The sequence below is a fragment of the Pantoea sp. USHLN256 genome (assembly GCF_037149875.1).
In the GTDB taxonomy this organism is placed as follows: domain Bacteria; phylum Pseudomonadota; class Gammaproteobacteria; order Enterobacterales; family Enterobacteriaceae; genus Pantoea; species Pantoea nemavictus.
In genome coordinates this window covers 286,758-402,100 of record NZ_JBBCQO010000003.1, presented here as the reverse complement: position 1 = coordinate 402,100, position 115,343 = coordinate 286,758, and the positions used below count along the sequence as shown (strand labels likewise).

The following is a 115,343-nucleotide window of genomic DNA, read 5'->3' as shown; positions in this document are numbered from 1 at the left end:
CAGGCCGATATCGACACGAAAATCGGCTACCGCAGTGATGGCATCCTGACTGTTACCCACGCTCAACTCCAGCGGCAACGCTGGAAAATCACGGCGATAGGCGGCGATCATGCCTGGCAGCATGTAATTGCCGATGGTGCTGCTGGCAAACAGGCGGATCGCCCCGTTATCCTCTTTAAACAGCTGTTCGATCTCACCCGCCTGCTCCATCAGGCCTACCGCGCGTGGATAGAGTAAACGTCCATGCTCGTTCACCACCAAACGCTTGCCGACGCGATCAAACAGCTGTACGCCAAGTTGGTTTTCCAGGTCGGCGAGCGCCGCGCTCACCGCCGACTGCGACAGCGCCAGCACCTGCGAGGCTTGGGTGGTTGAACCACTCTTCAGTACTTCGGTAAACACCTCAATCTGACGCAGCGTGATGTGCATGCGCACCTCTCATCTATCACTTATTCTGGTTAATTATAAATATATTATCAATTTTACTTTTAAACCAGCGCAGCGCACCCTTTAGCCAGAGATAGAACGTTAGAAGGTCGGCATGAATGCCGCCCCTACGAGGAGAAAAGTATGGCTGAGCTAAGCGTTAATAAAACCCCGTTTCATCTGCATCACTGGCTGCCGGGCCTGCTACTCACCGCGGCCATTGCCGGCGGTGCGGCGTGGTTAGCCCATCAGCCGTGGCTGGCGAGTGCCGGATTGGGTGCCCTGACCTTAGCAATCATATTAGGGATTTTGCTGGGTAACACGCTGTATCCGCAGCTGGCGGGCGCATGCGACAGCGGCGTGCTGCTGGCGAAACAGCGTTTGCTGCGTCTCGGCATCATCCTTTACGGTTTTCGCATCACCGTGCAGCAAATCGCCGATGTTGGCATCAGCGGCGTGCTGATTGATGCGCTGGTTCTGAGCTCAACGTTCCTGCTGACCTGTTTTATCGGCATTCGTCTGCTGAAGATGGATCGCGAAACCGTATGGCTGATTGGCGCGGGCAGCAGCATTTGCGGCGCCGCGGCGGTGCTGGCGAGCGAGCCTATCGTTAAAGCGGCGCCGTCAAAAGTGGCGGTGGCCGTGGCGACGGTGGTGCTGTTTGGCACGGTAGGCATCGTGATTTATCCGCTGCTGTGGACGCTGCTGCCCAGCGTCAGTGCGGAGCACTTCGGCATCTTCACCGGTTCTACGCTGCATGAAGTGGCGCAGGTGGTCGCAGCCGGACACGCGATGGGCGCCGAGGCGGAAAACACTGCGGTGATCGCTAAAATGCTGCGCGTGATGATGCTGGCGCCGTTTTTACTGCTTCTCGGCAGCTGGCTAAAACGTCAGCGTAGTCAGCGCGCGGCATCACAACAATCCGTCAGCTTCCCGTGGTTCGCGCTACTGTTTATTGTCGTTGCGCTGTTTAACTCGCTGCATCTGCTGCCGGGAAATGTGGTCAGCACGCTGAATCAGCTGGCGAATCTGCTGCTGGCGATGGCGATGGCCGCATTGGGTTTAACCACCCGCTTTAGCGCCTTAAAGCAGGCTGGCTTTAAACCATTGCTGCTGGGATTGGTGATGTTTGGCTGGTTGATTCTGGGCGGCGGAGCACTCAATGTGCTGGTGCAACATTTCATGGCGTAACCGCATCCGCTATGATGGACAGCTTTGCAGCAGCAATCGCCCAATCAGGAGAGCGGCATGAAATATATCGGCGCACACGTCAGTGCATCAGGCGGCGTGGACCAGGCAGTGATCCGTGCCCACGAACTCGAAGCCACAGCCTTTGCGCTGTTCACCAAAAACCAGCGCCAATGGCGCGCGGCGCCGCTCTCAGGTGAAGTCATTGATGCCTTCAAGACCGCCTGCGACCAGTACAACTTCACCTCCGCGCAGATTCTGCCACACGATAGCTATCTGATTAACCTCGGCCATCCGGTGATGGAAGCGCTGGAAAAATCGCGTGATGCTTTTCTCGATGAAATGCAGCGTGCCGAACAGTTGGGTTTAACGCTGCTGAATTTCCATCCGGGCAGCCATCTCAAGCAGATTGAAGAAGAGGCCTGCCTGAAGCGCATCGCCGAATCGATTAACATGGCGCTGGATAAAACCAGCAGCGTGGTGGCGGTGATTGAAAACACTGCGGGCCAGGGCAGCAACCTCGGTTTCCGCTTTGAGCATCTCGCCACCATTATTGAGCATGTGGAAGATAAATCGCGCGTTGGCGTGTGCATCGATACCTGCCATGCATTTGCCGGTGGTTACGATCTGCGCACCGAAGAAGCCTGCGCGGAGACCTTTAGCGAATTTGAGCGCATTGTCGGCTTCCAGTATCTGCGCGGCATGCACCTGAATGATGCCAAAAGCACGCTGGGCAGCCGCGTTGACCGCCATCACAGCCTGGGTGAAGGCAACATCGGTAAAACGGCGTTTAGCTGGCTGATGAAGGATAAACGTTTTGACGGCATTCCGATGATTCTGGAAACCATCAATCCGGATATCTGGAAGGATGAGATTGCGTGGCTGAAGTCGGAGCAGCAGGGTTAATGCGATAACCAGGTCGCCATGAATGGCGACCCTTCGGGTTGATGTTTTTGGTTGGCATGAATGCCAACCATTAAACAAAAAAGGGAGCCGAGGCTCCCTTTTTCACGTCTGCAGATGATTACGCTGCTTTTACCAGCTCTTCTTCCGGACGTTTCAGAATCGCGTAGCCAAGACCCGCCACCGCAGTACCAATCACAATCGCCAGCAGGTAACCCAGCACTGGGGTAATCGCGCCTGGAATCAGCAGTACGAACAGACCACCGTGTGGTGCCATCAGTTTGGCACCAATCGCCATCGAAATCGCACCGGTCACCGCACCGCCAATGATGCAGCATGGCAGCACACGCATGGGATCACGCGCGGCAAACGGAATCGCCCCTTCTGAGATGAAGCACAGACCCAATACCAGCGCCGCTTTGCCGCCCTCTTGCTGACCTTTGTTGAACTTACGACGCGCAACCAGCGTCGCCAGGCCCATCGCCAGCGGTGGCACCATGCCGGCGGCCATAATCGCTGCCATCGGCGCGTAGGTTTGCGAACTCAGCAGACCCACACCAAAGGCATAGGCTACTTTGTTCACCGGGCCACCCATATCGGTACACATCATGCCACCGAGGATTGCGCCCAGCAGAACCGCGTTCGCCGTGCCCATGTTGGCCAGCCAGGTTGTCAGGCCCGTCATGATGCCCGCCACCGGCTTACCGACCACGTAAATCATCAGCAGACCGGTAATTAAGCTCGCCACCAGCGGGATGATCAGAATCGGCTTTAGCGCTTCCATACTTTGCGGCAGTTTGACTTTACTGCTGAGCATCTTCGCGGCGTAACCGGCAATGAAACCGGCGATGATGCCACCGAGGAAACCGGCGTTAATGCTGGTGGCGATCATGCCGCCAATCAGACCTGGCGTCAGGCCCGGACGGTCCGCAATTGAGAAGGCAATGAAGCCCGCCAGTACCGGAACCATCAGAGCGAAGGCGCTACCGCCGCCAATCTGCATCAATGCAGCGGCCAATGTACCCGGCTCTTTAAATGCGGTAATACCGAAAGCAAACGAGAGCGCGATGCTCAAACCACCAGCAACGACCATCGGCAGCATGTACGACACGCCGGTCAGCAGGTGACGATAGGCACCGGCTTTCTCTTTGCTGTCGCCCTGGGCGCTGGCGGCCTGATTGCCGCTCGGCTGATAGGTTTTCGCTTCTGCCTGGGCTTTGTCCAACTCCTGCGCGGTTTTCTTCAGCGCCAGACTGGTTGAGGTGCGATACATCGGCTTACCGGCAAACTTCGCCAGATCCACATCAATATCCGCCGCGACGATCACCAGATCGGCCGCCGCCACCTCTTCCGGTGTGATGGCGTTGCCCGCACCGACTGAACCGCGGGTTTCCACTTTCACCCACCAGCCACGCTTAGTAGCTTCGGCCTGAATAGCTTCTGCCGCCATAAAGGTGTGGGCAACGCCGGTTGGGCAGGCGGTGACTGCCACAATACGTTTCTGGCCACCGCTCTGCGCGGTAACCGGTACGGCGCCCGTTGTCGCCGCAGGTTGCCAGGTTTTGGCACTTGCTTTGGCCTGGTTGATCGCCGCCAGCGGATCGCGCAGCGCTTGCTGCACATCCACCAGCGCCACAGACTTACCGGCCAACTGCGCATCAGTCGGCGCGTTATGACCAGCAACCAGCACCAGCTCAGCGTCGGCGGCATTGTCGGTCAGCGTCAGTCCGGCCTGTGCCGCCGTGGCGCGTAAACGTTCCAGCGCCAGATGTCCTGATGCCAGCCCCAGTGAAGAATCTTTTATCAGCAGCGTTTTCATTATCGCTCTCCTGCTGTTAGTTAACGGGTTGTAAGTCGACGCGCGCCATCATCGCGGCCAACTGAGTACGATCTTTAACGCCAACGTTGCTTTGACTGACGGCCATCGCCGCCACAGCCGTTGCCAGACGCAGCGTATGCTCGCTGGATTCACGCATCAGCAAACCGTAAATCAGGCCGCCGACCATGGAATCTCCGGCACCCACGGTGCTGACCACTTCGCAGGCAGGTGGTTTGGCGAGCCATTCACCGGAAGCATTCACCCACAGCGCACCTTCCGCACCGAGAGAAATCACCACGTGCGCAATGCCCTGCTCGCGCAGTTCATGGGCGGCACCAATGACGTCCTGCAACTCAGGCAGTTTGCGACCGGCCCAAATTTCCAGCTCGCGGCGATTCGGTTTTACCAACCACGGCGCGGCTTTCAGACCGGCGACCAGCGCTTCGCGGCTGCTGTCGAAGATGATGCAAGGGCACAGCGTACGCAGATCGCTCATCCACTTGGTGAACGCTTCAGGCGCCACGCCGGCAGGCAAGCTGCCGCTGACGCACACCATGTCGAACTGGCCGAGCCAGGTGAGAGAATCCGCCGTGAAGCGATCCCAATCCTGGGCTGTCACTTCAAAGCCGGAGAAGTTCAGATCGGTCACATCGCCGTCTTTTTCTGTCAGCTTAACGTTGATACGTGTGCGGCCCTGCACCACCTGGAAACGGTTGGCAATGCCAAGCTCGCTGAACAGCTGCTGGAAGCCATCCTGGTTTTCTTTACCGAGGAAACCGCCGACTGTGACATCGATCCCTAAGTCTTTCAGCACTTTAGCAACGTTGATGCCTTTGCCAGCGGCGTGCAGACCGGTGGTTTTCACCAGATTAACTTCACCATGCTCAATCTCTGGCGTGTAACCCACCAGATCGTAAGCCGGATTTAACGTAATAGTGGCGACACGACGGCTCATGCTACCCCCTCGCCGAGACCGGCATTGATCGCTTCTTCAATAGCGGTAAGCGCTTGCTGGGCATCTTCACCACTGGCAGTAAAGCGCAGGCGATGGCCTTTCTTCACGCCGAGCGCGACCACTTTCATCAGGCTACGGCCGTTGGCGGGCTTGCCGCTGCCGTCGAGGTTGGTCACGGTGATGTCACTGTTGAACTGTTTGATCACGGTAACCAGTGCGGTACCTGGACGCGCATGCAGACCATGCTCATTGCGGATGGTGAATTCAGCGGTCAGCTGTTCGGCAGCTTCATCCACTTCACTGGTCAGCAGCGCCAGAATCCCGGCAGCATCGGTCTTCAGCAGACGTTCAGCTTTGTTGGTCAGCAGCAGATTGCTTAAGTAGCCCAGCACTTCCAACGGACGCTGATCGTTCGCCGCAACGGTCAGTAGCAGCGCGACGCTTTCGCCCTGATGCTGGAATGGCGCAGCGGCACGGCTTACCGCCACTGCGCTACCGAGGTTGCCGTTAGCGCTGTCGCTCAGCCAGATGCCTTGCCCGAGGCTTAACGGTGCATGGGAAACCACATCAGCAATAAATGCCGCATCGACCGCGCCTGCGGCTTGCAGGCGACCGGCGTTGAGCGCTTGTAAGGTGATTAAGTCGCTGGCTGCCACATCCACGGCAATCAGCGAGGTATCGAATTTGAATTCAGCAGCCTGATTCTCACCCATCAGCAGCGCACGCAGTTCTTCAGCCGATGCGGTTTTCAGCTGTTCAGCAATGCTGTCATCACTTAATACATGAGTGAGCTGACGCAGCAACGCGAGGTGTTCATCCGATTTGGCAGCAATACCGATAGCCACATACGCCGTTTGACCATCGCCCCACTCCACGCCCTGAGGGAATTGATAGACCTGCACGCCGGTTTTCAGTACCAGGTCGCGCGTCTCGGTGGTGCCGTGTGGAATGGCAATGCCGTTACCCAGAAAGGTGGTGGTTTGCTGTTCGCGCGCCAGCATGCCGTTAACGTAGCCTTCGCCGACATTACCCGCAGCGGTTAACGCAGCAGCAACCTGACGAATGGCCTCTTCTTTATTCTGTGCCTGAGCACCAATATGAATGGCCTGAACTTCGAGCTGGAACATATCTCTCCTCGCTTGCTGTATTGAATCGTTTCAGCTATATGACAAAAAATTACGCTATGCAGCGCGGACTTAGCCGGAAGCACAACGCTGAAACGTTTCAGGGAATATGGTACAGCCGCGTACAGCAGGCAAGAAAATGCGCGATCTGAGTAGCAGATTTTTGATGTTCCGCACACTTCAAGTGGGATTTAGGATTTTTTCCGCCAGGCAGGCTGATGCTTTTGCTGTAACCCATTACCGCGTTAAGCCAAATTCTTCAGCATGGCGTCAGCTAACCGCTTAAGGCGCAGTCTCTGCTTCCAGTTTTAACAGAAAGGTCATGGCGTTTTCACGGCTGTTGCCGCACATTTCCGCGCTGGGCTGTAACCCCACGCAGACTGCTGGACGCAGCGGAGAACCGAAGATTTTACAGCGCTGCTGCTCATCAAGCTGAACGCAACGCGTATTGGCCGGTTTGCCGTGCGGCATACCAGGAATGGGGGAAGAGATTGAGGGGGCTGTGCAACAGGCACCGCACTGGTCACGACAAAACATCATGCGCTCCTGGAGAGAATTCGCGGCGACAATAACAGTCTGACGCCGCGAATGCCATGCATCGGCAACAATTTTACACCGCCTCACTTGCCAGTTTTTCACCGCGCGAGTAACGTGACGCGCATTAACCTTCCGTGAGCGAGAAAACCACTATGCCAAAGGCAAATGAGATAAAAAAAGGGATGGCTGTCACCTGGAACGGCAAACTGTTGCTGGTGAAAGACATTGATGTGCAAAGTCCAAGCGCACGCGGTGCCGCTACGCTCTACAAGATGCGTTTTACCGATGTCCGCACCGGCCTGAAAGTAGAAGAACGCTTCAAGGGCGACGACATTATTGACGCCATTTCGCTCAGCCGTCGTGCCGTTACCTTCTCTTATATAGATGGTGATGAGTATGTGTTTATGGATGACGAAGATTACACGCCGTATAACTTCAAAAAAGATCAAATTGAAGAAGAGCTGCTGTTTATTCCTGAAGGCGGCATTCCCGGTATTCAGGTGCTGACCATGGACGGCCAGGTGCTGGCACTGGAGCTGCCACAAACCGTCGACATGGAGATTGTTGATACTTCACCCGGCATCAAAGGCGCATCCGCCAGCGCACGTTCTAAACCTGCCGGCATGAGCACCGGTTTGTCGATTCAGGTGCCTGAGTATCTCAGCAATGGCGATCGCATCCGCATTCATATTGCTGAACGTCGCTATATGGGCCGCGCTGACTAAGAAGAGTCTTCCGTCCGGCCGCTGGGGGTTGTTATAGTATAACAACGCCATACGCGCCGGATGTCACCTCCGCGCGTGATTTATCCTCTTTGTAAGGGAGCCCCTTTGTGACGCGCGTAAACCTGATTACCGGATTTCTCGGCAGCGGGAAAACCACCACCCTACTGCATCTGTTAGCCACTAAGCCTGCCAACGAAAACTGGGCGATTCTGGTCAATGAATTTGGCGAAATTGGCATCGATGGCGCGCTGCTCGCCGATCGCGGTGCCACGCTCAAAGAGATTCCCGGTGGCTGCATGTGCTGCGTCAACGGCTTGCCGCTGCAAGTGGGCTTAAATATGCTGCTGAAGCAGGCGAAACCCGATCGCCTGATCATTGAACCTACCGGCCTTGGTCATCCCAAACAGCTGCTTAACATGTTGCGTGCCGCGGTTTATCAACCCTGGATTCAGGTGGATGCGACCTTAACGCTGCTCGATCCGCGCCAGTTAGCTGATGAGCGCGTGGTGGCGAATGAGAATTTCCGCGATCAGCTGGTAGCGGCAGATATCATCGTTGCCAATAAAAGCGATCGCTGGAGTGACGAAGATCGTCAGCGCTTACAGGCATGGCAGCAACAATTCCTCGGCGAACGTCAACTGGTGGAAGCGGCGTGGGGACAGATCGATCCCGCTCTGCTGACACAGCCGGCATTGGCGGATCGTGCGGTTCCCGATGCGGCACATCATCATCACTCTCCGCGTCCGCAAGGGTTGGCGGCGCTTAAATTAGAGGGTCAGGCACGCTGGCGCCGTGCGTTAAATGAAGGTCAGGGCTATGCTTCCTGTGGCTGGATTTTTGATGGTGATACGGTGTTTGATACCATTGCCGCGCTAGAGTGGGCAAGGCTTGCGCCCGTTGATCGGGTGAAGGGCGTATTGCGCACTGCAGACGGGTTAGTCAACATCAATCGCCAGGGCGAAGATCTGTTTATTGAAACGCGCCCCACTACGCCGCCAGATAGCCGTATCGAATTGATCCATCATCAGCCGGCAGACTGGAATCTTTTGCAGGCGAGCTTGTTGAAGATTCGTTTAAATTAGATGCGTTAGGTTGCCACCGTTGTTTTCACTTTGAGCCTATTTTTTATGCGCGCTTCTCGATTAATCACCATCCTGCTGCTAAATGCGCTGGGAGTGATGCTGTTCCTTTCATGGTACCTGCCGCCGGATCACGGGTTCTGGTTTGGTATCGATAAAGCCATCTTTTATGGCTTTAATGATCAGATGGTTGATCATCACGGCTTCGCACTGTTGGTGGCCATTACTAACTTCCGCGGCTTCGATCTGGTTTCGCTGCTGGCAATGGGATTGCTGTATCTGTGGTTCTGGCGTCGCGAGACACCGCAGGGCCGCCGCCGCATGCTCGCCATTGGCATCACCATGCTGCTGAGCGCCGTAGTGCTGAATCAGCTTGGCCACTTGCTACCGGTGCAACACTCCAGCCCAACGCTGTTCTTTGAAAATGTGCATCGCGTGAGTGAACTGACCGGGATTCCGGCTAAAGATGCCTCCAAAGATAGCTTCCCTGGCGACCACGGCATGATGCTGATTATCTTCACCTGCTTTATGTGGCGCTATTTCGGCTTCCGTGCGTTTCTGGTGGGTTTGGTGATTACCGTGGTGTTCGCTCTGCCGCGCGTGATGGCTGGTGCGCACTGGTTTACTGATATCGCCGTGGGATCGTTATCGGTGGTGCTGGTTGGCATGAGCTGGTGCCTGTTAACGCCTTTCAGCGACAAACTGGTTAATTGGCTCAATCGTTCGCTGCCGGGTAAATATAAGCCGCGCACGTAATTGTTAAGCGCGAGTGATCATAGAGCAATAACACGATCGCTCGCGCTTATTGAAAACCCCAATATATTATTAGCAGGCTAACATTATTCAGCTAAAAGAAAAGATTATGATACAAAACGCCTGACATTAGCCTTTTTCCTAAGCTGTCCAGCCAGAACCCTCTTAAAATCGGCCTTAACGCCAGAACACCCCCCTTATTGCAGCGCTATTTGGCTATTAAATCACTGCCTATTGTTGATAAACTAGCCATTGTGTTACAGATTGATTTCACATCGAAAAAACCTTTGAAAATTTATATAAAAGCACTCGCCACGCGGTCTGTAATCGGTTAACCTCAAATCCGATTAGTAAGCAACAGCATAAAATGCGGTGCTTAAAGCGACAAAAATGTGTGCATTAACACATTTTAGTAATTAAGGATTTGTCTTAGACGGCCGTACTTATTAATCTCAATCCGTTTTGTCATCTGGCTGACGACATTCTGTCGTAAAGGAACTCGAAGGAAAACACGTACAATGGTCAAGTCTCAACCAATTCTGAGATACCTCAGGCGGATCATTCCCGCAGTAGCTTTAGCAACGCTTTTATCAGCATGTAGCAGTACCCATAACGGTCAGAACGCGAACAACGAGAATCATGAAGTTAACAACCAGAATGGTTTTTTACTTCAAGCGTCTCAGGACGAATTTGAACAGATGGTGCAGAACGTGGACGTTAAGTCCCGCATCATGGAACAGTACAGTGACTGGAAAGGTGTCCGTTATCGCTTAGGCGGTGACACCAAACGCGGCATTGATTGTTCTGCTTTTGTTCAGCGCACCTTTCGCGAGCAGTTTGGTTTAGATTTGCCACGCTCAACGTCACAGCAGCAAGACACCGGCAAAGAGATTTCACGCAATAAATTGCGCGCAGGTGACTTAGTGCTGTTCCGCGCCGGTTCTACCGGTCGCCACGTTGGCATTTATCTCGGCAACGATAACTTCGTCCACGCATCGACTAGCAGTGGCGTAATGATTTCCAATTTGAACGACAGTTATTGGAAAACACGTTATCGCGAAGCGCGTCGGGTTTTAGCTAAAAACCCAAGCTAACGTATTGCTTTGAAGATCCTCTCAGCCAGAGAATCAAAAAAACGCTGCCCCGGCAGCGTTTTTTTTTGCCTGCTGTTTTAACTCAAATCGAGCCTATAAAAAGTAATTGAGAATCAAAAATATAACGAGACTTTATTCGCGCTCTCGTTATATTCTCGTTGACTTCCTGATGCCCAAACATTGCGCTGCAGACACCGTTGTTAACCGGGCTGCCGGATGAAAGTGGGTAGTGACCAAAACGATAAACATAATAATAAATGGCAAGACAAGGGGAATACACTCCATGCCACTGTCGGGGAAATTAAAACGTCACGCGAGCTATTCACGCCGCATCGCCTGGAGTAGCGTGATTATTGGCGCCGTCTTCTTTCTGCTTTTTGTCATCGTTCTATTAACGCTTACCTGGCAAAAACGCGTACAGCAACATGAACAGCTGCTGGCCCATAGCCGCGACGATTTACAACAGGTGATCACCAGCCTGATGGATACGCTCTATCCACTGCAACAATACCCCCAATTGTCATGTAGCAGCGTCAGTCGTGAGCTCACTTCGCGCGCAGCCTTCGCCGGTAATCTTCGCGCTATCCTGTTAGTACGTAATGGTAATGCCTACTGTTCATCGGCTACCGGCGCTTTTCTGCTGGCCGCCAGCGCTATCTCTCCTGAATCTGAACTGGAACGCGATCGTGATATGCGCCTGCTGGAAGGCACGCCATTGCTGCCAACCAAGCCGGCGCTGGCGCTATGGATGAAAACGCCAGGTGCGGCGGAAACCGGTATTCTCGCCACCATGAACATTAGCCTGACGCCTTATCAGTTGCTGGCTTCTTATCATCCAGAAATCACCGGCATGGCGCTGGTCATCGGTAATAAAGCTTTGTTGAGCGGCAGCAATCAGGTAGTTAACGTCCGTGATTTACCGACCCCGCTGCAGGAAATGGCATTCAACAATGGCGCCCTGCACTTTTTGCTGTTTGGCACGACGTTAGCGCCGCGCGATTACTCCCTCACGTTAATGACCGCTGTACTGTTCGCTTTGCTGGTTACTGCGGCTAGTTGGTTATTGCTGACCCGGCATCAGCGCCCTGGCAAAGAGATCATGCAGGGCATCAAACGTGGCCAGTTCCATGTTGAGTATCAACCCCTTGTCACCGCACACGATGGCCAGCCGTATGGCGTTGAGGCACTATTACGCTGGACGCATCCTACCGAAGGTATGATCCCGCCCGATGTGTTTATCGGTTACGCGGAAGCGCAGAATCTGATTATTCCGCTTACTCAGCATCTGTTTAGGCTGGTCGCGCGCGATGCTCAGTTTCTTTACACCCAGTTGCCGCAAGGTACGCGCATGAGCCTGAATCTTTCACCTCTGCATCTTGCCTCGGAAAGCTTCCGCGATGATGTGCAGCTGTGGATTAACGCCATGCCCGCCGACCACTTCAACTACGTGTTTGAAATTACCGAGCGCACCATGGTTGGCGAGAAGAGTGCCGGCGAGATTTTCGCCTGGCTGCATGAAAACAATTTCAAGATTGCGATTGATGACTTCGGCACTGGTCACAGTGCATTAATCTATCTGGAAAAATATCCGTTCGATTACCTGAAAATTGATCGCGGTTTTGTGCAAAGCATTGGCACGGAAACCGTTACGTCACCGGTGTTGGATGCGGTGCTGCTGCTGGCAAAGAAGCTCAATTTGAAAACCGTGGCCGAAGGCGTAGAGACCGGCGATCAGGCGGCGTGGCTGGTGAATCGTGGCGTGACTCATTTGCAGGGCTATCTGTTTAGTCGACCGCTACGACCAGAAAGCCTGGTCAGCTATTATCAACGCCAACGTGCGCTGAGTTAACATCACGCGAACCCCATGAAACTGCTACCATAAAGTGCGGAACACCACAGGAGATCGCCCCACTTATGCTGCTGCGTTTTGTCACAGCGTTGTTGCTTTGTAGCGCCATTACGCCGCTGCATGCCGCAACCATCAACGAAAGCTATGCCTTCGCGAAGCTGGGCGAGCCGAAATATGCGGTGAATTTTACCCATTACGATTACGCCAATCCTGCTGCGCCAAAAGGCGGCAAGATGACTTTGGCGGTGGTCGGCACATATGACAACTTCAATCGTTTCGCCTCACGCGGCAATCCCGGCATTGGCACCGATACCTTGTATGACGGCCTGTTTACCACGTCGGATGATGAACCTGGCAGCTACTACCCGCTGATCGCCGAATCGGCGCGTTATCCAGACGACTATCGCTGGATGGAAGTATCGATCAATCCCCATGCTCAGTTTCAGGACGGAACGCCCATCACAGCCCAGGATGTCGCTTTCACCTTCCAGAAATTTATGACTGAAGGCGTGCCGCAGTTTCGCGTGGCATTTCGCGACGTAAAAGTTGAAGCGCTTAATCGCCTTACGGTGCGCATTGACGTGCCGAAAGCGGATAAAGATCGAATTCTCAGCTGGCTGACGCTGCCGGTATTGCCAGAGAAGTTCTGGCAAAACAAGAAGTTTAATGAGCCGATTGGTTATCCACCGCTGGCCAGCGGGCCTTATCGCGTTACGTCGTACAAATCAGGTCAGTTTATTCAGTACAGCCGGGTAAAGGATTACTGGGCCGCCAATCTGCCAGTGAACCGCGGTCGCTTTAATTTCGACACGCTACGCTACGACTATTACCTCGATGACAACGTGGCGTTCGAGGCCTTCAAAGCAGGCGCTTACGATTTACGCGAAGAGAGTTCGGCAAAGAAATGGGCCACGCAATATCTCGGCCGCAACTTTGATAGCCACGCCATCGTCAAATCGACCATCCCCAACACCGTTTCCACCGATACGCGCTGGCTGGCCTTCAACAACGAGAAGCCACTGTTCGCCGATCGTCGCGTGCGGGAAGCCATTACGCTGGCCTTTGATTTTGAATGGATGAACAAAGCCCTGTTCTACGGAGCCTACAAGCGCACCAACAGCTATTTCCAGAATACCGACTATGCGGCGCAAGGCTATCCCAAGGCCGAACAGCTGATCTTACTGGCGCCTTACAAAGCCCAGCTACCGCCTGAAGTGTTCAACAATCAATATGCTCCGCCGCGTTCAGACGGCGGCGGTTTCGATCGTGGCAACTTAATGAAAGCCATGAATTTGCTCAAAGAAGCCGGCTGGCAGATTAAAAATCAGCAGTTTGTCAATGTTAAAACCGGTCAACCATTCCGCTTTGAACTGCTAATGCGCAGCGGCACCCAGAATGACTGGGCGCTGCCGTTCCAGCACAGCCTTGAACGACTGGGCATACAAGTTTCTCTGCGTCAGATTGACAGCTCGCAATATTTGCGGCGCTTACGCGAAGGTGATTACGACATGATTCCGTCACTCTATTATGCGATGCCGTGGCCTTCTACCAGCTTGCGCACTATCTGGCAGTCGGAGTTTATTAACTCTTCCTGGAATACGCCGCGGGTGAAAGATCCGATCGTCGACCATTTTGTTCAGCAGATCGTTGAGCATCAGGGCGACGAAAAAGCCTTGCTGCCGCTCGGCCAGGCACTGGATCGCATCCTATTGTGGAATGCCTACATGATCCCGATGTGGTACAGCGCCGAAGATCGCATGGCGTACTGGGATAAATTTTCCCATCCCGAGATTAAACCCGCGTTCGCTACTGGTCTGGAAAACTGGTGGTACGATGTGAACAAAGCCGGACGATTGCCGGCCGATCGACGCTGAGGAGCACGGTTTGGCAGCCTATTTTCTACGCAGGTTACTGCTGATCATCCCCACTTTGTGGGCGATCATCACCCTGAACTTTTTTATTGTGCAGATCGCACCAGGCGGGCCGGTCGATCAGGCGTTAGCCAACGTGCAATTTGGCCACAGCACCGGTATTCCCGGCTCTGGCGGCGGTGACAGCGGCGCGCGCGGAGCCTTGCTGCGTGACAATCCCGGTGATAGTCAATATCGCGGTGCACGCGGCCTCGATCCGGAAGTGATCGCTGAGATTAAACATCGTTACGGCTTTGATAAACCGTTACTGCAGCGTTATAGCGAGATGCTGTGGAACTACATCCGTTTCGATTTTGGCGATAGCCTGTTCCGCAGCGCCTCGGTGCTGCAGCTGATCAAAGAGAGTTTGCCGGTCTCGATAAGTCTTGGATTGTGGAGCACGATAATTATTTATCTGGTATCGATTCCGCTCGGCATTAAAAAGGCGGTACGCAACGGCAGCCCCTTCGATATCTGGAGCAGCATCTTTATTATCATCGGTAATTCTATTCCAGCATTTCTGTTCGGCATCATGCTGATTGTCCTGTTCGCGGGCGGCAGCTATTTCGACTGGTTCCCACTGCGCGGCCTGACCTCTCCGCAGTTTGATACGCTGCCCTGGTATAGCAAAATCACCGACTATCTCTGGCACATCACGCTGCCGGTGCTGGCCACGGTGATTGGCGGTTTCGCCACGCTGAGCATGCTCACCAAAAACTCGTTTCTCGATGAGATTCGTAAACAATATGTGGTCACCGCGCGTGCAAAAGGGTTGGATGAGAAGCGGGTGCTGTACGGTCACGTGTTCCGTAATGCCATGCTGCTGGTGATTGCCGGCTTCCCCGCCACCTTTATCAGCATGTTTTTCACCAGTTCGGTGTTGATTGAGGTGATGTTCTCACTCAACGGTATGGGCCTGCTCGGCTATGACGCCACCATTCAGCGCGATTATCCGGTGATGTTCGGCACGCTGTATATTTTCACGCTAATTGGTCTGCTCATGAACATTCTCAGCGATCTCACCTACACGCTGGTCGATCCGCGCATTGATTTTGAGGGACGCTGATGCGTTTATCTCCTGTAAACCAGCAGCGCTGGCAGCGTTTTCGTCATAACCGCCGTGGTTACTGGTCGCTGTGGATTTTCCTGATCATTTTTGTCCTGTCACTGGGTGCCGAGTTGCTGGCCAACGACAAACCGCTGCTGGTGCACTATCAGCAACGCTGGTATATGCCGCTGTTGTTCAACTACAGCGAAAGTGATTACGGCGGCGATTTCGCCACGCCCGCTGACTATCAGGATCCGTGGCTGAAACAGCGTATTGCTCAGCAAGGTTGGGCGATTTGGGCACCGATTCGCTTTGGCGATAGCACCATCAATTTCGCCACCGATGTGCCCTTCCCTTCCCCGCCTTCCATGCAAAACTGGCTGGGTACCGATGCCAACGGCGGTGATGTGCTGGCGCGTTTGCTGTATGGCACGCGCATCTCACTGCTGTTTGGCATTCTGTTAACGCTGTTTTCCAGTGTGATTGGCATCGTGGTGGGGGCAGTACAGGGCTATTTTGGTGGACTCATTGATCTGATCGGCCAGCGCCTGATAGAAGTGTGGTCCGGCATGCCTTCACTGTTCTTGCTGATTCTACTATCCAGCGTGATTCAGCCCAATTTCTGGTGGCTGCTGCTGGTCACGGTGGTGTTTGGCTGGATGAGTCTGGTAAGCGTGGTGCGCGCCGAATTTCTGCGCACGCGTAATTATGATTATATTCGTGCCGCACGTGCGCTGGGCGTTAGCGACAGCCGCATTATGCTGCGTCACATGCTGCCCAACGCCATGGTGGCAACGCTGACGTTTCTACCCTTTATTCTCTGCGCTTCAATCACCACCCTGACATCGCTGGATTTCCTCGGCTTTGGTTTGCCGATCGGATCGCCGTCACTGGGTGAGCTGCTGCTGCAGGGAAAAAATAATTTACAGGCACCGTGGTTAGGCCTTGCCGGCTTTTTTGCCCTCGCTCTGCTGCTGTCGCTACTGATTTTTATTGGCGAAGCGGTACGCGATGCCTTTGACCCGAGTCGAGGACGCTAAATGAGCCTGTTAACGGTTAATCATCTGGCGGTGACCTTTCAGGATCGCCGCGTGGTGGAAGACATTTCGCTGCAGATCGATGCCGGTGAAACGCTGGCGCTGGTGGGCGAATCCGGATCCGGTAAGAGCGTGACCGCGCTGTCGATCATGCGCTTATTGCCGCAGCCGCCGGTCAACTATCCGCACGGCGAAATTCTGTTCAACGGCCAGGATATTTTGCAGGCCAGCGAACGCACGATGCGCGGACTGCGTGGTAACCAGATGGCGATGATTTTTCAGGAACCGATGGTATCGCTCAATCCGTTGCATAATGTGGAAAAGCAGCTGTACGAAGTGCTGTCGGTGCATCGCGGTATGCGGCGCGAAGCGGCACGCGGAGAGATGCTGAGCTGCCTCGATCGTGTTGGCATTCGTAATGCGGCATCGCGTCTGCAAGATTTTCCACACCAGCTTTCCGGCGGCGAACGCCAGCGCGTGATGATCGCCATGGCGCTGCTCACCCAGCCAAAGCTGCTGATCGCCGATGAGCCGACCACCGCACTGGATGTCACGGTTCAGGCGCAGATTCTGCAACTGCTGCGCGAACTTCAGCGTGAACTGAACATGGGCATGTTGTTCATCACACATAACCTGAATATTGTGCGTCAGCTGGCGCATAGCGTCACCGTGATGCGCAATGGACGCGGCATCGAACACAACCGCTGTGATTTACTGTTAAGCCAGCCGCAGCAGCCGTACACGCGTGAATTACTGGCCGCCGAGCCGGATGGCCAGCCGGTGCCGCTAAGCGATGCACCACCGCTGCTGCAGGTGAAAAACTTGCAGGTCGGTTTCCCGATCCGTCGTGGATTGCTGCGGCGAACCGTGGCGGAAAAGATAGCGCTACAAGATCTCAGCTTTACCCTGCGTCGCGGAGAAAGTCTCGGGCTGGTGGGGGAATCGGGTTCTGGAAAAAGCACCACCGGACTGGCACTGCTGCGTTTGATCGCCGCGCGCGGTGAGATTTGGTTTGAGGATCAGCCGCTGCATCAGCTGTCACCGAAACAATTGTTGCCGCTGCGTCAGCGCATTCAGGTGGTGTTTCAGGATCCAAATTCGTCGCTCAATCCGCGGATGACGGTGCAACAAGTGATTGCCGAAGGGTTGGCGGTACATCGCCCTGAATTGAGCCCTGCCGAGCAGGAAGCCAGAGTAATTGCGGTGATGCAGGAAGTAGGACTTGATGCCGACAGCCGTTCGCGCTATCCGGCAGAATTTTCAGGCGGTCAGCGCCAGCGCATTGCTATCGCCCGTGCGCTGATTCTCAAACCGCAGTTGATCGTGCTGGATGAACCCACCTCATCGCTGGATCGCTCAGTGCAAAAGCAAATTCTCACCCTGCTGCGCCGCTTACAGCAGCAGCACCAGTTAGCTTATCTGTTTATTAGCCATGATTTACAGGTGGTGCGCGCGCTGTGTCACCAGCTGATTGTGCTGCGTGAGGGCGAGGTGGTGGAACAAGGTGACTGCGATACGTTGTTCAACGCACCAACAGCCGACTATACGCGTCAGCTATTGGCGTCCGCTCAGGGGAAAGATCTCAGTCAGTGACCGTCGAAAGTTTCGGCAATGGCGACACCCTGATTTTTCAGGCAGCAGTTAGTCGCGCTTTCATCATCGCGTTGAATCAGCAGACAAGGCTGCCCTTCACACTCAGCGATTTTGCACTCGACCTGAATCTGCGCCAGCGTTTCTTGCAGCTGGTGCAGGATTTCCAGCGCCGGATGACCATCGTGGCTGAGCAGACGCAGCACCACCAGATCTCCAGCATGAACGCCATCCGCAGTTTCCTGACGCTCAATTTCACCCGCATGTTCAACTGACCAGCGATAATGTTGTGGCAAGCGATGCACAACAGAAAGTTGCAGCATAGTTATACGGCCCCCAGAGACGTTAACTTTATTCACGACGACGGCACAACGCAGTGAATCCCAACCTGGTTAGCTCAGAATATGGACGTGGTTTGCCTTATTTTTTTAAACACCAAGCGTGTAGCCAATTGATAATTTGCGAGGCTTCTCACATTTATGCTTATGTTTACCGTGTTCAGCGGCTGTTAACAATCATTTTAGACGCAATCTCGTTACTTTTTTATCTCTAAATTTTCACATTATGGAAACATTAAGCATAACGAATGAATGGGGATTAGCGAGTAGCGGGTGGGAATTTCTTCAGAGGGCGGGTCGCCATAAATGGCGACCCTACGAAAAAGTGTTGGATTTCACCAACGTAGGATCGACTTGTATCGCGACCGGTAGATCTTATGCCGAATGATGCGGGCGTGAAGCGTATGTAAACAGCACAATCGAAACGGTGGCACACAGTGCGATAGTGGCCACCATCGGCCAGGCACTGTTAATGCTCACCAATGACAGCAGTGCGCCGACCAATGCGCCCACGCCAAAGCGCAGCGTGCCAGCCAATGATGAAGCGGTGCCGGCCATATGCGGGAACTCATCAAGAATCACCGCCATCGCATTCGACGATACCGTCGATACGCAGCCGATAAACATCGCTACGCCAAACACCAGCGACAGGAAGCCGAGATCCAGCGCACTGGAGATCAGCAGCCAAACGCCCATCACGAACTGGATCACTAATCCAAGACGGAACATTTTCAGCGGGCCAAAGCGGCGCACCGCGCGGCTGTTAATCAACGTCATCACGAATAAAAACACCACGTTCAGACCAAAGTAGTAGCCGAAGTTTTGCGGCGAGACGTGATTGACTTCGATATACACGAATGGGCCGGCGTTGAGGAAGGTGAACAAACCCGCAAAGGAGAAACCGCTCGCCAGCATGTAACTAAAGGCGCGCTTATGGCGCACTAACGCCACGAAGTTACCCAAGGTAGTGCGCAAATGGAAACGCTGGCGCTGCTCGGGCTTCAGCGTTTCACGAATTTGCGTCACCACCAGCACGGTGGTGATGAGCGCGGCGCCGGCTAGCGTCCAGAAGATGGCGTGCCAGTTCCACAGCAGCAGCAGCCAACCGCCAATGATCGGCGCCAGCAGCGGTGCAATGGTGGTGACCAGCATGACGAATGACATCATGCGCGAGAAGTCCTCTTTCGAGTAGGTATCGCGCATCAGGGCGTTGATCACCACGCTGGCCGCGGCGGCCGACAAGCCGTGCAGGAAGCGCATAAAGATCAGTTGATCGATGGTTTGGGACAGCGCACAAGCGGCGGCGGCACAGGCAAAGATCAGCGTTCCCAGCACAATCACCGGTTTACGTCCGTAGCTATCCGCCAACGGACCGTATACCAACTGGCCAATGGCAAAGCCAAGGATGTAAAGGTTGAGCGTCATCTGCACGCTGCCCGCCGATACCGCGAATTCACGGGCGATTTGCGGCATGGCTGGCAGATACATATCGATGGAGAGCGGCATCAGCATCGCCAGCAATCCGAGAATAACCACTAAACCCACCGGTGAATTCTTTTCCTTGCGCACCGCGTTCTCCCGCTATTTACGTTGTTTGAGTTCTTCTGGCAGGCCGATGCTGTCGACCTCTTGCTGGGTCAGTTCGCGATATTCACCTTCACCGAGATCGTCGTCCAATTCGATGTCACCAATGCGTTCGCGATGCAGCGCCGATACATGGTTACCCATCGCAGCAAACATGCGTTTAACCTGATGGTAGCGCCCTTCACTGATCGTCAGACGGGCAGCCTTCTCATCCAGAATCTCCAGCACGGCCGGTTTGGTCAGATCTTTTTCATTGTGCAGCTGTACGCCCGCAGCGAACTTCTCAACCAGCGCAGGATCGATTGGCTCTTCCACTTCCACCAGATAGGTTTTTTCCAGATGATGCTTCGGCGAAGTAATGCGGTGCGACCATTGACCATCATCGGTTAGCAGCACCAAACCGGTGGTATCGATATCCAGACGTCCCGCGGCATGCAGCTTGAACGCCGCCGGCTCCTCAATGAAGAACAGCACGGTGGGATGATCGGGATCGTCGGTTGAACAGACGTAACCCTGCGGCTTGTTCAGCATGAAATAGCGCGGGCCTTGCTGCACCACCAGCGGATTGCCGTCGTATTCGACTTCATCATCTGGCAATACTTTGTAAGCCGCATCGCGGACCACTTCGCCATTGATGGTGACTTTTTTGGCGCGGATTTCGCGTCCAGCGATAGCACGGCTGACTTCCAGCTGCTGAGATATGAATTTTTCGAGTCGCATGAATTCGTTTTGCCTGTTACTGCGGGGAAACTGAAACGGTGTTTTGTCCCTGGATAAGGTGTGGGCAGTATAGCTGGAACCCGCTGCGGCTAACAGAGGCGATCCTGCGTTTCGGCGGCTTTCATGCCATAATGCGCGTCCGTTCCAGAAAAAAGTTTGCCCCGATGTCATTCACCCTGCGCCCGTACCAACAAGAGGCGGTTGACGCCACCCTCAACCATTTCCGCCGTCATACCACGCCTGCGGTAATTGTGCTGCCGACCGGTGCCGGAAAAAGCCTGGTGATTGCCGAACTGGCCAGGTTGGCGCGCGGCCGCGTGTTAGTGCTGGCGCATGTCAAAGAGTTGGTGGAGCAGAACCACAGCAAATATCAGGCGTATGGTTTGCAGGCGGATATCTTCGCCGCCGGTTTGCAGCGCAAACAGAGCGCCAGCAAAGTGGTATTTGGCAGCGTACAGTCGGTGGCGCGTAATCTTGAACGCTTCGACAGCGCCTTTTCATTGGTCATCGTCGATGAGTGTCATCGCATTAGCGATAACGAAGAGAGCCAGTATCAGCTGCTGTTTGCCCATTTGCGCCAGCATAATCCACAGCTGCGACTGCTGGGATTAACCGCCACGCCCTTCCGCCTCGGCAAAGGCTGGATTTATCAGTTCCACTACCACGGCATGGTGCGTGGCGATGATAACGCGCTGTTTCGCGACTGCATTTACGAGCTGCCGCTGCGCTACATGATTAAACACGGCTTTCTGGTGCCGCCGGAGCGGCTGGATATGCCGGTAGTGCAGTACGATTTCAGCCGGTTGATCCCACAAAATAACGGTCTGTTTAGCGAGGCCGATCTGAACCGCGAGCTGAAACAACAGCATCGCGTAACGCCACATATTATCCGGCAGATCGTTGAGTTCGCTGAGGATCGCCGCGGCGTGATGGTGTTTGCCTCAACCGTGGAACATGCGCGCGAAATCCTGACGCTGCTGCCAGAGAACAGCGCGCTGGTGTCGGCCGAAACGGCGGTGAAAGATCGCGATCGTTTGATTGGTGCCTTCAAAGCGCAACAGCTGAAGTTTCTGGTCAACGTCGCGGTGCTAACCACCGGTTTTGACGCACCTCACGTAGATTTGATTGCCATCCTGCGTCCGACCGAATCCGTTAGTCTGTATCAACAAATTGTTGGGCGCGGTTTACGCCTGTCGCCGGGAAAAACCGATTGTCTGGTGCTGGATTATGCTGGCAATCCGCACGATCTTTTCACGCCGGAAGTGGGCGCGCCAAAAGGCGCCAGCGACAATCAGCCGGTGCAGGTTTTCTGTCCCGCCTGCGGTTTCGCCAATACCTTCTGGGGCAAAGCAACGGAAGATGGCCACATCATCGAGCATTTTGGTCGCCGCTGTCAGGGCGTGCTGGAAGATGATGAAGGCCAGCGCGAACAGTGTGATTATCGCTTCCGCTTTAAAAGCTGTCCGGATTGCGGTGCCGAGAATGACATCGCCGCACGCCGCTGCCAGCAGTGCGACAAAATTCTTGTCGATCCAGATGACATGCTGAAAGCCGCGTTGAAACTGAAGGATGCACGCGTGCTGCGCTGTGCAGGCATGACGCTGGAACAAGGGCGCGACGACAAAGGCGAGTGGCTGAAAGCGACCTATTTTGATGAAGATTGCACCAGCGTGAGCGAGCGCTTTCGCCTGCAAACGCCGGCGCAGCGCAAAGCCTTCGAACAGCTGTTTATGCGTCCGCATCAGCGTGCGCCGGGCGTGGAGCTCGGCTGGCAAACCGCTGCTGATGTCATTGCGCTGCAACCTTTACTGCGTCATCCGGACTTTGTGGTGGCGCGCGCAAAAGGTCACTTCTGGCAGATTCGTGAAAAAATGTTTGATTATCAAGGACGTTATCGTCGCGCCAACGAACTACGCTGAGCGGCGGAATCATTTGCCCCTGACACCCCATTGGCGCTATAATGCCGCCCGCTTTTGCATCCGTAAAAGCAGTTTGAATAACCGTCCTGTTGCTGGGTCGCCTGTAGCAGGAATTATTGAAGAGATATCAAATGTTCACTATTAATGCTGAAGTACGTAAAGACCAGGGTAAGGGTGCGAGCCGCCGCCTGCGTGTAGCAAACAAATTCCCAGCCATCATCTATGGCGGTAATGAAGCACCAGTTGCTATCGAACTGGACCACGACGCTGTGATGAACGTGCAGGTTAAACCTGAGTTCTACAGCGAAGTGCTGACCATCGCTGTTGATGGTAAAGAAGTTAAAGTTAAAGCTCAGGCGGTACAGCGTCATCCGTTCAAGCCAAAACTGTTCCATATCGACTTCGTTCGCGCTTAATCGCTGAATGAGTTGAAGGTAGAAGGGTCGGTTGCGAAACCGGCCCTTTTATTTTGTCTGCATGATTAAGCGTTAATCCCTGCCTCCGCCCTTACCGCGTTAAAATAATTATCCGCACTTAAATTCTTTGAGACGTTTCTGCGTCAGCTTTCGCTCGATTACATGAAATTATGCCGCCTTTCTTCCTGCTTTTAGGAAATTATCAGAAAGGGAATTCATGTGAAAAAGGCCATCATCATTTCTTACGGCACGCTGTTTATCTGCCTGTCGTCGTCTGCTGCGGTATTACGCCATGATACCGCGATACAAGATTATCGCGACTTTGCAGAAAACTTAGGTAAGTATCGCCCTGGAATCAGCGATCTTCCGGTGTACAAAAAAAATGGCGAACTGGATGCTTATCTTGATTTTCCAATGCCTGACCTCAGCAGTACATCGCGTCGGGGCTTTACTGGATTAGTCTCGTCCAGTCATGTCATGAGCGCCAGGCACGTCACGGGATTAGGATCCGTATATTATGGTGCCAAATCAGAATTTGCCTCACGCTATCTGTTTATTAATCGTAATGCAGTACCCGATTCAATTTATGTCGATTACATGTTGCCGCGATTGAATAAGGTTGTGACTGATGTAGCGCCTGCAGCATATGTTGAACGTAGCGAATTAAAAAAGGGTCACGGTACACGTTATATTGCTTACGTTCGCTCGGGCGCTGGATTGATGGAGCAAATCAATGATGATCAAGCTAGCGTTACCCACCTGGCCAGTGCCTACAATTGGCTGGCAGGCGGCACCATAAATATTGGTTCAATGCATTTCGACTCCACTTATCTTTTCTGGAAGCAATATGCCCCGGGGCACGAACTCTCCACCCCCCTTTCTACAACAGCAAATGGGGGGGACAGTGGTAGCCCCGTTTACGTTTATGACGTGATAGATAAAGAGTGGAAGTTAGCAGCGGCTCTTCGCGGTAAAATATCAAATGATTCACCTTATGGATGGACAACAAATGCAACGCTAATACCGGATAACTTTATTTCGGATATTATTGCGGCAGTAACGTCACCAGATGTGGTTGATATTGCTGGAGCAGAAACTCTCGTCTGGAATGCCGCCACGATTGACCAGGGCAGCAAACAGTGGAGCTGGCAGGGCCTCGATGAAAAATATCGCCACCTCGCACCGGGTAAAGCCTCGCTGGAAGAGCTGGATGCCAGCAAAGATATCCGCTTCAACGGCGCGGGCGGCGACATTATCCTCAGCGATGCCGTTAACCTCGGCGCCGGCAAGCTGCAGTTCTCGAATAACTACAGCGTAAAATCAGCCGCAGGCGCTGACGCCACCTGGGTCGGTGGCGGCATCGAAGTCGACGCGGACAAAAAGGTGCTGTGGCAGGTCAACGGCCTGGCCGATGATGACCTGCATAAAATCGGTGCCGGTACGCTGCACGTTAACGCCACAGGTAAAAACGAAGGCGGCCTGAACGTCGGCGACGGCACCGTAATCCTCGATCAGCAGGCCGATGCTCAGGGCAACCAGCAGGCGTTCTCGCGCGTGACGATCGTCAGCGGCCGCCCGACCGTGGTGCTCAACAATGATAATCAGGTGGCTGGCGACGATATCTTCTTTGGCTATCGCGGCGGTAGGCTGGACCTCAACGGTCACGACCTGACGATGAAGCGAATCAACCACACCGACTCCGGCGCCACGCTGCTGAACCAGAGCGCCGATCGCGCCTCCAGCCTGACGCTGACCGGCTTCGCTCCCGCTGACATCACCATCCAGGAGTGGAACTCCGCCACCCACAGCGGCAGCGTCGGCGATATTTACGAAGACTGGAACGACCGCTCGCAGCGTATCGAATACTTCCAGCTGAAAACCGGCACCTACAGCTACTTCCCGACCAATCAGCAGGATAACAGCTACTGGAAATACATCGGCTTCGACGCAGAAGAGGCGAAAACCTATCGCGCCATGCAGTTTAATGACCTGGTGTTTCGCGGCTACCTGGGCTCCGATTCTGCGGATGGCGTCAACGGTAAATTTGATTTCAACTTCTCTCCGGCACTGGCCGCCACGAAACTGGCGCTGACCGGCGGCAGTAATCTCAGCGGCGATATCAACCTGAATAACGGCACGCTGCTGCTCTCGGGCCAGCCGGTGCCGCACGCCGGTGGCCTGATTATTGATGACGACTGGTATACCTCAACCTTTATCGCCGACAACATCGTTGCCGCCAGCAATACGCGCCTGCAGGTTGGCGAATACGCGCAGGTAAAGGCCAACATTCAAGCCGGTGACAACAGCCAGGTGCTGCTCGGCTATCAGCCCGGCGCGGACGCTCAGCAGCAGATTTTACGCTGCGTCTCGCCAGTGCAGAGCACCGCCACCTCCTGCGCAACCGCCGCGCGCGATGCCGCGGCGTTAAGCACCCTGCCCGCCAGCACCGTGCACGGCGATATCACCCTCGGCGATCAGGCGGAGCTTTACCTCGGCAAGGTCGATTTCCGCGGCCGCATCACCGACCGCAACGCGGCACAGGTCACGATGTCGGGCGACACCTTCTGGAACCTGACCGATGACAGCCGCATGCAGCGCCTGAACGCGCCGCAGGGCGGCATCATCTCTGCGCTGTCCGACAACGATAAAACCTGGACACCAAAGCAGCTGTGGGTGGAAAACCTTTACGCCAGTAATCTGCAGCTGGGATTTGGTATCGCCCCGCAGACCGGCATCAGCGACAGCCTGTACGTTGATAAATCGGCGCAGGGCAGCGGCAACACGCTCGACCTCGGCTTTATGCTCGGCGAAACCTTCCCGGACAAGGTGCCAAACCAGATCGTGCTGCTGGATACGCCGGCTGGCACCGCGCATGACTACTTCACCTTGCCGCCGATCAAACGGGGCTTTTCCATCTATTCTCCTGACTATCAGGTGATTGAAACCGATGGCCGCGTGAAGTGGGTGATCGCCAAAACGCCGGTGCCGGTGGTTGATCCGGCACCTGAACCGAAGCCAGACCCGATTGTTGACCCGGCACCTGAACCGAAACCTGATCCGATTGTTGACCCGACGCCAGAGCCAAAGCCGGACCCGGTGGTTGACCCAACGCCGGAGCCAAAGCCAGAACCGGTTGTCGATCCCGCGCCAGAACCGGGCAAGCCGGAAGACTGGTTTAACATCAGCGATAATGGCGGCCTGTTGCACAGCACCCGCGCGCTGCTGGCCTCGCGTCAGTATCTGTTCAGCGAGACGGCGGCGTCACTCAATGACCGCGCGCAGACGTTGCGCGGCGATGCGCAGATGCACGGCGTCTGGGGCGGCTACAGCTATAACCGTGGCGGCATTGCTGACGTCAGCATCCGCCAGCAGAGCTTTGAACTGGGCGTGGATAAACAGGTCGGCGCATGGCGCGTCGGTCTGATGGCCAGCCAAGGCCAGGGCAGCGGTAAAGGGATGGGCTCGATCAGCCATCAGCTCAGCACGCTCGGCACTTACGCCAGCTGGCTGGCAGACGGCGGCTGGTTTGCCGATCTGGCAGCGCGCTATATGCATCTGCGCCAGGACCTCAAGCTCGACCCGGCGCTGGAAGTGAAGGGGACGCAGCGTAGCAGCCAGATGCTGGCGGCGAGTGCTAAAGTCGGACGCCAGATGCCGCTGTTCGACGATTCGTTTACTCTGTCACCCTTTGTGGAAACCCGCGTGGGCTATCTGCCGGGCTATCGGTTGCAGGGCTACGACGCCAGTATCACGTTGAGCAGCGCCACGCCGTGGTCGGTGTCGCCGGGTTTTGAGCTGAGAAAGCGTGGATTAGGTTCAGTGTTGCCAGGCGTGTCGCTGTTTGCCGGCATCAGCAAACAGTATTCACCAGGCAGCAGCGGCTCAACGCTGACGCTCGCCGACAGCCACGCCAGCCGCACATACGATGCGTGGAGCGATAACCGCTATCGCCTGCACGCCGGGTTTGAAGGTCAGATTAGCGAGAGCTGGTCACTGCAGGTGGGCGCGAAGCACAGCGCAGGCGGGAAGTATCAGACCGATACCGCATTCAACGGAGCGCTGAACTATTCCTTTTGAGGATCGCGGTTCTGATAAAAAAGCCGGGCAATCTTCTGCCCGGCTTTTTCATTTATTTACTGCTGGTGCGCCGCTGTAGCTGATCGCGCAGATTAGGCGGCGTGCCTTTAATGGTCAGCGTATCGGTAGTGGGATCCCAGAAAATACGTTCGCCAAGCAGCATCGCATCAAAATTCAGGGTTAATCCGCCACCGCTACCGGCAAACTTGGTGAGCTGACGCAGCGTACTGCGGTCGGCAGGGAAGCTCTCTTCCAGCTCGTAACCCTGCTCCTGAGTAAAAGCCTGGAAGGTTTTTTCCCCCAGTGGCGGCAGTTCGCTCGACAGATCTTCCAGCGCGATCTCTTCGCCTGCCTGCAGCTGCTCGTTGCAATAGCTGTAAACCTGCTGGCGATAATTCTGGCGTTCGTTTTTATCCAGCTCCGACTCGGCGCAGTAATCATCCACCGCTTGCAGCAGACCGCGGTTTTGTGCCTTGGTGTCCAAACCTACGCTGGCGCCAAGGAAATCCATAAAAAAGTCAGCCACTTTACGGCCAACGCGACCGCGCAGGAACGTCAGATAACGCGTCGATTCTGGATTGGTTTCCCATTCGGTGAGATCGATACGCGCCACGATATCCGCATGGTTGATGTCGAGATAATGGGTGCTGCTGATATCAAGCTGCTCGTTGACGCGCATACTCGACTGGCTGTTCAACACCGCAATCAGCAAATATTCGACGGCCAGATAGCGATAGTGCAGGAACAGCACCACGCCACCTTCCGCAAACGTATATTTGCTCAGTTCATCGCGCAAACGACCGGTTGCCGCGCGGCTAAATGCCAAAAAGTCATCTTCCCCTTTGCGGCAGTTACGCAGCGCATCGGCCAGCTCGCTATCCTCGTTAAACAGGCCGTAGGCTTTGCTTTTCGCGCTATAAACCCGGTGCAGCTCTTCCGCCATCTCTTCAACCGCGCGGGTGGCCGGCAGCAAGGTATCGCGCAGCACCAGTTCCAGCTGGTTTTCATCACGTTTAACTAACTGGTGCAGGGCAATCTGGTCGATATCCAGACTCATGGTAGACTCTCCTTTTAGCTCAGGCGCGTATTCAAACACCGCCCGCAGCCGCTTTCAACTGCCAGCACAAACTGATCGCTCTGCTTGCGATAAAATTGCGGAAAAAAGTGCATTGTTACGGTAATATACCGCCTTTTCACCCTTGATTAGACGACGATATGCCACAATCATCCCGTTACAGTGACGAACGCGTGGAAAAGCTCCTCGCAGAGATGGCGCAGATTCTTGAGAAAGACAAAGCGCCAACCGACCTTTCCCTTATGGTATTGGGTAATATGGTAACTAATTTGATCAATACCAGCGTTTCACCGGCTCAGCGCCGCACGCTGGCACGATCTTTCGCGGAAGCGTTGCAGTCTTCCGTCCGCGACGATAACGCTCATTAAAATGCAGATCTGACCTCATAATATGGTAACCAACCGGCAGCGCTACCGCGAAAAAGTCTCCCAGATGATCAGCTGGGGGCATTGGTTTGCCCTGTTTAATATTATCTTCGCGTTTATTTTAGGCAGCCGCTATCTATTGGTTGCCGATTGGCCCGCGTCGCTTGCGGGTCGCATCTATGCCTTTACCAGTTGGATTGGCCACTTTAGCTTCATCGTTTTCGCCGGTTATCTGCTGATCATTTTCCCGCTCACCTTTGTGGTGATGTCTCAACGATTGCTCAGGGTGTTGTCGGCGATTATCGCCACCGCTGGACTGACGCTGATTATGGTCGACAGCGCAGTGTTCAGCCGCTTCCACCTGCACCTTAATCCGGTGGTGTGGGAGTTGGTGATTAACCCCGATCAAAGTGAGATGGCGCGCGACTGGCAGCTGATGTTTATCAGCGTGCCGCTGATTTTCCTGGTGGAGATGTTGTTCGCCACCTGGAGCTGGCAAAAGCTGCGCAGCCTTAACCGACGTTCATTCGGTAAGCCGCTGGCCGCGCTGTTTATCAGCGCCTTCTTCGCCAGCCATCTGCTGTATATCTGGGCCGATGCCAACTTCTATCGCCCAATTACCATGCAGCGCGCCAATCTACCGCTCTCTTATCCGATGACCGCGCGTCGCTTCCTGGAGCGCCACGGCCTGCTGGATGCGCAAGAGTATCAGCGCCGTCTGGTACAACAGGGCGATCCGGAAGCGCTATCGGTGCAGTATCCGCTGAGTGACATTACTTTCCGCGATGCGGGTACACGCCATAATCTGCTGGTGCTGACCGTCGATGGTCTGAATAACGCCACGGTGGACAAAGCGCTGCCGTCGCTAAATCAATTTGCTAGCGAGAACGTGCGCTTCACGCAGCATTACAGCGCTGGACTGCAGCCGGAAAAAGGCTTGTTCGGTCTGTTCTATGGCATCTCCTCCAGCTATATGGATGGCGTGCTGGCATCACGCATGCCTTCCGCCCTGCTCAATGCGCTGAATGCGCAAGGTTATCAGTTCGGTTTGTTCTCATCGGATGGCTTTAATCAGCCGCTGTACCGTCAGGCATTGTTAGCCGATTATTCGCTACCGCAGGCCGATTCACAGCCCAATAGCACCACCGTCACGCAGTGGCAAAACTGGCTCAACGGCCAGAAAGCCAATAGCGCGCCGTGGTTCTCATGGGTGGCGTTGAACGGCGTGACCATCAATGGCGACACGCTGAAGGCGCGTCAACGCAGCTATTTGCGTCAGGCAAGTGGTGTTGATGAACAGATCAATACCGTGCTGCAAACGCTGCAGCAGCGCGATTTGCTGAAAAATACCGTGGTGGTGATTACGGCGCAGCGTGCCATCAATCTGGATAGTAATGATGACAATGCTGGCAATCGTGCGACGCTGCAGGTGCCGCTGGTGGTGCATTGGCCGAATACGCCAGCACAAACCATCGTTCGCCTGACCAATCAGCAGGATGTGATGACCACGCTGATGCAGCGTCTGCTGCACGTGCGCACCAATCCCGTCAACTACTCGCAGGGTGAAGACCTGTTTGCCGCGCAACGTAGCCACAATTGGGTAGCGAGCAGCGAAGACGGCAAGCTGGTGATCACTACGCCAACCCTGACGCTGGTGCTAAATAATAATGGCAGCTACAGCGCTTATGATGTCCACGGCAAGCCGCTGAAAGATCATAAACCGCAGCTGGCATTGTTGTTGCAGGTGCTGACGGAAGAGAAGCGCTTTGTCGCAAACTGATTAAATATGAGGCAGTTAAATAGCGCTCATCTTGCAATTGCGCGGGGAAACAGTAATATTCCTCCACGTTCGGCACGTAGCGCAGCCTGGTAGCGCACGGTCATGGGGTGTCCGGGGTCGGAGGTTCAAATCCTCTCGTGCCGACCAAATTCCCAAAAAAGCAGCCTTTAAGGCTGCTTTTTTATTGCCTATATCTTTGGCATTAGGGTATGCATCTGCCTGAAACTTAGCGGAGTAGATTATCAGATTAGTGCCAGAGTATGCCTTATTACCATTTGCAATCAGTAAGTTACTGAAAGCAACCTAAGCGGTTCAAGATCACACTTTCGGATAATTGTGACGGCACTTCATCAAACTGAAACAAAACTGTCACAGACTTCACTTATTCTTAAGCCTCATGTTTTTTCGATGGAAACCGTTATGGTCATCAAAGCAAAAAACCTGCAGGACGCGGAAGAGCTGCTGCACTCGGGTATCAATAAAGTTGAACTGGCTTACGATATCGACAGTGACGACTTCTTCCGCCTGGCCAGTCGTTGGTGCGATCGGGGCGCTCGCATTACCAAAGGCCATCAGCACTTTGTGGTGCAGATTAAAGGTATGGCAATTCCCCCGAATAACTAACAGTGAGTGAGCCCCTTTGGCTTGCTCTCCATCCGGCTGACTGGTAAAACTACGTTTTCCGTCGGCCGTGATTTTTTATGTTTGCCTCTCAGACACCGCTTGCTCTGCCCTCTTCTCCCTTTATTCATGCTGCTGGCCTCTCGCTGGACAGCGTGCCGATCGCCTGGTGTGAATTCGATCAGCACCATTGGCATGCCGAACTGCATCATTTGTGGCAACTGCCGCTGCCCACCTCGCTGGAAAGTGCCGTAACGAAGCGCAAAGCCGAGTTTCTGGCCAGCCGCTGGTTGGTACAGCAAAGAGTGGCGCAGCTTGATGAACCCGATTTTGTCTTACGTAATGCGCCGGATCGCTCACCGCTATGGCCTGCTGGCATTCAGGCATCGCTGTCGCACACGCGCAACATTGCGATCTTCGCCGCCACGCGCGATCCGTTATGCATTGGCGTGGATGTGGAGCAAATAATGGCAGAGGAGACTGCCGATGAGACGGCCGAGCTGTTGATGATCGCTGCGGAAAAGCAGCGCCTGCTGGCGCAACCATTGCCTTTCGCGCAGAGTGCAACGCTGCTGTTTTCGCTGAAAGAGAGTCTGTATAAAGCGCTGTGGCCGCAGCTGCATCAGCCGATGGATTTTCTGCAGGCGGAAGTAGTGGAGTTGGATGTGAAGCAAGGTCATGCGCGGCTGCGGCTGTGTCAGGATTTTGCGCCGGATTTTACTGGCAACACGCCGTTGCAGGCGCGTTTCTGGCTGAGCGATGCGCACGTCATAACGTTGCTCACCCATCCGCTGCCGGCAAAATAAAAAACCGGCTCAGAAATAAACCCGAGCCGGTGACAACACAAGACGACAGAAGTGTTCCAGGGACGCAGAAACGAGGATTTCTGCTGTGAGTGACTTTACTTCCTGCGCAACACCTTGCCCAATAAGGCTTTTCGCTAAGCTTTCCCGGCTAGCATCAATGCCCGGTATCGGTGCGATGTACCGCATCCAGCGTGGCCATCTCGCGCTCTTTGCCGGTTAACTCAATGAGCTGTCCTTCACGCATCTCAAGCAGGCGATCGGCATGAATAAAGTAGTGATCGTCGTGACTAATGGCGAAAACGGTTTTACCCGATTGCTGTAACCACGGCAGCAACTCGCGATAGAAGATACGGCGGAAATGGGGATCCTGATCCGCCGCCCACTCGTCGAGCAGCAAAATGTCACGCTCTTCGGCTGCGGCTAACAGCAGCGCCAGGCGTTTGCTCTGCCCTTTCGACAGTTGCAGATTGAGCACTTTATTGCCTTCGAGCTTGAGCTTATCCTGCATCTTCAGGCGCTCCAGCCACTGCTGTACCAGCGCTGGATTGGCCGGCTGGCCTTGCTGGCCGATTAAACGGTCAAACAGGTGCACATCGGTAAACACCGCCGAGAAGTGTTGGCGATACGCATCGAGATTGTGCCAGTCAACCACCTTGCCATCCAGCAGCAAGCTGCCCGATTGCGGCTGATAAAGCCCGGTGAGCAGCATCGCCAGGGTTGATTTACCGCTGCCGTTGCCGCCAATCAGAAACACCAGTTCTCCACGACGCAGCGTCAGATTGATCGGTCCAACCTGGAAACCCCGTTCGCCATAGTGGAAACTCACATCGCGCAGCTCCAGCGTTTGCCAGTTACTGACGCTCGGTAATGGTTTAAATGCTTGGTTGTACGGCGCCAGTTCAAAGGTATTGAGTTTGCGGAAGGCGACCTGCGCGCTAAGCAGCGTGGGCAAGGCACCGACCGCCGCCAGCAGCGGCGTGCGCAGGAATAGCAGCGTCAGCGAATAGGTTGCTGCCACCGCAGTATTGGCCCAGCCAAGCCCGTTTGCCATAAAGAACACAATGCCAATCGCACCCAGCATCATAATATTTGACCAGTTCACCGCGCTGAGGTGGAAAGTATCGGCGCGCACGATGTGGTGGCGATAACTTTTGGCATTCTCCTGATACACGCTTTCGTAAATCAGCTGCGCGCGTTCGCGGTTCAGCTGCAGCTCTTTGCGCCCTTCAATAATGGTCTGGAAGTCGCGATACAGTTCATCTTCTGTCTCGCGCAATTTTGCCATGTGCTGATAAACGCGCGACACCAGCAGCCAGCCACCGACCAGCGTTACCACCAGCCACAAGCTGGTAATCAGCAGCATTTTCGGCGAGAGCCAGGCGAGATAAAGTGCCGAACCCAGCGTGATGATGATGCCCTGAATCAGCTCGGGTAAACGTACGAAGGCAATGGTGATGGCGCGCACATCGCTGGTAAGACCGGCCAGCAACTGCGCATTGCCAATCTGTTCAAGACGTTCCACCCGCGTATCAAGAATACGTTTGATGAATTCACCGCGCAGACGCCAGACAAAGTGGTGGCCGAGCAGGGTCAGCGCCAGCTGTGAACCGAGCGTCACCGCCATCAGCAGAAACAGCTGCCCGAGAAAGCTTGGTAAGACAGAGATCGAGGTGTTCACCGCCACGATCAGCTCATTATTGATATAGGCAATCAGGCCTATACCGAGCACAGCGCTCAGCAGCGTGAGCAGGATGACGCCAATAAAAGGCCAGCGGTACTGGCGATAAACTACATGCAGCAATGCCATCAAAGGGTTCCAGCGGTCAATCAAGCAGCCTGCAGTTTAATGTCGCCCTCGCTGATAGCAAGAATAATTCTCATCCCGCCGCGGCTAAAACGCCCGGCGGAAAGTGAGGTTGTAGCGGAAAGCGCCCGCCTGCGGATGAATGCCCGCTTTAAGCGGCAAAATGCCGTGATAGCGCAGGCGTGAAGGCCCGCCCCACACTACGATATCGCCATGCTCCAGCAACACACGCTGGGTGGCATCGCCGCGTTCGAAGCCACCGAACTGGAACACCGCTGGCAGCCCCAGCGACACCGAAACAATCGGCTGGCGTAGATCCTTCTCATCTTTATCCTGATGCAGCGTCAGTTTCGCGCCGGGTTCATAGCGATTAATCAGACACGCATCGGGATTGAAACCGCTAAAACCGGCTTCACCTGCCGTCTGCTGCGCCAGCTCGCGAAACAGCGCGGGCATCGGCGGCCAATGCTGCCCGCTGTTGCCATCCTGTTCGGTGTATTGATAGCCGCGTGAATCGGTTGACCAACCAAAATCGCCGCAGTTGGTCATCGCCACCGACATACGATGGCCGCCGGGCGTGATGCGATGCTCGAAGGGATTCTGTGCGGAAATGTCGTGAATCGCGGCCAATAGCGCATCGGCCCGATCGCGAGCGCGACGGCGCAGAATGACGGCGCCCTCTGCCAGCGGCTCTTGCCACGGGGCTTCTTCACTGAATAAGTCCAACATCTGCGCCTCCTTTACTGTGATTTCTGATCGATCAGGAAAGATTTGAACTGCGGCGACATCCAGTGGCTAAAACCATCGCCCTGCTTAGTGATCAAATAGACGGCCAAATGCTCTTTCAGCGCTAGCGCCTGAGCACGTTCGCTGCCCAGCACCATCAAGCCGGTATCCCAGCCATCCGCTTCCAGCGCGGTGGTGGCAATCACCGTCGCCGAAACCAGCTTATGCTCAATCGGCCGGCCTGTGCTGGGATCGATGACGTGCGAAATGCGTTTGCCATCCAGTTCATAATAGTTGCGATAGCTGCCCGAGGTGCTGATGCCATGCCCTTGCAGATCGACACGGGCTTCTACCGCGTTTTCGCGATCGGTCGGTTTCTGAATCGCTACGCGCCACGGCTGCTGGTTGGCATTCACGCCACGGCTTAACACCGCGCCGCCCACCGAGACCAAATAGTTGGTGATGCCTTGCTGCTCCATCAGACGCGCCAGGTGATCGGTGGCATAACCTTCGCCCATGGTAGAGAGATCAACATACAAGCCTGGCAGATCTTTCTGCAGCCACTGACCGGCAACGCCCTGAATTACACGCAAGTGCTGTAAACCGCTCAGCGCTTTGGCCGCGGCAATTTCGGCATCGGTTGGCGTATGCAACGGCTGTTGGGTTGGGCCGAATCCCCATAAATTGACCAGCGGCCCGACGGTGATATCCATCGCACCCGCCGTTTTTTTGCCAATACGCAGCGCCAGAGTGACGATATCCGCCATATCCGCGCTCACCGGTTGCGCTGCTGTACCTTGATACTGATTAAATTGCGATAGCACCGAATCAGGCTTCCACGTCGATAATTCACCGTCATCATGGTCCAGCTGCTGCTGAATCATTTGCTGCAAGGTCGCTTTACGTTGCGGCTCAACGCCGGCGACGCTAACGCGCCAAACGGTGCCCATGGTTTTGCCTTCCAGCACCATCGCCTGCTGACTATCATTTTTTTCACAACCGCTCAGGCCGCATGCCATTAAGCCAATTAGCAGAATATTCTTAAGGCACATACTTTCCTCTTATGAAACGCATCACTTCAGCCCATTGCTAAGCATAAAATCTTGTAAATCAGTCTAAAGACCCTTGATGTTTGTTAAGCGCTGGCCCAGGATAATCGGTCCCTGCAACGGTATGTCTTCAGGAGAATGAGATGATTTATATGATAATTGCAGTGACCACCGGGTTATTTATTTTTGGCAGCTTCAAATGCTGGCAGCACTATCGCCATCGTCTGATTCAGCATTATCCCTCACGCAGACGTTAAATTTTTGCACCAGAAAGTCATCATCCTGCACCGCTTCAGCGCTGGCGCAGTTTAGCAAAGTCGCGGCAGGGCGCGTGGCGCTGAGAGCGGTGGAATGGCATGAATTCTGCATTGTTGATGGGGAGTTGAACATCAGCGAGGTGCAGAATGGAAAATATCAAAACGCAAAACAGTAAATGGCAGCACTGGCTTAGCTTCTCCGCTTTTACGCTGGCGGGTGTGGCGATGGAAGGCAGCGTAACGTCCATCACCCAGCCACCGCAGCAACCGGCGCCAAAAGCAAAAAAATGGCGCGGCGTGCAGTAAACCGCTACAGCCCCAACTCACTCAAGCCCGGATGATCGTCCGGGCGCGTGCCCACCGGCCAATGAAACAGACGCGCTTCCGCACTGATTGGCAGATCGTTAATGCAGGCGAAACGCTGGATCATTAAACCATCGGCGCCAAAGTGCCAGTTTTCATTACCATAGCTGCGGAACCAGTTACCGCTGTCATCATGCCATTCATAGGCAAAACGCACCGCCAGCTTATCTTCATGCCACGCCCACAACTCTTTAATCAGCCGATATTCTAACTCTTTAACCCACTTGCGCTGCAGGAAAGTCACCACTTCCGCGCGTCCATTCACGAATTCGCTGCGATTGCGCCAGCGCGTATCTTCGCTATAAACCAATGAAACACGCTGCGCATCGCAACTGTTCCAGGCATCTTCCGCCATGCGGACTTTTTGTAACGCCGTTTGTTGATTGAACGGTGGCACCAGCATTTTTTATCTCCTGATTATGTAGACAGGTCTGTCTACTTGATTCATCCTGCCGTATGTAGACAATTCTGTCTACATTTCTTTAAAGGATTTTTTGATGCTTGAGCCCCTGGTTTTTGATGCGACGGCTTCCGCACGCGAGCGTATTTTGCTGTGCGCCCAGCAGCTGTTTTACCAACAAGGCATTCGCGCCACCGGCGTGGATAAAGTGATTGCTGAGGCCGGCGTCACCAAGGTGACGTTCTATCGCCACTTTCCGGCGAAGAATGCACTGGTGGTCGCGTTTTTGCAGCAGCGCCATCAGCGCTGGATGGCGGCTTTTCGTGTCGCGCTGGATCAGCAGGTGGCGCTGATTAATGCCCTGCCCGCCGCCTTACTGAGTTGGTTCAACGATGCCGATTATCGTGGCTGCGCATTTATTAACACCGCTGCCGAATTAGGCTCCACGTTGCCGGAAGCCAGTGAACTGATTCGCCAGCATAAGCGCGAGATGGCGCAAGCAATAAGCGAAAAGCTGACGCCAGAACAGCAAATTAAAACAGCGCAGATTGTGTTGCTGGTAGAAGGGGCGATTGTGCAGGTGCAGATTGGGGAGGATGCGAAACAGGTGGTCGAGGTGCTACAGGCCGCGCTGGATGCGCTGATAAAAACGGGAGCGTGACCGCTAAGTCACGCTCCATCACGATTAGAACTGGTAAACCAGACCTAATGCTACGACGTCATCGGTGTTGATTCCGGCTGCGTCGGTGAAGTTACTGTCGTCCAGCAGGTTGATCTGATAATCAACATAGGTCGACATGTTTTTGTTGAAGTAGTAAGTCGCACCTACATCAATGTATTTCTTCAGGTTCTGGCTGCCGTATCCTTCGATATCAGAGCCGCGAGAAGAAACGAAGGCCAGAGATGGACGCAGGCCGAAATCGAACTGATACTGTGCGACCAATTCCCAGTTATCCGCTTTGTTGGCGTAACCGTAAATCGAGCCATCATCGCTGGCACCAAAGCGCGTTGCGTTATAAGAACGGCTGTACATCGCGGCCAGGTAGATGTTGTTCGCGTCATACTTCAGCGCGCCGCTGTAAGCTTCGGCTTTATCACCACGACCAAGGATGCCTGCGGTACGTGGGTTGTTGCCATTCTGGTTATTGGTACGATCCGACTGGAACATTGCCGCACCAATACCGAAGCCTGAACCCAGGTCATAGGTGGTGCTCAGACCGTAGCCGTCGCCATTTTCACCCAGTACATCACGACCAGAGCCCGTCGCTTCGGTTGGGTTGTCGTTTTTGCCTTGATACTGAACCGCGAAGTTCCAGCCATCAACTAAACCGAAGAAGTTGGTATTACGATAGGTTGCGAGGCCGTTGCTGCGCTGGAACAGGAAGTTGTCCGCGCCGTAGGTATCGCCCCCGAACTCTGGCAACACGTCAGTCCATGCGCCGAGATCGTACATTACGCCGTAGTTACGACCGTAATCGAATGAACCTGCATCACCAAATTTCAGACCGGCAAAGCCAACGCGCGTATAGCTGTTAGCGGTGCCTTCGCTTTCAGCGGTGTTGAGTGCCGCCTGATATTCCCACTGGCCGTAACCGGTCAGCTGATCGGTCACCTGAGTTTCACCTTTGAAGCCAAAACGCAGGTAAGACTGGTCACCGTCCGAGCCAGAGTCGTCAGAGAAATAGTGCAGACCATCAACTTTACCGTAGAGGTCTAATTTGTTGCCATCTTTGTTGTAAATTTCAGCTGCGCTTGCTGATCCTGCAACCAGCAATGCAGGAATCATCAGGGAGAGAACGCGACGTTTCATTTTATTACCCTCTTTTAATGTGCCTTTATTTATGCCACTGCAAACTGAACGATTAAAAATTCAGCCGGCAAGCCATTGTTATTTTATGTTGGGCAATAATCTATCACGAAAATGATACTAAATTTCCAAAACTGTTTCATTGTATTAAAAAGTTATTTCAGGATGTAATTTTTGGGGAACTAATAACCAGCACAGATAGGTAAAAAATATAGCACTTAATGACAACATGGATTTAAAACATTACAAAACAGCAAATTACATGAATTACATTTTCGCACTGAATGACAAAACTCATCGTCATCCAGAGCATACAATTATCTCGCTATCATCATTTATTTCATTATTACCTTCATTCACCCCGAATGATTTGATTTACCCTAATTTCCCGCCGGACAAGATTGTCCGGCATTTTTTTGCCCAAAATTCAGCCCCAGCGATTATATTGCGTAAAGTTAATTACGCGAGACAAATTAACCCAGACAATTCCGAGGCATTATTTGCCGCTTTCCGCACATTTTGTTCAATGTATAGCCTTAAAATGGTAATGTTAATTTCCGTGCACAACAAAGATTGCTGGAATATTACCCGGCGCGTAATATTAGCGCTCACGCAGTGATTCTTTAGCTTTATTCAGTGGCTTAAGCAAATAATCCATGACGGTTTTCTGACCGGTTTTAATCTCCACATTTGCCACCATGCCGGGCATAATGGCGAACCTGCGGCCGCTTTTATTAGTCAGCTCGGCTTTTTGCGTACGGACATACACGCGATAGTAAAATTCTTCGTGCCGCACCTCATCCTGCAGCGTATCCGGCGAAACGGTTTCGACCTCGCCATGCAGATCGCCATAAATTGAGGCGTCGTAAGCGGTGATCTTCACCACGGCAGGCAAACCTGGGCGAATGTAGCCGATATCTCGCGGGTTGATGCGCGTTTCAATCAGCAGCTGATCTTCGAGCGGAACAATCTCCATCAGCTTGCCACCCGGCTCCAGCACGCCGCCCACGGTGGTGACCCGCACATCTTTCACAATGCCGCGTACCGGTGACAGCAGCGTGGTGCGCGTCAGCAGATCCTGTTTACCCGCCGCCACCTGCAGCTGCGCATCCAGCTCACCATTGTTCTTCACCTGCTCTTCATGGGCGCGCACATAGTAGTCGTTGCGCGCTTCGTCGATTTTACCGCGTAGATCGCTAACCTGGCGGCGCAGACGAATAACATCCACCTTGCCCGCTGCACCGCGCAGCATCAGTGGTTCCGTCACGTTGAGTTCCGCCTGCACCAGCGCCAGCGATTGCTGCAGATTGTCAATGGTCTCAACAAAATTTTGCCGTCTGGCTTGATAGAGCTGCGTTTCGCGCGCGACCAGCTCGGGATGCTGCAGAATATCGGCACTGAAGATCAATGGTCGATCGCTGAGCTCGGCCTGTAAACGCTCAGCCGAGGCGCGCAGTGTGCGCACGCGCGCTATCGCCTCACCAAAATTGGTTTGGAAACGAGTGGGATCGAGCGTTGCCAGCACCTGGCCGCGCTGCACGATATTGCCTTCGTGTACGTCGAGCTGTTTCACAATGCCGCCATCAAGGCTATCAATCATTTGCGCACGGCTGGAGGGCGTGACCTTGCCAATGCCCACCGTGACTTCATCCAGCACAGCGAAGTGCGCCCACAGCAGAAACAGCAGCAGCGCGACGACGCATAGCCAAATGATTGCCGAGGTGCGACGTTCGCGCCGCGCCAGATCTTTATCCAGCATGACCACACTCATGCGGCATCTCCTTTGTGGCTGCTGGCATGGCGTAAAATCTCATCGCGCGCACCATCCGCCACAATGCGGCCGTTATCCATCACCACGATGCGGTCCACCATACGCAGCAACGCCGGCCGATGCGTGACCAGCACCAGCGTGCGCCCCGTTACCCACTGCGCCAGTTGGCGAATGACCTGTGCTTCGAGCTGTTCATCCATCGCCGCTGTCGGTTCATCCAGCAGCACCACCTGCGGCTGACGAAGAATCAGCCGACTTAGCAGTACCATTTGCCGTTGGCCGCCGGATAAACCGCGCCCGCCTTCATGAATAATGCGATCAAGGCTGGCGGCATCCTGCTGCACCAGGGTCAACGCGCCGCTGATGCGCAGCGCCTGCAGCATCTCCTGTTCGCTGGCATGCGGATTACCGAGCAGCAGGTTCTGGCGTAGCGTGCCGAAGAATAGCCGTGAATCCTGCGATAACCAGCCAAGCTGACGACGCAGATCGACCGGATCAATGCAGGTGAGATCCACGCCATCGACCAGCACTTTTCCCTGACTGGCGCGCGCCTGGCCGGCCAGCATTTTTAGCAGCGTGGATTTACCCGCGCCGACTTTTCCCAGAATCGCCACGCGCTCGCCGGGCGTAATCTGCAGCTGTGGAATGTTCAGCACGCTATTGCCGTTCTCGTCGTCATAGCGATAGTGAACATTTTGCAGTTGATAGTGCCCGCTCAGCACCGGACAGTGCGCCAGTGTGGCGTGATCGGGCTGATCGAGCGGTTTTTTCAGCAGTTCATCCAGCCCTTTCATGGCCGATTTGGCATGCTGCCAGCGCGAGAACACCATAGTGAGCTGCATCAGCGGCGCAATGGTGCGTGATGAGAGCAAGCTACACGCCACCAGCGTGCCGGTCGTTATTTGATTGTCGAGCACCAGATAAACGCCAAACACCAGCATGCCGGCGTAGGTCAGCTGCTGCACGCTAGCTGACCAACCGGTGAGCCGCGCGCCCCACAAACGTTGCTGATTACTGATGCCCGCGCTCACTTCGTGAGTTTGCTCCCACTGACGCTGAAAGTAGGGCTCGGCTTGCAGCGCCTTGATGTCTTCCACGCCTTCGAGGGTTTCCACCAATACCGCCTGACGCAGCGCGCTCTCACGCAAGCCTTCCTGCGCCAATCGCGCCATCGGAATCTGCACCAGTAAACCCGGAATGACGATCAGCGGTATGGCGAGTAGCGGAATCAGCACCAGCAAACCGCCAATCGACGCCATAATCAGCAGGAACAACAAAACGAACGGCAGATCGGCGGCAGCGTTAACGGTGGTTGAAGTTAGCAGTTCGCGCACCTGATCAATCTCGCGCAGCTGAGCAATAAAGGAGCCGGTCGAGCGCGGCCGCGCTTCGTTACGAATATTCATCGCCCGCGCGAATAACATGGCCGATATTTTCAGGTCGATGCGTTTACCCATCAAATCGGAGACCTGAGTGCGCATCAGGCGGATGAGATATTCCACCGCCGCAGCCAGCAGCACACCCGCAAACAGCACCCATAACGTTGGCTGTGACTGCGCGGGAATGACCCGATCGTAAACCTGCATCGAAAACAGAATGCCAGCCAGTGCCAGCACGTTGCCCACCAGCGAGGCCAGACTGATTTCCGCGATACGCCGCTGCATGCCGCGAAAATTGTGCCAGAACCAGTGTGGCTGATACGGCTGCACAAATTCATCGATACGCGCATCACGCGCCCGCGCCGCCACGCCAATCACCCCCACTTCCGTCTGTGCCTGCGCAAGTAAATCACTTAATTGTGCTGCGCGGATCACATCGCCACTTTCACTCAGCCAGTAGCGCGCGCCACCGTCGCTATCAACCTCTTCGATCAGCGCCACGCTGCCATTTTCCAGCAGCAGTAACACTGGCACAATCTCCTGACGCCAGCGCAGCGTCTGGTGAGGAACCAGCATCAAATGCAGGCCCAGCAGCCCAGCCAAACGGGCTAACTGTTGCGCAGGAGCCAGATGTTGAAACCAGCGCATTTGCTGGCGTAGCGTATTGCCCTCAGCCGGCTTACCGAAGCGTGCCGCCACGCGCAGCATCGCCGCGATGCCGTTGTCGCTGTTGAAGGGTTGTGCAGTCATCCCTGGAGTCCCGTAAAAGTAAAGTAGGCAGGCAACCGCTAGCAGGCGCTAGCGGTTGGTATGCGGATTACACCAATGTCTGCACCTGATGTTGCTGTTGCACATGATCGGCGAGGGTGTAACTGCTGTCGCTGGCGCTGTAGTGGCTTTCCACCATGCGGCTGGCGGTGGCATCGCTGTGCTGATCGTGTTGGCTGACGTTGCTATCAGTAACATTCACCAGCAGCGTGTCCAGCTGCTCGCTGCTAACCTGCGCCACCGCTTCGTGGCTATCGACGGTCACCGGTCGCGTCGCCGTCGCGATATTGCCCGCTTTATCCTGCGCGCTGACTTTCATCTGATAGCTGCCATCATCCAGCGGGGCAAGTTGGCCGGCCAGAATGGTCAGCGCCCAGTTGCCATCGGCTTTAACCGTAGCGCTATAACTTTGATCGCCGAGCGTTAAGGTGACCAAACTGCCCTGCTCAAGGTGGCTGCTGCTGCCCTGAATCAGATGCCAGTTATTCACCTCGGCCGCATCCAGCACGCCATCGCCAAACGGTTGGTTTAGCGTGATGGTTGGCAATTGATGGGTAGCAACGTTGAACAGATTCTCAATGACCTGGGTGTCATGATTGCCGTACTGATCCCAGCGCGTAGCGATCGGCGATACTTCACCATCCGGCAAGGCCTGAAGATCCTCGGCGCTAATGGTCACCATGCCCGCGACCGGCGTGTAATTTTTACCATTGAGCGTAAGCTGATTTACCCCTTCCAGATAGAAGCTAAGATCGTGCTGAGCTTCCTGCTGGTTGAGCGTGGTATCGCCGCCGATATTAATTTCGTAGTAGATGGCTGGCAGTTGGGTGACCACATTCAGCTCCAGCAGCGAGTCGGTGCTGTTACCGGCACCGTCCAGTGCATAAACGCGGACTTCACCCAGAGCGATAAAGCTCGCCACTTCACTGGCCGGAATTGTCACCTGCCAATGACCATCGCTGCCAATCTGCGCGTGATAAACCGCATCACCGCTGCACAGTAACAGCTGCTGGCCCGGCACCACCACCGAGAGCGCGCCGCTAAAGGTGAGATCGTTAAGGCTTTCCTCTTTATTGATGACGTTATCTGCCGTGACCTTGTCGAAGCTGATATGCGGCAAGCTGCTAACGTGGGTAATTAGCGTGATGTCCTGGTACGTGGAGGTGGTTTTGCCGTTGGGATCGGTAGCGCTGATTTTGAGGCTGTACACGCCATCCTTGAGTACCTGCAGATCCTGCTCATGAATAGTGGCGGTCCATTCGCCCTTCTCATTGACGCCACCGAGGTATTTTTTCCCGGCTAAGGTGAGCGTAATGGCGCTATTCACCGGCATATGTGTGACGTTGCCATGTACCTCTACGCCATAAATCCCTTCGGCAACGCTGACGGCATTGTCACCGCTGATGGTATCCACGCTAAGCGTCGGTTTTACGGTTTTATCCACGTACACACCAAAGCCAACCTGAGTATCGGTGCTGTTACCGGCTTTGTCGGTGATGGTGAGCGTAAGTGAGTAAGCCCCGTCGGCCAATCCGTGCAGCACTGAAGGCGGCATGGAGGCATTCCAGTAACCCCACTTATTTACCGTGCTGTGCCAGCTTTCACCGTTGAACGTCAGGGTGACCGTGGCGCCCAGTTCGGACTCCGCGCGGCCGCGCAGATGAATATTTTTACCCGCTTCCCAGGCGGCAATCACGCCATCTTGCGCAATCGGCTCATACGGGCGCAGAGGCGCGGGCGGTGTGGTGTCGACACTGCGGGTTTGCAGACTGGCGGCATCGTCCGTCACCGGATAAAGGCTGACCGCGGATTGCAAAATTGCCGCTAATTGTTGTTCAGATTGATGTGAAGACATAGATAACCTCGTTACAGGAAATGCGTTGCAGCAGTCATTATGCTTATTAATGCTTTAAGCGAACCGGTGCGCCATACAGGCCGTTAATAAACGGCCCGCTTCGCCTGATGAAAACGGGTTACCAGCAGGTAACAAGGATGAAAGTAAACCACAGCAAAATTCTCCCAAAGAGGAGAAATAATATCGATCTCGCTATATTCCGCATCGGGAGCCGATGGGATGACTAACATATCGGTTTTAGGTGGTCGCTGCCTATTGGCGAAAATCCGGAAATAGGCGCTTTGCGACAGCGCCAGGATAATGACGTGTAAGCCGCGTGTGGCGCGGAAACTTTCATCAGTATACTGCAACAATCGCCAGAAAAAATTTTACTTAAGTCACTCTAGTTTTGGTTGGCACATGCCAGGAAAGTTCTGGAAAAGCGTAGCGTCAGGTAAAAAATCGGTAATATGCCTGTTTCAGGCGCTAAACCTCACGCACCATTCGTGTGGGATGCCAGGTTTGACGCCGGCTTTAATGCTAAACTTCGTCGCTTCATCCGCTAATGAAAAACACTCTTTATGACAGCACTGGACGCCGCGCAGCAGAATAAATTGCACCACCGTGTCAATGCAGGAACACGTATCGTTTTCCTTATCGCCGGACTGGCTATGTCCGCCTGGGCACCGTTGGTGCCGTTTGCCAGCCAGCGTCTGGCGCTGAGCGGTGCATCGCTCGGAGGATTGCTGCTGTGCCTTGGCATTGGCTCTTTGGCGGCGATGCCAGTTACCGGTGGTTTGATCGCGCGTTTTGGTGGTCGTCGGGTAATGCTGTGTTCCACGCTCGTGGTGTTGGCAGTTCTGCCGCTGCTGGCCACGCTTGATGTGATGTGGCAGATGGCCGCAACATTAATGGTGTTTGGCGCCGGGCTCGGTATGCTGGACGTCGCCATGAACGTGCAGGCTGTTGAAGTGGAAAAAGCGGCAGATAAACCGATGATGTCGGGTTTCCACGGTTTCTTCAGCCTGGGCGGCATTATTGGCGCGGGCTCCGTCAGCCTGCTGCTTGGCGCGGGTCTGACGCTATTGCAGGCGGTTGGCGTGGTGATGGTGCTGATTGTGTTGCTGCTGCTGTGGAGCCTGCCGACGTTGATGACCGAGCGCCTGCATCAGCCCGATCAACCGTGGCTGGTGATCCCGCGCGGCTGGGTCGCCTTCCTCGGCTTGCTGTGCTTTACCCTGTTTCTTGCCGAAGGCGCGGTGCTGGATTGGGGCGCGCTGCTGCTGCTGCAAAGCCCGGAGATGAGCCCTGCGCACGCCGGTTTGGGTTATGCGGTGTTCTCGGTGGCGATGACCATTGGTCGCTTAACCGGCGATAAAGTGATTCAGCGCTTTGGCCGCTATCCGGTGATGTTGACCGGTGCATTGGCTGCGGCAGCGGGGATGACGCTGGCGGTGTTGCTGCCGTGGCCACAAATCGCGCTGCTGGCTTTCCTGCTGGTGGGCTTTGGCCTCGCCAATACGGTGCCGATGTTGTTCAATGCTGCCGGGAATCAACACGATATGCCGTCGAATCTGGCGATTTCGGCCATGACAACGTTAGGCTATGCGGGTATTCTTTCAGGTCCGGCTTTAATCGGATTAATTTCCCAGTGGATCAGCCTGAGTGGCGCATTTTTACTTATCGCTCTGCTGCTGCTGGCCGTCGCGGCCAGTGCCCGACGGGTTGCGCGCTAATTCCATGGTCCTGAGACACTATGCTGCCTTATAAATTTCCTCTGACATCCGGCAATGTAACGCGCTTTTTCGTGGTGTTTAATCTGGTGCTTTTTCTGGCGCTCGGCGCGATGGTGCATAACAGCGTTAATGCCTGGATTACTGAGAAGCGCTATGCGATGACTGATTTGGCGCGCGCCATGCAGAAACGCATCGATGCGTCGCGCTTTGCTACCTGGCAGATCTATGAAAACCTCGCCACCAGCGCCGCCGGTTCGTCGCCGAACAGCAATCTTCAGGAAACCCGCCTGCGCCCGGATGTCTACTATCTGGAAAAAACCCGACGCAAAACGGAAGCGCTGATCTTCGGTTCGCACGACGGCAGCACGCTGGATATGACCATGCGCATGTCCAACTATCTGGATACGCTGTGGGGCGCAGAAAATCCGACCTGGTCGATGTACTTCCTTAATGGTCAGGACAATAGCCTGATCATGATCTCAACGTTGCCGCTGAAAGATATGGCAACGCGCTATAAAGAGAGCGCGATCAATACCATGGTTGATAGCCGCCGCGCGGAGATGTTGCAGCAGGCCAATGCGCTGGATGAACGTGAAAGCTTCTCGCCGCTGCGCCATTTTGCCTGGCAAAACGATCACTACTTTACGCTGCGCACCACCTTTAATCAGCCGGGCCATTTAGCCACGGTGGTGGCGTTCGATCTGCCGGTTAACGATTTGATTCCGCGTAATATGCCGCTGGAGAACTTCCAGTTGCGGCAGGACGCCACGCAAACCTCAACCACTACCAATAGCGACGATACCAGCAGTGAAACCACGCACGTAGCGCTGGTTAATCCCAATCTGGAGATCGCCGCTTCGCTGCCGAGCACCTCATTACAGCTGGTGTATCGCGTGCCGCTCACTAGCCTGGCGCTGGATACGCTGCATAACCTGATGTGGCCGTTGCTGATCAACCTTGTGCTGTTTTTACTGTCGATTGCCGGCATTACGCTGCTGCGTCAGCAATCGCTGCGCCCGAATGAGAACCAAAGCGCCGAGCTCGATTCCCTGCGCATGCTGAACGAAGAGATTGTTGCCAGTTTGCCGGTTGGCCTGCTGGTGTATGACTTCGCCACCAACCGCACGCTGCTCAGCAATAAGATCGCGGAGCATCTGTTGCCGCACCTCAATCTGCAGAAAATCATCAATATGTCCGATCAGCATCAGGGCGTGCTGCAGGCGACCATCAATAATGAAGTGTATGAGATCCGCCACGCGCGCAGCGTGTTATCGCCGCATACGCAGCTGTTTATGATGCGCGATCAGGACCGCGAATTGCTGGTCAATAAGAAGCTGCAGAAGGCGCAGCAGGTGTTAGATCGCAACCACCAGATGCGCCAGCAGCTGATGCATAACCTTGGACACGCACTGAATCGTCCGCTGCAAAGTATGGTCACGCAGCTGGTGCAACTTAGCCAGCGTGATGATGACGAGAGCGTGCTTGATCTGCTCGACGAAAGCCAGGGCCTGGCGCGCCTGGTCGATGACATCGTGCTGCTCAATCGCCTTGAAGCGCATGATTGGTCGCCGGATGCCAGCGTGTTCAATCTGCAGGATATGCTGGATGAGATCGCGCTGGAAAGCCTGCCGCTGTTGCGCCGCAAAGGCCTGGCGCTGGTGATGAACAACCATTTAGCCAACGACGAAATGCGCTTTGGCGATCGTCGTGCGCTGCGTAAAGTGCTGACCACGCTGATGCACTACTCGCTCACCACCACCCGCTGGGGCAAAATTACGCTGGAGATTAAGTCCAGCGAAGAGAAGCCGAATCAGGTGCTGCTGCAACTGGTGGATACCGGCGCCGGCTTGAGCGTCGACGAACTGGCGAATGTCGATTTCCCCTATCTGGGCGAAACCACGCAGGACCGCTTCGGTCAGGCATCTGGCATGGCATTTTTCCTGTGTAAGCAGCTGTGTAAACAGATGGGCGGGCAGCTCGAGATCATCGCCAAACCCGATATCGGTACGCGCTACAATATTCAACTGCCGCTGGCATTAGAAGAACAGCAAGGTGAGCAGGAAGAGAAGCTGCTGGAAGGCGTCACCGCGCTGGTGGATATCGCCGTTGAAGACGTACACAAAATTGTGTGTCGCCACCTGGAAAACTGGGGCGCCAAATGCCTGACTTCGGACGAACGTTTGACCGGTCAGGATCATGATGTGCTGGTGACCGACGATCCCGCGCGCCTGAACGGCTGGGCGCTGTTACTGGCCGGTGACGAGATGGGCCATCACGCGTTGAACGATCGGCAATTCCGGGTCAACTTCAATCTCAGTAATGCGCTGCTTGATGCGCTACTGGCCCTGATTGAAAAGCAACTTTCTCATGACTTGATGGAGGAGAGTAGCGAAGATGAAGCAGCCACGCCGCTGATGAGCGGAGGCTATTTCCAGCTGTTTACCGAGACAGTACCGCCAGATGTGAAGAGACTGTATACTGAAGCGGCGGAAAAGGATTATCCCTCGCTTGCTCAGACAGCACATCGCCTGAAAGGCGTGTTTGCCATGCTCAATCTGGTGTCAGGTAAACAGCTTTGTGAAGCGTTAGAACAACACATAAAAGTATGTGACGATTTAACCATTAAAAATACCACCAGTGAAATTGACGCTTACGTCAGCCAACTGCTGCAGCAAGGTAACCAATAAGATGAATAACTTGAACGTAATTATTGCCGATGACCATCCGATCGTTTTGTTCGGTATCCGTAAGTCGCTGGAACAGATCGAATGGGTTAACGTTGTAGGTGAGTTTGAAGACTCAACAGCATTAGTAAACAGCTTGCCTAAACTGGACGCCAATGTCCTGATTACCGACCTCTCGATGCCAGGCGAGAAATACGGTGACGGTATCACCCTGATCAAATACATCAAACGTCACTATCCGGATCTCTCGATTATCGTTCTTACCATGAACAATAACCCAGCGATCCTGAGCGCGGTGTTGGATCTGGATATTGAAGGGATTGTCCTGAAACAAGGCGCACCAACCGATCTGCCTAAAGCACTGGCTGCTTTACAGAAAGGTAAAAAATATACGCCGGAAAGCGTGGCAAAACTGCTGGAGCGCATCAGCGCCGGTGGTTACGGTGACAAGCGTTTGTCGCCGAAAGAGAGCGAAGTGCTGCGTCTGTTCGCCGAAGGTTTCCTGGTAACTGAGATTGCCAAGAAGCTGAACCGCAGTATCAAAACCATCAGTAGCCAGAAGAAATCAGCAATGATGAAACTGGGCGTGGAAAACGATATTGCGCTGCTGAACTATCTCTCTTCTGTTAGCGCTACTCAGGTCGACAAAGAGTAATCCTCAACAGGCGGCGCTTCGGCTCCGCCTGTTTTCGCTTTACCCTTCCCTGCCTTTCCTGACGCGTTCCGCGTATACCGCCAGCGTGCTTATCAGTACATCCAGCGTCACGGGTTTCGACAAGCAGTTATCCATTCCTGCCTCCATACAGCGCTGCTTCTCTTCCGCCAGTGCATTCGCCGTTACGCCAATCACCGGGAACGTATGTCCTAACTGACGCAGACGTTGTGTCAGGCGATAACCATCCATATTCGGCATATTGACGTCGCTCAGCACAATATCGATGTGGTTGCGGCTCAGCACATTCAGTGCATCCACCCCATCCTGCGCCGTTTTGGTCTGATAACCGACGGTGCCCAGTTGCTCTGACAACAGCATACGGTTGATAGGATGGTCATCCACGATCAGCACGATAATATCTTCAAAGGTTGCCGCCTCTTTTGCTGCCACCAGCTGCAGCGGCGCGGCGGTTTCGCTATTGATGTTGATGCGATAGATGCGGCCCAGTAGCTGTGGCAAATCGTGTAACATCGCGCTGCTTTGAATCCAGCGACCGGGCTCCGTTTCATGCGGCATATCGATGTGCTCACCACAGATGCGAATACGCGCGCGCCCGCTTGGTGCGGGAAGCTCATCATGATCGCTGATGATCACATCATCGCTTGCCGCCTGGCCGTGGTAATAAGCCACCTGAATACCCTGCTGCTGCAGCAAGCGCAGCAGGAAGCTGGCGAGATACTCATTGCGCATATCCAGCCAGATGGCTTTTTCCTGCAAGCCATCCAGCAGCGGTGGCGCCGCAAGTTGACCGGAATAGATGGGAATCCGCACCACAAACTGGCTGCCCATGCCCGGTTCCGAATCAACTTCGATATCACCATCCATCATGTTGATGAGTTTTTCACAGATCGCCAGGCCTAGCCCGGTTCCCTGGAAATTACGCTGCACGCCCGATCCCACCTGGAAGAACGGATCGAACAGACGCGTCACCTCTTTGGCCGGAATACCGACGCCAGTATCACGCACGCGGAACGCCAGATAGCCCTCTTTCACGTAAGCATGCAGAATGATGCAGCCGGTGTGCGTGAACTTGATGGCATTGTTTAGCAGGTTAGAAATCACCTGCTGCAGACGCATGGCATCGCCATCCATCGTCAGCGGCACATCGTTCTCAATAAACACATACAGCGTCAGCCGCTTGCGTACCACCAATGAGAGATAGTTGCTGGCGATGTGATTGACCACCTCGCGTGGAGAGAACGGATGCGGTTCGATTTTTAGCTGTTCAGATTCGATTTTTGAGAAGTCGAGAATGTCGCTGATGATTTTTAACAGCAGGCTTGACGAGTTATTCATCGCTGTCACCAGCGAATCCACTCCTTTCGGCAACACTTTGGTCTGCAGCAGATCGAGGTTACCGATGATGCCGTACAGCGGGGTACGCAACTCGTGGCTGACGGTGGCCAGGAACATCGATTTCGACTGGCTTGCCTGCTCGGCCGAGTGCGCCATCTCCTGTAGCGATTGCTCCATGCGTACGCGCGCCGAGACATCCACCAGCACGCAAATTGCTACGTTTTCATTACGGTAGCGTGAATGCACGAAGCTAATTTGCAGGTTGGTGTTGCTGCCGGTCAGCACATCAACAAAGTTGACCTGCTGACCGCCGATAATTTCATTCAGCCGCTGGCGATCTTCCTGCGTTAGCAGCGTCAGATAGTTGTGCGCCAGCTCATTACTCAAAATGTTGGTGCCGTCACTGGTGCGCAGAATGCAAATTCCTACCGGCGCAGAAGCGACTATCTTGCGGTTAAACTGTTCATGCTCTTCCAGCCGATGCGCATTCTCTTCTGCCGGCAGGAACATACGGCGCTCAAATATCCACGCCAGGGTGAATAAAATCACTGCCGTGAAGATGTTAAGCAGCAGCGCGTTAATCAGCATCAGCTTAAGCTGATCCATCAATACGTTGGTCGACAGTGACCACACCACATTGAGATTCGACGGCGGCAACGGTTTTTTCAGCACCAGCTGGCGATAGCTGTCGAGATAGCCAAACCAGGTGTTGTTATCCGGCAGATCGTCCAGCGAATAACCCGGCCCGCCGCGACGCGAGCTGATCAGTGGACGATAGTTTTCATCGGTTATGGTCGCCACCAGCGGTAAACCGCCCGGCTGAATAAACTCATCCAGACGGATATTCTGCTCTACGCCCAGCAGCGCCTGCAGCTTGTTGGCCACATACACCGGCATCACCATATAGAAGTTGCCTACGCCCGGCTGCGCACTGCTGGTAATCCAGTACATCGGTTGGCGGCGCTCTTCTTCATTGCCGTTGCGATAGTGCAGCACGCGCTCGCGCAGCGCTTTCAGACTGCGTTCGCGATCGACCGTATTGTTGCTGCCGATGGTGAAATCTGCCAGACACTGATTTTCGCCACCGATGAAGAACACGCGGTTCAATTCATACGCCGAGGCGAAATTGCTTTTCCAGTAATTGATGTAGTAACTGAGCGAATCCAGCGAATTGCGCCAGGTGTTGCTCATTGAGGTGCAGTCGCCATCGGAAAATAGCGGTGTGAACTGCGGCAGCGTCCCTTTGCCCGGCGGTAAGCCGTTGATCACATCCAAACCGTTAGCGCTGCTGCTCAGGCGATTTTCGGTGATGTATTTCAGTTCGCGCATCACATCCGCCGAGTGGCGTATATACCACTCCATCTGCCCGTAATTGGTGGCAAACTCCTGACGAACCGCGTTTTCTTTCTCATGCAGCACGTTGATGATGTAGAAAGTGGTCAGCAGCGCACCCAGCGCCCAGAGCAGCAACGCCAGCGCACGAAACAGATAGCGCGAAATACGGAGCGTGGTGCGAAAGGAGACGAGATATTTCAAAAGAGGCTCACTGGCGGCAAGGGGTTATCAGGATGTTGAAAAACTCTCATACACTAGCTTTATCGGCCCTAAAAAGCCAGTTGGCGTGCGCCGTTAGCGTAAAACTCAGATAAAAAAACGGCAGGTCAATTTACTGACCTGCCGTTTTCAACAACCTTACGGATTACTCTTCGTCGTCCGCTTCCGGCGCTTCGTCATCGCTGTCCACTTCCGGCGCGATATCTTCTTCGCCTTCCGCTACGCTGCCGTCGATGGCGTCGAGTTCTTCCTCTTCCACCGGCTCAGCAACACGTTGCAGACCCACAACGTTTTCATCTTCCGCGGTACGGATCAGAATCACGCCTTGAGTGTTACGGCCAACCACGCTGACTTCCGACACGCGGGTACGCACCAGCGTACCGGCATCGGTGATCATCATAATCTGATCGCCGTCCACCACCTGTACCGCGCCGATAACCGGGCCGTTACGTTCGGTGACTTTAATCGAGATGACGCCCTGCGTCGCACGCGACTTGGTTGGATACTCGCTGTTGGCGGTACGTTTACCGTAACCGTTCTGCGTCACGGTGAGGATCGCGCCCTCTTCACGTGGCACAATCAGCGACACCACTTTGTCGTTGGCGGAGAGCTTGATACCGCGTACGCCAGAGGCCGAACGGCCCATCGCACGTACTGCAGTTTCAGCGAAGCGCACCACTTTACCGGCGGCAGAGAACAGCATCGCTTCGTCGCTACCGTTGGTTAATGCCACACCAATCAGCTCATCATCCTCACGCAGGTTGATGGCGATGATGCCCGCGCTACGCGGACGGCTGAACTCCTGCAGCGCCGTTTTCTTCACGGTACCGCTAGCGGTTGCCATGAAGATGTTGAAGCCTTCCGTGTATTCACGCACCGGCAGGATGGCGGTGATACGTTCGTTGGCTTCCAGCGGCAACAGGTTGACGATTGGACGACCGCGCGCACCACGGCTGGCTTCCGGCAGCTGATAGACTTTCATCCAGTAGAGACGGCCACGGCTTGAGAAGCACAGAATGGTGTCATGGGTGTTGGCCACCAGCAGACGATCGATAAAGTCTTCTTCTTTAATACGTGCGGCTGATTTGCCTTTGCCACCGCGGCGCTGGGCTTCGTAGTCGGTCAACGGTTGATATTTGACATAACCCTGATGCGACAGCGTTACCACCACATCTTCCTGATTAATCAGGTCTTCGATGTTGATATCGGCGCTATTAGCGGTGATTTCAGTACGACGTGCGTCGCCGAACTGATCGCGCATCAGCTCCAGCTCTTCACGGATCACTTCCATCAGGCGCTCAGCGCTCTGCAGGATGTAAAGCAGCTCAGCGATCTGATCCAGCAGCTCTTTGTACTCGTCGAGCAGTTTTTCGTGCTCCAGGCCGGTCAGTTTCTGCAGGCGCAGATCCAGAATCGCCTGGGCTTGCTGCTCGGTCAGATAATATTGACCATCGCGAATACCAAACTCGGCTTCCAGCCACTCCGGACGCGCGGCATCGTTCCCGGCACGTTCCAGCATGGCGGCAACGTTACCGAGATCCCACGACTGTGCCAGAAGGCCCAGTTTCGCTTCCGCAGGCGTTGGTGCACGACGAATCAGTTCGATAATCGGATCGATGTTCGCCAGCGCAATTGCCAGGCCTTCAAGGATGTGGGCACGATCGCGCGCTTTGCGCAGTTCGAAAATGGTACGGCGCGTCACGACTTCACGACGATGGCGCACGAAGGCTTCAATGATGCCCTTCAGCGTCATGATCTTCGGCTGGCCCTGATGCAGCGCCACCATGTTGATACCGAAAGAGACCTGCAGCTGCGTCAGTGAGTAGAGGTTATTGAGAACCACTTCACCGACCGCATCGCGTTTGATCTCAATGACAACACGCATGCCGTCTTTGTCAGATTCATCACGCAGTGCGCTGATGCCTTCAACGCGCTTCTCTTTCACCAGCTCAGCAATCTTCTCGATCAGGCGCGCTTTATTCACCTGATACGGCAGTTCGTGAACGATGATGGTTTCACGGCCGGTCTTGGCATCGGTTTCTACTTCGCCACGTGCGCGGATGTAAATCTTGCCGCGCCCAGTGCGATAAGCCTCTTCGATGCCGCGACGACCATTGATAAACGCCGCCGTCGGGAAGTCTGGCCCGGTGATGTGCTCCATTAAGCCTTCAACGGTGATGTCTTCATCTTCGATGAAAGCCAGACAGCCGTTGATCACTTCCGTGAGGTTGTGAGGCGGAATGTTGGTCGCCATACCTACCGCGATACCGGAAGAACCGTTTACCAGCAGGTTAGGAATTTTGGTTGGCAGGACTTCAGGAATCTGCTCGGTGCCGTCATAGTTCGGCACGAAATCGACGGTTTCCTTTTCCAGGTCAGCCAGCAGCTCCGAGGAGATCTTCGCCATACGCACTTCGGTATAACGCATCGCTGCAGCGGAGTCGCCGTCGACCGAACCAAAGTTACCCTGACCGTCAACCAGCATGTAGCGCAGGGAGAACGGCTGGGCCATACGTACAATACTTTCGTATACCGCGGAATCGCCGTGCGGGTGATATTTACCGATGACGTCACCGACCACACGGGCGGATTTTTTATAGGGTTTATTCCAGTCGTTACCCAGTTCGCTCATGGCAAAAAGCACACGGCGGTGTACCGGCTTCAGACCATCACGCACATCGGGTAAGGCTCGGCCAACAATGACCGACATGGCGTAATCGAGGTAGGAGTTTTTTAACTCTTCTTCGATATTGACCGGTGTAATTTCTCTCGCAAGGTCGCTCATGGAGCCGCTATCCCTCTACATAATCCCGGATTTAAAGGTGCGAAAGTATATCACATCGCTTCCCTTCGGTGAACGTAAACCAGGGCTTAATCCCGCTTTTCCTTCGCCGTCAGAGATGCGCTCACAGCGCTTAAGCGTTTATACTGAGGGAATATTTTGTCTGGAGTGATGATTCAATGAGTGAACAACCGCAGGAAAGCCGCCAGAACGTTGACCACGCCGAGATTGCTAAGTTTGAGGCCGTGGCATCCCGCTGGTGGGATTTAGAAGGTGAATTTAAGCCGTTGCACCGTATCAATCCCCTGCGGCTTGGCTGGATTGCGCAGCACAGCCATGGCCTGTTTGGTAAGAAAGTGCTGGATGTCGGCTGCGGCGGCGGCATTCTGGCTGAAAGCATGGCGCGCGAAGGGGCTGAGGTAACCGGACTGGATATGGGTGCGGAGCCGCTGGAAGTGGCGCGTTTGCACGCGCTGGAGAGCGGCGTTAGCGTCAATTACGTGCAGCAAACCGTGGAAGACCACGCCACAAGTCACGCCGGTCAATATGATGTGGTGACCTGCATGGAGATGCTGGAGCACGTACCGGATCCGCGTTCCGTGGTATTAGCCTGCGCGCAACTGGTAAAACCGGGTGGTGAAGTGTTCTTCTCCACCATTAACCGTAATCCCAAAGCCTGGCTGCTGGCGGTGTTTGGCGCCGAATACGTGCTGCGCATGGTGCCGCGCGGCACCCATGACGTGAAGAAGTTTATCCGTCCTGCTGAATTGCTGAACTGGGTGGATGAGACGCCACTGCGTGAGAGAAATATGATTGGCCTGCACTACAACCCACTTACCAACCAGTTCCGACTCGGTCGTGGCGTTGATGTCAATTACATGATTCATACCCACCGTCAGGATTAACCAGCCGGGTGCGCATCAGTGCGTATCCTGCGAAAATTCTCGCTGCATTGTCAGGTCGTCGTGTAGGGCGACCTGCTATCCAGATCAATTTCCTTTTAGACGCGCCGCAGCCTTTTTTATAGGCTGAACAAGTCACAAAAAATTCATAAGCAATTTTAGATAAGTTCGCTGCTGGCGGCCTTGTCAGGGCTTTTTTGGCCTAAGAAAATTCCTGAACCGCAGTTGTTGCACAAGAAACACGCGTCCGATCATAAAGTGAAAAAAAAGTGCTTAACGGTTGACACTAAGTGCAGGCCTTGCGGCACGCGGATCCAGGATTTTAGCCAGCCGCTAAGGACGATTTTTTAGTGAAAATCAACTCTTGTTAAGAAGAGATTGCTGACTAGAATACTCACCATATTGTTGTTCAAACTTCCCGCACCCCCTATATATAGTGTTTATCCACAGGCTTACTCACAACGAGCGGCTTGTGCATAGACCTTGTGCATAGATGGGGGATAAATACGTCATTCATGCATGGACAGGTAAAAACGCGACATGAACCAAAGTCTGCTCGTTACTAAACGCGATGGCCGCCAGGAGCGCATTGATCTCGACAAAATTCACCGTGTACTGGATTGGGCAGCCGAAGGGCTGAACAACGTTTCAGTTTCACAGGTTGAACTGCGCTCACACATTCAGTTCTACGATGGCATCAGAACCTCTGATATTCATGAGACCATCATCAAGGCTGCCGCAGACCTGATCTCCCGTGATGCGCCAGATTACCAGTACCTGGCCGCGCGTCTGGCTATCTTCCACCTGCGTAAAAAAGCTTACGGCCAGTTTGAACCGCCGAAGCTGTACGATCAGGTGGTGAAGATGGTTGAGATGGGCAAATATGACCGTCATCTGCTGGAAGATTACAGCACCGAAGAGTTCGAGCAGATGGACGAGTTCATCGACCATTGGCGCGACATGAATTTCTCCTACGCCGCGGTTAAGCAGCTGGAAGGGAAATATCTGGTGCAGAACCGCGTCAGCGGTGAAATCTACGAAAGTGCCCAGTTCCTCTACATTCTGGTGGCAGCTTGCCTGTTCTCGGGCTACCCGCGCGAAACCCGTATGGATTACGTGAAGCGCTTTTATGATGCGATCTCGACGTTCAAGATCTCGTTGCCGACGCCGATCATGTCCGGCGTGCGCACCCCAACCCGTCAGTTCAGCTCTTGCGTGCTGATCGAGTGCGGCGATAGCCTTGACTCTATCAATGCCACCTCCAGCGCCATTGTGAAATACGTTTCACAGCGCGCCGGTATCGGCATCAACGCTGGCCGCATCCGTGCGCTGGGTAGCCCAATCCGCGGCGGCGAAGCGTTCCACACCGGCTGTATTCCGTTCTATAAGCATTTCCAGACCGCAGTGAAGTCCTGCTCGCAGGGCGGCGTGCGTGGCGGTGCAGCTACGCTGTTCTACCCAATGTGGCATCTGGAAGTGGAAAGCCTGCTGGTGCTGAAAAACAACCGTGGTGTTGAAGGCAACCGCGTGCGTCACATGGATTACGGCGTACAGATCAACAAGCTGATGTACACCCGCTTGCTGAAAGGCGAAGACATCACCCTGTTCAGCCCGTCTGACGTGCCTGGCCTGTACGACGCGTTCTTCGCCGATCAGGACGAGTTCGAGCGTCTGTACACCAAATATGAGAAAGACGACAGCATCCGCAAGCAGCGCGTGAAAGCGGTTGAGCTGTTCTCACTGATGATGCAGGAACGTGCTTCAACTGGCCGTATCTACATTCAGAACGTCGATCACTGCAACACCCACAGCCCGTTTGATCCGAGCATCGCGCCGGTTCGTCAGTCGAACCTGTGCCTGGAAATCGCGCTGCCGACCAAACCGCTCAACGATGTAAATGACGAAAGCGGCGAAATCGCCTTGTGTACGCTGTCGGCCTTCAACCTGGGCGCGATTAACAGCCTTGACGATCTGGAAGAGCTGGCGACCCTCGCAGTGCGTGCCCTTGATGCGCTGCTGGATTATCAGGATTACCCCATCCCGGCAGCCCAACGCGGCGCCATGGGCCGTCGTACGCTGGGCATCGGCGTGATCAACTACGCTTACTACCTGGCGAAAAACGGCGTGCGTTATTCTGATGGCAGCGCCAACAACCTGACGCACAAAACCTTTGAAGCGATTCAGTATTACCTGCTGAAAGCCTCGAACGAACTGGCGAAAGAGCAAGGTGCTTGCCCGTGGTTCAAAGAGACCACTTATTCGCAGGGCATTCTGCCAATCGATACCTATAAAAAGGATCTCGATGTGGTGTGCAATGAGCCGCTGCATCTGGATTGGGAAGGTCTGCGTGAGTCGATCACCACGCACGGGCTGCGCAACTCTACGCTCTCTGCGCTGATGCCATCCGAAACCTCTTCACAGATTTCGAACGCGACTAACGGTATCGAACCACCGCGCGGACACATCAGCATCAAAGCATCAAAAGACGGCATTTTGCGTCAGGTGGTGCCAGAGTATGAGCGTCTGAAAGATCAGTACGAACTGTTGTGGGAAATGCCGTCCAACGACGGTTATCTGCAGCTGGTTGGCGTGATGCAGAAGTTTATCGATCAGGCAATTTCGTCGAATACCAACTACGATCCGAGCCGTTTTGCCAATGGCAAAGTGCCGATGAAACAGCTGCTGAAAGATCTGCTGACCGCCTACAAATTTGGCGTGAAAACCCTGTACTACCAAAACACCCGTGATGGTGCGGAAGATGCACAGGACGATCTGGCCCCTTCCATTCAGGATGATGGCTGCGAAAGCGGCGCATGTAAGATCTAATCTCATCTTGTCAGGGCCGGCAACGGTCGGCCCTCTTCACATTTGGACTCAAAATGGCTTACACCACATTCTCGCAGAACAAAAATGACCAGCTAAAAGAGCCGATGTTCTTTGGCCAGTCCGTCAACGTTGCCCGTTTCGATCAGCAGAAATATGACATCTTTGAAAAGCTGATTGAGAAGCAGCTCTCCTTCTTCTGGCGTCCGGAAGAAGTCGACGTGTCGCGCGATCGTATCGATTACCAGGCGCTGCCAGAGCATGAAAAACACATCTTCATCAGCAACCTGAAGTATCAAACGCTGCTGGATTCGATTCAGGGACGTAGCCCGAACGTGGCGCTGCTGCCACTGATTTCCATCCCTGAGCTGGAAACCTGGATTGAAACCTGGGCGTTCTCCGAGACCATTCACTCGCGCTCTTACACCCACATCATCCGTAATATCGTGAACGATCCGGCGGTGGTGTTTGACGATATCGTCACCAATGAACAGATTCTGGCGCGCGCGGAAGATATCTCGAAGTACTACGATGACCTGATCGAGATGACCAGCTACTGGCATCTGCTGGGCGAAGGCACGCATCAGGTGAACGGTAAAACCGTCACCGTTAATCTGCGCGATCTGAAAAAACAGCTCTATATCTGCCTGATGAGCGTCAATGCGCTGGAAGCGATTCGCTTCTATGTGAGCTTCGCCTGTTCATTTGCTTTCGCCGAGCGTGAGCTGATGGAAGGTAACGCCAAAATCATTAAGCTGATTGCTCGCGACGAAGCGCTGCACCTGACAGGCACCCAGCATATGCTGAACCTGCTGCGTACCGGTGAAGATGATCCAGAGATGAAAGCGATTGCCGCCGAGTGCCGCGACGAATGTTACGACCTGTTCAAGAAAGCAGCCGAGCAGGAAAAAGAGTGGGCAGAGTATCTGTTCAGCGGCGGTTCAATGATCGGCCTGAATAAAGACATTCTTTGCCAGTACATCGAGTACATCACTAACATCCGTATGCAGGCCGTTGGCCTGGACCTGCCGTTCCAGACGCGTTCGAACCCCATTCCATGGATCAATTCATGGCTGGTATCGGACAACGTGCAGGTTGCACCGCAGGAAGTCGAAGTAAGCTCGTATTTGGTCGGTCAGATTGATTCTGAAGTGGGCGAAGACGATTTCGACGGTTTCCAGCTGTAATTATGAGTCGTTCAGTTGTTATTCTGCGTAGCTCCGGCTCCCGGCTGGAGTGCGCAGAAGATCACCCTAATCTGCTGGCCACGCTGGAAGCTAATAATCTTTGCGTGGAGTTTCAGTGTCGTGAAGGCTATTGCGGTTCTTGTCGCCTGCGCTTGCTGAAAGGCGAAGTGGATTATGCGGAGACCCCGTTGGCGTTTGTGCAGCAAGGCGAGATTTTGCCGTGCTGCTGTCGCGCTAAAGGGGAGATTGAGATCGAGTTTTGAGTTGTTGGTCGCCATGAATGGCGACCCTTCGAATCAACGTTTCACTGTTTCCAGCACATCAATCCAGCCGTGTCCGGTGCTGACCTCGCTGCCGTGCAGCCAGCGACGCAGCATATTCATCGCCATCATCGCCACCACTTTTTGTCGCGTCTCTGCGTTATGACGACCATGCATGAACTTGACGCGTTGGCCCCAGCTCGCTTCCGGCGTGTGCAGTGCGATTGACACTTCACCCTCTTCCAGATTTCCGACAGATAACGCCAGCGCGCAACCCTGTTGCTGCGCCCAATCACGCGTGCGCACAACCTGCGATTCCAGATCTTCATTCTGAGCTGGCAGGATCTCCGCCTTGCTGAGCGCTACGTCCGCGGCCGCCAATTGCCAGTGAAGTAAACCTGCGGTGAACTGCTCGCTCAGCGCCAGACGGAAGCCACGATCCTGCAGTTCGCGCGCCAGCAGCGCCGGCAAACCTTCGGTGCCTTCGAAGATAGTGCATTCAGCCAGCAACAGTTTTACCTGCTGCCACACCTGCTCCATCGCCACGCGCTGATCGGCTGGCCCGGTGAGTTTGATCTCGATAATCGGCATTGATGAGCGATACCCCATCACCACACCTTCCGGCAGCGGTAATGGCTCGAGCTCGGCGGCAATATCACTTTCTCCGCGCCCAAAAGTGGTGAGGCGTAAACACAGCGGCGGCTCAGGCAACGCAAAGCGCGCTTTGAGACGCGGAATGATCTCCTGCTCGACCATCACCTTAAATTCCGACGGTACACCCGGCGTGAAAAAAATCCAGCAGCGATTGAGCTGCAATGCAAAGCCACATGCGGTGCCGACCGGGTTATCCAGCATCTCAGCATTTGCCGGAATTTCTGCCTGCTTGCGATTGCTCGGCGCCATAACGCGTCCGCGACTGGCAAACCAGGCTTCCATTTTCTCCAGCCAGGCTTGTTGAATCACCAATTCACTACCGCTGGCGGCGGCGGCGGCCTGTGCGCTGAGATCGTCGCTGGTCGGTCCTAAACCGCCATTGACAATCAGCACGTCGGCAATCTGGCTGCGGCTTTGCAGCGCTTCGACCAGCGACGTCATCGCATCACCGACGGTGCTGCGGCTGGTCATCGGTAATCCGTGCTGGAACAGCACATCGGCTAACCATGCGGCATTGGTATCAACTATTTGCCCATGTAACACTTCATCGCCCGTTGAGAGCATTTCTACACGTATCACGTTGCGTTCTCCTTATCCCTGTCGCTTTACTGTAGGAAGCGCGCAGGCGAAACACAATCGCGGATGATGCGAAAAGAGGATTTGGTAGGGAATGGGGTCAGGAAGAGCAGAAATCGGGCGCGAAGCGAGTCGCGCCCGGCAGAACTTAGCGTCGTGCCAGCAGTAAACCGACAAACAGGCCAGCGGCGGCACCGATGCCAATCCCCTGCCACGGTTTTTCATGCACATAATCATCGGCGCGATAGGCCGCATTTTTGGCACGATAGTAATAGCTGTCTGACGCCTGGCTAACGCGTGATTTCACGTCTTCCAGCGCTTGTTCAGCTTTGAGTTTCAGTTCGATGTATTTCTGATCGGCCGGGTCACCCGAAGCGCGTAATACTTCTTCCAGCGTTTCGGTTAGCAGCGCCAGATCGTCGTCAAGGCGGGTTTCAAATTGGTCTGATGATGACACTATGTAGTTCCTCCATGTTCCTAACTCGTTGTGGTTTAACTATAGTCCTAAATTCCATTTTTGCTGGCGGCAAGCCTCCAGGAATTTACCGAGTTTCACCGCTCTCAATGCAAAGTTATGTTATCAGCGGCGTAGCGGCGCGAAATCTGCTTCGCTTATTTGATTAATCTGATAAATTTTCCGCAGACTGAATTTTTTAATTTCGCGACTGTCGTAACCCCCTGTAGCCTGACGCTCAGCGTCACACATGTGTGAAGCACGCACGACAGTCACAATACACCCGAGCAGCTAAGGATTAGATTTCCGGCATGAATCGTAGAAAATTTATGAAAGCGTCCATGGCCCTCTCCGCCGTTAGCGGCATGACGGGCCTCTCCACGCTGTTTGCACAATCCGCCTGGGCCGATGAGGGTATCGCCGACGGTACCGCAGTTCGCTTCGATTTCGATTCCTTGAAAAAGAAAGCCTCCGCTTTGGCAAAACAGCCCTGGGGCGGCGCACCCGGCCCCCTGCCCGACACGCTGGCCAATCTGACTCCTCAGGCCTATAACGAAATTCAGTACGACGCCAATCACTCATTGTGGAACAACATCGCCGATCGCGAGCTTGATGTGCAGTTCTTCCACGTGGGGATGGGTTTCAAACGCCGCATCCGCATGTTCTCGGTGGATGCTGACAGCCGTGAAGCGCGCGAGATTCACTTCCGCCCGGAGCTGTTCAACTATCACAATGCCAACGTTGATACCAAACAGCTGGTCGGTAAAACCGATCTCGGCTTCGCCGGTTTCCGTGCGTTCAAAAAGCCAGAGCTGGCACGTCGCGATATCGTCTCGTTCCTGGGCGCCAGCTATTTCCGTGCGGTAGATGAGACGTTCCAGTACGGCTTGTCTGCACGCGGCGTGGCGGTCAACACCTTCAGCAACGGCAAAGAGGAGTTTCCGGACTTCACCGCCTTCTGGTTCGAAACGCCAAAAGCCGATGACACCACGTTTGTCGTGTATGCGCTGCTGGACGGCGCCAGCATCACCGGTGCCTACAAGTTCACCATTCACTGCGAAGAGAAACGCGTGGTAATGGATGTAGAAAACCACCTGTTTGCCCGTAATGAAATCCGCCAGCTCGGCATCGCGCCAATGACCAGCATGTTCAGCTGCGGCACCAATGAGCGCCGCATGTGCAACACTTACCATCCGCAAATTCACGACTCCGATCGTTTGGCGATGTGGACCGGTGAAGGTGAATGGATTGCGCGCCCGCTCAATAATCCGCAGCGCTTGCAGTTCAACGCCTATCAAGACGAGAACCCGCGTGGATTCGGCCTGCTGCAGCTCGATCATGACTTCAAGAATTATCAGGACGTGATTGGCTGGTACGACAAACGTCCAAGTCTGTGGGTGGAACCGATTGGCAAATGGGGCAAAGGCGCCATTAATGTGATGGAGATTCCTACCACTGGTGAAACGCTGGATAACATCGTCTGCTTCTGGCAGCCGTCAGAACCGGTTAAAGCCGGCAGCGAGTTCAACTTCCAGTACAAACTCTACTGGAGCCAGTTGCCGCCAGTGCGCAGTGGTTTAGCACGTGTCGATGCAACACGCACCGGAATTGGTGGCTTCCCGGAAGGTTGGGCGCCTGGCGAACACTTCCCGGATACGTGGTGCCGTCGCTTTGCCATTGATTTTGTCGGTGGCGATCTGAAAGCCGCTGCACCGAAAGGTATTGAGCCGGTGATTACCGTTTCTGACGGCACCTTCAAGCAGGTGGAGATTCTCTACGTCGAGCCGTTGAACGGTTACCGCATCCTGTTTGACTGGTATCCAAACAGCGATTCAACTAAACCGGTTGATATGCGCCTGTTCCTGCGTACTAAAGATGAGACGCTGAGTGAAACCTGGCTTTATCAGTACTTCCCGCCACCGCCGGATCAACGTAAGTATGTTGACGACCGGCAGATGACGCCGGGCTGATGATAACGGCGAGGAGCGATCCTCGCCGTTATGCTTTTTGCATGCCGATGTGCGGAATATCATCTTCCATGTACACGTCAGTAACCGCTTTAAAGCCCAATCGACCGTAAAAACCTTCCAGATGCGCCTGCGCTGAGAGATAAATCGCGCGCTGTGGCCAATTCTTTTCGCAGCTCTCCAACGCCTTCTCCATCAAACGGTATCCCAGCTTTAAACCGCGAGCCTCTTCAGAGACGATGACGCGTCCTATCAGCACAGGCGCAGACTCTAACGCTGGCGTCAGTACGCGCGCATAGGCCAGCAGTTTGCCGTCGAGAAATCCGAGAATATGGCGGTTATCGGCAGCCAAATCCTGTCCATCAATATCCTGATAGGGACAGTTTTGCTCCACGATGAAGACGTGATTGCGCAGCGCCAACAGGGTATAGAGTTGTTTTGCCGTCAGTTCACTGTGATGGCAATCAAGCCAAAGCATTTCCATGGTGCTTCCTTGTCTGAGCGAAAAAAGTGAATTCCGCCAGCGTATCACAGCAGCCTAAGTAAACGCAGTGCCTGCCGCGAGTTCGTACGACCAACGTGACGCACCCTGCACTGTTATTTCACAATGCTGCGTGATGGCGTCCGCTTTTGCTGCCAAAGCTCATGGCGCAATTTTAGGCCTTGCCATAACCGGAGCGGCCACAGCTGGCTCGACTGGGGTTCAATCACGCGTTTTAACAACCAGACATAATCCAGCGCCAATCCTGGCGTCCACGTCATCTCTTCTGCCCTGCCGCGAATGACGCCAAGTAACCAGAAATTCGGATCGATAAACAAGCGCAGACCGGCAAAAGGTTGCTGCGCCAGAATCCCTTCTATCGCCACATCCAACGCCTGAATCATGGTGGATGAACAGTTACGTGCCGTGAGGTTATAAGTGCTGTCAGTTCGATAGCTGCGCCAGTAATTTTCCAGCGCTACCCGATTGTAGCGTGGAAAAATGATCTGCTTATCAGGCGCACACCAATCTGCCACTTCCTCCGCCAGCGACGGCAAGAAGCGCCCGGCAACATCATTACTTTCCCCCGAACGGAGAATGGCGCGGAAATTCCCCGAATCGCGATCGATGTTGTCCAGCGGATAGTGACTGATATAGAAATCGCTGCCGACTTCGAGCGCCGCGTGCCCGGTCGACACCACGCCATTGTTATCGACCGCTGCAATATAGCGATTAATCAACGGATAGCGTTCGCGCACCACACAGGCGCCAACCGGTGTCCAGATATACACGGTCAACGGGGCCGCGGCCAACTCCGCCGGAAAGGGGGGATGCGCATAGCGGCTACTGTGCCAGCGGCGTAATCCTGCCGCCTTGAACAGCGGCAACGCGGTTACCGAGCTATTGTCGGTTAATAGATGCGCCTGACGCGCCATCAGGAGCAGATTGGTGCCGATACTCAGCAGCAACAGTGCGAAACAGAGCGGCACCGCAATGTGATGATGAAACGGCCAGTTGCTGATGATCACAATACTCAGACCGAGCTCGACGATGCCGGTGAAGCAGTGCTTGCGCCAACGTACGCCGCGTAATACCCACGCCGCCGAGATGCGAAACAGGCCATCGAACAGGAACATCAATCCAAATAACACCGCTGATACGTCGTTATTGTCTGCAGGAATGTTGAATATCAGGAAGGCGATGAAGAGAAAACCCAGCGCTTTCAGCAGCGTTAACCAGTCAATGCGTAGCTCTTTGCTGATGGCGAAGAACAGTTGCACCGCACCTTCTACGACGAACAGGATGGCGAGCATATCCAGCGGTACCGACAACACGCCATCGCTGCCAATATCATAAAGAATCATTGCGGAGAGCAGGATCAACGCGATGCCACCCAGCGCGAGCCAATACCAGCGTCGACGCAATATCTGCGCGCCGGTAAGCAGGAAGATCAATTTGATCATGTCGCCTCTGCGGAGGAATTAACACTGCTTAAAAATTAGCAACGTCGGCAGGGATTGTCAGATTTCAGGCAAAAAAAATCAGGCCCGCAGGCCTGATTCAGTGATGACATGGGTTTGGCTTACATCAATGGCTGAGCCATCTGCACCAGCGTGATCAGCGGCTGCGGATAAACACCGAGCAGCAGTACCAGAATCGCAGAGATCAGCACCACAACACCACCCGCCGTAAACGCCCAGTTGGCTTGGGTGTCGCGGTTATGCAGTTCTGGCGGACTCAGATACAAGCTCACCGTTACGCGCAGATAGTAGTAAAGACCAATCGCACTACCGGCTACCACGGCACCACTCAACCACCACAGATGTGCGTTCACACTTGAAGCGATCACGTAGAATTTACCGATGAAGCCGAGCGTCATCGGGATACCCGCCAGTGACAACATCATTACCGTCATGACTGCTGACAGAATCGGACGATGCCAGAACAGGCCACGATAAGAGTAGAGCGTATCGGCATCCGGACCACGATATGGGCTCGACATCAAGCTAACCACACCGAACGCACCAAGGCTGCTGAACAGATAACCAGCCAGATAAACACCGGCGGTTTCCAGCGACAGTTGATGCGTTTTCACCGCAATCAGCGCTACCAGTAAATACCCCAGATGCGCAATGGAGGAGTAACCCAGCAGACGTTTGATGTTGCTCTGAGAAATCGCCATCAGGTTACCGAACAGAATCGACGCGAAGGCAATGATACCCAGCACGGTTCGAACGGCTTCGCTATCAGTGACTGGCGCATACATGAATAGACGCATAATCACGGCGAAAATCGCAATCTTACTGGCGGTGGCGAGGAAGGTTGAAACCGGCGCAGGCGCACCCTGATAAACGTCTGGCGTCCACAGATGGAACGGCACCAGCGACAGTTTAAAGCCCAGACCGATAATCATCATGCCCAGACCCAGCAGCAGCAGCGGCTCCTGAATCATGCTATCGCTCAGGCTTTTGCCCAACTGCACAAAGCTCAGGCTGCCGGAGTCTGCATAAATCAGGGCGATACCGAACAGCAGGAAGGATGACGCTGCAGCTGACAGAATGGTGTATTTCAGTGACGCTTCCAGCGAACGTTTCTGGCGGAAGGCGTAACCAATCAAACCAAACAGCGGCAGAGAGAGCAGTTCGATGCCGATGAACAACGCCGCCAGATGGTTAGCGCTCGCCAGCACAATGCCACCGAGAGCCGCAATCAGCACCAGCAGATAGAACTCATCTTTGTTGTCTGGGAAACCGGCCAACCATGGATAAGCAAAGGTGCAGGTGGCCAGGCTCGCTAACACCACCAGCGCGGTGTAGAACATCGAATAGCCATCAACACGTAGCAGCGGCGTGACATCCATTGCCCCCGCCTGGCCGACAAACCACAGAGAAAACAGCGCAATGTTAAGTCCGATCACGGTCAGCGTGGCATTAACAAAGTGATTGCGTCGCCACGCAATGGATAGCATCACCACCACCACCGTCAATCCGACGATCAACAGCGGCAGTAACGCGATCAGATGTTGAGGAGTTATTGTCATGGCGAATTACGGCCTTGTAGTTGAAATTGAAGCGGTAAACCACTGCTGAATATTGCTCATCGCAGCATGGGATGTGTCGAGGATTGGCTGCGGATAAATCCCCAGCAGCACCAGCAACACCACCAATACGCCGATAGTCATGAACTCACGCGGTGACATGCCTGGCAGCGGATCTTTTGACTTCGCTTCGCCGAAGTAAGCGCGCTGCATCATGATCAGCGAGTAAACCGACGCAAACACCAGACCAAAAGTCGCAATGACGATAATCACCGGCACCACCTGGAAACTGCCGGTCAGAATCATAAATTCGCCGACAAAGTTACCGGTGCCCGGCATACCGAGGTTTGCAACCGCGAAGAACAGCGACAGACCCGGAATCCATTTAATCCGCGACCACAAACCGCCCATCTGACGCAGGTCGCGCGTATGCAGACGCTCATACAGCTGACCACACAGAATGAACAGTGCTGCTGCCGAAAGGCCGTGCGCAATCATCTGAATTACCGCGCCCTGGAAGGCCAGCTGGCTGCCGGTGTAGATGGCGATCAGTACGAAGCCCATGTGCGAAACGGAGGTGTAAGCAATCAGGCGTTTGATATCGGTTTGCGAGAAAGCCATCCACGCACCGTAGAAGATGCCCAGGATACCGAGCCACATCGCAATCGGAGCAAACTCCGCAGACGCATTTGGGAACAGCGGCAAGCTGAAGCGCAGCAGACCATAGGCCGCGGTTTTCAACAGAATACCGGCGAGGTCAACCGAACCCGCGGTAGGTGCCTGGCTGTGTGCGTCGGGCAACCAACCGTGCAGGGGCACCACCGGCATTTTCACCGCAAAGGCGATGAAGAAGCCCAGCATCAGCAGATACTCAACGGTGTGCGACATCGGGGTTTTCAGCAGCTCTTCATAGCTGAAGGTCCAGACGCCGGTTGCGTTGTAGTGCACAAAGACCAGCGCCAGAATCGACACCAACATAATCAGACCGGAAGCCTGGGTATAGATGAAGAACTTGGTCGCCGCACTAATGCGCGTTTTACCGTCTGATGCTTTATGACCCCAAAGTGCGATGAGGAAGTACATCGGCACCAGCATCATTTCCCAGAAGAAGAAGAACAGGAACATGTCGATGGAGAGGAACACGCCAATCACACCACCGAGAATCCACATCAGGTTGAGGTGGAAGAAGCCCTGATACTTCTCAATTTCATTCCAGGAACATAGCACTGCCATCAGGCCGAGCAGACCGGTTAGCACCACCATCAGCAGCGACAGACCATCAATCGCCAGATGGAAGTTGATACCAAAACGCGGAATCCACGGTACCGAGAACGTCGATTGCCATTGCGGAATGCCCGCAGCCTGCGTCAGTGAATAGCCTCCCTGCAACCACAGTTGCAGGCCAAGCGCCAGCGTCAGGCCCATGGTGATCATGGCAATCCATCGCGGAACTTTTGCGCCAAGACGCTCCGCAAGCCAGCAGAGCAAGCCACCGACAAAAGGTATGATTATTAGCCAAGGTAATAACACGGCATACTTCCCTTTTTTCAGCCTGATTTCGAGCTATCTTACTTGCCATTTTCGTTCCCGGCAGTGCTCGCAATCCTCACGTACCTAAGTACGCTCCGGTTGCTGTGCGCTGGCGGTAACGAAACTGGCTGCGCCGATTACGCTTCGTCATTCAGGCAACTTTTACATTCGCTACTGGGGTGAGAAAACTTACCCGCCCCGCTCATCAATCTTTAAATCACCAGCAGCAGCGCCAGCACCACCACGGCGCCAACGCTCATCGAGGCCACGTACCAGCGCAGATAACCGTTCTCACTCACTACCAACCCTTTATTACCAATACGCGACAGCAGCGCAGGCAGGTTCATCAGTGAATTAAGCGGATCGCGCTTCAGCAGCCAGGCAATGCCGAGATAAGGTTTCACGAACACCTTGTCATACAGCCAATCGAAGCCCCAGGCCGCGAACCACCAGGTGCCAAAGAAACGACCCGGCGCGCTGTTGGCGATGCTGGTAACCAGCTGACGTTTACCCAGCCACAGCGCTGCAGCAATCAGGATTCCGACGATTGCCACTACGCCTGAGGCGATTTCCAGCATCACTTTGCCGCCTTCACCAAATTCGTTCTGCGGCAAGACGCCCGCCAGCGGGGGAGTAATCAGCGCACCAATAAAGGTGGAGAGCACCATCAGCACAATCAGCGGCAGATGATGAGTAATGCCTTTGCCAGCGTGAGCATGAATTTTCTCTTCACCGTGGAACACGATGAAGATCATGCGGAAGGTGTAGATCGAGGTGAGGAATGCACCCACCAGACCCGCAACCATCAGATTGATGTGACCATTCGCCAGCGCACCAAATAGGATTTCATCTTTACTGTAGAAACCTGCGGTAATCAGCGGCAGTGCCGCTAGCGCAGCGCCACCCACCAGGAAGCAGACATAAACCAATGGGATGCTCTTACGCAGGCCGCCCATCTTGAAGATGTTTTGCTCATGATGGCAGGCAAGAATGACCGAGCCTGAAGAGAGGAACAGCAAGGCTTTAAAGAATGCATGCGTCATCAGGTGGAAAATCGCCGCGTCCCATGCCTGCACGCCAAGCGCGAGGAACATGTAGCCGATCTGACTCATGGTGGAGTAAGCCAGCACGCGTTTGATGTCGGTTTGCACCAGCGCAGCAAAACCTGCCAGCACTAAGGTAATCGCACCAATGATTCCGACCAGATGCAACACTTCCGGCGTTAACAGGAACAGACCGTGGGTACGTGCAATCAGGTAGACACCGGCGGTTACCATGGTGGCGGCGTGAATCAGCGCCGAAACCGGGGTTGGACCCGCCATCGCATCCGCCAGCCAGGTTTGTAACGGCAGCTGTGCAGATTTACCCACCGCGCCACCCAACAGCATCAGGGTTGCCCACTGCAGCATATGGTTGTCAGCAGCAAAGTGCGCTGGTGCCAGTTCAACCAGTTCGCGGAAGTTCAGCGTACCCAGTTCGTTGTAAAGGATGAACAAGGCGAAAGCGAGGAACACATCACCGACACGGGTGATGATAAAGGCTTTCATCGCCGCTTTGCCGTTCTCTGGATTGCTGTAGTAGAAGCCAATCAGCAGATAAGAACACAGGCCCACACCTTCCCAACCGAGATACATCAGCATCAGGTTATCGGCCAGTACTAACACCACCATGCTCGCAATAAACAGGTTGGTGTAAGCGAAGAAGCGCGAATAACCTTCTTCACCACGCATGTACCATGAAGCGAACATGTGGATGAAGAATCCGACACCGGTAACGACTGACAGCATGGTGAGCGATAAGCCGTCCAGCACCAGATTTACTTTGATGTCAAAATTGCCAACGTGAATCCAGGTCCACAGCGCTTGTGTAAACGGCTGCTGTCCCTGATTGAAGAAGTCAAAACCGGCATAAATAGTGGTCAATGCTGCCAGACCAACCGATCCCATTCCGACTGCAGCCGACAGGTTCTCCGACCAGCGACCGCGTGAAAACGCTAATAGCAGAAAGCCAATCAGCGGAAATAATACGGTTAAATAGAGAAGATTCATCCGCGCATCTCGCTCACTGTGTCAATGTTCAGCGTCTGACGACGACGATAAAGCTGGAGCAACAGCGCCAGACCAATACTCGCTTCCGCCGCCGCAAGGCTGATTGCCAGAATGTACATCACCTGGCCGTCAGCTTGTCCCCAATAGCTGCCTGCAACCACCAGCGCTAACGCCGAGGCATTGATCATAATTTCCAGACCAATCAGCATAAACAGGATATTACGACGCAGCACCACCGAGGTCAGGCCGAGAACAAACAGCACAGCGGCCAGCATTAGACCGTGTTGTAACGGGATCATGCGTGATCCTCCTTATTTGCTTGCGCATCCGCTTGACGATTGCTCAGCACTTCGCCGTGACGCTCTTCACGTCCAATATGGAAGGCCACTACCAGACCGGCGAGCAGCAGCATTGATGCCAGCTCAACAGCCAGAACATACGGACCAAACAAGCTGATACCGACCGCTTTGGCGTCGATGACGGTGCCATCAATGCCCTGATCCTGTGCAGTGCTAATTGCATAAATCATTACCGCCAGCAGCAGTAATGAGACGATGCCCGGACCAATCCACAGTGAAGGCTTCAGCCACTCGCGCTCTTGATCCTGCTGGGTTTTACCCAGGTTCAGCATCATCACCACGAAGACGAACAGCACCATGATAGCGCCGGCGTAAACGATGATTTCCAGGGCACCCGCAAAGTAGGCGCCCATTGAGAAGAACACGCCGGCAATCGACAGCAGCGAAACAATCAGGTACAGCAGCGCATGTACCGGATTGGTGTGAGTGATGACGCGCAACGTCGTCAACACCGCGACCAGTCCGCAAAGATAAAACGCAAATTCCATACCTGGCTCCTTAAGGTAACAACCCTTTGACGTCGATCGGCTTGGCTTCGTTTTCCGCTTCGCCCTTCTCTTTTCCGTCGATCGCCATACCAGCCATACGATAGAAGTTGTATTCCGGGTACTTACCCGGACCGGAAATCAGCAGGTCTTCCTTCTCATACACCAGATCCTGACGCTTAAACTCACCCAATTCAAAATCGGGCGTCAGCTGGATCGCGGTGGTTGGGCACGCTTCTTCGCACAGACCACAGAAGATGCAGCGTGAGAAGTTGATGCGGAAAAACTCTGGATACCAGCGTCCATCCTGCGTTTCAGCTTTCTGCAACGAGATACAGCCGACAGGGCACGCTACCGCACACAAGTTACAGGCAACGCAGCGCTCTGCACCGTCCGGATCGCGCGTCAGCACAATACGTCCACGGTAACGCGGCGGCAGATAAACCGGCTCTTCCGGATACATTTGGGTTTCGCGCTTGGCGAAGGCATGCATGCCTATCATCCAGATACTGCGCACTGTCGTGCCGAAGCCAACGACAATATCTTTTAAAGTCATTTCATTGTCCCTTACTGCGCGGTGGACAGAATCACTGCGGCGGTCGCCAGCAGGTTCAACAGCGTCAACGGCAGACACACTTTCCAGCCGAACGACAGCACCTGGTCATAGCGTGGACGCGGCAGCGCAGCACGAATCAGGATAAACATCACCATAAAGAACGCTGTTTTCAGAGCGAACCAGATGAATGGTGGCAGGAACGGACCGTGCCAGCCACCGAAGAACAGCGTAACAATCAGCGCTGATACAGTGGTGATCGCCACGTATTCACCGACGAAGAACAGGCCGAATTTCATACCGGCATATTCAATGTGGTAACCATCCGCCAACTCCTGCTCCGCTTCTGGCTGGTCAAACGGGTGGCGGTGGCAGACCGCAACGCCGGCGATGCAGAAGGTGAGGAAGCCGAAGAACTGCGGAATGATGTTCCACAGATGCGCCTGACTTTCGACGATGGCATTCATATTGAATGAACCGGCTTGCGCCACTACACCCATCAGCGACAGACCAAGGAACACTTCGTAGCTCAGCGTCTGCGCCGAGGCACGCATCGCACCCAGCAGCGAGTATTTGTTATTACTCGACCAGCCAGCGAACAGCACCGCATAGACCGCCAGACCCGCCATCATCAGGAAGAACAGCAAACCGATGTTCAGGTCGGTGACCATCCACGTTGGCGAAACCGGTACAATGGCAAAGGCCAGTAGCAGCGATACAAAGGCGATAACCGGTGCCAGTGTAAAGATGAAGCGGTCGGTAAACGGCGGAACCCAGTCCTCTTTAAAGAACATTTTGATCATATCTGCAGCCAGCTGCAGCGATCCGCCCCAACCAACACGGTTCGGTCCGTAGCGGTTTTGCCACAAGCCGAGCAGACGACGCTCGGCGAAACTCATGAAAGCACCGCAACCCACCACTACCAACAGGATGACCAGCGCTTTGCCAATGTTGATCAGGATTTCAATAACGTCCGGTGTCAGCCAACTCATTGCGCGGCCTCCTGCAGTTTGTCAATTTGCGCACCTGAGAGGAACGGCGGCACACCTGGCATACCGAGCGGTAAACCCACCTGCCCCGCTTGCAGCGACGCAGAGAAACGTACCGGCAAACGTAACGTTTCTCCGGCACAGACCAGCTCGACAGAGGAACCGTTGTTAACGCCCAGTTTCTCAGCATCAGCCGGGTTAATCACCAGCGTGGCCGGTGACATGCGTTTCTGGAAGGTGGTTGAGCGCTGCGTCATCTCTTCACTGCCAAACAGCTGGTAGTAAGGGGCGACACGCCACTGGCTACCCTCAACGAAGCTTTCCGGAATCGCAGTAAACCACGGCAGAGAGCGATCGCTGGCTTCAAACAGACGTACGCCTGGATCGCCATGACGCAGTTTGCCGCCGACTTCCGCCTGGAACTTGTTCCATGCTTGCGGTGAGTTCCAGCCCGGCGCCCAGGCAAATGGAATCTGCGAACGAGGTGCGCTTGGTTGGTTGTTACCTTCCATCGAGAAGGCAAACATGGTGTCTTTATCCTGCGGCTGGCGCGGTTCATGCACGCTGATGTTGGCACGCATCGCGGTACGGCCACTGTTACGATGTGGGGAACGCGCCAGTTTTTGACCACGGATACGGAAGCTTGCGTCTGGCGCGGCATCTTTAATGCCTTTCAGCTGTGGCAGCGCCGCAACGGTGGCGTCAATCACGTGATCGAGCTGTGTCCAGTCAATGTGACGGCTTTCAACCGCGCTGTGCAGCGAGCGCAACCAGCGCCAGCTTTCCAGCATCACGACGCTGTCATCGTAATAAGACGGATCGTAAACCTGGAAGAAGCGCTGAGCACGACCTTCATGGTTGATAGATGTACCATCGCTTTCGGCGAAGCTGGCGGTAGAGAGCACCAAACCGGCTTTTTCCAGCGTTGCGGTACGCTGATGATCAACCACAATCACGTTAGCGGTTGTATCTAGCGCCGCATCTACGTCGGCCTTTGGCGCATGACGATAGAGATCGTTTTCCAGCACCACCAGCGCATCGGCTTCGCCTTTGCTCAGCTGTTCCAGTGCGCTATCCAGCGACTGACCGCCCATCAGGCCCAGGCCGAAGCTGTTCGCCGCACCGGCTAGCAAAGTAATGCCGACATCGGCTCCGCGCGCTTTCAAGGCTTTCGCCACGTTCGCGGCGGCTTCAATCATCGCGATGCTACCGGAATGCGTACCGGAGATGATCAGCGGTTTTTTCGCCCCCGCCAGCGCCTGAACCACGACATCTAATTTGCCGTTCAGTTTGCTGTCGAAGCCGCTTACCGCTGGTGCACTCTCATCCAACGCATTGGCGATGGCAAAGCCGAGACGCGCCTGATCTTCAATCGGTGCGCGATAGCTCCATGCCGCGATATCATCCAGTCGGGTTTCGTCAACGTTGGTCACGAACAGCGGATGTTTCGCATGCTGACCAATATTGAGGATTGCCGCGATTTGCCAATCAGCCACTTTCTGTGCGGCTGCCATCTCACGTGCTTTACCTTTTACCGCCTGACGCACAGACAGCGCTACGCGCGCGCCAACCTGAGTCAAATCTTCACCCAGCACCAGCACCGCATCATAGCTTTCGATTTCGCGCAGTGATGGCGTGTAAACGCCGCCGTCTTGCAGCACTTTCAGCATCAGTTCCACGCGCGCCTGCTCACTTGCTGGCATACCGGTGGAGAAGTTTTCTGCGCCAACCAGCTCACGCAACGCGAAGTTGCTTTCAATGCTGGCGCGCGGAGAGCCGATACCGATCACTTTTTTCGCCCGACGAAGCACATCCGCCGCCGCATTCACCGCTTGTTCAGCATTCAGGCTGACCCAATCGTTACCGCGTTGCTGTACCGGATGACGTGGACGATCTTTGCGATTGACGTAGCCGTAACCAAAACGACCGCGATCGCAGAGAAAATAGTGGTTTACGCTGCCGTTGTAACGGTTTTCAATACGACGCAATTCACCATAACGCTCGCCTGGGCTGGTATTACAACCCACGCTGCACTGCTGACAGATGCTTGGCGCGAACTGCATATCCCATTTACGGTTATAGCGTTCAGAGTGCGTTTTATCGGTGAATACGCCGGTCGGACAGATTTCCACCAGGTTGCCGGAGAATTCGCTTTCCAGCGTGCCATCTTCCGGACGACCAAAGTAGACGTTGTCATGAGCGCCATAGACGCCGAGATCTTTGCCGTCAGCATAATCTTTGTAGTAACGCACGCAACGATAACAGGCGATGCAGCGGTTCATTTCGTGTGAAATGAACGGGCCGAGATCCTGATTCTGGTGGGTGCGCTTGGTAAAGCGGTAGCGACGGAAGCTGTGTCCGGTCATTACCGTCATATCTTGCAGATGGCAGTTACCGCCCTCTTCACACACTGGACAGTCGTGCGGATGGTTGGTCATCAGCCATTCCACCACGCTTTCACGAAACTCTTTCGCTTCGCCATCGTCGATGGAAATAAAGGTGCCGTCTGACGCTGGCGTCATGCAGGACATGACGAGGCGACCGCGGGTATCTTCGGCATTCTGGAATTGCTTCACCGCGCACTGGCGGCAGGCCCCTACGCTTCCCAGCGCCGGATGCCAGCAAAAATAAGGAATATCAAGGCCCAGAGAAAGACATGCCTGTAGCAGGTTGTCCGCTCCGTTCACATCATATTCTTTACCGTCTACATGGATTGTAGCCATAGTGAACATGCTTCCGTAAGGCTCGCCCTAAGACGAGCGTTAAACATCTAATTCTTTCCTCACGCTATTACAGCGCGAGGCGAGTTCCGTGTACGGCGGCCGATTACCAGCGCGCTTTCAGCAGGTTCGGCTGAATACCACCGATGGCTCGGGTATTACCAAACACCTGCGGCGCAATGCCGGCTTCAAACTCTTCACGGAAATATTTAATCGCGCTCTGCAATGGCTCGACGGCACCCGGTGCGTGGGCGCAGAAGGTTTTACCTGGGCCGAGCTGGCGGCAGAGTTGCTGCAGGGTTTCGATATCACCCGGCTGGCCTTTCTTCTGCTCCAGCGCACGCAGGATCTTCACGCTCCACGGCAATCCGTCACGGCACGGCGTACACCAGCCGCAAGATTCACGCGCAAAGAACTCTTCCAGATTACGTACCAGCGAAACCATATTGATTTCGTGATCGACCGCCATCGCCAGCGCGGTACCTAAACGGCTGCCGGCTTTACCAATGCTGGCAAATTCCATTGGCAGATCGAGGTGCTGATCGGTAAGGAAGTCGGTTCCTGCGCCGCCGGGCTGCCAGGCTTTGAATTTCAAGCCATCGCGCATGCCGCCTGCGTAATCTTCCAGGATTTCACGTGCGGTAGTACCGAACGGCAGTTCCCAGACGCCGGGATTTTTCACGCGGCCTGAGAAGCCCATCATCTTGGTGCCGGTATCTTCACTGGTAGAGATGTTTTTGTACCAATCGACGCCGTTAAGGAAGATGGCCGGCACGTTCGACAACGTTTCCACGTTGTTGACGCAGGTTGGCTTGCCCCATACGCCAGCACTTGCCGGGAACGGTGGTTTAGAGCGCGGATTGGCGCGGCGACCTTCCAGCGAGTTGATCAGCGCCGTCTCTTCACCACAGATATAACGCCCTGCGCCGGTGTGAACGATCAGCTCGAAATCAAAACCGGTGCCGAGAATATTTTTACCGAGATAACCCGCTTCGGTGGCTTCAGCAATCGCGCGACGCAGATTGACTGCCGCTTCGATGTATTCACCGCGTAAGAAGATGTAGCCACGATAGGCTTTCAGCGCGAACGCGCTGATCAACATGCCTTCCACCAATTGGTGCGGCAGTTGCTCCATCAGCAAGCGGTCTTTATAGGTGCCTGGCTCCATTTCATCGGCGTTACACAGCAGGTAACGGATGTTCATGGATTCGTCTTTCGGCATCAGGCTCCACTTCAGGCCGGTATTAAAGCCGGCGCCACCGCGGCCTTTCAGGCCAGAGTCTTTTACCGCCGCGACAATTTCGTCCTGACTGAAATCTTTCAGCGCTTTTTCAGCACCGACGTAACCGTTTTTACTGCGGTATTCATCAATCCAAATTGGTTGCTTGTCGTCACGCAGACGCCAGGTCAGAGGATGCGTTTCGGCAGTACGAATGATCTGTTTAATGGTCATTGATACTGCTCCAGCAAGTTGGCGATGCCTTCAGGCGTCAGATGAACATGCGTATCTTCGTCCACCATCATGGTTGGCCCTTTATCGCAATTACCGAGGCAGCAGGTAGGCAAGAGCGTAAAGCGACCATCCGCCGTGGTTTGACCAGGCTTAATATTCAGCTTCTGCTCAAGTGCGTCCTGAATGCCCTGATAACCGGTGATATGGCACACTACGCTGTCGCAGTAGCGAATCACGTGACGGCCAACCGGCGTGCGGTAGATCTGGCTATAGAAAGTGGCAACACCTTCCACATCACTGGCGGGAATTCCGAGTACTTCTGCGATAGCGTTAATCGCGCCATCCGGCACCCAACCGCGCTGTTTCTGCACGATCTTCAACGCTTCAATCGAAGCCGCACGCGCATCTTCGTAATGGTGTTTTTCGTGCTCGATAGCGTGGTGCTCGGCCTCACTCAGCACGAAGACCTCAGTCGGGTCGATGGTGTGAATAGCAATCTTTTGATCGTGCATAATTAGCGGTCCACGTCTGACATAACAAAATCGATACTACCGAGGTAAACGATCAAGTCGGATACCAGGCTGCCGCGGATCACCGATGGGATCTGCTGCAGGTGCGGGAAGCTCGGCGTACGCACGCGGGTGCGATAGCTCATGGTGCTGCCATCGCTGGTCAGGTAGTAACTGTTGATCCCTTTGGTCGCCTCAATCATCTGGAAGGATTCGTTGGCCGGCATCACCGGGCCCCACGAAACCTGCAGGAAGTGGGTGATCAGGGTTTCAATGTGCTGCAGCGTGCGCTCTTTCGGTGGCGGTGTGGTCAGCGGATGATCCGCTTTGAACGGGCCTTCAGGCATGTTGTTCAGGCACTGTTCCAGGATACGCAGTGACTGCCACATCTCTTCCATTTTCAGCTGAACGCGGGTGTATGCATCACTGATGCCTGCGCCAACGGGAATTTCGAAATCGAAGTTTTCGTAGCCTGAATACGGACGCCATTTACGCACGTCAAAATCCAAACCGGTAGCGCGCAGACCGGCACCGGTGGTGCCCCATGCCAGCGCTTCATCCATGTTGTACGCCGCCACGCCCTGCGAACGGCCCATCAACACGGTATTGCGCAGCGCAGCTTTGTCGTACTCTTTCAGACGTTTCGGCATCCAGTCGAGGAAGTCGCGCAGCAGGCGCTCCCAGCCTTTCGGCAGATCATGCGCGACGCCGCCAATACGGAACCACGCTGGGTGCATACGGAAACCGGTGATCGCTTCAACCACGTCATAGATTTTCTGACGATCGGTGAAGGCGAAGAACACCGGCGTCATGGCGCCGACGTCCTGAATAAAGGTGGAGATATAGAGCAGATGGCTGTTGATGCGGAACAGCTCGGACAGCATCACGCGAATCACATTGACGCGATCAGGTACGGTGATGCCCGCCAGTTTTTCTACTGCCAGCACATACGGCATTTCGTTGACACAGCCGCCGAGATACTCGATACGGTCAGTGTACGGAATGTAGCTGTGCCAGGATTGGCGCTCGCCCATCTTTTCAGCGCCACGATGGTGGTAGCCAACATCGGGAACGCAATCGACAATCTCTTCACCATCGAGTTGCAGAATGATGCGGAAGGCACCGTGCGCTGACGGGTGGTTTGGACCGAGGTTGAGGAACATGAAGTCCTCGTTGGTGGTGCTACGCTTCATGCCCCAATCTTCAGGCTTGAAGGTCAGCGCCTCCATCTCCAGATCTTCTTTCTGTTTGGTCAGTTCGAAGGGATCGAACTCGGTGGCACGCGCCGGATAATCTTTACGCAGCGGATGGCCTTCCCAGGTCTGCGGCATCATGATGCGCGTCAGGTGCGGGTGACCATTGAAGGTAATACCGAACATCTCCCATGTTTCGCGCTCATACCAGTTGGCGTTGGCGAAAATTTTGGTGATGGTTGGCACATTCAGATCGTTTTCAGACAGCGCCACCTTGAGCATGATGTCGCGGTTGCGTTCAATCGACAGCAGGTGATAGAAAACGGAAAAATCCGCGGCGGGCAATCCGGCGCGGTTAGTGCGTAAACGTTCATCAAAACCATGTAAGTCATAGAGCATGACATACGGCTTTGGCAGCTTGCGCAGGAATTCAACGATTTCCAATAGCTGTTCACGCTTCACCCAAACTACCGGAATGCCGGTGCGGGTGGCCTGAACGGTAAAGGCATCCGGCCCAAAACGGTTACGCAGCTCGCCGACCACTGGATCATCCAGATGATCGCGGGTTTGCCATGAAGGCTGTGCGAGATCTTGCGTGGTTAAATCAGTCATACGTTACTCACCATTCCGGCCTGTAATCAGGCGCTCAAAAGAAGGCGTCAGGATGGCGGCGCACATTAAATTGTGATGTTCTGCTGCGGCCGTGGCTCCATCCGTGAACGGGAAGCTTAAACTTCGTCTGGCGTTCTCAGGTTGGTGACGGCAATACGCTCACCACGTTTCCTTTCACGCTCTGGCTGCATATTGGCGCGGTAAACACCTTGATCGCCAACCACCCACGACAGTGGACGACGCTCTTTACCAATCGACTCACGCAGCAGCAGCAGCGCTTGCATATACGCTTCAGGACGCGGTGGGCAGCCTGGGATATACACATCCACCGGCAGGAATTTGTCTACGCCCTGCACTACCGAGTAGATGTCGTACATACCACCGGAGTTAGCGCACGCGCCCATGGAGATCACCCATTTCGGCTCCAGCATTTGGTCATACAAACGCTGAATAACCGGCGCCATTTTGGTAAATGGCGTTCCGGCAATCACCATGAAGTCAGCCTGACGTGGTGAGGCGCGCATAACTTCCGCACCAAAACGTGCCACATCATGCACCGCAGTGAATGACGTGGTCATCTCCACGTAGCAGCAGGAGAGACCGAAGTTATATGGCCACAGAGAGTTTTTACGTCCCCAGTTCACCATGTCATGCAGAGCGTGTTCGAGCTTGCCCATATAGACGCTGCGGTGAACGTGCTGCTCCAGCGGATCGGTAACAATTTCCTGTTTCTGCAGAGGATAACGATCGTTATCGCCGCCCCCGTTCGGGTCTACGCGTGTCAGCGTGTAGTCCATCTTATTGCCTCGCTTTTACTGCTTATGAGGGTTGGTGTGGCTGTGACTGACCGGGACAGATTTGACTACTACGCGACGACGCGCAGGAGCCCAATCCAGCGCACCGATGCGCACCAGATAAACCAGGCCTGCCAAGAGCACCAAAATGAAAATTGCGGCTTCGACAAAGCCGACCCAACCGCTTTCGCGAATAGAAGTCGACCATGCGTATAAATAGAGGGCTTCGACGTCGAAGATGACGAAGAACATCGCAACCAAATAGAATTTTGCAGAGAGGCGAATATGAGTGTCACCGACCGACTCAATACCCGATTCGAACGGGGTGTCTTTGTGTCGCGCACGCGCACGTCCACCTAACAACCAGCCACCGGTCAACATGAAGGCACACAGGCCAAATGCGATAACGATAAAAACAATAAATGCCCAGTGATGAGCGATCACTTCTGTAGTTGTCGACATACTCTTTGCTTACTCATCAAAAGTGGTGATGGCATCCTGCACTGTTGCAGCAAACACACCACATCGATTCAAGGGAAGGATAAAAAACCTTATAAAGCTTGCTGTCATTAGCAATAAAGCAGCAATTTTATAGGGGTTTTTACTCCTTTCTATAACCTTTTGTCAACTTTGACAAAAGTATCCAAACATTATTTTACAGCTGCAGCATATTATTAACATTCACCTCTGCGATCGCCAGCTAAATCGCTTCAGTTTGTGAGGTTAATTTTAGTGTAGCGGGTATTCACATGCATGGATCGTGCATTTAACAATCATATTTTGACAGGTCTTGTCGAAGATTCCCCCCCCTTATCAGGGGTATTTTTTTGATCCAAAGCACATAAATGGGTTTTATGATGCAAAAACCAGCGTTACAGACGGGCAAATGCCCTGGGAAAGAGGGCACGAATTGATAAAATCATTCCATCCTGAAGAAGAATGGAACGCATTCCATATTTTAAGATGATGGGGAAATCTTCGGCAGGAAAATGGGTCAAAAAAGGTCAACAAACGGGCATAAAAAAAGCCTTAGCGGGTAATTGATTCGCTAAGGCTCATTTATCTAAGTTTTAACAATTAACCGGTATTCCATTTAAGAGGAATTATCAGTTACTGCAGTACTTACTCTTCATCATCCAACAACAACGTACCGTCTGGATTAGCACTCAAATTGTACGGATCGTTGGTGGACTGCATGGCGTTGAAAATAGCCAGCGCCAGTTCGTTATCGCTGTCTGGATTACGGCACAGCAAATACTGGGTATCCGGCAGCACTGGCAAACCTTCCGCCGCTCCCATCACTCGCAGCTCTGGGCTCATCATTTCAACTGGACGCGCTGTCACACCCAAACCGGCCTTAACAGCTGCACGTACCGCAGCTAACGTAGACGCGACATACGAGATGCGCCACGGAATTCCAGCTTCGTTGAGGTGATCAATCGCCATATCGCGATAAGGGCTTGGCTCATCCAACAGAACCAAAGGAATGGCTTCACCGCGCTGGAAGATATAATCCGCCGCGCAGTACCACAACGTGGGTGAAGTTCGCAGTACCTGATGGGTAAAATTGCCTGGGCTGGACGTGGTCACAACCAGATCAACTTCACCTTGATTTAGCATTTCCATCATGAACGGGTTGCGTTTGACACGAACATCAATGGCCAGCTTCGGATAAACCGACGTTACGCGATTAAGCAGGAACGGCAGAATGGTATCTGAGGTATCATCTGAAGCGCCAATGGTCAGAACGCCCTGGATGTTGCTGTACATTAAAGAGGTGCAAGCTTCGTCATTAAAACGAAGGATTTTCCTGGCGTAACCCAGCAGTTGAATGCCATGCTCCGTCAGCAATTTATTACGTCCATGTCTGGCAAACAGCTCTTTACCTACCAATTGTTCCAGACGTTGCATCTGCTGGCTCACTGCTGACTGCGTTCTGCATACCGCGGCAGCGGCCGCTGCAAAAGTATTCAGATCGGCAACGGCAACAAATGTACGCAGCAGATCGAGGTCGAGATTCAGTATCGGACGATTTGCATTAGTCATGTTTTTTTCTTCACTTATAAGATTTTTTAAAACTACTACCCTGGTGTATTACCCGACTTATCAAAGAGATAAGAGGCAATGGTGCTTAATGACAGCCCTGTGTTGAGGCTGCCACGAAAAAATTTTGTTATGCGGATGCCGACGATCGCACCACTCTGAGATCAGAGCAGCGTCGTCATTATAGACAGCAGAACTTCTGGGCCGGAAACGTATGTCGTACAGGTGCTGGAAGCTGCGTAGTTGTCTATGTATCCCGCGTAAAGTCCCTGCGGGTCAAAAAGAAATAACATCATGTTAAGCAGATGCGAAGCGATAAAGTGCATCAAATAATAAATTATACTTAATCATTTTTACGCTATAAATGGAAATGTTTTTGTTCAAAACATTGCAATTTTTGACCAAAAGCCTTTTCGCACACATCCTGCCATAACGCTGCTCTTATTTTAAGCCCCCCAGGTTCTGAATCTTAAACACTTGCGTTAAAGTTACAGCACAAATGCTATTTTACCCGTGTTTTACACCACATTTGTCTCATTGCTGGAGCTTAATCCTATCCCTGAAAACTGAATGAGAATGAACTGCATTTTGTAACACCAGTTAGAGCTTAACCATTAACCGACGTTTTTTCGCCATCTAACAAGAATCACTTAACTATTTCATTAGGTCGCTAATGTTTTTATAAGCCAATTGTGACTGAAAAATTTCTGAATAGTCCGCGATGCCGATGGAAGAAGGCATTTACACGTCTGCCATAGCTAAGCAGTGTTTAATTTTACCAATTCCTGCATCCCTGAATTAATGAACCAGATTAATAGAATTCCAATGACTTTTACGCCATGCGGCGCGGGAAAAAATGGCAAATGCGCCAAAACCAAGCGCTGCCCTTCTTTTGTTAAGGTGAGAAGAGTAAATTGGGCAAGTTTGATTTTTGGTGGCAGGTTAAAGGACTCTGCCCTTAAAGGCGGTAATGATGAATTTTCAAATTGATAAATCCGGCAAGCTGGAAAATGTCTGTTATGACATCCGTGGTCCGGTACTGAAAGAGGCTAAACGTCTCGAAGAAGAAGGCAACAAAGTTCTCAAACTGAACATCGGTAACCCCGCCCCGTTTGGTTTTGAAGCGCCTGATGAAATTTTGGTGGACGTCATTCGTAACCTGCCGAGCTCGCAAGGTTACTGCGACTCAAAAGGTCTGTATTCGGCGCGTAAAGCGATCATGCAGCACTATCAGGCGCGCGATATGCGCGACGTTACTGTCGAAGACATTTATATCGGTAACGGTGTATCGGAACTGATTGTGCAAGCCATGCAGGCATTGCTTAACAGTGGCGACGAAATGTTAGTGCCCGCACCCGACTATCCACTGTGGACGGCTGCAGTTTCGCTGTCGAGCGGTAAAGCGGTGCATTACCTGTGTGATGAATCGGCTGGCTGGTTCCCAGACCTGGATGATATTCGCAGCAAGATTACGCCGCGCACGCGTGGCATTGTCATCATCAACCCCAATAATCCGACCGGCGCGGTTTATAGCAAAGAGCTATTGCTGGAGGTTGTTGAGATTGCACGCCAGCACAACCTGATTATTTTCGCCGACGAAATCTACGACAAAATTTTGTACGACGAAGCTCAACATCATTCGATTGCAGCACTGGCGCCAGACCTGCTGACCGTAACGTTTAACGGCTTGTCCAAAACCTATCGCGTGGCGGGTTTCCGTCAGGGCTGGATGGTATTGAATGGGCCGAAGAAACATGCCAAAGGTTATATTGAAGGGCTAGAAATGCTGGCCTCGATGCGTCTGTGTGCCAACGTTCCGGCACAGCACGCAATTCAAACGGCGCTCGGCGGCTATCAGAGCATCAGCGAATTCATCGCCCCAGGCGGTCGTTTGTATGAGCAGCGTCAGCGTGCGTGGGAGTTAATCAACGATATTCCAGGCGTCAGCTGCGTCAAACCGCAGGGAGCGCTGTACATGTTCCCGCGTATTGATGCCAAGAAATTCAACATCTTCGACGATCAAAAGATGGTACTGGATTTCCTGTTGCAAGAGAAAGTGCTGCTGGTTCAGGGTACCGCTTTCAACTGGCCGTGGCCGGATCACGTGCGCATTGTTACGCTGCCGCGCGTGGACGATCTGGAGATGGCCGTAAGTAAGTTTGGTCGCTTCCTGCAAGGGTATCGCCAGTAATCGGTGACACGTGTGTATCCGTGGATATTCAAGTCCCCCTCATGGGGACTTGAATTATTTAGGGTATAGTGATCGTATTTCGGGGAGAGCGTTCGCTTCGCTCTCCCCGCCATGCGAACAGGAACCGCCCATGACTCGTAGCCATTTTTTTGCCCATCTCTCTCGCCTCAAACTGATCAATCGCTGGCCGCTGATGCGCAATGTGCGCACCGAAAACGTCTCCGAACATAGCTTGCAGGTGGCGATGGTCGCTCATGCACTCGCCATCATTAAAAACAAAAAGTTTAACGGCAACCTTAATGCTGAGCGTATCGCGATGCTGGCGCTCTATCATGATGCCAGCGAGGTGCTTACCGGCGATTTGCCTACGCCAGTGAAGTATTACAACGCGCAGATCGCGCACGAATACAAAAAAATTGAGAAGATCGCCCAGCAGAAGCTAATAGATATGTTGCCAGCTGAACTACAGGACGCCTATCGCCCGTTGATCGATGAACACTTGCATACTGAAAGTGAGCAATCGGTGGTGAAGCAAGCGGATGCACTTTGCGCCTACGTAAAATGTCTGGAAGAGTTGTCGGCGGGCAATAACGAGTTTCTGCTTGCGAAAGCGCGCCTGGAAAAAACGCTGTCACAGCGTCGTTCGCCGGAGATGGACTATTTCGTTGAGGTGTTTATTCCCAGCTTTAGCCTGTCATTGGATGAGATTTCGCAAGATACCCCATTATAAAAAACGGGCCGTTCAGGCCCGTTTCATTATGCATTAACTGAGAGCGTAAACTCGCCGCTACTCTCTTTCGTCACCTTTACAGGTTCCAGCGTCGTAACGCGAAACGCCACGTCGTTGAGACGCGGCGAATCTGCTGGTGCATTCACAGCAACTACCGCGCTGCCCGCCTCTAAACCTGAAATGATGCCCGCTGGCGCATCCTCAACTACAACGCAGTGTGTCGCCGAAAGCCCTAAACGTTCCGCGCCCAGCAAATAAGGCTCTGGATTCGGCTTGCCATGCTTAATATTCTCAGCGGTGATAAAGACTTCTGGCATCGGTAGATTTGCCGCTTTATGGCGCGCGTGCGCTACCGGAATCGAACCGGACGTCACAATTGCCCAGGGAATCTGTAACTCGTTCAGCGTAGCGAGTAACGCTAACGCACCCGGAATGGCTTGCACCCCTTGCGTATCCTCAGCCTCTAAGCGTTCAAGCCAGAGGAACTCCGCCTGGATTGCCTCTTCCGATTGTCCCGCCATGAAATGGCGCAGCGAATTGATAGCAGGCTTTCCATGTATGTAGCTCAGGACCTCATCCGCCGATAGGCCGTGGCGCTCGCCCCACAGTGACCATGCGCGAATCACTGCAGGCAGTGAATCCACCAGCGTGCCGTCTAAATCAAACAGAAAACCCCTGTACTTCACACATCGCTCCTTATTCAGGCATTGATAATCTGCGCGATCTCATTCGCGCTGAGATGATACTGACGTGGACAAGTTTGCCACACCGTTAGCATGCGTTGGTATTTTTCCCACATCGGTGTTTGCGCATTGAAACCGTGCGTGCCGGAATCAAAGTGGGTATAGCGTCCCTCAATGTTCACCATAAACCGTACATAACCGAGGTAACGCGCTTCCGTGGCGGCATCAAATCCAAGAAACGCCAGGCGACGCTCGTCAATAGAACTGCCATCTTTCAGGTTCGACCAGGAAACATGCAGCGCATGGTGCATTTCCATAATATCGATGAGCTGGCGACAAGTGGCTTCCGTTAACTCGCCGAACTCCTTGTCCAGTTCGCGTAACTGCAGGCCGTAGCCGCGCTCAATAATGGTTTGATAGCGGCGATAGCGCTCGGCGTTATCGGGCTCGAGCATTGCCATCATTTTATATTGGTTGGAAAGGATGAGTCGTTGCGCGTGGGTCATTTCCATGGTTTGCTCCCGGGCCGGCAAGGCCGCTTAAGATTTAAACAATGAAGAAATGATTACACAAGGAGAGTGATGCGTGTGTGTCCGCATCACTTTTCTTTGATTTAAACCGGGATTTGGCTCAAATTCCCTGCCCGGTAAAAGCGTCAGCAGATCAAAGATCGTCGAGGAAAGTGCGATCAAGCTGTTTAAAAGCGCGCTTTAATACGTCAGCGAGCGATTGGTAAGTCGGCTTACCATCCACAGGCGCAATCGCCTGACCCGCTTCTTCCAGCTTAGTGCGCACCTCATGAAACCACTGCAGCAGGGTTGGCGGCAAAGGCGTCACAGAGCGTTTACCCAACCACCACAAACCTTGCATCGGCAGGCTACAGGCAAAAAGCGCCGTTGCAATTGCTGGGCCGAGCTGTCCACCAAGGGCGATTTGCCACGTCAGCGTGAAAATTGCCAGCGGCGGCATAAAACGGATAGCAAAGCGGGTGGTATTCACAACACGATTTTCGGGAAACACCGGCGCCAGGCGTTTATCGGCAGGCCAGGTCTTCATGTATCGCTGTCCGCGCTGGAACAAGCTGAACCAGCCGGGATTGTCTGTCTCATTCGCCATGATAGACCTCAACAAAATCTGCAATATTTAAAATAAACCGATAACTACACAACTTTACGTGACATCCTTCAAAAGTTTTTGTCTTTGTGGGTGACAGTGAGTATTCTGACGCCGTTTAAGCAACATTACCGGAAGCTTTAGCTCAATAAAAGAGCGGCCAGAGCCATGTTTCACTAAACGCCTATCAAAAATAAGCGTAAAATCACCAAAATTTTTTGCATGTCACTCAATTTTTGACTAGCACATGATGTTTATCATTAACCTACCAGCTTTCATGGGCTACGCTGTTAGTCTGATTGCGTTATTTTTAGCCACTATTTAACAAAATAGGTACTTCCATGTCGACGAAGTTAGTACTGGTTCTAAACTGCGGCAGCTCCTCTCTTAAGTTTGCCATCCTCAACCCAGCCACTGGCGACGAATATCTTTCGGGTCTGGCTGAATGTTTCCATTTGCCTGAAGCGCGTATCAAATGGAAGCTGGAAGGCAGCAAACAAGAAGCCCCATTGGGTGCAGGCGCTGCTCATAGCGAAGCGCTCAACTTCATCGTTAAATCTATTCTGGCACAAAAACCAGAGCTTTCGGCACAAATCGCTGCAATCGGCCACCGCATTGTTCATGGCGGCGAGCAGCTGACGAAATCCGTCATTATCGACGAGTCTGTCATTCAGGGCATTAAAGATGCGTCTTCATTTGCACCGCTGCACAATCCCGCGCATCTGATCGGTATTGATGAAGCGCTGAAAAACTTCCCGCATCTTTCCGATAAAAATGTGGCGGTTTTTGACACGGCATTCCATCAGACAATGCCGGAAGAGTCCTATCTCTATGCTCTGCCCTACAAGCTGTACAAAGAGCACGGCGTTCGCCGCTACGGCGCACACGGCACCAGCCACTACTATGTGACGCAGGAAGCCGCAAAAATGCTGAACAAGCCGGTGAGTGAATTGAATATCATCACTTGCCACCTTGGCAACGGCGGTTCAGTTTCCGCAATCCGCAACGGTCAGTGTGTTGACACCTCAATGGGTTTGACCCCGCTGGAAGGCTTAGTGATGGGTACCCGTAGCGGTGATATCGATCCTGCCATCATCTTCTTCCTGCATGATGCACTGGGCATGAGCGTTGATGCCATTAACAAACTACTGACCAAAGAGTCTGGCCTGTTAGGTTTGACCGAAGTCACCAGCGACTGCCGCTATGTTGAAGATAACTACGCGACCAAAGAGGATGCTAAACGTGCGATGGATGTATTCTGTCATCGTCTGGCGAAGTACATCGGCAGCTACACTGCGCTGATGGAAGGTCGTCTGGATGCGGTGATCTTCACCGGTGGCATCGGTGAGAATGCAGCAATGGTACGTGAACTGGCGCTGCAGAAACTGGGCCTGCTCGGCTTCGAGGTCGATCACGAGCGCAACCTGGCAGCCCGCTTCGGTAAATCTGGCTTCATCAATAAAGAAGGCACTCGCCCAGCCGTGGTGATCCCAACCAACGAAGAGTTGGTGATTGCTCAAGATGCCGCGCGTCTCACCGCATAAAAACACTTCTCTCCGTCAGCTTAGGCTGACGGAGTTGTTTTAGACAGTCTGCAACACCTGAGAGGTTTCTATCGTGTCACGTACAATCATGCTCATTCCTACCGGCACCAGCGTCGGCCTGACCAGCGTCAGCCTCGGCGTCATCCGTGCTATGGAGCGCAAAGGCGTGCGCCTGAGCGTATTCAAGCCCATTGCCCAGCCACGTGCGGGCGGCGATGCGCCAGACCAGACCACCAGCATTATCCGTAAAAGCTCCGCGATTCCTGCTGCTGAACCGCTGCAGATGTCACGCGTTGAGTCACTGCTGGGTTCTAACCAGCAAGACGTGCTGATGGAAGAGATCATTGCCAACTACCACGCGAACGCCAAAGATGCCGAAGTCGTGCTGGTTGAAGGTCTGGTCCCCACGCGTAAACATCAGTTCGCCTCGGCGCTGAACTATGAAATCGCCAAAACCCTGAACGCAGAAATCGTCTTCGTGATGGCGTTGGGTAACGATTCGCCGGCCCAGCTGAAAGAGCGTATCGAACTGACGCAAAGCAGCTTCGGCGGCAGCAAAAACAAAAACATCACTGGCGTTATCATCAACAAACTGAATGCGCCAGTGGATGAACAAGGCCGCACGCGCCCGGATCTGTCAGAGATTTTTGATGACTCTTCCAAAGCGAGCATCGCCAACATCGATCCTAAGCAGCTGTTTGCCAACAGCCCGCTGCCGGTGTTGGGCTGTGTGCCGTGGAGCTTTGATCTGATCGCTACCCGCGCCATCGACATGTGCCGTCACCTGAATGCCGATATCATTAACGAAGGTGAAATCCAGACGCGTCGTGTTAAATCAGTGACCTTCTGCGCGCGCAGTATTCCGCACATGCTGGAGCACTTCCGTCCGGGCTCACTGCTGGTCACTTCTGCCGATCGTCCTGATGTGCTGGTGGCTGCATGTTTGGCCGCGATGAACGGCGTGGAAATCGGTGCGGTGTTGCTGACCGGCGGTTATCAGATTGAAGCGCCGATCGCGCGCCTTTGCGAGCGTGCGTTCCAGACCGGCCTGCCGGTATTTATGGTGAAAACCAATACCTGGCAAACCTCACTCAGCCTGCAGAGCTTCAACCTGGAAGTTCCTACTGATGATATTCAGCGTATTGAGAAAGTGCAGGAATACGTAGCCAGCTTCATCAATGCCGATTGGGTTGAATCGCTGACCGCCACCTCTGAGCGCAGTCGTCGTCTGTCACCGCCGGCATTCCGTTATCAGCTTACCGAATTGGCGCGTAAGGCCGGCAAACGCATCGTGCTGCCAGAAGGCGACGAGCCGCGCACGGTGAAAGCGGCGGCGATTTGTGCCGAACGCGGCATCGCTACCTGCGTGTTGCTGGGTAATCCGGAAGAGATTCAGCGCGTTGCTGCCGCTCAGGGTGTTGAACTGGGCAAAGGCATCGTCATCGTCGATCCAGAAGTGGTACGCGAAAACTATGTGCCGCGTTTGGTTGAGCTGCGTAAGAGCAAAGGCATGACCGAAGTGGTGGCACAAGAGCAGCTGGAAGACAACGTGGTGCTGGGCACCATGATGCTGGAGAGTGGCGAAGTTGATGGCCTGGTATCAGGTGCGGTTCATACCACCGCGAACACCATTCGCCCACCGCTGCAGCTGATCAAGACCGCGCCAAACAGCTCGCTGGTCTCTTCCGTGTTCTTCATGCTGCTGCCGGAACAGGTTCTGGTGTATGGCGATTGCGCCATCAACCCAGATCCGAATCCAGAACAGCTGGCGGAAATCGCCATTCAGTCTGCCGATTCAGCCAAAGCTTTCGGTATCGATCCACGCGTTGCGATGATCTCTTACTCCACCGGTAACTCCGGTGCCGGTAGCGACGTAGAGAAAGTACGTGAAGCAACGCGCATTGCGCAGGAAAAACGCCCGGATCTGGTGATTGATGGTCCGCTGCAGTATGACGCCGCGATTATGGAAGATGTTGCCAAATCCAAAGCGCCAAACTCAGCGGTTGCTGGTCGCGCTACGGTGTTCATCTTCCCGGATCTGAACACCGGTAATACCACTTACAAAGCGGTACAGCGTTCTGCCGACCTGATCTCAATCGGACCGATGCTGCAAGGCATGCGTAAGCCGGTAAACGATTTGTCGCGTGGCGCACTGGTGGATGACATCGTCTATACCATCGCACTGACGGCGATTCAGTCACAGCAAGCCGAAGGCTAATCGCTTTCCTGCTCGCTTAAAAAGCAAAAAGGCGCCCGATGGGCGCCTTTTTTATCGCAGCGTAATTATGCTTCACTGCTCTGCTTGCGGCGTGCGGCATCACTGTTGCGGCTCAGCCACAGTGACAGTGCTTTCAGCGAATCATCAGTGAACTCATCACAGCGCGCGGTGATCTCTTCCGGCGTCATCCAGAAAATCTCATCCACTTCTTCCTCTTGCATCGCAAACGGACCATGCGAGACGCAGCTAAACAGCCCGCCCCACACGCGACAATGCTGATCTTCGAAGTAAAATTGTCCGTGCTCAGCAAACGGAACGGCCGCGATACCTAATTCCTCTTCCGCTTCACGACGAGCAGATTCCAGCAGGTCTTCACCGCTCTGCACCACGCCGCCGGCGGTGGCATCAAGCATACCCGGCATAAAGTCTTTAATTTCAGTACGACGCTGCACCAGAATTTTGCCCATGCCATCATGCACCACGATATAGGTGGCGCGATGGCGTAGACACTGCGCACGCATCTGCGCACGGCTGGCCTGCGCAATGACTTCGTTCTCTTCGTTAACGATATCAACCCACTCGATACCATCACCTGCCGTTTGATCCACCATCCATAACCCTTTTCTGTTTTCGGCGTGCCCAGCACGCGCCTGATTGCCACGCTTTATTAGAATCTGCGGTAAGGTAATGCGTTCTTTTCGCCATCGCAAGGCGCATCGTGCTTAGCGTGTTTTACCGGATTCAGCCAACCACAACTGCACCGAAGCACGCTGCCACTGGAACTCGGCATAATGCTGCAACTTCACTGGCAGCGCGTCACCGTGCAGCGCCAGACGATTAATCATCACCGCTAAATCAGTATCCGCAATCGACCATTCACCAAACAGGTTTTGCTGTCCCTCCGGCAGCAGACGCTGCACCGCAGCAATCAGTTTATTTGCGGCCTGCTCACCCACTGGCGTGAGCGGTGCAAAGCGCTCACCGGCAAACAGCACTTCGGTGGGACGTTCCGATCGCAGCGGCATCAGATCGCTGCGCAGCCAAGCCTGCACTTCACGTGCATGCGCCCGTTTTTCGCGGTCGCGTGGATAGAGTCGCTCGAACTCTGGCGCAGGAAAACGCTCCTCCAGATACTCAGCAATCGCTGAAGACTCCGTCAAAACCACCTCATCGATTTGCAACGTGGGTACGCGGCAGGTAAGAGAGAGTGCACGATAATCATCATCCCACTGCGCGTTCTGTGATAAATCGACGCGCTTGAGGGTAAAGGGAATCCCCTTCTCGGTTAGCGCAACATAAACCGACATGGCGTAAGGGCTGAAAAAGGAAGAATCGGACCACAAGGTAATGGTTGGATAATTCATTGGCTGCCTCAGGTAAGCGTCAGGTGTGCATCATGTTTACCGATTTTTATTTGTTAAGGCAATGGTGCGCTGGTCGGATGTTTAGGTGCTAAGGCCAGCGCTGACTACGCCTTTTTATTCATAAGCGTAAGCCCAGTCACGCCGCACGGGCGCTTCTCTTCTATGCTGAATCTGAGCAGAGAAAAAATTACAAGGAGGCTCAACATGCATTTACTTATCACCGGCGGCACCGGCCTGATTGGCCGTCATCTGATCCCGCGCTTATTGCAGCTCGGGCATCAGGTCAGCGTTGTCACCCGCGATGTCGCCGCCGCGCGAGAGAAACTCAACCCCAACGTGGCGCTGTGGTCCGGCATTAATCAGCAATCCGATTTAAACGGCATTGATGGCGTGATCAATCTGGCAGGCGAACCGATAGCGGATAAACGCTGGACCGAGCAACAGAAACAGCGGCTTTGCGAAAGTCGCTGGCAGATTACCGAACAGCTGGTCTCGCTGATCCACGCTAGCAGCCATCCTCCCCAATTTTTGATCTCTGGCTCGGCCACCGGTTTTTATGGCGATACCGGCGATCTGGTATTGACTGAAGACGATCCGGGCCACGATGAATTTACCCATGCACTGTGTGCGCGCTGGGAGCAACTGGCGTTAACCGCGCAAAGTGACCGCACCCGCGTCTGTTTGCTGCGTACCGGCGTGGTGCTGGCAAAAGAAGGCGGCGCACTGGCGAAGATGAAGCTGCCGTTCAAACTGGGTGTGGGCGGTCCGATTGGCAGCGGCAAACAGTATTTACCGTGGATTCATATCGACGATCTGGTGAACGCGCTGTTGTGGCTGATCGATCACCCGGAACTGCGCGGGCCTTTCAACATGGTTGCACCTTATGCGGTGCGTAACGAGCAGTTCGCCGCCACGCTGGGGCATGTGATGCATCGTCCGGCCTTTATGCGCACGCCGGCCAGCGCCATCAAGCTGATGATGGGGGAATCGGCGGTGCTGGTGCTGGGCGGGCAACATGTTTTGCCAAAGCGGCTGGAAGAGTCGGGATTTGGTTTCCGCTGGTACGATTTAGAGCAAGCGCTGCAGGATGTCGCCGGTTGAATAATCAGGGCGGCACGTCGGCCGCCCTGAGGTATTAACTGCGCTGTTGCGCGACGCGAGATTTCAACGCCACAGGTTCACGCGTATGACCCGGCTGCGGTACACGAATGATAAAGGTTAGCACGCCGGCAAACACATACAATCCGGTATACGCCCACACCACGCCCACGATGTCGAAGAACGGTAGCATCACCGAAGCAATCGCGGGTGCCACGAAGTTACTCAATCCCGCCGACAGGTTGTAAATCGATACGGCAGCCCCTTTGTGATGCGGTTCCAGCGTCGGGAACACGGCCGTCATTGGCACAAAGGCCGCGACAAAAATCCCCAACATCACCGCCGGAATCAGCGCCACCCAGAAGTTATGCCCGGCATACACTGGCAGGTAATAGAATGCCAGGCTGGAAATTGCCATGCCGACACAGCCAAACCAGCGCACCTGACGAATCCATCCCAGTTTCTCGCCGGTGATGCCCCAGAAGATGTTAGTAAAGATGGTGACAAAGAAGAACACCGCCCAGATCTGCAGCCATTCGGAAATGGTAAAGCCAAGGCGATCAACGAACAGCAGCGGCATGATAATGGCGAAGCCAAACAGTGACAGCGTGTTAATGATGCGAATCAGACAGGCATAAAACACGTGCTGATTGGTGAACAGAATGGTGACGGCCCGCGACATTTCGGTCATTTTGTCGCGCATCGGCAGATTGACGCGCGAACGGTCAACCGGCACGTGGCGCAAGCTAAAGTAAGCCAGCACACCGCCACACGCCACCCATACGATCGCCAGCCACAGCGTACCGGTTTCGCCCAGCATGGGAATGGTGAGGCTCGGTAAATAGCTGCCAACCACACCGATGCCAACCGAGTACATCGCCCAGAACCAACCGGTCGCGGCCGCCAGTTTTTCCCGCGGCAGCACCTGCACCAGCATCATCATGAACGAATAGATGAATAACGGGTACGCCAGGCCGCGAATGCCATAGAACAGCACCATCAGCGGATAGTTACGCATCCCCAGACCAAGCGACATAAACAGCGTGTGCATCACGATCCACAATACGAAGCCAATCATCATTGCGCGCTGCGGGGTAATCAGCTCCGCCACCACGCCCGAGGCCCACGCAGCCAGCGCAGCGGCAAGTCCATAGAAGGTAAACACCACCGCCGACTGCGCAGGGGTGAAGCCCATATCGGTGATATGACGCGATAAAAACGCCATCTCAAAGCCGTCACCTGCCATAAAAATGGCGATGGCGAGGAAGCCCCAGAACATCTTTTTCGGTAAGCCAAACCAGTATTCATTCGATTGCATCTCGTTCATCCTCTGTCTGGAGTTAGGCAGGCAACAGCGCCCGTGCCTGCTGTTGCTGTTCGTAGAGCGTGCGGAACAGATGCAATCGCTGGTGCAGCACCTTGCCGCGCCCGGCATCCGGCTGATAGCGCGCCTGCACCGGCGGCTTGAGACAGACATCGCGCTCGGCACCACCATCGGCCAACCACGCCAGACGTGCGGCGCCCAAAGCGCCGGAGGCGCTGGCGGGATGCGTGACGATGGGCAGTTGCAGCACATCCGCAATCAGCTGGGCCCACAGCGTGCTGCGTGCCCCGCCGCCGGTCAGGCTGCATTGACGAATCTGCTGCTGCGCATCACCCAGCACCGCCAATCCATCGGCCAGACCAAAAGCCACGCCTTCAATCACCGCGTAACCCAGCAGCGCACGCGGCGTTTCATGGCGCAGATTGAAGAAGGAGCCGCAGGCATCAGGATCGTTATGCGGCGTGCGTTCGCCACAAAGATAGGGCAGGAAAAGCGGCGCATGACGCCGTTGTTCCTCGCTAAGCTGTGCCATCTCGTCCATCAGCTGGCTTTCCGTGACCGACAACAGATTGCATAGCCAGCGCAGACAGCTGGCGGCGCTGAGCATTACGCTCATCTGGTGCCAGCGCCCAGGCAAGGCGTGGCAAAAGGCATGCACGCCAGATTGTGGATCGGCCAGCAGACGATCGTTAACCACGAAAATCACGCCGGAAGTACCCAGAGAGATAAAGGCATCTCCCGGATTGACCGCGCCGACTCCCACCGCCGATGCCGCGTTATCGCCGCCGCCGCCCGCCACGCTAACCGAGGCCGATAAGCCCCACTGGCTTGCCAGTTCGGCTTTCAGCGTGGCGCTAACTGCACTGCCTTCCACCAGTTCGGGCATGTGGGTGCGCGTCAATCCGCTAATGGCTAGCAGTTCGTCCGACCAGTCGCGTTTGGCGACATCAAGCCACAGCGTACCCGCCGCGTCCGAAGGTTCGCTGACAAAGCGTCCGGTCAAACGCCAGCGCAGATAATCTTTTGGCAGCAGCACCTTATCGATGCGCTGAAAAATCTCCGGCTCATGTTCCGCTACCCAACGCAGCTTTGGTGCGGTAAAGCCCGGCATGATCATGTTGCCGCTCAGCTGCATCATTTCCGGATGCTGCGCGCTAAGCGCTGCACATTGCGTTGCGCTGCGTGTGTCATTCCACAGGATGCACGGACGCAACACCTCGCCCTGGTTATCCAGCAGCACCGCGCCGTGCATTTGCCCTGACAAGCCAATAGCACGAATCTCGCTCCACGCTGCTGCGGCCTGTTGGCGCAATCCGGCCAACACCTCACCGCAGGCCTGCCACCAGCGTTCAGGATCCTGCTCGGCCCAGTGGGCATGCGGACGCTGCACGCTAAGCGCGGCGTGATGAGTCGCGACGATGTCGCCCTGCGCATTGATGAGCAGCGCTTTGAGTTCAGAAGTACCAATATCGATTCCGAGATACATGACGCGCTCCTTACCCTTCAGCCAGCGCAGGTTGCGGCTGTTTCAGCCACTTCTGCAGGTCAGCAACGGTGCGGGTCACCAGCGCATGGAACGCTTTGTCCTGCGCCAGTTCGCCAAACAACGCGCTGTCGCTGAGGAATGCAGTAAGGGCATCGGACCGGCTAAACTGCTGACGCAGCGCATCGGCCTGCAGCACGCCATCCTGATAGGTGTAAGGCAGATCATCATCAGCCCAACGTTGCAGGAACAGGAAGAACAGCGCAGGCAGCACGGCGGTGGCAGCCGGTTCTGCGCCGCGCTGATAGCATTCGCGCAGCGTTGGCGTCACCATGCCAGGAATTTTCGACAGACCATCGGCGCCAACGCGCTGATTAGTGTCTTTGATGTAGGGATTACTGAAGCGCGCCAGAACCACATCGCGATAATCCGCCAAATTCAACGGGCTCGGCGACAGCGAAGGCATCACGTCCTGCGTCACATAGTCATACGCCAATTGATAAATCGCCGGCTGACGCGTGCTGTCGTCAATGTAATTGAGGCCAATCAGCGTGCCTGCCCAGGCAATTGCGGCATGCGTCGCGTTGAGGATGCGGATTTTTGCCTCTTCCCACGGCAATACTGATTCCACCAGCTCAACGCCCACCTTTTCCAGCGGCGGACGACCAGCAATGAAATCATCCTCAATCACCCATTGAATAAAGGATTCGGCCATTACCGCCGCGCCATCGTCTTTGCCTGTGGCAGCTTTTACCCGCTCAGCCACATCTGGCGTCGGGCGTGGCGTGATGCGATCGACCATCGTGTTGGGTGACGTCGTGCTGGTGCGTACCCAATCTGCCAATGCCCGATCGCCCTGCGCCGCGAGAAACGCGAGGAAGCCGTGACGGAAACGTTCGCCGTTATGGCGCAGGTTATCGCAGTTGAGCAGCGTGACAGGCGCGCCGCCCTTTGACAGTCGTTGGGAGAGAATGCGCGCCAGAGCACCATAAATGGTGCGGATATCGCCTTTCACATCGGCCTGCACATCCGCCTGTTCAAGATCAAGTTCATGTTCCGGCGTCAAATAGTAACCGGCTTCGGTGACGGTGAAGCTGATTACGCGGGTTTCTGTTTTAGCACCCTGCTCAACTAACGCGCTGATGTCGCTGTCCCACGGCAGAATTTTGCGCAGTGAAGTGATGGTTTCGTAGGCGCGTTCGCCTTCAGGGGTAACGGTTTCCAGTACGTACTCGCCACTCTGCGCGGCGAGTTGCTGTAGCAGCGGCGCAGCGTCGCTGCGGATATTACCGAGTGCAATGCCCCAGCACTCATCGCTCTGCTCGCGTAATTTATGCAGATACCACGCCTGATGTGCACGGTGAAATGAACCTGCGCCAATGTGCATCCACACTGAATTATTTGTCATAGCCGCCTCAAAATAAACATTTGCCACGATTAAGGGCATTTGCCCGATTCCGTGTAGCATAGTGTGTGCGATAAGGCAGGTTCTGCGAACTGAATCACAATTAATACTTTTGCTCTTTTTTAGGGCTTTTGCTCAGTTAACACTTAGCGGCCTTCTCGCGTTAACATGGCGCACCGGTTTTGACGGAACAGCGCGATGAGCAGAGAAGAGAAAAAACAAGAACTGGCAGCACGTGCGGCCTGGATGTATTACGTCGCTGGGGTGACACAGCAGGAGATTGCGCGTGCGTTGGGACTGTCGCGTCAGGTGGCGCAGCGTCTGGTGTCCAACGCACGGGAAATGGGCATGGTGAGCGTGAAGATTGAGCATCCCGTCACCCATTGTTTGCAACTGGCGCGCGAAGTGCAGGAGAGGTTTGCTCTGCAGCTGTGCCGTGTCGTGCCTTCAGCCAACCTTGATGATGAGGCCATCCAGCAGATGTTGGCCGTGGAAGGCGCAGCGGTGATGGCGCAATATATCAGCGAAGAGCAACCGCAGGTTTTTGGCATCGGTTCTGGGAAGACGCTGCGTTCGATGATCGACGCGCTTCCCTGGGTTGAACGACCACAGCATCAGTGCGTTTCGATGATTGGCGCGATTGCGCGAGACGATTCAGGTACGCGTTATGACGTGCCGCTGAAGATGGCGGAGAAGATGCAGGGTAAGTATTTTTTCATCCCTGCACCGCTGTATGCCGATACCCCCGAAGACAAGGCAATGTGGATTCAGCATCAGGTCTATCAACGCGTCACGTTACGCGCGTTGCAGGCAGATGTGGCCTTCGTCGGCATTGGCGAAGTACAGCCAGGTTGCCCGCTACATGCCGAAGGCTTTATTACCGATGCGCAAGTGGCTGCACTCAACGCACGCGGCGTGGTTGGCGAAATGCTCGGGCACTTTTTCAATCAGCAAGGCGAACGCGTGTTGGGTGAAACCGATGAGCTGCTCACCAGCGTCTTGCTGGAAAGCCAGACGCAGCGCCAGATTATCGGCTTTGCCGGCAGTGAACGTAAGTATCCAGCGATTCGCGCCGCGCTGCAGGGCGGCTGGGTGTCAGGCTTGGTGACCGATGAGGATACGGCGCTGAAGTTGCTGCGGGATTGAAACGTGCTGGCTGTCCCCCATCCCGGCCTTCCCCCGCTAGCGGGGGAAGGTGACGCTGCCACATGCAGCATCAGTACGCACATATTGCAGCATCTTCCTTCTCCATTTATGGGGGAGGACCGAGGTGGGGGGCAGCGAGCACAGACCAGCCAGCACTATTCCAAAACTACTTTAACGATCCCTTCAAAAACTGCTGCAGGCGCGGGCTTTTCGGGTTACCAAACAGCTCATTTGGCGTGCCCTGCTCTTCGATTTTGCCCTGATGCAGGAAGATCACATGATTAGAGACGTGACGAGCAAACTCCATCTCGTGCGTCACCACCACCATGGTTTTCCCCTCTTCGGCCAGCTTCTGCATAATGCGCAGCACTTCACCGACTAACTCTGGATCGAGCGCCGAGGTCGGTTCGTCAAACAGCAACACTTCAGGCTCCATCGCCAGAGCACGCGCAATCGACACGCGCTGCTGCTGACCGCCAGAGAGATGCACCGGATATTTGGCGCGCGCACGCGCATCAATACCGACTTTATCCAGATACTTAATCGCACGTTCGCGCGCTTCAGCCTTGCTGAGCCCCAGCACCTGAATAGGCGCTTCGGTGACGTTATCCAGCACCGTCATGTGGCTCCACAGGTTAAAGTGCTGAAACACCATCGTCAGACGGGTACGCAGCATACGCAGCTGCTCTTTGTTCGCAACTTTGAGCTGACCATCGGTGTCGCGCACCAGGTTGATCTGCTGATTGTTAACGGTAATGGTGCCTTCGCTCGGTTTCTCGAGAAAGTTAATGCAGCGTAAAAAGGTACTTTTCCCGGAACCGGACGAGCCAATAATGCTGATCACATCGCCGGCGTTGGCCTGCAGTGATACGCCTTTTAGAACTTCATGCTCACCGTAACGTTTGTGCAGTTCGGTAACGCTTAATTTATTGTCAGCCATAGTGATACTCAGTGCGATGAAGAAGGTTTTACGTGTGCCAGGAAGCGTTGTTCGGCTTTGCGGAACAAGCTAATCAACCCGTAAGAGATTATCAGATACAGCACCGCTGCAATGCCAAACGCGGTAAACGGCTGATAGGTGGCCGAGTTGATATCGCGCGCAATTTTTAACAGATCCGGCACCGTGGCAGTGAACGCCAGCGCAGTGGAGTGCAGCATCAGGATCACTTCATTGCTGTACGCCGGCAGCGCCGTGCGCAGTGCCGAAGGCAGAATGATGCAGCGATAGAGTTTAAACGGGGAGAAGCCATAGGCGCGTGCCGCTTCAATTTCACCGTGCGGCACCGAACGAATCGCGCCAGCAAAAATTTCGGTGGTATAAGCGCAGGTATTGAGCGTAAACGCCAGCAGCGTACAGTTCAGTCCGCTGCGGAAGAAGGCATTCAGCAACTCCGTGCCTTTCACCACTTCCAGCGTGTACATGCCGGAGTAGAACACCAGCAGCTGCACATACAGCGGCGTGCCGCGAAACACGTAAGTGAATAGCCACACCGGCGTTGAGATAAAGCGGTTGGAGGAGACGCGCGCAATCGCCAGCAACACCGCCAAAGAACCGCCGATCACCACAGAAAGGATCAACAACCACAAGGTAATCGCGATGCCGGTAAAACGATAACCATCGGTCCAGAGCAGCTGTTTCCAATACTCCTGAATAATCTCAATCATAGCTCTGCCCTTTTCACACCCACCGTGTAGCGACGTTCAAGCCACCACAGCACGCCGTTCGACAGCGTGGTAAATACCAGATAAATCACGCCTGCCACAATGGCGAAGTAGAACGGCTGCCAGGTACTTTTACCTGCCAGCTGCGTGGCTTTCACCACATCTTCCAGCCCCAGCAGCGACACCAGCGCAGTCGCTTTCAGAATGACCTGCCAGTTGTTGCCGATGCCCGGCAGCGCAAAGCGCATCATTGCCGGGAATAGAATACGCCGGAAGGTCTGAGAGCCAGTAAAACCAAAGGCGGTTGCCGCTTCGATCTGTCCTCGAGGCACGGCGAGAAAGGCACCACGGAAGGTTTCGGTAAAGTAGGCGCCGTAGATAAAGCCAAGCGTAATGATACCGGCGACCATCGGGTCGATATCAAACTGGGCCAGTCCCAGCGCATCGGTGAGGGTATTCAGGGCGATCTGCAGACCGTAGAAGATCAGCAGCATCAATACTAAGTCGGGAACACCACGAATTAAGGTGGTGTAGCCTTCGAACAGCATCGCCAGCGGGCGATTGCGGGAGAGTTTGGCGCCCGCGCCAACCAGGCCGAGCACCACCGCCAGCAGCACCGAGCTGAGTGCCAGCTCCAGCGTTACAAGGGTGCCCTTGAGGATTACTTCGGAATAGCCATACAACATGAGTTCAATCCTGTCGTGAGGGTAAATTACAAACGCTGCCCAACTGACGGACAGTCCTAACCAGGAAATTTGAATCGCAGGATGGGTGGCGGCAAGCGTATGAAGCCGGGCAGTTTACATAAGTAAGCGCCCGGAGTGAATACTTATGACCAACCTTCCTGCAACTCAAAGAACAGGGTCAGGAACAGAATTGTTAGTCGCCGTACACGTTAAAGTCGAAATACTTTTTCGCAATCTTGTCGTAAGTACCGTCTTTACGCATTTCGCCAAAGGCTTTATCGATCGCTGCCTTCAGATCCGCGTCATCTTTACGCAAGCCCATACCGGTACCGACGCCAAAGATTTTATCGTCTTTAACCGCTGGACCAGCAAATGCATATTTTGCGCCGACCGGCTGCTTGAGGAAGCCTTCGCTCGCTTGAACTTCATCCTGGAACGCGGCATCGATACGACCCGCATTCAGGTCCTGATATACCAGGTCCTGGTTAGCGTATGGCGTAACGGTGACGCCTTTCGGCTGCCAGTACTCTTTTGCATAAGTTTCCTGGGTGGTGCCCTGCAGCAGACCGATGTTTTTGCCTTTCAGTGATTCAATGGTTGGCTGCAACGTTGAGCCTTTCGGCGCCACTAAGCGAGCATTTGCCGCGTACAGTTTTTCAGAGAAGTTGATCTCTTCCTGGCGCTTCTCGGTAATAGAGAGAGAAGAGATGATGGCGTCAATTTTCTTCGCCTTCAGCGAAGGGATCAGCGCATCGAAATCACTTTCTACATAAGTACATTTTGTCTTGATACGCTTACAAATTTCGTTGGCCAGATCGATATCAAAGCCAACCAGTTGGCCCTGCGCGTTCTTGGATTCGAATGGCGGATAAGTCGGGTCAGTTCCGATACGCAGCGACTGCGGCACAGCGGCGAAGACACTCGCGCTACTTGCCATTGCCAGCATCAGAGAAAGAGCCAAAACTCGCTTTTTCATAGGTAACCCTCAAGTGAAGTGCTTATTGTTATGTAGTGCGTGATGTGTTGGTTTGCGCAGTAAGATGTGCACGTTTCATGCCAGTTATGCGAATCGGCTAAACGCTGCACAGGCGCACTAAATACCGCGCCGATAAGCGGCGCAAGCACTTAGTTTGTGAGGGAAATATAACAGCGGTGTGAGGAAGAAAAAGCGACATTGTTAACTTTTGGTGCACAAGATGCACGAACAGTGATCGCGCCCCCGAATTTGCACACAGTCAGTGCATCACTGCACCATTATGCGCCGCTCCAGCGAGTGAAAAGGTCTTCCGGCAGTTCGATATCAAACTGATCGAGTACGCGATTGACGGTTTGATCGACCAAATCGCCAATTGATTGGGGACGGTGATAAAACGCCGGTACCGGCGGCATAATCAGCGCACCGAGTTCAGCGGCAGTGGTCATCATGCGCAGATGCCCCAGATGCAGCGGCGTTTCGCGCACGCACAGCACCAGCTTACGCTGCTCTTTCAGCACCACATCCGCGGCGCGCGTCAGCAAGCTATCGCTGTAGCTATGCACAATACCGGAGAGCGTTTTCATCGAGCACGGCGCAATCGCCATGCCGAGGGTTTTGTAGGAGCCGGAGGAGATGCTGGCGGCAATATCGCGCACGTCGTGCACCACATCGGCCATCGCTTGCACCTCACGCAGGCTGAAATCGGTTTCCAGCGCCAGGGTTTGGCGGGCGGCGGGACTGATCACCAAATGGGTTTCCACTTCCGTCAGCGGTTGCAGTACCTGCAACATCCGCACGCCGTAAATTGCGCCGCTGGCGCCGGAAATGCCAATGATCAGTCGTTTCATAATTTAGCCTTGCTGGTTCAGATTGCGGCAATGATAGCGGCTCGCTGAACAAAAATACAAAAACAAACAGGGCGGGATTGCGCCCGCCCTGCTTTTTATTCTGCCACAACGGTGAGCTTAGCCTTCGTTGTGCAGTTCCAGACCTTCAACTTCTGTCTGTCGTGCAATGGCTTTAGAGTCGTCATTACGCAGCGACTGCAGATACTCAAGGTACTGCTGGTCGACATCCTTGGTGACGTAAATGCCGTTGAATACCGAACACTCGAACTGCGCGATATCCGGATTCTCTTCACGCACCGCTTCGATCAGATCGTTCAGGTCCTGGAAAATCAACGCATCGGCTTTAATCAGCTGACGAATCTCTTCCACTTCACGACCGTGCGCGATCAGCTCAGTAGCGCTAGGCATATCAATGCCGTACACGTTCGGGAAACGAATTTCCGGCGCTGCAGAAGCCAGGTAAACCCGCTTCGCACCCGCTTCACGCGCCATCTCGATAATTTGCTCCGAAGTGGTGCCACGGACGATGGAGTCATCCACCAACAGCACGTTTTTATCGCGGAACTCGGCACGGTTGGCATTCAGCTTGCGGCGAACCGCGCTGCGACGCAGCTGCTGGCCCGGCATGATAAAGGTGCGGCCAACATAGCGGTTTTTCACAAATCCCTGACGATAAGGTTTATCGAGGATGCGGGCGATTTCCAGCGCGATATCGGTTGAGGTTTCCGGAATCGGAATCACCACGTCGATATCCAGATCTTCCCACTCGCGGGCAATTTTATCACCCAGCTTGGTGCCCATACGCACACGGGCGCTGTACACCGAGATTTTGTCGAGGAATGAGTCCGGGCGCGCAAAATAGACGTACTCGAACAGGCATGGATTGGTTTTCGGGTTTTCCGCACACTGACGGGTAGAGAGCTGGCCCTGCTCGGTGATGTACACCGCTTCGCCCGGCGCTACGTCACGAATGAACTCGAAGCCCAGCGTGTCGAGCGCAACGCTTTCCGACGCGACCATGTATTCCGTGCGGCCGTCGGCAATGACGCGTTTGCCCAGCACCAGCGGACGAATACCGTTGGGATCGCGGAAAGCGACCATACCGTGGCCGATAATCATAGAAACGACCGCGTAAGCGCCGCGCACCTGCTGATGCACCGCCGCCACCGCAGCAAAAATGTTGTCAGCTTCCAGCGGATAGTGCTGAAAACGGTCCAGCTCCTGCGCAAAAATGTTTAGCAGGATTTCGGAATCTGAGGTGGTATTAACGTGACGGCGGCCCGTTTCGAACAGCTGTTTACGCAGTTCGTGCGCGTTGGTCAGGTTACCGTTATGCGCCAGGGTGATGCCATAAGGGGAGTTCACGTAGAAAGGTTGCGCTTCAGAGGCGCTGGAGCTGCCTGCCGTTGGGTAGCGCACATGACCAATCCCGATGTTGCCCTGTAAACGCTGCATGTGACGCGCTTCGAACACATCGCTTACCAGACCGTTGGCTTTACGCAAACGGAAGCAGTTAATAGCATCGATGGTACAAATGCCGGCGGCATCCTGCCCGCGGTGCTGAAGCACCGTTAACGCGTCATAGATTGACTGGTTTACTGGCATAAAACCGGTGATACCAACAATACCGCACATATTGTCATTTCCTCATTAGCCGCACTCCCGATGGTGTCACCGGGGTAAAAAACTCGACGTGCTTTTCAGGTAATCGAAAAACCACCTGATGATGTAACTGAACTCGGGAATAAGTTGCGACTGTTGCCAGTCGGGGCTTTTGGAAAAGCCGGTGAATGTATCGAGGAAGAACAGCATAGCAGACACGATCAGTACGCCACGCAACGCCCCAAAACAGACCCCCAACACCCTGTCGGTTCCTGACAAGCCGGTTTTTTCAACCAGCGAGCCGATCACATAGTTCACGATGGCACCCACAATCAGAGTGGCAACGAATAACACCGCGATGGCGATGCCGTTGCGAACCAGTTCGTCGTCAAAACCTGTAAACCAGACTGCAAGGTAGGCGTAATAATGACTGGCGACAAAAAACGCACATCCCCAGGTAACGAGAGATAAGGCTTCCCGGACAAACCCACGAATCAGGCTGACCAGAGCCGAAAAACCAACTACCGCAATAATGACGTAATCAATCCAGATCATGAACTCTTCCAGCCCAGTGCTATCGCACCCCTGCATCCAGTTCGGGGCGCATTCTAACAGAAAAAGAAAACGTTTGCGTAGGGTTTTCCGGTTCTGTTTCCGTAAAAAGGGCGATGAAAAAAACTTTCCTCGCCCTGTGTATTACCAGCGATTTAATCCACTGATATTCAATGATTTTATGGCCGCGCTTCGCTACAAAAGTTTTATAAAGCCGCGCCTTTTTCTGCCATCGGCGCGGCTTATCAACGCTTTATCGCGCGCTATACGGTTTCACCACACCACCGAGGCCGGAGATGCTTTGCAGCTCACTCAATGAACCTTGTAGCTTGGCCTTATTCGCATCCGGACCGACATAAATGCGAGTGATTTGCCCCTGCACCGGCGTTGACGGCACGGTAAAGGCGCGATAGCCCGAGAGACGCAGTTGCGCGACAATCTCACTCACTTTCGCCGCGTTCTTCAGGGCACCGAGCTGTACCACAAACGCCTGACCGGCTGGCGCTGCGGGCTCACTTTGCTTCGGCGTTTCTACCGGTTTTGGCTGCTCAACCGGCTTCGGCTGTTCGACTGGCTTCGGCTTCGGTTGCTCAACCGGTTTCGGCTTCGGCTGTTCCACCGGTTTCGGTTTCGGCTGCTCAACCGGTTTTGGCTTCGGCTGTTCCACCGGTTTCGGCTGCACCTGTTGATGCACCGGCGGCGGCGTGACGACGCTGGGCTCGCTGTTCTGCGTCGGCTGTGCGCTCCCGTTGGTGGCGGTTTTACCGCTCTCCGGGTTCTGTGCCGCGCCAGCCCCTTCCGGTGGCTGCGAAGGCAGCGGTTGCGTCACCGGCGGCACCATTTCGCTATCCTGCTGATCGTCCGGTTTTGGCACCAGCGGGATGGCGGCGAACTCCTCTTTATAATGCTTTTTCTGGCCGTCCAGCAGGCCCGGCAAAACGATGACGCCAATCGCCACCAGAATAACCGTGCCGACTAAGCGATTTTGAAACTTACTTGCCACTGCCGTTCTCCGCTGCCATCGATTCCATAACCTGCGCTACGGTGTGGAAAGAACCACACACCAGAATCACATCTTCGGGACGCGCCTGCTGACGCGCTGCCTGCCACGCCGCCTCAACGTTGCGGTAAGCATCGCCGCTTTCCAGATGAGCCAACAGTTCGTCGGCCGAGGCACCTCGCGGCCCTTCGAGCGGCGCGCAGTACCAGCAATCCACCTGAGGTGCCAACGCGGCCAGCGTACCGGCAATATCCTTATCATGCAGCATGCCTACCACCGCATGCACCTGACCACTTAACGGCTCAGCGGCCAGACGTGAAGCCAGATAATAAGCGGCATGAGGATTGTGTGCCACATCCAGAATCACGCGTGGCGCTTCGCTCACCGTTTGGAAACGCCCTGGCAGAATCGCCAGCGGCAGATGCTGACGGATAATCGCTTCGCTGACATTCAAGCCCGATGCACGTAACGCGGTAAGTGCGGTTGCAGCATTGGGTAGAGGTACCTGCGGTAACGGTAAATCGCGCAGTTCACCCTTTGCATCCTGCAACATCCAGCTATTGCCGGTTTGCTGCCATTGCCAGTCGCAATTGCGCTGCAGCAGCAATGCGCCCTTCTCGGCCGCGACATCCGCAATAGTGCCCGGCATATCGTCTTCACCGACTATCGCCGGTTTGCCTGCACGGAACACGCCGGCTTTTTCACGACCGATGCTTTCGCGATCCGGACCCAGCCAATCGGTGTGATCCAGCGCGATGCTGGTGATCACCGAAACATCGGCATCGACAATGTTGGTGGCATCAAGACGTCCGCCAAGGCCAACTTCGAGAATCACCACATCGAGATTCGCCGCGCGGAACAGATTGAAAGCCGACAACGTGCCGAACTCAAAATAAGTGAGAGAAATGTCACCGCGCCCGGCTTCAATCGCGGCAAAACTGGCGCTGTGCTGCGCTTCATCCAGTTCTGCGCCCTGCACACGTACACGTTCGGTGTAACGCACCAGATGCGGCGAGCTGTAGACGCCGACGCGATAACCGGCAGCGATTAGCAGCGTTTCCAGGGTGCGACAGGTGGTGCCTTTGCCGTTAGTACCGGCAACGGTGAAGACAAACGGAGCAGGTTTGAGCAGGTCGAGGCGTTCAGCAACGCGTTGAATACGATCCAGACCGAGTTCAATGGCCTGCGAGTGCAGATGCTCAAGATAATGAAGCCACGTGGCCAAAGGCGACGTGGCTTGAGGAAGAGAATTATCCATGTGTCCCGTTCTTAATTAATACACATCATCCTTCAAGCTGCAGCGGCGTTGGCTGCGTTCATCCACCCCGGTCACTTACTGATGTAAGCTCCCGGGGATGTATTCACTTGCCGCCTTGCTGCAGCTCGAATGATTTCGTGTAGACGGTGCATTGGAGGAAAGAAACATCGCTGCACCTTTCCGTTGCCTGTCAGGCTTCGTTGCTCTCCGGCTCAGCCACATCAGGCTGATTACCATCCTGCAGCGGCGCTGGCAGGTTCATCATTTTCGCCAGCAGGCTTGCCAGCTTAAAGCGCATTTCCGGACGACGGATGATCATGTCGATCGCGCCTTTCTCAATCAGGAACTCACTGCGCTGGAAGCCCGGCGGCAGTTTTTCGCGCACGGTCTGCTCGATAACGCGTGGACCGGCAAAGCCAATCAGCGCTTTCGGTTCCGCCACGTTGAGATCGCCCAGCATCGCGAAGCTGGCAGAAACGCCGCCCATCGTTGGGTCGGTCAGCACGGAGATGTACGGCAAGCCGCGCTCCTGCATTTTCGCCAGTGCAGCACTGGTTTTTGCCATCTGCATCAGCGACTGCAGTGCTTCCTGCATACGTGCACCGCCTGACGCAGAGAAGCAGATTAGTGGGCAGTTGTCTTCCAACGCCTGCTCAACGCCACGCACAAAGCGCGCACCAACCACAGAGCCCATTGATCCGCCCATAAAGGAGAACTCAAACGCGACCGCGACAATCGGCATACCGTGCAGCGTGCCTTTCATCGCCACCAGCGCATCTTTCTCGCCAGTGTCTTTTTGCGCGGCAACCAAACGGTCTTTGTACTTCTTGGAATCGCGGAACTTCAGCAGATCCTTCGGTTCCAGCTCGCTACCCAGCTCAACCAGCGAACCTTCATCCAGCATGCTATGCAGACGCTCACGGGCGTGCATGCGCATGTGATGGTCGCACTTCGGGCAGACCTCGAGGTTACGCTCCAGCTCGGCGCGGTACAGCACCTGTCCACAGCTATCGCACTTGGTCCACACCCCTTCCGGGATGCTGGCTTTGCGCGTTGGCGTGGCAGTGCTTTTATTCAGTATGCGTTCAATCCAGCTCATTGATGACCTTTCTATTTAATGCTGACCTGGTCCAGTCTTCTCATTGCTGCTGAAATCACCTTCAGCAGGCCGTAAATGTCGCTCATTAAACCACAACCCGTTCACGCTGTGGATAAAAATCTGGTAACGAGCTTACTGTGACTTCTGCTGACGGCGATGACGCCACACTTCAATTACGCCTGGCAGTATTGAAACCACGATGATGCCGACAATCAGTAGCTTCAGGTTCTCCTGCACAATCGGCAAGTCGCCAAACAGGTAACCGGCGTAAGAGAAGAGCAGTACCCACAGCAGTGCACCCGTTACGTTATAGAGCGCGAAGTGGCGATAAGACATATGTCCCATCCCCGCCACAAAGGGGGCAAAGGTTCGCACGATTGGTACAAAGCGCGCAAGTATAATGGTTTTGCCGCCGTGGCGATCGTAGAACGCATGGGTTTTATCGAGGTAACTGCGACGGAAAATTTTCGAGTTCGGGTTACTGAACAGCTTCTCACCAAACAGACGCCCAATAGTGTAGTTCACCGCATCACCGAGGATGGCGGCGATCACTAGCAGCGTTACCATCAGATGCACGTTGAGATCGTTACCCGGCAAGGCCGCCAGTGCACCTGCCACGAACAGCAGCGAATCGCCGGGCAGGAATGGCGTGACCACCAAACCGGTTTCACAGAACAGAATCAGGAACAGAATGGCGTAAATCCACACGCCGTACTGCGCCACCAGCTCGGCCAAATGCACATCAATATGCAGAATAAAATCGACCAAAAAGTGGATAAACTCCATATAACGACAACTCCCCGATACCCGTCAGACTTCAAGCCGCAGCTTCGTTAGCTGCGGGCGCTCACCTCGATCACTTACTGGAGTAAGCGCCCGAGGATTCACCCACTTGCCGCCTTGCTGCCGCTCGAATTATTTAGGGTATACATCCTAGATTAATGGTTAATCCGCGAGGAACAACGGTCCCAACGCAGGCTGAGGTAATGCAAAGTGGGATGGATAATCCACCGCCACCAGATAAAGTCCCTCGGCTTTGGCCGTCGCCGCCGCCAGCTTACGATCTTTGGCTGCCAGCAAGGTCGCCATCCACTCTTCCGGCTGATTGCCCGTGCCGATTTCCATCAGGCTGCCCACAATATTGCGTACCATATGGTGCACAAACGCATTGGCTTTGATGTCGACCACCACGTACGGTCCATGACGCGAAACGTTGAGATGCATCACGTTGCGCCACGGGGTGCGTGACTGGCACTGCACCGCACGGAACGAGGTGAAATCGTTCTCACCAATCAGCGCCTGGCCAGCGCGCTGCATCTTTTCCACATCCAGCGGGTGGTAATAATGGGTGATGCCATTACCTAAAATCGCCGGACGCAGCCGATGGTTATAAATCACGTAGCGATAGCGACGCGCGGTAGCGCTAAAGCGCGCATGGAAATCGTCCGGCACCGCTTTCACCCAACGTACCGCGATGTCATCGGGCAGATTGGCGTTAACACCGAGCGTCCAGGCCGCATCAGCGCGCGGCGAGGTGGTTTCGAAATGCACCACCTGCCCGGTACCGTGCACACCCGCATCGGTGCGGCCGGCGCAGAACACCACTACCGGATGATCCGCCACCTTCGACAGCGCCTTTTCAAGCTTTTCCTGCACGCTGCGCACTTCATTTTGTCGCTGCCAGCCGTAGTAACGGCTGCCATCGTACTCAATACCCAACGCCAGCTTAAGCGTCTTACCTTCAGGCAACATTAATAGAAATACTCCTGCACCAGCTTCTCGGCCGTTTTCACCGCCATCAGTGCGCCGCCAAAGCGGATGTTGTCTGCTACAGACCAGAACTGCAGCAACTCCGGAATGCCGTAATCATTGCGTACGCAGCCAATGCTCAGCACGTCGCTGCCAGATGCATCGCCCACTTGCGTTGGATAATCGCTCTCTTCACTCAGGTTGATATCACCAGAGCGGCCGAGTTCATCGCGCGCTTCTTCTGCCGACAGCGGACGCAGATTCTCCACATGCACAATCTGCGCATTGCCGTAGAACACCGGTGCCTGCACGCTGCTGACCGCAATCGGCAAACCTTCGTCCTGCAGCACCTTACGCACCTGCTCAACCACGCGACGCTCACTCTCCACGCTGCCGTTGTTGTCAGCCAGCAGCGGCAGAATGTTGAACGCCAGTTGGCGACCAAAATAGTGCTGCTCGGCAGGCACGCCGTTCAGCAAGCGCGCACTTTCACCGGCCAGACCATCAACCGCCGCTTTACCGTGGCTGGAAGCGGCAATCAGGTTGGTCACCTGCAAACGGCTCAGACCAGCCAGATCCACCAGCGGTTTAATGGAGCACAGCAGCTGGCTCACCAGGCTGTCGGCCACGGTAATGATGTTACGGTTGCGATAATCCGCCAGCACCTGTGGGTTCACATCTGGCACCACCAGCGGCACATCCGGTTCAAGCGCAAACAGATCGCTGCTATCAATCACCAGACAACCCTGGCTCGCTGCTTCTTCGGCATAGCGTGCCGAAGCTTCACGTCCGGCGGTGAAAAACGCCAGCTGCACCTGCGTCCAGTCAAACTCGGCCGCATCCTGCACCAGCACGGTACGCCCCTCAAAACGTTTGTTCTCACCGGCACCGTTTTCACTCGCCAGTAAATACAACTCACCAACCGGGAACTGGCGTTCCGCCAGCAGTTCCAGTACAGCGTTCCCTACTGCGCCTGTTGCGCCCAGTAGCGCGATATTCCAGCCGTCAGACATGTTGGTTTACTCCAGACAATGACACAAAAACAGAAGGCGATGAAAACATCGCCCGAGATTTAGGAATTATCCCCCGCATTTTTGCAGGTGATTGAAATATCTTTACAAACTGGCGCGAAAGCCCAGTTGATTGAGCATCGCCGCCGTTTCGGCATCATCGCAATTCACCTGCAGCGATGACCACTCGCGACGCTCTTCATACTGCTTGCGCAGGCGATCAAACTCGCCCGGCTTTGCTGCCACTTTGCGCAGTGGCGCATCGTCGCGGCGCACATCATACACCAGATGCACTAAGCGTTTTAGCGTTGGCTGATCGAGCTTACCGCGCAGGGTAATCGCGCCAAATTCGGGCGCAGGCAGCAGACTCTCAAGTGCAACTTGCTGCGGCTGACCGATAAAGTCGCACCAGGTTTCAAACACCTGCGTGGTACCGCGCGCTTTACCTTCCAGCGTGTAACCGGCGATATGTGCAGTGGCGATATCGACTTTATCCAGCAGGTCGAGCGACAAGTCCGGCTCCGGCTCCCACACATCCAGCACCACGCTAAGATCGTGACGCATCTTCAACACTTCCAACAGCGCGGCGTTATCTACCACCGGACCGCGACAGGCGTTGATTAAAATAGTGTTGGGTTTAAGCGCCATCAGCAGTGCCGCATCGGCCAGATGCCAGCTCTTATACGGGCCATCTTTAAACAGTGGCGTGTGGAAGGTCAGGATATCGGCCTGCGCCACCAGCTCATCGAGAGAATGGAAGGTTTCCTCATCGCCGCGATCGGCGCGCGGAGGATCGCATAGCAAGGTTTTCACACCCCACGCCGCAAGACGCTTTTGCAGACGACCACCCACATTACCCACGCCAACAATGCCCACCGTACGATCGCGCAGTTCGAAGCCATCGCGCTCCGCCAGCAGCAGCAGCGAGGAGAAAACATATTCCACCACTGCAATGGCGTTACACCCTGGCGCAGCAGAGAAGCTGATACCTGCCGCCGCCAGCGACGCCTCATCAATATGATCGGTTCCCGCGGTCGCGGTGCCGACAAACTTCACCGGCGTGCCGGCCAGCAGCGCCGCGTTCACTTTGGTAACCGAACGTACCATCAATCCGCTGGCATCCTGCAGCTCCGCTTCCGGCAACGGACGTCCCGGCACCGCTAACACATCGCCGGTGCGGCTGAACAGTTCACGGGCATAAGGCATATTTTCATCGACGAGAATTTTCACTGCGGCGGTCCTGTCTGGTTGAAATCAACGGGGCATATTTTGGCATAAAGCCGAGGATTAACCTAACCGACTGCGATAGCGATCGGGCGTGGTTCCGGCCTGCTGCTGGAACATCACAATCAGCGCCGAAGCCGAGCTGTAACCCAGCTCATGGGCGATGCCCTGCACGCTGCAGCCCTGCTCAAGCAGCGCAATCGCGCGCAGAAAGCGTAAACGCTGCCGCCACTCGCTGAACGACATATTCAGCTGCTGCTGACAGCGTCGCGCTAGCGTACGCTCGGTGGTAAACACGCGCTTCGCCCATTGTGCCAGCGTGGTGTTATCGCCGGGATGGGCTTCCAGCGCCCGCAAAATTGGCGCAAGAAATTTGTCATCCGTCATCGGTAAATAGCTGTTATGCACCGGCGCCTGCCGCAGGCGATCAATCAACACCTCGCACAAACGCCAGTCGGCCTGCGTTTGCGGCTGCGCCAATTCACGACGGGCAAAATCATTCATGATGGCGTGCGCGATGGCATCGACATGCAACAAGCAGGCTTTTTCCGGCAGGCCTGCGCAGAGATCGGCGGCAAGATTGAAGGTGCGAAAACGCGCATCGTTGTGGTTATAGCTGCTGTGGCGATGACCCGCCGGGATCCAGATCGGGATATCTGCGGGCGTCAGCAGACGTTCCCCCTCCACTTCCATCTCCAGCACATGGCTAGTGACGAAAATTACCTGCCCCCAATCGTGCGCGTGCGCTAGGTATTCGGTCTTCGCGTTGACTTCGTCGTAACGCATAAAGTAGCGCAGTAAAGGCGCATCAATCGGCGGCTGGTATTCAACTTGAAGATTCATTCTGTCCGGTCACTAACGAATATTGTCCGATTTTAACTATCTACTTTAAACCGGTCAAACGTAAACTATTCGCGATTATTTGAGGAGCTGTATCATGAATTTACTGTTTCCGCTGATCGCGGTGCTGATCTGGTCGATCAACACTATCGTCAGCAAACTCTCGGCAGGAAGTATCGATCCTGCGGCGATCTCCTTCTATCGCTGGTTATTGGCGCTGGTGGTGCTGGCACCGTTTTGCCTGCCGGGCGTATGGCGCCATCGTCAGACGATCAAAGCCAACGGCTGGCGCTTGCTGATCCTCGGGCTGCTCGGCATGGTGCTGTATCAAAGTCTCGCCTATTATGCGGCACACAGCGTGTCGGCGGTGATGATGGGGATTCTCGGCGCGACCATTCCGCTGTTGACCATTCTGCTTAGCCTGGTGGTGCTGCGCCTCGCGCCAACCCGCGGTATTTTGATTGGCGGCCTGCTGTCGTTCGCCGGTTTAGTGTGGCTGGTGAGCGAAGGCAATCCGGCGCAGCTGCTCAATCAGCGTCTCGGCAATGGCGAACTGATGATGCTGGCGGCATCAACCTCCTACGCCTTGTACGGCGTGCTGACCAAGCGCTGGGCCATTCCGCTGCCGACCTGGCAAAGCCTGTACGTGCAGATTTTCTTCGGCGTGCTGCTGCTGCTGCCCGGTTTCCTGCGCGCGCCGGACGTGACGCTTAATATGCATAATGTGCCGCTGGTGCTGTATGCCGGACTGTTTGCGTCGATTATTGCGCCGTTCCTGTGGATTCTGGGCGTGCAACGTCTGGGTGCCAGCACCACCAGCATTTTTATGAATTTCGTACCGGTGTTTACGGCGATTATTGCGGTGATGTTCCTGCATGAGCAGCTGCATGCCTATCACTGGATTGGTGGTGGCATGACGTTAGTGGGCGTAATTCTGGCGCAACGTCTGAAAACCCCGTTACGCAAGCCGCGCAACGCCACCCTTCCCGACCCCGCCGCCTGATTTTATTATCCGGAAAGGCCGCAGCCCCCGTGGATTTCCTGGGGGCTTTTGCTATCATGTGGCCTCTTTTTTCCGGCGCACCCGGATCTGACCCGTTTTCAAGGATTCCGCCATGCAACCTCTCAGCGGTCCCGGTGTGCCCGCGGGCGATCGTTCCCCTTTATCTCAAGCAACTGGCCCGACACGTCCGGGTGGTCCAGCCGGTGAACAGCCCTTGACTCCTGCCCAGCGCACCACGCTGGAGCGCCTGATTGTGCGCATCATGTCGCTGAGCACGCTTAAAGCGCCAGAGTTGTGGGCCGGTGTCCGCCACGAAGTCGGCGTAAAGAGTGAAGCCGAGCTGCAATCACGCCACTTCCCGGCGGCGGAACAGCATCTCAATGGTCGCTTAACCCAGGTGCAAAATAGCCTCGCCACGCGCCAGTTATTGCAGCAGCTGCTGGAAAAACTGCCGCAGGGCAACAATCGTCAGGCGGTAAGCGACTTTATTCGTCAGCAGTTTAACCAAACGGTATTGAGTGCGCTGTCGCAGGATCAGCTGCGTCAGGTGCTGACCATGCTGCAAAATGGCCAGATGGCGATTCCGCAGCCGCAGCAAACGCGCGTTTCCGACCGCAGCCTGCTTCCGGCAGAGCAGCAATCGCTGAATCAGCAGGTGACACGCCTTGCGGCTACCACCGGCGAATCACCGGTGAAGCTGCTGGCCGATACGCTGAAGCTGGTGAATCTGAAAAGTGGCGATCCAATCCCTTCACGCCACTTCCCGCTGCTCACGCAGTATTTGCAGGTACGTCAAACGCTGGCGCAGCATAGCGCGCCGACCTTGCAGATGCTGGAAACCTCATTGAAGCAGCCGCTTACCCATGATGAACAGCGACTGCTGGAGGATTACAGCCAGCAGCGTTTCCAGGCGCTGCCGAATACCGTGTTAACGCCGGCGCAGACGCAGGATTTGCTGAATCTGCTGTTTAGCCGCCGCGCTGAAAAACTGCATGAACAGCCGCTGGCGGATAATGAAATTCGCCCGCAGCCCATTTGGTCGCCGTTTATTCAGATGCTGCCGCAGCCGCTGGCTCAGCGCCCTGCCCTGACGTTGATTGTTGCGATTTTCGTGTTCATCTTCCTGTTGTGGCTGTTTATCTAGCAGCCGCAGTTGGCAGCGGGCGTGGCGTGCGGCCATTCGCCCGCTGCCGCACCCCACGCCAGCGGATGACCATCGCGCTTCCAGAAATCCAGCCCACCA

General features: G+C 54.5%; 99 protein-coding genes, 1 tRNA gene and 1 pseudogene (2 of these 101 cut by a window edge). 39 read left to right on the top strand and 62 right to left on the bottom strand.

Going from position 1 to position 115,343, the window contains the following annotated elements:
- Positions 1-429, bottom strand: partial view of a DNA-binding transcriptional regulator YeiE gene (yieE, locus tag WFL93_RS11125; RefSeq protein WP_180822173.1) — the start only. It extends 438 nt beyond the left edge of the window; 429 of the gene's 867 nt are visible here — the first part of the coding sequence; its start codon is at positions 427-429; its stop codon lies off the left edge, out of view.
- 141 nt (positions 430-570) lie between these two features.
- Between yieE and WFL93_RS11120 the strand changes: the two genes are divergently transcribed.
- Positions 571-1,617 carry a YeiH family putative sulfate export transporter gene (locus tag WFL93_RS11120; RefSeq protein ID WP_336778116.1) on the top strand — a complete coding sequence of 349 codons (1,047 nt, stop codon included), beginning with the start codon at positions 571-573 and terminating at the stop codon, positions 1,615-1,617.
- Positions 1,618-1,674: 57 nt separating this feature from the next.
- The gene (gene nfo / locus WFL93_RS11115) at positions 1,675-2,520 is read left to right on the top strand and encodes a deoxyribonuclease IV (protein ID WP_007889474.1); all 846 of its coding nucleotides are present in this window, start codon (positions 1,675-1,677) and stop codon (positions 2,518-2,520) included.
- 118 nt (positions 2,521-2,638) lie between these two features.
- Here the strand turns inward: nfo and fruA are convergent, their stop codons facing one another.
- The 4 genes from fruA to WFL93_RS11095 all read right to left on the bottom strand — a co-directional run bounded on the left by fruA (position 2,639) and on the right by WFL93_RS11095 (position 6,952).
- Positions 2,639-4,336 (bottom strand): PTS fructose transporter subunit IIBC, encoded by a 1,698-nt coding sequence (fruA, locus tag WFL93_RS11110; protein ID WP_336778115.1) that lies wholly within the window; start codon positions 4,334-4,336, stop codon positions 2,639-2,641.
- A gap of 16 nt (positions 4,337-4,352) precedes the next feature.
- A complete protein-coding gene (gene fruK / locus WFL93_RS11105) occupies positions 4,353-5,291 on the bottom strand; it encodes a 1-phosphofructokinase (RefSeq protein WP_049852857.1) in 939 nt (312 codons plus the stop codon).
- Positions 5,288-6,418 (bottom strand): fused PTS fructose transporter subunit IIA/HPr protein, encoded by a 1,131-nt coding sequence (gene fruB / locus WFL93_RS11100; protein WP_336778114.1) that lies wholly within the window; start codon positions 6,416-6,418, stop codon positions 5,288-5,290. The genes fruK and fruB overlap by 4 nt, the downstream gene beginning before the upstream one ends.
- Before the next feature lie 279 nt (positions 6,419-6,697).
- Positions 6,698-6,952, bottom strand: coding sequence for a YkgJ family cysteine cluster protein (locus WFL93_RS11095; RefSeq protein WP_336778177.1), 255 nt, complete (start codon positions 6,950-6,952; stop codon positions 6,698-6,700).
- 152 nt (positions 6,953-7,104) lie between these two features.
- On the opposite strand from WFL93_RS11095, the gene yeiP reads away from it, so the two are divergent.
- From yeiP to yejF, 9 genes are all read left to right on the top strand, one after another.
- Entirely contained in the window at positions 7,105-7,677 is a 573-nt protein-coding gene (gene yeiP, locus WFL93_RS11090; protein ID WP_007889466.1) for an elongation factor P-like protein YeiP, read from the top strand.
- Positions 7,678-7,784: 107 nt separating this feature from the next.
- Entirely contained in the window at positions 7,785-8,759 is a 975-nt protein-coding gene (locus tag WFL93_RS11085) for a CobW family GTP-binding protein (protein WP_336778113.1), read from the top strand.
- A 45-nt stretch (positions 8,760-8,804) separates the two neighbouring features.
- Complete coding sequence (locus WFL93_RS11080) at positions 8,805-9,512, top strand: phosphatase PAP2 family protein (protein ID WP_336778112.1); 708 nt, start codon at positions 8,805-8,807, stop codon at positions 9,510-9,512.
- Between the two features lie 515 nt (positions 9,513-10,027).
- The gene (gene mepS, locus WFL93_RS11075) at positions 10,028-10,603 is read left to right on the top strand and encodes a bifunctional murein DD-endopeptidase/murein LD-carboxypeptidase (RefSeq protein WP_007889459.1); all 576 of its coding nucleotides are present in this window, start codon (positions 10,028-10,030) and stop codon (positions 10,601-10,603) included.
- Positions 10,604-10,886: 283 nt separating this feature from the next.
- Positions 10,887-12,452 (top strand): cyclic di-GMP phosphodiesterase, encoded by a 1,566-nt coding sequence (locus WFL93_RS11070; RefSeq protein WP_336778111.1) that lies wholly within the window; start codon positions 10,887-10,889, stop codon positions 12,450-12,452.
- A 65-nt stretch (positions 12,453-12,517) separates the two neighbouring features.
- Positions 12,518-14,326, top strand: coding sequence for an extracellular solute-binding protein (locus WFL93_RS11065; protein WP_336778110.1), 1,809 nt, complete (start codon positions 12,518-12,520; stop codon positions 14,324-14,326).
- Between the two features lie 10 nt (positions 14,327-14,336).
- A complete protein-coding gene (locus tag WFL93_RS11060) occupies positions 14,337-15,428 on the top strand; it encodes a microcin C ABC transporter permease YejB (protein ID WP_336778109.1) in 1,092 nt (363 codons plus the stop codon).
- Positions 15,428-16,450 carry an ABC transporter permease gene (locus tag WFL93_RS11055; protein ID WP_097096635.1) on the top strand — a complete coding sequence of 341 codons (1,023 nt, stop codon included), beginning with the start codon at positions 15,428-15,430 and terminating at the stop codon, positions 16,448-16,450. The genes WFL93_RS11060 and WFL93_RS11055 overlap by 1 nt, the downstream gene beginning before the upstream one ends.
- Complete coding sequence (gene yejF, locus WFL93_RS11050) at positions 16,451-18,040, top strand: microcin C ABC transporter ATP-binding protein YejF (RefSeq protein ID WP_336778108.1); 1,590 nt, start codon at positions 16,451-16,453, stop codon at positions 18,038-18,040.
- Here the strand turns inward: yejF and WFL93_RS11045 are convergent.
- From WFL93_RS11045 to rsuA, 3 genes are all read right to left on the bottom strand, one after another.
- Complete coding sequence (locus WFL93_RS11045; RefSeq protein WP_036620898.1) at positions 18,034-18,360, bottom strand: hypothetical protein; 327 nt, start codon at positions 18,358-18,360, stop codon at positions 18,034-18,036. The genes yejF and WFL93_RS11045 overlap by 7 nt on opposite strands.
- Positions 18,361-18,750: 390 nt before the next feature.
- Positions 18,751-19,944 carry a Bcr/CflA family multidrug efflux MFS transporter gene (locus WFL93_RS11040; RefSeq protein ID WP_007889441.1) on the bottom strand — a complete coding sequence of 398 codons (1,194 nt, stop codon included), beginning with the start codon at positions 19,942-19,944 and terminating at the stop codon, positions 18,751-18,753.
- A gap of 12 nt (positions 19,945-19,956) precedes the next feature.
- Positions 19,957-20,679, bottom strand: coding sequence for a 16S rRNA pseudouridine(516) synthase RsuA (rsuA, locus tag WFL93_RS11035; RefSeq protein ID WP_007889439.1), 723 nt, complete (start codon positions 20,677-20,679; stop codon positions 19,957-19,959).
- A 164-nt stretch (positions 20,680-20,843) separates the two neighbouring features.
- Between rsuA and WFL93_RS11030 the strand changes: the two genes are divergently transcribed.
- The 4 genes and pseudogenes from WFL93_RS11030 (at position 20,844) to WFL93_RS11020 (ending at position 27,091) form a co-directional block, all read left to right on the top strand.
- Positions 20,844-22,598 carry a DEAD/DEAH box helicase gene (locus WFL93_RS11030; protein WP_336778107.1) on the top strand — a complete coding sequence of 585 codons (1,755 nt, stop codon included), beginning with the start codon at positions 20,844-20,846 and terminating at the stop codon, positions 22,596-22,598.
- A 131-nt stretch (positions 22,599-22,729) separates the two neighbouring features.
- Positions 22,730-23,014, top strand: coding sequence for a 50S ribosomal protein L25 (gene rplY / locus WFL93_RS11025; RefSeq protein ID WP_007889435.1), 285 nt, complete (start codon positions 22,730-22,732; stop codon positions 23,012-23,014).
- 219 nt (positions 23,015-23,233) lie between these two features.
- Positions 23,234-23,983: pseudogene (locus WFL93_RS24290) on the top strand (S6 family peptidase); the annotation flags it as partial.
- A 102-nt stretch (positions 23,984-24,085) separates the two neighbouring features.
- Positions 24,086-27,091, top strand: coding sequence for an autotransporter outer membrane beta-barrel domain-containing protein (locus tag WFL93_RS11020; protein WP_442955890.1), 3,006 nt, complete (start codon positions 24,086-24,088; stop codon positions 27,089-27,091).
- A gap of 52 nt (positions 27,092-27,143) precedes the next feature.
- Here the strand turns inward: WFL93_RS11020 and yejK are convergent, their stop codons facing one another.
- Complete coding sequence (yejK, locus tag WFL93_RS11015) at positions 27,144-28,148, bottom strand: nucleoid-associated protein YejK (protein ID WP_049852870.1); 1,005 nt, start codon at positions 28,146-28,148, stop codon at positions 27,144-27,146.
- Between the two features lie 158 nt (positions 28,149-28,306).
- Between yejK and WFL93_RS11010 the strand changes: the two genes are divergently transcribed.
- From WFL93_RS11010 to WFL93_RS10990, 5 genes are all read left to right on the top strand, one after another.
- On the top strand, positions 28,307-28,534 hold the full coding sequence (locus WFL93_RS11010) for a YejL family protein (protein WP_007889427.1): 228 nt from the start codon (positions 28,307-28,309) through the stop codon (positions 28,532-28,534).
- Positions 28,535-28,556: 22 nt separating this feature from the next.
- Positions 28,557-30,311 (top strand): LPS biosynthesis-modulating metalloenzyme YejM, encoded by a 1,755-nt coding sequence (yejM, locus tag WFL93_RS11005; RefSeq protein ID WP_336778105.1) that lies wholly within the window; start codon positions 28,557-28,559, stop codon positions 30,309-30,311.
- A 70-nt stretch (positions 30,312-30,381) separates the two neighbouring features.
- Positions 30,382-30,458 (top strand) — tRNA-Pro (locus tag WFL93_RS11000).
- Between the two features lie 273 nt (positions 30,459-30,731).
- Positions 30,732-30,935 carry a hypothetical protein gene (locus WFL93_RS10995; RefSeq protein WP_007889416.1) on the top strand — a complete coding sequence of 68 codons (204 nt, stop codon included), beginning with the start codon at positions 30,732-30,734 and terminating at the stop codon, positions 30,933-30,935.
- Positions 30,936-31,012: 77 nt separating this feature from the next.
- A complete protein-coding gene (locus WFL93_RS10990; RefSeq protein WP_336778104.1) occupies positions 31,013-31,738 on the top strand; it encodes a 4'-phosphopantetheinyl transferase family protein in 726 nt (241 codons plus the stop codon).
- A gap of 154 nt (positions 31,739-31,892) precedes the next feature.
- Here WFL93_RS10990 and WFL93_RS10985 read toward each other — a convergent pair whose 3' ends face one another.
- The 3 genes from WFL93_RS10985 to apbE form a co-directional block, all read right to left on the bottom strand.
- On the bottom strand, positions 31,893-33,545 hold the full coding sequence (locus WFL93_RS10985; protein ID WP_336778103.1) for a multidrug ABC transporter permease/ATP-binding protein: 1,653 nt from the start codon (positions 33,543-33,545) through the stop codon (positions 31,893-31,895).
- A gap of 84 nt (positions 33,546-33,629) precedes the next feature.
- Positions 33,630-34,271, bottom strand: coding sequence for a DNA oxidative demethylase AlkB (alkB, locus tag WFL93_RS10980; RefSeq protein WP_336778102.1), 642 nt, complete (start codon positions 34,269-34,271; stop codon positions 33,630-33,632).
- An 11-nt stretch (positions 34,272-34,282) separates the two neighbouring features.
- Positions 34,283-35,320, bottom strand: coding sequence for an FAD:protein FMN transferase ApbE (gene apbE / locus WFL93_RS10975; RefSeq protein WP_336778101.1), 1,038 nt, complete (start codon positions 35,318-35,320; stop codon positions 34,283-34,285).
- Positions 35,321-35,460: 140 nt separating this feature from the next.
- Here apbE and WFL93_RS10970 point away from each other — a divergent pair, with 140 nt between their 5' ends.
- Together WFL93_RS10970 and WFL93_RS10965 are read left to right on the top strand one after the other, a co-directional pair.
- On the top strand, positions 35,461-35,574 hold the full coding sequence (locus tag WFL93_RS10970) for a hypothetical protein (protein ID WP_007889408.1): 114 nt from the start codon (positions 35,461-35,463) through the stop codon (positions 35,572-35,574).
- Between the two features lie 147 nt (positions 35,575-35,721).
- Entirely contained in the window at positions 35,722-35,880 is a 159-nt protein-coding gene (locus tag WFL93_RS10965; RefSeq protein WP_007889407.1) for a hypothetical protein, read from the top strand.
- Between the two features lie 4 nt (positions 35,881-35,884).
- Here the strand turns inward: WFL93_RS10965 and WFL93_RS10960 are convergent, their stop codons facing one another.
- The gene (locus tag WFL93_RS10960) at positions 35,885-36,340 is read right to left on the bottom strand and encodes a nuclear transport factor 2 family protein (RefSeq protein WP_336778100.1); all 456 of its coding nucleotides are present in this window, start codon (positions 36,338-36,340) and stop codon (positions 35,885-35,887) included.
- Between the two features lie 94 nt (positions 36,341-36,434).
- Between WFL93_RS10960 and WFL93_RS10955 the strand changes: the two genes are divergently transcribed.
- Complete coding sequence (locus tag WFL93_RS10955; protein WP_336778099.1) at positions 36,435-36,998, top strand: TetR/AcrR family transcriptional regulator; 564 nt, start codon at positions 36,435-36,437, stop codon at positions 36,996-36,998.
- 24 nt (positions 36,999-37,022) lie between these two features.
- Here WFL93_RS10955 and ompC read toward each other — a convergent pair whose 3' ends face one another.
- From ompC to WFL93_RS10930, 5 genes are all read right to left on the bottom strand, one after another.
- Positions 37,023-38,147 carry a porin OmpC gene (gene ompC, locus WFL93_RS10950; RefSeq protein WP_007889400.1) on the bottom strand — a complete coding sequence of 375 codons (1,125 nt, stop codon included), beginning with the start codon at positions 38,145-38,147 and terminating at the stop codon, positions 37,023-37,025.
- 598 nt (positions 38,148-38,745) lie between these two features.
- A complete protein-coding gene (locus WFL93_RS10945; RefSeq protein WP_336778098.1) occupies positions 38,746-39,915 on the bottom strand; it encodes an HlyD family efflux transporter periplasmic adaptor subunit in 1,170 nt (389 codons plus the stop codon).
- A complete protein-coding gene (locus tag WFL93_RS10940; protein ID WP_336778097.1) occupies positions 39,912-42,044 on the bottom strand; it encodes a type I secretion system permease/ATPase in 2,133 nt (710 codons plus the stop codon). Before WFL93_RS10940 ends, WFL93_RS10945 begins: the two co-directional genes overlap by 4 nt.
- A 67-nt stretch (positions 42,045-42,111) precedes the next feature.
- The gene (locus WFL93_RS10935; RefSeq protein ID WP_336778096.1) at positions 42,112-43,917 is read right to left on the bottom strand and encodes an Ig-like domain-containing protein; all 1,806 of its coding nucleotides are present in this window, start codon (positions 43,915-43,917) and stop codon (positions 42,112-42,114) included.
- Positions 43,918-44,000: 83 nt separating this feature from the next.
- On the bottom strand, positions 44,001-44,267 hold the full coding sequence (locus tag WFL93_RS10930; RefSeq protein WP_157178879.1) for a hypothetical protein: 267 nt from the start codon (positions 44,265-44,267) through the stop codon (positions 44,001-44,003).
- Positions 44,268-44,477: 210 nt separating this feature from the next.
- On the opposite strand from WFL93_RS10930, the gene WFL93_RS10925 reads away from it, so the two are divergent.
- Genes WFL93_RS10925 through rcsB form a run of 3 tightly spaced genes read left to right on the top strand, consistent with a single transcriptional unit; the run spans position 44,478 to position 48,971 of the window.
- Complete coding sequence (locus WFL93_RS10925) at positions 44,478-45,632, top strand: MFS transporter (protein WP_336778095.1); 1,155 nt, start codon at positions 44,478-44,480, stop codon at positions 45,630-45,632.
- Between the two features lie 23 nt (positions 45,633-45,655).
- Complete coding sequence (gene rcsD, locus WFL93_RS10920) at positions 45,656-48,319, top strand: phosphotransferase RcsD (protein WP_180823681.1); 2,664 nt, start codon at positions 45,656-45,658, stop codon at positions 48,317-48,319.
- 1 nt (position 48,320) lies between these two features.
- Positions 48,321-48,971: a response regulator transcription factor RcsB gene (rcsB, locus tag WFL93_RS10915; RefSeq protein ID WP_007889370.1), complete on the top strand. Its 651-nt coding sequence runs from the start codon at positions 48,321-48,323 to the stop codon at positions 48,969-48,971.
- A 39-nt stretch (positions 48,972-49,010) separates the two neighbouring features.
- Here the strand turns inward: rcsB and rcsC are convergent, their stop codons facing one another.
- Positions 49,011-51,863: a two-component system sensor histidine kinase RcsC gene (gene rcsC / locus WFL93_RS10910; RefSeq protein WP_007889368.1), complete on the bottom strand. Its 2,853-nt coding sequence runs from the start codon at positions 51,861-51,863 to the stop codon at positions 49,011-49,013.
- A 163-nt stretch (positions 51,864-52,026) separates the two neighbouring features.
- Positions 52,027-54,666: a DNA topoisomerase (ATP-hydrolyzing) subunit A gene (gene gyrA, locus WFL93_RS10905; RefSeq protein WP_049852881.1), complete on the bottom strand. Its 2,640-nt coding sequence runs from the start codon at positions 54,664-54,666 to the stop codon at positions 52,027-52,029.
- A gap of 176 nt (positions 54,667-54,842) precedes the next feature.
- Here gyrA and ubiG point away from each other — a divergent pair, with 176 nt between their 5' ends.
- The 4 genes from ubiG to yfaE all read left to right on the top strand — a co-directional run bounded on the left by ubiG (position 54,843) and on the right by yfaE (position 59,838).
- Positions 54,843-55,568, top strand: coding sequence for a bifunctional 2-polyprenyl-6-hydroxyphenol methylase/3-demethylubiquinol 3-O-methyltransferase UbiG (gene ubiG / locus WFL93_RS10900; protein WP_049852882.1), 726 nt, complete (start codon positions 54,843-54,845; stop codon positions 55,566-55,568).
- Between the two features lie 537 nt (positions 55,569-56,105).
- Positions 56,106-58,391, top strand: a complete 2,286-nt coding sequence (nrdA, locus tag WFL93_RS10895; RefSeq protein WP_007889359.1) for a class 1a ribonucleoside-diphosphate reductase subunit alpha — start codon at positions 56,106-56,108, stop codon at positions 58,389-58,391.
- 53 nt (positions 58,392-58,444) lie between these two features.
- Complete coding sequence (gene nrdB / locus WFL93_RS10890) at positions 58,445-59,575, top strand: class Ia ribonucleoside-diphosphate reductase subunit beta (protein ID WP_007889356.1); 1,131 nt, start codon at positions 58,445-58,447, stop codon at positions 59,573-59,575.
- Positions 59,576-59,577: 2 nt separating this feature from the next.
- Positions 59,578-59,838, top strand: coding sequence for a class I ribonucleotide reductase maintenance protein YfaE (gene yfaE, locus WFL93_RS10885; protein ID WP_007889353.1), 261 nt, complete (start codon positions 59,578-59,580; stop codon positions 59,836-59,838).
- A 33-nt stretch (positions 59,839-59,871) separates the two neighbouring features.
- On the opposite strand, the gene WFL93_RS10880 is transcribed toward yfaE, so the two are convergent.
- Entirely contained in the window at positions 59,872-61,068 is a 1,197-nt protein-coding gene (locus WFL93_RS10880; protein WP_336778094.1) for a nicotinamide mononucleotide deamidase-related protein YfaY, read from the bottom strand.
- A gap of 145 nt (positions 61,069-61,213) precedes the next feature.
- Entirely contained in the window at positions 61,214-61,522 is a 309-nt protein-coding gene (gene elaB, locus WFL93_RS10875; protein WP_007889349.1) for a stress response protein ElaB, read from the bottom strand.
- A gap of 308 nt (positions 61,523-61,830) precedes the next feature.
- Here elaB and WFL93_RS10870 point away from each other — a divergent pair, with 308 nt between their 5' ends.
- Positions 61,831-63,489, top strand: a complete 1,659-nt coding sequence (locus WFL93_RS10870) for a glucan biosynthesis protein D (protein WP_049852884.1) — start codon at positions 61,831-61,833, stop codon at positions 63,487-63,489.
- Between the two features lie 28 nt (positions 63,490-63,517).
- On the opposite strand, the gene WFL93_RS10865 is transcribed toward WFL93_RS10870, so the two are convergent.
- The 16 genes from WFL93_RS10865 to lrhA all read right to left on the bottom strand — a co-directional run bounded on the left by WFL93_RS10865 (position 63,518) and on the right by lrhA (position 82,295).
- Complete coding sequence (locus WFL93_RS10865; protein WP_180822204.1) at positions 63,518-63,970, bottom strand: GNAT family N-acetyltransferase; 453 nt, start codon at positions 63,968-63,970, stop codon at positions 63,518-63,520.
- A 113-nt stretch (positions 63,971-64,083) separates the two neighbouring features.
- Positions 64,084-65,430, bottom strand: coding sequence for an HdeD family acid-resistance protein (locus WFL93_RS10860; protein WP_336778093.1), 1,347 nt, complete (start codon positions 65,428-65,430; stop codon positions 64,084-64,086).
- Between the two features lie 119 nt (positions 65,431-65,549).
- Positions 65,550-67,007 carry an NADH-quinone oxidoreductase subunit NuoN gene (nuoN, locus tag WFL93_RS10855; protein ID WP_007889340.1) on the bottom strand — a complete coding sequence of 486 codons (1,458 nt, stop codon included), beginning with the start codon at positions 67,005-67,007 and terminating at the stop codon, positions 65,550-65,552.
- A 6-nt stretch (positions 67,008-67,013) separates the two neighbouring features.
- Entirely contained in the window at positions 67,014-68,534 is a 1,521-nt protein-coding gene (nuoM, locus tag WFL93_RS10850) for an NADH-quinone oxidoreductase subunit M (RefSeq protein WP_036620887.1), read from the bottom strand.
- A 212-nt stretch (positions 68,535-68,746) separates the two neighbouring features.
- Positions 68,747-70,582 (bottom strand): NADH-quinone oxidoreductase subunit L, encoded by a 1,836-nt coding sequence (gene nuoL, locus WFL93_RS10845; protein ID WP_336778092.1) that lies wholly within the window; start codon positions 70,580-70,582, stop codon positions 68,747-68,749.
- Positions 70,579-70,881 (bottom strand): NADH-quinone oxidoreductase subunit NuoK, encoded by a 303-nt coding sequence (gene nuoK, locus WFL93_RS10840; RefSeq protein ID WP_007889334.1) that lies wholly within the window; start codon positions 70,879-70,881, stop codon positions 70,579-70,581. The genes nuoL and nuoK overlap by 4 nt, the downstream gene beginning before the upstream one ends.
- Entirely contained in the window at positions 70,878-71,429 is a 552-nt protein-coding gene (gene nuoJ / locus WFL93_RS10835) for an NADH-quinone oxidoreductase subunit J (RefSeq protein WP_007889333.1), read from the bottom strand. The genes nuoK and nuoJ overlap by 4 nt, the downstream gene beginning before the upstream one ends.
- 10 nt (positions 71,430-71,439) lie before the next feature.
- On the bottom strand, positions 71,440-71,982 hold the full coding sequence (gene nuoI, locus WFL93_RS10830) for an NADH-quinone oxidoreductase subunit NuoI (RefSeq protein WP_007889332.1): 543 nt from the start codon (positions 71,980-71,982) through the stop codon (positions 71,440-71,442).
- A gap of 11 nt (positions 71,983-71,993) precedes the next feature.
- A complete protein-coding gene (nuoH, locus tag WFL93_RS10825) occupies positions 71,994-72,971 on the bottom strand; it encodes an NADH-quinone oxidoreductase subunit NuoH (RefSeq protein ID WP_007889331.1) in 978 nt (325 codons plus the stop codon).
- Complete coding sequence (nuoG, locus tag WFL93_RS10820; protein ID WP_036620882.1) at positions 72,968-75,691, bottom strand: NADH-quinone oxidoreductase subunit NuoG; 2,724 nt, start codon at positions 75,689-75,691, stop codon at positions 72,968-72,970. Before nuoG ends, nuoH begins: the two co-directional genes overlap by 4 nt.
- Before the next feature lie 103 nt (positions 75,692-75,794).
- A complete protein-coding gene (nuoF, locus tag WFL93_RS10815; protein ID WP_176519213.1) occupies positions 75,795-77,135 on the bottom strand; it encodes an NADH-quinone oxidoreductase subunit NuoF in 1,341 nt (446 codons plus the stop codon).
- 2 nt (positions 77,136-77,137) lie between these two features.
- The gene (gene nuoE / locus WFL93_RS10810; RefSeq protein ID WP_007889323.1) at positions 77,138-77,653 is read right to left on the bottom strand and encodes an NADH-quinone oxidoreductase subunit NuoE; all 516 of its coding nucleotides are present in this window, start codon (positions 77,651-77,653) and stop codon (positions 77,138-77,140) included.
- Between the two features lie 2 nt (positions 77,654-77,655).
- Positions 77,656-79,455 (bottom strand): NADH-quinone oxidoreductase subunit C/D, encoded by a 1,800-nt coding sequence (gene nuoC / locus WFL93_RS10805; RefSeq protein ID WP_007889320.1) that lies wholly within the window; start codon positions 79,453-79,455, stop codon positions 77,656-77,658.
- 116 nt (positions 79,456-79,571) lie between these two features.
- Complete coding sequence (locus WFL93_RS10800; protein WP_007889318.1) at positions 79,572-80,252, bottom strand: NuoB/complex I 20 kDa subunit family protein; 681 nt, start codon at positions 80,250-80,252, stop codon at positions 79,572-79,574.
- A gap of 15 nt (positions 80,253-80,267) precedes the next feature.
- Positions 80,268-80,711: an NADH-quinone oxidoreductase subunit A gene (locus WFL93_RS10795; RefSeq protein WP_007889316.1), complete on the bottom strand. Its 444-nt coding sequence runs from the start codon at positions 80,709-80,711 to the stop codon at positions 80,268-80,270.
- Positions 80,712-81,371: 660 nt separating this feature from the next.
- Positions 81,372-82,295, bottom strand: coding sequence for a transcriptional regulator LrhA (lrhA, locus tag WFL93_RS10790; RefSeq protein WP_007889314.1), 924 nt, complete (start codon positions 82,293-82,295; stop codon positions 81,372-81,374).
- A gap of 970 nt (positions 82,296-83,265) precedes the next feature.
- Between lrhA and WFL93_RS10785 the strand changes: the two genes are divergently transcribed.
- The gene (locus tag WFL93_RS10785; protein WP_036620879.1) at positions 83,266-84,483 is read left to right on the top strand and encodes a pyridoxal phosphate-dependent aminotransferase; all 1,218 of its coding nucleotides are present in this window, start codon (positions 83,266-83,268) and stop codon (positions 84,481-84,483) included.
- 130 nt (positions 84,484-84,613) lie between these two features.
- Positions 84,614-85,213: a 5'-deoxynucleotidase gene (gene yfbR / locus WFL93_RS10780; protein ID WP_007889310.1), complete on the top strand. Its 600-nt coding sequence runs from the start codon at positions 84,614-84,616 to the stop codon at positions 85,211-85,213.
- Positions 85,214-85,239: 26 nt separating this feature from the next.
- Here the strand turns inward: yfbR and WFL93_RS10775 are convergent, their stop codons facing one another.
- From WFL93_RS10775 to yfbV, 3 genes are all read right to left on the bottom strand, one after another.
- Entirely contained in the window at positions 85,240-85,899 is a 660-nt protein-coding gene (locus WFL93_RS10775; protein ID WP_049852890.1) for a sugar phosphatase, read from the bottom strand.
- Positions 85,900-85,913: 14 nt separating this feature from the next.
- Positions 85,914-86,408 (bottom strand): YfbU family protein, encoded by a 495-nt coding sequence (locus WFL93_RS10770; protein ID WP_049852891.1) that lies wholly within the window; start codon positions 86,406-86,408, stop codon positions 85,914-85,916.
- A 151-nt stretch (positions 86,409-86,559) separates the two neighbouring features.
- Entirely contained in the window at positions 86,560-87,012 is a 453-nt protein-coding gene (gene yfbV / locus WFL93_RS10765; RefSeq protein WP_007889303.1) for a terminus macrodomain insulation protein YfbV, read from the bottom strand.
- A 338-nt stretch (positions 87,013-87,350) separates the two neighbouring features.
- Between yfbV and ackA the strand changes: the two genes are divergently transcribed.
- Positions 87,351-88,553 carry an acetate kinase gene (ackA, locus tag WFL93_RS10760; RefSeq protein WP_180822209.1) on the top strand — a complete coding sequence of 401 codons (1,203 nt, stop codon included), beginning with the start codon at positions 87,351-87,353 and terminating at the stop codon, positions 88,551-88,553.
- Positions 88,554-88,626: 73 nt separating this feature from the next.
- Positions 88,627-90,771 carry a phosphate acetyltransferase gene (pta, locus tag WFL93_RS10755; RefSeq protein ID WP_007889297.1) on the top strand — a complete coding sequence of 715 codons (2,145 nt, stop codon included), beginning with the start codon at positions 88,627-88,629 and terminating at the stop codon, positions 90,769-90,771.
- A gap of 65 nt (positions 90,772-90,836) precedes the next feature.
- Here pta and yfcD read toward each other — a convergent pair whose 3' ends face one another.
- Positions 90,837-91,382 (bottom strand): NUDIX hydrolase YfcD, encoded by a 546-nt coding sequence (gene yfcD, locus WFL93_RS10750; protein WP_007889295.1) that lies wholly within the window; start codon positions 91,380-91,382, stop codon positions 90,837-90,839.
- A gap of 111 nt (positions 91,383-91,493) precedes the next feature.
- Positions 91,494-92,135, bottom strand: a complete 642-nt coding sequence (gene yfcF, locus WFL93_RS10745) for a glutathione transferase (protein ID WP_336778091.1) — start codon at positions 92,133-92,135, stop codon at positions 91,494-91,496.
- Positions 92,136-92,339: 204 nt separating this feature from the next.
- Between yfcF and WFL93_RS10740 the strand changes: the two genes are divergently transcribed.
- On the top strand, positions 92,340-93,236 hold the full coding sequence (locus WFL93_RS10740) for a TIGR01777 family oxidoreductase (RefSeq protein WP_049852893.1): 897 nt from the start codon (positions 92,340-92,342) through the stop codon (positions 93,234-93,236).
- A 34-nt stretch (positions 93,237-93,270) separates the two neighbouring features.
- Here WFL93_RS10740 and WFL93_RS10735 read toward each other — a convergent pair whose 3' ends face one another.
- Genes WFL93_RS10735 through dalD form a run of 3 tightly spaced genes read right to left on the bottom strand, consistent with a single transcriptional unit; the run spans position 93,271 to position 97,448 of the window.
- Entirely contained in the window at positions 93,271-94,551 is a 1,281-nt protein-coding gene (locus tag WFL93_RS10735; protein WP_049852894.1) for an MFS transporter, read from the bottom strand.
- 22 nt (positions 94,552-94,573) lie between these two features.
- Positions 94,574-96,043 carry a xylulokinase gene (xylB, locus tag WFL93_RS10730; RefSeq protein ID WP_336778090.1) on the bottom strand — a complete coding sequence of 490 codons (1,470 nt, stop codon included), beginning with the start codon at positions 96,041-96,043 and terminating at the stop codon, positions 94,574-94,576.
- A 10-nt stretch (positions 96,044-96,053) separates the two neighbouring features.
- Complete coding sequence (gene dalD / locus WFL93_RS10725) at positions 96,054-97,448, bottom strand: D-arabinitol 4-dehydrogenase (protein WP_336778089.1); 1,395 nt, start codon at positions 97,446-97,448, stop codon at positions 96,054-96,056.
- Between the two features lie 195 nt (positions 97,449-97,643).
- Here dalD and WFL93_RS10720 point away from each other — a divergent pair, with 195 nt between their 5' ends.
- Entirely contained in the window at positions 97,644-98,591 is a 948-nt protein-coding gene (locus tag WFL93_RS10720) for a sugar-binding transcriptional regulator (RefSeq protein WP_336778088.1), read from the top strand.
- A 166-nt stretch (positions 98,592-98,757) separates the two neighbouring features.
- Here the strand turns inward: WFL93_RS10720 and hisP are convergent, their stop codons facing one another.
- The 15 genes from hisP to WFL93_RS10645 form a co-directional block, all read right to left on the bottom strand.
- Positions 98,758-99,531, bottom strand: a complete 774-nt coding sequence (gene hisP / locus WFL93_RS10715) for a histidine ABC transporter ATP-binding protein HisP (RefSeq protein ID WP_336778087.1) — start codon at positions 99,529-99,531, stop codon at positions 98,758-98,760.
- 8 nt (positions 99,532-99,539) lie between these two features.
- Positions 99,540-100,256, bottom strand: coding sequence for an ABC transporter permease (locus WFL93_RS10710; RefSeq protein WP_049852898.1), 717 nt, complete (start codon positions 100,254-100,256; stop codon positions 99,540-99,542).
- On the bottom strand, positions 100,253-100,939 hold the full coding sequence (locus WFL93_RS10705; protein ID WP_007889283.1) for a histidine ABC transporter permease HisQ: 687 nt from the start codon (positions 100,937-100,939) through the stop codon (positions 100,253-100,255). Before WFL93_RS10705 ends, WFL93_RS10710 begins: the two co-directional genes overlap by 4 nt.
- Before the next feature lie 193 nt (positions 100,940-101,132).
- Complete coding sequence (gene argT, locus WFL93_RS10700; protein ID WP_007889282.1) at positions 101,133-101,915, bottom strand: lysine/arginine/ornithine ABC transporter substrate-binding protein ArgT; 783 nt, start codon at positions 101,913-101,915, stop codon at positions 101,133-101,135.
- 278 nt (positions 101,916-102,193) lie between these two features.
- Entirely contained in the window at positions 102,194-102,763 is a 570-nt protein-coding gene (locus WFL93_RS10695; RefSeq protein WP_007889281.1) for a UbiX family flavin prenyltransferase, read from the bottom strand.
- 117 nt (positions 102,764-102,880) lie between these two features.
- The gene (gene purF / locus WFL93_RS10690) at positions 102,881-104,398 is read right to left on the bottom strand and encodes an amidophosphoribosyltransferase (protein ID WP_007889277.1); all 1,518 of its coding nucleotides are present in this window, start codon (positions 104,396-104,398) and stop codon (positions 102,881-102,883) included.
- Between the two features lie 36 nt (positions 104,399-104,434).
- Positions 104,435-104,920 carry a colicin V production protein gene (gene cvpA / locus WFL93_RS10685; RefSeq protein WP_007889274.1) on the bottom strand — a complete coding sequence of 162 codons (486 nt, stop codon included), beginning with the start codon at positions 104,918-104,920 and terminating at the stop codon, positions 104,435-104,437.
- A gap of 250 nt (positions 104,921-105,170) precedes the next feature.
- Positions 105,171-105,920 (bottom strand): cell division protein DedD, encoded by a 750-nt coding sequence (dedD, locus tag WFL93_RS10680; protein ID WP_007889272.1) that lies wholly within the window; start codon positions 105,918-105,920, stop codon positions 105,171-105,173.
- On the bottom strand, positions 105,910-107,175 hold the full coding sequence (gene folC, locus WFL93_RS10675) for a bifunctional tetrahydrofolate synthase/dihydrofolate synthase (protein ID WP_336778086.1): 1,266 nt from the start codon (positions 107,173-107,175) through the stop codon (positions 105,910-105,912). The genes dedD and folC overlap by 11 nt, the downstream gene beginning before the upstream one ends.
- Positions 107,176-107,365: 190 nt before the next feature.
- Positions 107,366-108,274 (bottom strand): acetyl-CoA carboxylase, carboxyltransferase subunit beta, encoded by a 909-nt coding sequence (gene accD / locus WFL93_RS10670; protein ID WP_007889268.1) that lies wholly within the window; start codon positions 108,272-108,274, stop codon positions 107,366-107,368.
- Between the two features lie 132 nt (positions 108,275-108,406).
- Complete coding sequence (locus WFL93_RS10665; RefSeq protein WP_007889266.1) at positions 108,407-109,060, bottom strand: DedA family protein; 654 nt, start codon at positions 109,058-109,060, stop codon at positions 108,407-108,409.
- Between the two features lie 159 nt (positions 109,061-109,219).
- Positions 109,220-110,026, bottom strand: a complete 807-nt coding sequence (truA, locus tag WFL93_RS10660) for a tRNA pseudouridine(38-40) synthase TruA (RefSeq protein ID WP_180822215.1) — start codon at positions 110,024-110,026, stop codon at positions 109,220-109,222.
- The gene (locus tag WFL93_RS10655; protein WP_007889262.1) at positions 110,026-111,036 is read right to left on the bottom strand and encodes an aspartate-semialdehyde dehydrogenase; all 1,011 of its coding nucleotides are present in this window, start codon (positions 111,034-111,036) and stop codon (positions 110,026-110,028) included. The genes truA and WFL93_RS10655 overlap by 1 nt, the downstream gene beginning before the upstream one ends.
- Before the next feature lie 102 nt (positions 111,037-111,138).
- The gene (pdxB, locus tag WFL93_RS10650) at positions 111,139-112,263 is read right to left on the bottom strand and encodes a 4-phosphoerythronate dehydrogenase PdxB (protein ID WP_336778085.1); all 1,125 of its coding nucleotides are present in this window, start codon (positions 112,261-112,263) and stop codon (positions 111,139-111,141) included.
- A gap of 57 nt (positions 112,264-112,320) precedes the next feature.
- Complete coding sequence (locus tag WFL93_RS10645; RefSeq protein ID WP_336778084.1) at positions 112,321-113,100, bottom strand: AraC family transcriptional regulator; 780 nt, start codon at positions 113,098-113,100, stop codon at positions 112,321-112,323.
- Positions 113,101-113,194: 94 nt separating this feature from the next.
- Here WFL93_RS10645 and WFL93_RS10640 point away from each other — a divergent pair, with 94 nt between their 5' ends.
- Both WFL93_RS10640 and flk read left to right on the top strand, forming a co-directional pair.
- Positions 113,195-114,100, top strand: a complete 906-nt coding sequence (locus WFL93_RS10640; protein WP_336778083.1) for a DMT family transporter — start codon at positions 113,195-113,197, stop codon at positions 114,098-114,100.
- Positions 114,101-114,212: 112 nt separating this feature from the next.
- Positions 114,213-115,244 (top strand): flagella biosynthesis regulator Flk, encoded by a 1,032-nt coding sequence (gene flk / locus WFL93_RS10635; protein WP_336778082.1) that lies wholly within the window; start codon positions 114,213-114,215, stop codon positions 115,242-115,244.
- On the opposite strand, the gene WFL93_RS10630 is transcribed toward flk, so the two are convergent.
- Positions 115,241-115,343, bottom strand: partial view of a rhodanese-like domain-containing protein gene (locus tag WFL93_RS10630; protein WP_007889239.1) — the end only. It continues 341 nt past the right edge of the window; 103 of the gene's 444 nt are visible here — the last part of the coding sequence; its start codon lies off the right edge, out of view; the stop codon is at positions 115,241-115,243. The genes flk and WFL93_RS10630 overlap by 4 nt on opposite strands.

Excerpts from the sequence above, each read along its gene's own strand:
- WFL93_RS11120 (WP_336778116.1), top strand. The coding sequence starts at position 571 with ATGGCTGAGCTAAGCGTTAATAAAACCCCGTTTCATCTGCATCACTGG.
- nfo (WP_007889474.1), top strand. The coding sequence starts at position 1,675 with ATGAAATATATCGGCGCACACGTCAGTGCATCAGGCGGCGTGGACCAG.
- fruA (WP_336778115.1), bottom strand. The coding sequence starts at position 4,336 with ATGAAAACGCTGCTGATAAAAGATTCTTCACTGGGGCTGGCATCAGGA.
- fruK (WP_049852857.1), bottom strand. The coding sequence starts at position 5,291 with ATGAGCCGTCGTGTCGCCACTATTACGTTAAATCCGGCTTACGATCTG.
- fruB (WP_336778114.1), bottom strand. The coding sequence starts at position 6,418 with ATGTTCCAGCTCGAAGTTCAGGCCATTCATATTGGTGCTCAGGCACAG.
- WFL93_RS11095 (WP_336778177.1), bottom strand. The coding sequence starts at position 6,952 with ATGTTTTGTCGTGACCAGTGCGGTGCCTGTTGCACAGCCCCCTCAATC.
- yeiP (WP_007889466.1), top strand. The coding sequence starts at position 7,105 with ATGCCAAAGGCAAATGAGATAAAAAAAGGGATGGCTGTCACCTGGAAC.
- WFL93_RS11080 (WP_336778112.1), top strand. The coding sequence starts at position 8,805 with ATGCGCGCTTCTCGATTAATCACCATCCTGCTGCTAAATGCGCTGGGA.
- mepS (WP_007889459.1), top strand. The coding sequence starts at position 10,028 with ATGGTCAAGTCTCAACCAATTCTGAGATACCTCAGGCGGATCATTCCC.
- WFL93_RS11070 (WP_336778111.1), top strand. The coding sequence starts at position 10,887 with ATGCCACTGTCGGGGAAATTAAAACGTCACGCGAGCTATTCACGCCGC.
- WFL93_RS11065 (WP_336778110.1), top strand. The coding sequence starts at position 12,518 with ATGCTGCTGCGTTTTGTCACAGCGTTGTTGCTTTGTAGCGCCATTACG.
- WFL93_RS11055 (WP_097096635.1), top strand. The coding sequence starts at position 15,428 with ATGCGTTTATCTCCTGTAAACCAGCAGCGCTGGCAGCGTTTTCGTCAT.
- yejF (WP_336778108.1), top strand. The coding sequence starts at position 16,451 with ATGAGCCTGTTAACGGTTAATCATCTGGCGGTGACCTTTCAGGATCGC.
- WFL93_RS11045 (WP_036620898.1), bottom strand. The coding sequence starts at position 18,360 with ATGCTGCAACTTTCTGTTGTGCATCGCTTGCCACAACATTATCGCTGG.
- rsuA (WP_007889439.1), bottom strand. The coding sequence starts at position 20,679 with ATGCGACTCGAAAAATTCATATCTCAGCAGCTGGAAGTCAGCCGTGCT.
- WFL93_RS11030 (WP_336778107.1), top strand. The coding sequence starts at position 20,844 with ATGTCATTCACCCTGCGCCCGTACCAACAAGAGGCGGTTGACGCCACC.
- rplY (WP_007889435.1), top strand. The coding sequence starts at position 22,730 with ATGTTCACTATTAATGCTGAAGTACGTAAAGACCAGGGTAAGGGTGCG.
- yejK (WP_049852870.1), bottom strand. The coding sequence starts at position 28,148 with ATGAGTCTGGATATCGACCAGATTGCCCTGCACCAGTTAGTTAAACGT.
- WFL93_RS11010 (WP_007889427.1), top strand. The coding sequence starts at position 28,307 with ATGCCACAATCATCCCGTTACAGTGACGAACGCGTGGAAAAGCTCCTC.
- yejM (WP_336778105.1), top strand. The coding sequence starts at position 28,557 with ATGGTAACCAACCGGCAGCGCTACCGCGAAAAAGTCTCCCAGATGATC.
- WFL93_RS10995 (WP_007889416.1), top strand. The coding sequence starts at position 30,732 with ATGGTCATCAAAGCAAAAAACCTGCAGGACGCGGAAGAGCTGCTGCAC.
- WFL93_RS10990 (WP_336778104.1), top strand. The coding sequence starts at position 31,013 with ATGTTTGCCTCTCAGACACCGCTTGCTCTGCCCTCTTCTCCCTTTATT.
- WFL93_RS10985 (WP_336778103.1), bottom strand. The coding sequence starts at position 33,545 with ATGGCATTGCTGCATGTAGTTTATCGCCAGTACCGCTGGCCTTTTATT.
- alkB (WP_336778102.1), bottom strand. The coding sequence starts at position 34,271 with ATGTTGGACTTATTCAGTGAAGAAGCCCCGTGGCAAGAGCCGCTGGCA.
- apbE (WP_336778101.1), bottom strand. The coding sequence starts at position 35,320 with ATGTGCCTTAAGAATATTCTGCTAATTGGCTTAATGGCATGCGGCCTG.
- WFL93_RS10970 (WP_007889408.1), top strand. The coding sequence starts at position 35,461 with ATGATTTATATGATAATTGCAGTGACCACCGGGTTATTTATTTTTGGC.
- WFL93_RS10965 (WP_007889407.1), top strand. The coding sequence starts at position 35,722 with ATGGAAAATATCAAAACGCAAAACAGTAAATGGCAGCACTGGCTTAGC.
- WFL93_RS10960 (WP_336778100.1), bottom strand. The coding sequence starts at position 36,340 with ATGCTGGTGCCACCGTTCAATCAACAAACGGCGTTACAAAAAGTCCGC.
- WFL93_RS10955 (WP_336778099.1), top strand. The coding sequence starts at position 36,435 with ATGCTTGAGCCCCTGGTTTTTGATGCGACGGCTTCCGCACGCGAGCGT.
- ompC (WP_007889400.1), bottom strand. The coding sequence starts at position 38,147 with ATGAAACGTCGCGTTCTCTCCCTGATGATTCCTGCATTGCTGGTTGCA.
- WFL93_RS10945 (WP_336778098.1), bottom strand. The coding sequence starts at position 39,915 with ATGAGTGTGGTCATGCTGGATAAAGATCTGGCGCGGCGCGAACGTCGC.
- WFL93_RS10940 (WP_336778097.1), bottom strand. The coding sequence starts at position 42,044 with ATGACTGCACAACCCTTCAACAGCGACAACGGCATCGCGGCGATGCTG.
- WFL93_RS10935 (WP_336778096.1), bottom strand. The coding sequence starts at position 43,917 with ATGTCTTCACATCAATCTGAACAACAATTAGCGGCAATTTTGCAATCC.
- WFL93_RS10925 (WP_336778095.1), top strand. The coding sequence starts at position 44,478 with ATGACAGCACTGGACGCCGCGCAGCAGAATAAATTGCACCACCGTGTC.
- rcsB (WP_007889370.1), top strand. The coding sequence starts at position 48,321 with ATGAATAACTTGAACGTAATTATTGCCGATGACCATCCGATCGTTTTG.
- gyrA (WP_049852881.1), bottom strand. The coding sequence starts at position 54,666 with ATGAGCGACCTTGCGAGAGAAATTACACCGGTCAATATCGAAGAAGAG.
- ubiG (WP_049852882.1), top strand. The coding sequence starts at position 54,843 with ATGAGTGAACAACCGCAGGAAAGCCGCCAGAACGTTGACCACGCCGAG.
- nrdA (WP_007889359.1), top strand. The coding sequence starts at position 56,106 with ATGAACCAAAGTCTGCTCGTTACTAAACGCGATGGCCGCCAGGAGCGC.
- nrdB (WP_007889356.1), top strand. The coding sequence starts at position 58,445 with ATGGCTTACACCACATTCTCGCAGAACAAAAATGACCAGCTAAAAGAG.
- yfaE (WP_007889353.1), top strand. The coding sequence starts at position 59,578 with ATGAGTCGTTCAGTTGTTATTCTGCGTAGCTCCGGCTCCCGGCTGGAG.
- WFL93_RS10870 (WP_049852884.1), top strand. The coding sequence starts at position 61,831 with ATGAATCGTAGAAAATTTATGAAAGCGTCCATGGCCCTCTCCGCCGTT.
- WFL93_RS10865 (WP_180822204.1), bottom strand. The coding sequence starts at position 63,970 with ATGGAAATGCTTTGGCTTGATTGCCATCACAGTGAACTGACGGCAAAA.
- WFL93_RS10860 (WP_336778093.1), bottom strand. The coding sequence starts at position 65,430 with ATGATCAAATTGATCTTCCTGCTTACCGGCGCGCAGATATTGCGTCGA.
- nuoN (WP_007889340.1), bottom strand. The coding sequence starts at position 67,007 with ATGACAATAACTCCTCAACATCTGATCGCGTTACTGCCGCTGTTGATC.
- nuoL (WP_336778092.1), bottom strand. The coding sequence starts at position 70,582 with ATGAATCTTCTCTATTTAACCGTATTATTTCCGCTGATTGGCTTTCTG.
- nuoK (WP_007889334.1), bottom strand. The coding sequence starts at position 70,881 with ATGATCCCGTTACAACACGGTCTAATGCTGGCCGCTGTGCTGTTTGTT.
- nuoJ (WP_007889333.1), bottom strand. The coding sequence starts at position 71,429 with ATGGAATTTGCGTTTTATCTTTGCGGACTGGTCGCGGTGTTGACGACG.
- nuoI (WP_007889332.1), bottom strand. The coding sequence starts at position 71,982 with ATGACTTTAAAAGATATTGTCGTTGGCTTCGGCACGACAGTGCGCAGT.
- nuoH (WP_007889331.1), bottom strand. The coding sequence starts at position 72,971 with ATGAGTTGGCTGACACCGGACGTTATTGAAATCCTGATCAACATTGGC.
- nuoG (WP_036620882.1), bottom strand. The coding sequence starts at position 75,691 with ATGGCTACAATCCATGTAGACGGTAAAGAATATGATGTGAACGGAGCG.
- nuoE (WP_007889323.1), bottom strand. The coding sequence starts at position 77,653 with ATGCACGATCAAAAGATTGCTATTCACACCATCGACCCGACTGAGGTC.
- nuoC (WP_007889320.1), bottom strand. The coding sequence starts at position 79,455 with ATGACTGATTTAACCACGCAAGATCTCGCACAGCCTTCATGGCAAACC.
- WFL93_RS10800 (WP_007889318.1), bottom strand. The coding sequence starts at position 80,252 with ATGGACTACACGCTGACACGCGTAGACCCGAACGGGGGCGGCGATAAC.
- WFL93_RS10795 (WP_007889316.1), bottom strand. The coding sequence starts at position 80,711 with ATGTCGACAACTACAGAAGTGATCGCTCATCACTGGGCATTTATTGTT.
- lrhA (WP_007889314.1), bottom strand. The coding sequence starts at position 82,295 with ATGACTAATGCAAATCGTCCGATACTGAATCTCGACCTCGATCTGCTG.
- WFL93_RS10785 (WP_036620879.1), top strand. The coding sequence starts at position 83,266 with ATGAATTTTCAAATTGATAAATCCGGCAAGCTGGAAAATGTCTGTTAT.
- yfbR (WP_007889310.1), top strand. The coding sequence starts at position 84,614 with ATGACTCGTAGCCATTTTTTTGCCCATCTCTCTCGCCTCAAACTGATC.
- WFL93_RS10770 (WP_049852891.1), bottom strand. The coding sequence starts at position 86,408 with ATGGAAATGACCCACGCGCAACGACTCATCCTTTCCAACCAATATAAA.
- yfbV (WP_007889303.1), bottom strand. The coding sequence starts at position 87,012 with ATGGCGAATGAGACAGACAATCCCGGCTGGTTCAGCTTGTTCCAGCGC.
- ackA (WP_180822209.1), top strand. The coding sequence starts at position 87,351 with ATGTCGACGAAGTTAGTACTGGTTCTAAACTGCGGCAGCTCCTCTCTT.
- yfcD (WP_007889295.1), bottom strand. The coding sequence starts at position 91,382 with ATGGTGGATCAAACGGCAGGTGATGGTATCGAGTGGGTTGATATCGTT.
- yfcF (WP_336778091.1), bottom strand. The coding sequence starts at position 92,135 with ATGAATTATCCAACCATTACCTTGTGGTCCGATTCTTCCTTTTTCAGC.
- WFL93_RS10740 (WP_049852893.1), top strand. The coding sequence starts at position 92,340 with ATGCATTTACTTATCACCGGCGGCACCGGCCTGATTGGCCGTCATCTG.
- WFL93_RS10735 (WP_049852894.1), bottom strand. The coding sequence starts at position 94,551 with ATGCAATCGAATGAATACTGGTTTGGCTTACCGAAAAAGATGTTCTGG.
- xylB (WP_336778090.1), bottom strand. The coding sequence starts at position 96,043 with ATGTATCTCGGAATCGATATTGGTACTTCTGAACTCAAAGCGCTGCTC.
- dalD (WP_336778089.1), bottom strand. The coding sequence starts at position 97,448 with ATGACAAATAATTCAGTGTGGATGCACATTGGCGCAGGTTCATTTCAC.
- WFL93_RS10720 (WP_336778088.1), top strand. The coding sequence starts at position 97,644 with ATGAGCAGAGAAGAGAAAAAACAAGAACTGGCAGCACGTGCGGCCTGG.
- hisP (WP_336778087.1), bottom strand. The coding sequence starts at position 99,531 with ATGGCTGACAATAAATTAAGCGTTACCGAACTGCACAAACGTTACGGT.
- WFL93_RS10710 (WP_049852898.1), bottom strand. The coding sequence starts at position 100,256 with ATGATTGAGATTATTCAGGAGTATTGGAAACAGCTGCTCTGGACCGAT.
- WFL93_RS10705 (WP_007889283.1), bottom strand. The coding sequence starts at position 100,939 with ATGTTGTATGGCTATTCCGAAGTAATCCTCAAGGGCACCCTTGTAACG.
- argT (WP_007889282.1), bottom strand. The coding sequence starts at position 101,915 with ATGAAAAAGCGAGTTTTGGCTCTTTCTCTGATGCTGGCAATGGCAAGT.
- WFL93_RS10695 (WP_007889281.1), bottom strand. The coding sequence starts at position 102,763 with ATGAAACGACTGATCATTGGCATTTCCGGCGCCAGCGGCGCAATTTAC.
- purF (WP_007889277.1), bottom strand. The coding sequence starts at position 104,398 with ATGTGCGGTATTGTTGGTATCACCGGTTTTATGCCAGTAAACCAGTCA.
- cvpA (WP_007889274.1), bottom strand. The coding sequence starts at position 104,920 with ATGATCTGGATTGATTACGTCATTATTGCGGTAGTTGGTTTTTCGGCT.
- folC (WP_336778086.1), bottom strand. The coding sequence starts at position 107,175 with ATGGATAATTCTCTTCCTCAAGCCACGTCGCCTTTGGCCACGTGGCTT.
- accD (WP_007889268.1), bottom strand. The coding sequence starts at position 108,274 with ATGAGCTGGATTGAACGCATACTGAATAAAAGCACTGCCACGCCAACG.
- WFL93_RS10665 (WP_007889266.1), bottom strand. The coding sequence starts at position 109,060 with ATGGAGTTTATCCACTTTTTGGTCGATTTTATTCTGCATATTGATGTG.
- truA (WP_180822215.1), bottom strand. The coding sequence starts at position 110,026 with ATGTTGCCTGAAGGTAAGACGCTTAAGCTGGCGTTGGGTATTGAGTAC.
- WFL93_RS10655 (WP_007889262.1), bottom strand. The coding sequence starts at position 111,036 with ATGTCTGACGGCTGGAATATCGCGCTACTGGGCGCAACAGGCGCAGTA.
- WFL93_RS10645 (WP_336778084.1), bottom strand. The coding sequence starts at position 113,100 with ATGAATCTTCAAGTTGAATACCAGCCGCCGATTGATGCGCCTTTACTG.
- WFL93_RS10640 (WP_336778083.1), top strand. The coding sequence starts at position 113,195 with ATGAATTTACTGTTTCCGCTGATCGCGGTGCTGATCTGGTCGATCAAC.
- flk (WP_336778082.1), top strand. The coding sequence starts at position 114,213 with ATGCAACCTCTCAGCGGTCCCGGTGTGCCCGCGGGCGATCGTTCCCCT.